Genomic DNA, 110,996 nt, shown 5'->3' with positions numbered 1-110,996 from the left:
TTCCTTGGACACTGCGGTGTCGGCAGCCAGCAGGAACGTGTCCAGGGCTTCCAGCACGGTCACTTCGGAACCCAGGCGGGACCAGACCGAACCCAGTTCCAGGCCGATCACGCCAGCGCCGATCACGCCCAGGCGCTTAGGCACAGCCTGGAATTCCAGGGCGCCGGTCGAATCAACGATCACGTTCTGGTCGACAGGAGCCGGTGGAATGTCGATTGGACGCGAGCCTGGAGCCAGGATCACGTTCTCGGCTTCGATGATTTCTACCGAACCGTCCGGCTTGGTGATTTCAACTTTCTTGCCGGCCAGCAGTTTGCCGTGGCCTTGCAAGGAAGTTACGCCGTTGGCCTTGAACAAGGTCGCAACGCCGGAAGTCAGGCCTTTAACGATGTTGGCTTTACGGCCGACCATTGCTGGCACGTCCATGGTCACGCCAGCATGGTTGATGCCGTGGATCGCGAAGCCGTCTTGGGCTTCGTGGAATTTCCAGGAGCTGTCCAGCAGCGCCTTGGAAGGAATGCAACCAACGTTCAGGCAAGTACCGCCCAGTGCCAGTTTGCCTTCCTTGTCGGTGTATTTTTCGATGCAAGCAGTCGAGAGGCCCAGTTGTGCGGCCTTGATGGCGGCAACGTAGCCGCCAGGACCCGCACCAATCACTACAACGTCAAATTTCTGCGACATGAAAATAGTTCCTCTATTTAGCAGCAAGCTTTCAAGCCGCAAGCCCCAAGCCCAACTGCCTTATCCGGCAATCTGTCACTTGAGGCCTGCAGCTGCTTCTATCAGATATCCAGCAGCAGACGAGCCGGGTCTTCCAGCAGGTTCTTGATGGTCACCAGGAAAGTCACGGCTTCTTTACCATCGATCAGACGGTGATCGTAAGACAGCGCCAGGTACATCATTGGGCGGATCACGACTTGGCCGTTGATGGCCATCGGACGCTGGATGATGTTGTGCATGCCCAGGATTGCAGCTTGTGGCGGGTTAACGATCGGCGTCGACATCATCGAACCGAAGGTACCACCGTTGGTGATGGTGAAGGTACCACCGGTCATCTCGTCGATGGTCAGCTTGCCGTCACGAGCTTTCTTGCCGAAGCCGGCGATGCCGCCTTCGATTTCGGCCAGGCTCATCAGCTCGGCGTTACGCAGGACCGGAACCACCAGGCCACGGTCGCTGGACACGGCAACGCCGACGTCTGCATAGCCGTGGTAAACGATGTCGCCGCCGTCGATGGAAGCGTTGACTGCCGGGAAGCGTTTCAGCGCTTCGGTTGCCGCTTTCACGAAGAACGACATGAAGCCCAGGCGCACGCCGTTGTGAGACTTCTCGAACAGATCCTTGTACTTCGAACGCAGGGCCATGACTTCGGTCATGTCGACTTCGTTGAACGTGGTCAGCATCGCCATGTTCGACTGTGCTTCAACCAGACGCTTGGCCACGGTGGCGCGAACGCGGGTCATCGGTACACGCTTCTCGGTGCGGTCGCCGGCAGCGAACACAGGCGCGGCGGCAGCCGGTGCAGCAGCCTTGGCAGGCGCGGCAGCCGGAGCGTTTTTCTTCGCTTCAACCGCGGCAACCACGTCTTCCTTGGTCACACGGCCGTCTTTGCCAGTGCCTTTGATGGAAGCCAGGTTGATGCCGTTTTCTTCAGCCAGCTGACGCGCAGCCGGTGCAGCGATTGGATCTTCGCCCCCCGCAGCCGGAGCGGCAGCAGGCGCCGAAGCAGCGGCCGGTGCAGCAGCGGCAGCAGGAGCAGCGGCAGCGGCAGCGCTGCCCTCTTCGATCGAGCCCAGCACCTGGTTCGACAGAACGGTAGCGCCTTCTTCGGCAACGATTGCGCCCAGCACGCCGTCAGCTTCGGCCAACACTTCCAGCACGACTTTGTCGGTCTCGATGTCGACGATCAGGTCGTCACGCTTGACGGCCTCACCTGGTTTCTTGTGCCAGGTGGCAACGGTGCCATCGGCAACCGATTCCGGGAATGACGGGGCTTTGATTTCGATAGCCATTATCTGTGGGTCCTTAAAATTCGGTTTCAGTCAGCGCGAAGGCGTTAAACAGTGAAAGCATCTTGCAGCAGTTTTTCCTGCTGCTCGGCGTGCATCGACGCATAACCACACGCAGGTGCAGCGGAAGCATCACGGCCGGCGTACTCCAGGCCCAGGGCCTTGTTGTGGTTACCGATGCTGCGACGCAGGTGATGCTGGCTGCTGTACCAAGCGCCCTGGTTCATCGGTTCTTCCTGACACCACACCACATTCGTGAGGTTGGTGTAAGGCGCGATGATCTCCATGAGGTCATCTTCCGGGAACGGGTAAAGCTGCTCGATACGCACGATGGCGATGTCTTCGCGGCCTTCGGCACGGCGTTTTTCCAGCAGGTCGTAGTAGACCTTGCCGCTGCACAGGATCAGGCGAGTGACCTTGGCCGCGTCCAGCGTATCGATTTCTGGAATCACGGTCTGGAACGAACCGTCCGCCAGATCTTCCAGGGTCGAGATGGCCAATTTGTGACGCAGCAGCGATTTCGGGGTCAGCACTACCAGCGGCTTGCGCAGCGGGCGGATCACCTGGCGACGCAGCAAGTGGTAGATCTGGGCCGGGGTGGTCGGCACGCACACCTGGATGTTGTGCTCGGCGCACAGCTGCAGGTAACGCTCCAGACGGGCCGAGGAGTGCTCCGGACCCTGACCTTCATAACCGTGTGGCAGCAACATGGTCAGACCGCACAGACGGCCCCACTTGTGCTCGCCGCTGGTGATGAACTGGTCGATCACCACCTGGGCACCGTTGGCGAAGTCGCCGAACTGGGCTTCCCAGATCACCAGCGCCTGCGGCGTGGTGGTCGAGTAACCGTATTCGAACGCCAGTACGGCTTCTTCGGACAGGAACGAATCGTACAGGTCGAAACGCGGCTGGCCTTCGTACAGGTTCTGCAACGGGATGTAGGTGCCCGCGTCTTTCTGGTTGTGCAATACCGCGTGACGGTGCGAGAACGTACCACGGCCGATGTCCTGGCCGGTCATGCGGATCGGGTGACCTTCGAACGCCAGGGTCGCGTACGCCATGGTTTCGGCATAACCCCAGTTGATCGGCAGGCCGCCGGCTTGCATCTTCTGACGGTCTTCGTAGATCTTCGCAACCTGGCGCTGCACCACGAAGCCTTCCGGAATTTCCAGCAGCTTGGCGGACAGTTCCTGCAGGGTCTTGAGGTCGAACGAGGTGTCGTGACGCGCGGTCCAGGTGTGCCCCAGGTACGGACGCCAATCCACGAACAGCTCTTTGTTCGGCTCTTTGACCAGGCTTTTTACGACATGCAGGCCATTGTCCAGCGCGTTGCGGTATTCATCGATTTTCGCCTGAACACGCGCGTCATCCAATATACCGGCCTTGGTCAGGCTTTCGGCATACAGCTCACGGGTGGTGCGCTGCTTGGTGATCTGCTGATACATCAACGGCTGGGTGCCGCTTGGTTCGTCGGCTTCGTTGTGACCGCGACGGCGGTAGCAAACCAGGTCGATCACCACGTCACGCTTGAACTGCATGCGGTAGTCGACAGCCAGTTGGGTCACGAACAGTACGGCTTCCGGATCATCGCCATTCACATGGAGGATCGGCGCCTGGATCATCTTGGCAACGTCGGTGGCGTACTCGGTGGAACGCGCGTCCAACGGGTTGCTGATGGTGAAACCCACCTGGTTGTTGATGACGATGTGAACGGTACCGCCGGTCTTGAAGCCGCGAGTCTGCGACATCTGGAACGTTTCCAGGACCACGCCTTGACCGGCGAATGCCGCGTCACCGTGGATGGAAATCGGCAGGACCTTTTCACCGGTGGTGTCGTTACGACGATCCTGGCGAGCACGGACCGAACCCTCGACCACTGGAGAAACGATTTCCAGGTGGGATGGGTTGAAGGCCATGGCCAGGTGAACTTCACCGCCGGTGGTCATCACGTTGGACGAGAAGCCCTGGTGGTATTTAACGTCACCGGAACCCAGCTCGACCTTCTTCTTGCCTTCGAACTCGTCGAACAACTCACGCGGGTTCTTGCCGAAGGTGTTAACCAACACGTTCAGGCGACCACGGTGGGCCATGCCGATCACGATTTCCTTGGTGCCGTAGGAACCGGAACGCTGGATCAGCTCGTCGAGCATCGGAATCAGGCTCTCGCCGCCTTCCAGGCCGAAACGCTTGGTGCCGGGGTATTTGGTACCCAGGTATTTTTCCAGGCCCTCTGCTGCGGTCACGCGCTCAAGCAGGTGGCTGCGCACGTCGTCGGACAATACCGGGCGGCCGCGTACGCCTTCCAGGCGATGCTGGAACCAGTGGCGTTGCTCGGAATCGGTGATGTGCGTGAACTCAGCGCCGATGGTGCGGCAATATGTCTGCTGCAACGCTTCGTGAATTTCGCGTAGGCTCGCTTCCTCTTTGCCGATGAACAGGTCGCCGGCACGGAAGGTCGTATCAAGATCGGCATTGGTCAAGCCGTAATGATTGATCGACAGGTCTGCAGGTGCAGGACGCTGCCAGAGCCCCAGCGGGTCAAGCTGGGCCGCCTGGTGGCCACGCATCCGGTAGGCCTGGATCAGTCGCAGTACTTCAACTTGCTTCTTCTCGTGCTCACTGCTCACGCTTCCGGCGGAAACCGGCTGGGCGCGGCGCTGGTTCTTTGCCAGCAGCACGAACTGATCGCGAATTGTTGCGTGCGATACATCGGTGGCAGCGTTGCCGTCTGAAGACAACGTCTGAAATTTGGTGCGCCATTCTTCTGGCACAGCGTTAGGGTCGTGCAGGTAGAGCTCATAAAGCTCTTCCACATAGGCAGCGTTACCACCTGAAAGATAGCCGCTGTTCCACATGCGCTGCATCACGCTTTCTTGCATGCTTGGTCACCCTCGATTTGGGGACACCACCGGCGAAAACACCGAGTTTGCTTGCAAAAGGCCAAGTGCAGCGACCAAAACAAGCCACTTAGGATCACGCTGATAGTTCGGGTACCAACCCGAATGCCCCTGCTTGTCTCATTTCTTCAAAATAAGAGCCGCGGCTTTGTAAGTCGCTGCTCAAGTTAAAACTACGGCGCCGGTTGAAGCCTGCGCCGCAGCATTTACGGGCACAACGGTCCTGCCTTGTTACAACGTCAGTTACACGCCACTCTGCAGCAGCATGTTACGGATGTGACCAATGGCCTTAGTCGGGTTCAGGCCTTTGGGACATACGTTGACGCAGTTCATGATCCCGCGGCAGCGGAATACGCTGAACGGGTCATCCAGCGAAGCCAGGCGCTCGGACGTCTTGGTATCACGGCTGTCTGCCAGGAAGCGGTACGCTTGCAGCAGGGCAGCTGGACCCAGGAACTTGTCCGGGTTCCACCAGAAGGACGGGCAAGAGGTCGAGCAGCAGGCGCACAGGATGCACTCGTACAGACCGTCGAGCTTTTCACGCTCTTCAGGGGACTGCAGACGCTCGATGGCCGGAGCCGGCGTATCGTTCTGCAGGAACGGCTTAACTTTCTCGTATTGCTTGTAGAAGATGCTCATATCGACGACCAGGTCACGGATAACCGGCAAACCTGGCAGAGGACGAACGATCAGCTTGTTGCCTTTAACAACAGCAGACAGCGGCGTGATACACGCCAGGCCGTTTTTGCCGTTGATGTTCATGCCGTCGGAACCGCAAACACCTTCACGGCAAGAGCGACGATAGGAGAAACCCTCGTCCTGCTCTTTGATCAGTGCCAATACATCCAGCACCATCAGGTCTTTACCACCGGTATCGACCTGGAACTCCTGCATGAACGGCGCAGCGTCCTGATCAGGGTTGTAGCGATAAACACTGACTTTCAACATGGCAGCCACCCTTAGTAAGTCCGAATTTTCGGTTCAAACGTCGGAACCGTCTTCGGCGAGAAGTTCACAGCACGCTTGGTTACGCGCTTGTCACCCGGGAAATACAGGGTGTGGCACAACCAGTTTTCGTCATCGCGATCTTCAAAGTCTTCACGAGCGTGGGCACCACGGGATTCTTTACGAACCTCGGCGGCGATCGCAGTCGCTTCAGCCACTTCCAGCAGGTTTTGCAGCTCAAGGGCTTCGATACGAGCGGTGTTGAACGCCTGGCTCTTATCGTTGATCTTGACGTTGGCGATGCGCTTGCGCAGATCGGCCAGCTGGGCAATACCCTTCTGCATGTATTCGCCGGTACGGAATACACCGAAGTAGTTCTGCATGCAGTTCTGCAGTTCGCGACGCAGGGTTGCCACGTCTTCGCCATCAGTCCGCTCGTTCAGAGCGTTCAGACGCGCCAGGGCGGCCTCGATGTTGGCGTCGGTGGCGTCATCGTATTCGATGCCGTCGGTCAGGGCTTTTTCCAGGTGCAGGCCAGCTGCGCGGCCGAATACCACCAGGTCGAGCAGCGAGTTGCCGCCGAGACGGTTGGCACCGTGCACCGATACGCAAGCCACTTCGCCTACTGCGAACAGACCGTGGATGATCTCGTCCACGCCGTCGGCGTTCTGGGTGATCGCCTGGCCATGAATGTTGGTCGGAACACCGCCCATCATGTAGTGGCAGGTTGGAACAACCGGAACCGGAGCAACCACTGGGTCAACGTGGGCAAAGGTCTTGGACAGTTCACAGATACCCGGCAGGCGGCTGTGCAGCACTTCTTCACCCAGGTGATCGAGCTTCAGCAGCACGTGATCACCATTCGGGCCACAGCCGTTACCGGCGATGATTTCCTTAACCATCGAACGAGCAACAACGTCACGACCCGCCAGGTCTTTCGCGTTCGGAGCATAACGCTCCATGAAACGCTCGCCGTGCTTGTTGATCAGGTAACCACCTTCACCACGGCAACCCTCGGTCACCAGTACACCAGCGCCGGCGATGCCGGTCGGGTGGAACTGCCACATTTCGATGTCTTGCACCGGCACGCCGGCACGCAGTGCCATGCCGACGCCGTCACCGGTGTTGATCAGGGCATTGGTGGTCGACGCGTAGATACGACCTGCACCGCCAGTCGCCAGAACAGTAGCCTTGGCGCGGATGTAGGTGGTTTCACCGGTTTCGATGCAGATGGCGATCACACCGACGAACTCGCCTTGTGCGTTCTTGACCAGGTCAACCGCGTAGTACTCGTTCAGGAACGTGGTACCGGCTTTCAGGTTGCCCTGATAAAGGGTGTGCAGCAGCGCGTGACCGGTACGGTCGGACGCGGCACAGGTACGGGCAGCCTGGCCGCCTTTACCGTAATCCTTCGACTGGCCGCCGAATGGACGCTGGTAGATACGACCTTGTTCGGTACGGGAGAACGGCAGACCCATGTGGTCCAGCTCGAACACCGCGGCCGGGCCTTCCTGACACATGTATTCGATAGCGTCCTGGTCACCGATATAGTCGGAACCCTTGACGGTATCGTACATGTGCCAGCGCCAGTCGTCGTTCGGGTCGGCGGACGCGATGGCGCAGGTGATGCCACCCTGGGCCGATACGGTGTGGGAGCGCGTCGGGAACACCTTGGTGATCACGGCAGTCTTGTGACCGCCCTGGGCCAGCTGCAACGCCGCGCGCATGCCAGCACCGCCGCCACCAATAATGATGGCGTCGAATGAAATAGTTGGAATGTTAGCCATGAATCAGATACCCCAAAGAATCTGCACACCCCAGACGAAGTAAGCGAACATCGCGACGCCGCATACTGCCTGGAAGAGGAAACGGACTGCGGTCGCGGACTTGCCCAGCGCCATCGGCGTCAGGTAGTCAGTCGCGATGGTCCACATGCCGACCCAGGCGTGAGCGCCCAGGGCTACAAGGGCCAGCAGGCTGAAGATTCGCATCGCATTGTGGGAAAACAGCCCGTGCCATTGCTCGTAGCCAATGCCCGGGTTTGCGACGAGGTATCCGATCAGGAAAATGAAATAAGCCGCGAGAACGACCGCAGACACACGCTGCGCCATCCAGTCATAGAGGCCCGAACGCGATAGGTTCGTAACGCTGGTTACCATATCCAAACTCCTGCCAGAACGATCAGCACCACGGAAATGGCGATGATGATTTTCGAGCCCAGGCGGCCGCCTTCCAGCGTCTCACCGATGCCCATATCCATGATCAAGTGGCGCACACCGGCTACCAGGTGATAAAGCAGAGCGGACAGGAGGCCCCATGCTACGAACTTGGCCAGCGGGCTGGTCAAGCATGCCTTCACCTCGGCGTATCCTTCCTCGGAACCCAGGGATTTGCTCAATGCATAAAGCATGATGCCCAAGCCCAGGAACAGGATGATGCCGGAAACACGGTGCAGGAACGACGTAACGCCGGTGATGGGGAGTTTGATGGTCCTTAGGTCTAGGTTTACAGGTCGTTGGCTATTCACGGCTTTTTTTCACACTGAAGAGCCCCTAACAATCAGGGCAAAGTTGTTGGGGAGTGCACTGGTCAGGTAAGCACCACCCAGGGAGTGCGACCCCCAATGAAAGCAAGCCCAAAAGCCCTTGGCGGTCGGTGGCCGAGTATAGACAGTTAGGTTACTAATGACAACGCGCGCTCCTCACCCTAATAGCGGATTGCGCTGGCGAGATAAAAGGCGTAAATGGCAGGCAATTTCGAGGAAAAAGTACGCTTAAAGCCTTCTGGAGCAAGACTTTAGGCAAATTGACATCTGAATTTATCTCACTATAGTGGTGCGGGCCCTGCGTGGGGGGTCTGTCTGATGATTTGAAGCATAAATAGGAGGCCACATGGCTGACAAAAAAGCGCAGTTGATCATCGAGGGCGCAGCCCCCGTCGAGCTGCCCATTTTAACCGGCACCGTTGGTCCCGATGTTATCGACGTACGGGGCCTGACGGCCACGGGCCGTTTCACTTTCGACCCAGGCTTCATGTCGACCGCCTCTTGCGAGTCGAAGATCACCTATATCGACGGCGACAATGGCATCCTGCTGCACCGGGGCTACCCGATTGAGCAACTGGCTGAAAAATCGGACTACCTGGAAACCTGCTACCTGCTGCTAAATGGCGAATTGCCAACAGCCGAGCAAAAAGCCCAGTTCGTCAGCACCGTGAAGAACCACACCATGGTTCACGAGCAGTTGAAGACCTTCTTCAACGGCTTCCGTCGCGACGCCCACCCGATGGCCGTCATGTGCGGCGTGGTCGGCGCCCTGTCGGCCTTCTATCACGACTCTCTCGACATCAATAACCCGCAGCATCGCGAAATTTCCGCGATCCGCCTGGTTGCCAAGATGCCGACGCTGGCCGCAATGGTTTACAAGTACTCCATGGGTCAACCCATGATGTACCCGCGCAACGACCTGACGTACGCGGAAAACTTCCTGCACATGATGTTCAACACCCCGTGCGAGATCAAACCGATCAGCCCGGTGCTGGCCAAGGCAATGGACCGGATCTTCATCCTCCACGCCGACCACGAGCAAAACGCCTCGACGTCCACCGTGCGCCTGGCAGGCTCTTCGGGTGCCAACCCGTTCGCCTGTATCGCCGCCGGCATCGCCGCGCTGTGGGGCCCTGCCCACGGCGGTGCGAACGAAGCCGTATTGACCATGCTCGATGAAATCGGCGATGTGTCCAACATCGACAAGTTCATCGCCAAGGCCAAGGACAAGAACGATCCGTTCAAGTTGATGGGCTTCGGTCACCGGGTCTACAAGAACCGCGACCCGCGCGCCACCGTCATGAAACAGACCTGCGACGAAGTGTTGAAGGAACTGGGCATCAAGAACGATCCGCAACTCGAACTGGCCATGCGCCTGGAAGAGATCGCCCTGACCGACCCGTACTTCATAGAACGCTCGCTGTACCCGAACGTCGACTTCTACTCGGGGATCATCCTCAAGGCGATCGGCATTCCAACCAGCATGTTCACCGTGATCTTCGCCCTGGCGCGGACCGTGGGCTGGATCTCCCATTGGAAAGAAATGCTCTCCAGCCCGTACAAGATTGGCCGCCCGCGCCAGTTGTACACCGGCTACGAGTCGCGTGACATTACCAAGCTGGAAGATCGCAAGTAAGCAGCTTTTAGCAGCACCGAAAACGGCCTCCCTCAGTGGAGGCCGTTTTTATTTGTGTCGACTGATCTACCCCCATCGGGGCAAGCCCCCCACATTGAACTGCATTCCAAATGATGTACTCGGTTAACTGTGAGAGGGGGGGTTGCCCCCGATGGCATTGGCACAAGCACCTTCATAACCTCCAGACAAAAAAATGCCCCGGCCTTTCGACCGGGGCATCTCTTTGTCCAGCTACAACCTTAGTGATTAACCGCCCCACTCGCCCCCAGGCCAGTCTGCGAACGCACAAACTGCGGGAAGTACAGTGCACGCTCTTTCTCTGCCGCCGCCGACTTGTCGGTGATGGAGAAGAACCAGATGCCGACGAACGCGATGATCATCGAGAACAGCGCCGGGTACTCGTACGGGAAGATGGCTTTTTCGTGATGCAGGATCGAGACCCAGATGGTCGGACCCAGGATCATCAGGCCAACGGCACTGACCAGGCCCAGCCAGCCGCCAATCATCGCGCCACGGGTGGTGAGGTTTTTCCAGTACATGGAAAGCAGCAGTACCGGGAAGTTACAGCTGGCGGCAATCGAGAACGCCAGGCCGACCATGAACGCGATGTTCTGGCTTTCGAACAGGATACCCAGACCAATCGCCAGCACGGCCAGGGCGATAGTGGTGATCTTCGATACGCGAATCTCATCCTTCTCGTTGGCCTTGCCCTTCTTGATCACGCTGGCGTACAGGTCATGGGACACCGCCGAAGCACCGGCCAGGGTCAAACCGGCAACCACTGCCAGGATGGTGGCGAAGGCCACAGCCGAGATGAAGCCCAGGAAGATACTGCCGCCCACCGCGTTGGCCAGGTGCACCGCCGCCATGTTGTTACCACCGAGCAAGGCGCCTGCAGCATCCTTGAACGCCGGGTTGGTACTGACCAGCAGGATCGCGCCGAAGCCGATGATAAAGGTCAGGATGTAGAAGTAGCCGATGAAGCCAGTGGCATACAGCACGCTCTTACGCGCTTCCTTGGCGTCACTTACAGTGAAGAAGCGCATCAGGATGTGCGGCAGGCCGGCGGTACCGAACATCAGTGCCAGGCCCAGGGAGAACGCGGAAATCGGGTCTTTCACCAGGCCGCCGGGGCTCATGATCGCTTCACCTTTAGGGTGAACCTTGATCGCCTCGGAGAACAGCATGTTGAAGTCGAAGTTGACGTGCTTCATCACCATCAGCGCCATGAACGAGGCACCGGACAGCAACAGCACCGCCTTGATGATCTGCACCCAGGTGGTCGCCAGCATGCCGCCGAACAGCACGTACATGCACATCAGGATCCCTACCAGGATCACCGCCACATGGTAGTCGAGGCCGAACAGCAGTTGGATCAGCTTGCCCGCACCCACCATTTGCGCGATCAGGTAGAACGCCACCACGACCAGGGAACCACAGGCCGACAGGCTGCGGATCTGGGTTTGCCCGAGGCGATAGGACGCCACGTCGGCAAACGTGTACTTGCCCAGGTTACGCAGGCGCTCGGCGATCAGGAACAGAATGATCGGCCAGCCCACCAGGAAGCCGATCGAGTAGATCAGGCCGTCGTAGCCAGAGGTGAACACCAGTGCGGAAATACCCAGGAAGGACGCGGCCGACATGTAGTCGCCGGCAATCGCCAGGCCATTCTGGAAACCGGTGATCTTGCCGCCGGCCGCATAGTAGTCGGCCGCCGAGTTGTTGCGCTTGGACGCCCAGTAGGTGATGCACAACGTCGCGCCGACAAAGGCCACGAACATCAGGATCGCTGCGATATTCAGCGGTTGTTTGTGCACTTCACCGGTCAATGCATCCGCCGCCCAAACAGCGGGCGCGAAGACCGAAGCGCCGAATACAGCCAATAGACGACGGATCATTGCGCAGCCTCCTTGAGAATCGCATTGTTCAGGTCGTCGAATTCGCCGTTGGCGCGTCGCACATAGATGCCGGTGAGGACAAAGGCCGAGACAATCAGCCCTACCCCGATGGGGATGCCCCAGGTGATGGATGAGCCGGGGCTGAGTTTAGCCCCCAGTACTTGTGGCCCGTAGGCGATCAACAGAATGAATCCGGAGTAAAGCCCTAGCATGATCGCCGAGAGAATCCAGGCGAACCTTTCCCTTTTTCTCACCAGCTCCTTGAAACGCGGGCTGTTTTGAATCGAGAGGTAAATGCTGTCGTTCATTGTTTTTATCCTCGCAGCACAGCTTTTTTATTATTGGAACGTATCCACTGTATGCGGCTACGGAACAGGTTCCAGACGACCTTAGTAGTAGACGGAGTGTAGCGAGGGATTGAGAGGGCGCAGAAACATTTGCGGGTGACGAAAACAATGTGGGAGGGGGCTTGCTCCCGGTAGCGGCGAGCCAGTCAGATCATTGACGACTGACACTCCGCTATCGGGGGCAAGCCCCCTCCCACAGGGGGTGTATCAAGGCATTGGGGGGTTATTTACCGATCCATTCAGCAACGCGCTCAGGGTGCTTGGCAACCCAGTCCTTCGCGGCCGCATCAGGCTTGGCACCTTCCTGGATAGCGAGCATGACTTCGCCGATCTCATCCTTGGAGGCCCACTGGAATTTCTTCAGGAAGGCCGCGACTTCCGGCGCTTTCTTCTCCAGGCCCTTGCTGCCGATGCTGTTGACGGTTTCAGCAGCACCATAAATCCCTTTTGGATCGTCCAGGAAACGCAGTTTCCACTTGGCGAACATCCAGTGTGGCACCCAGCCGGTGACCGCAATGGATTCCTGCTTGTCTTCGGCACGGGTCAGCTCGGCGATCATCGCCGCACCCGAACTGGCTTGCAGCTTGTAGTCGAGGCCGTACTGCTTGATGGCTTCGTCGGTCTTGAGCATCACGCCTGAACCGGCATCGATGCCGACGATCTTGTTCTTGAAGGTGGTATCGGTCTTGAGGTCTTCAATAGACTTGGCCTTGACGTACTCCGGCACGATCAAGCCGATCTTCGCATCCTTGAAGTTGGGGCCGTAGTCGACCACTTTGTCCTTGTTCTTGGTCCAGTACTCGCCGTGGGTCACGGGCAGCCAGGCGGAGAGCATGGCATCGAGTTTACCGGTGGCCACGCCCTGCCACATGATCCCGGTGGCGACCGCTTGCAGTTTCACGTCATAACCGAGCTTTGCCTTGATCACCTCTGCCGCCACGTGCGTGGTGGCAACGCTGTCGGACCAGCCATCTACATAACCGATGCTCAGAGTTTTGCTGTCGGCGCTGGCCAGTGTGGAGCTCATCGCAACTACCAGAGTGGCAGCTGCGCCCAAGAGTCGTCGCATCTTCATCGTACTTCCCCGAAAGTGCTGCGCCCGACGGATGTCGAGCGACGTCAACCTGTTGTTATGTGGTGCGCCGCGCCCCCTTCACGCGCATCGATCCGGCTGCTGCGACATCAGTGGAGTGCTGACACGTCGATCATCAACCTGCCGGGGCCTTCGACCTGCTCTGTCAGCGACCTCATGCAAGCAAGAAACGACATCACATCGCCAGTAGGACTTTTCGTAGGACTTAACCCCACATTCCCGCCTGAACTTTGCATGTCAAAATTATGCAGCCCCACTGGGATAGCGCAAATCCGGGTAAGATGCGCGCCTTTGCTCCCCCAGATAAGCCGACCATGCCCGCGACTGCCCGCTTCCCTGCCCTGCCCTATTGCTTCGCTCTGATCCTCGGCCTGCTGGCCCTTGCTGGTTACTGGTATGGCCTCGGCCGGCCGGTGGTGCTGCCCGATGTGGCCAGTGCCAGTCACAAGCTGCAATGTGCGTCGTACACGCCGTTCGACAAGGACCAATCGCCCTTCGACCAACCGTTCAAACTGCGCCCCGAGCGCATGGACGCCGACCTCGCACTGCTGGCCACCCGCTTCGAATGCATCCGCACCTACTCCATGACCGGCCTGGAAGCCTTGCCGGACCTGGCGCGCAAGCACGGCCTAAAGGTGATGGCGGGCGCCTGGGTCAGCAGTGACCCAGTGACAACCGAAAAGGAGATCGACGAGCTGATCGCGTCCGCCAACGCCAACCCCGATGTGGTCACCTCGGTGATCGTCGGCAACGAAGCGCTGCTGCGCAAGGAAGTCACCGCCAAACAGCTGGTGACGCTGATCCATAAAGTCAAAAGCCAGATCAAGCAGCCGGTCACCTATGCCGACGTCTGGGAGTTCTGGCTGCAGCACCCGGAAATCGCTCCGGCGGTGGACTTCCTGACCATCCATCTGCTGCCGTACTGGGAAGATGACCCCTCCGGCATCGACCAGGCCCTCAAGCATGTGGGCGATGTACGCCAGACGTTTGGCAACAAATTCGCGCCCAAGGACATATTGATCGGCGAGACCGGCTGGCCCAGCGAAGGTCGCCAGCGCGAAACCGCAGTGCCGAGCCGGGTCAATGAAGCCAAGTTCATGCGCGGTTTCGTGGCCATGGCCGAAGCCAATGGCTGGCACTACAACCTGATCGAAGCGTTCGACCAACCGTGGAAGCGCGCCAGTGAAGGCGCCGTGGGCGGTTACTGGGGCCTGTTCGATGCCGATCGCCAGGACAAGGGGATCCTCGCCGGGCCGGTGACCAATGTGCCGTACTGGCCGCTGTGGCTGGGGGTGGGCGGGATTATCCTGCTGGGCACGTTGGTGCTCGGTGGTCGCGTTCGCAGCACTCGTGCCGCAATGGCCTTGCCACTGCTGGGTGTGGTGGCTGCCTGCTCCATCGGTACCTGGGCTGAACTGACCCGCGTGACTGCGCGCTTCAACGATGAGTGGGTATGGGCCGGTTTAATCGTGGCGCTGAACCTGCTGGTGCTGGCCCACGCGGCCCTGGCCCTGAGTGCCCGGAAAGGCTGGCGCGAACGGCTGTTCAACTGGCTGGAACAACACGCCGGCTGGCTGGTGGCAATCGCCGGGTTCGCCGGCGCAGTGATGATGCTGGCACTGGTGTTTGACCCACGCTACCGCAGCTTCCCAAGTGCAGCACTGCTGCTGCCGGCCTTGGTGTACCTGGTTCGCCCGGTGACCGGGCCACGCCGGGAGATCGCCCTGCTGACTTTTATCATCGGCGCCGGCATTGCGCCGCAGCTGTACCGTGAAGGTCTGCTGAACCAGCAGGCATGGGGTTGGGCGCTGGTCAGCGGGTTGATGGTTGTGGCTTTGTGGCGGTGCTTGCGGGTGCGCAAGACTTAAAACCGCTATCGGGGACAAGCCCCCTCCCACATGAGAACGTATTCCAAAGGTGGGAGGGGCTTGCCCCCGATTGGCCTTATCAGGCGCCCCGCGGCTGCCTGACCAACCGCAACCCCGCAATCACTACCGCAAACACCGCAAACGTGGTGTTGTACAACGCCAGGGCCGGGAACCCGAACACCAGCCCCAGCACCGCCAAGCCCCATCCCGCACGGCCCGGTACGAAAAATGCCAGTACCGCCGTCACCAGCGCGGCCCAGCCCAGCACCTTGAAGTGGATCATCAAGCCCAGGTTCGAACGCACCTGGCATTCCCAGCGGCTGGCCTCGTCGGCACAGATGCCGACCCACTGGCCATCTTCCATAAAGCCATAACGTGCGCCATAACTGGCAGCCAGCCATAACGGCAGGGCAATAAGCAGCAGAATCAGCGGCAAGCGGCGGGACATGGAGCACTCCGGTAGGCAAAAACGGCGCTCAGCTTAATGCGCCGGCGGCCGTTAGCAAGGTGCATACACACAATTAGTGTTCACTAATGCATGGCAAAGTGTATCGTCTCGCTACTATTACCCCGATTCCGACGTTATTTTCCGACTTTTCGTGCCGAAGACTGGCACTTCGGTGGCAACGCGGTGGTCATAGCCTGCGAACTTCATTAAGCACGTTTCCTCTTAGGGATTAAGTCATGCTCCGTTCCTTGCGCTGTGCTGCTCTGCTGGGCAGCCTTTTTTTGAGTGCGTCAGCACTGGCCGTCGATATCGACCAAGCCAGCTATGGCTACCCTTTGACCAACCCGTTCGAAGCGACCATCGCCACCACTCCGCCTGACCTTCGGCCTACATTGCCGACCGATGACGAGATCAATCAGTCCGACTACACCCTGAATATGCGCCCCGAGCGCGAGTTCAGCCTGCCGGACAATTTCTGGGCAGTGAAGAAACTCACTTACCGCATCGCCAAGCAGGATCGTGCTGCGCCGCTGATCTTCCTGATCGCAGGCACCGGTGCGCGGTTTGACAGCAGCATCAACGAATACCTGAAAAAACTGTATTACCAGGCCGGCTACCACGTGGTGCAACTGTCGTCGCCCACCAGCTTCGACTTCATCGCCTCTGCGTCGCGCTTCGCCACCCCCGGCATCAGCCAGGAAGATGCCGAAGACATGTACCGCGTGATGCAAGCCGTGCGCGCGCAGAACGCTTCGCTGCCGGTGACCGACTTCTACCTCACCGGCTACAGCCTCGGCGCGCTGGATGCGGCGTTTGTCAGCAAGCTCGACGAGACCCGCCGCAGCTTCAACTTCAAGAAAGTGCTGCTGCTCAACCCGCCGGTCAACCTCTACACCTCGATCACCAACCTCGACAAGCTGGTACAGACCGAGGTCAAGGGCATCAACAACACCACCACGTTCTATGAACTGGTGTTGAACAAGCTGACCCGTTACTTCCAGCAAAAGGGCTACATCGACCTCAATGACGCCCTGCTCTACGACTTCCAGCAATCCAAGCAGCACCTGACCAACGAACAGATGGCCATGCTGATCGGCACCTCGTTCCGCTTCTCGGCGGCCGACATCGCCTTTACTTCGGACCTGATCAACCGCCGTGGCCTGATCATCCCGCCGAAGTACCCGATCAGCGAAGGCACCAGCCTCACGCCGTTCCTCAAGCGTGCGCTGCAGTGCGACTTCGACTGCTACCTCACCGAACAGGTGATCCCGATGTGGCGCGCCCGCTCCGACGGCGGCAGCCTGCTGCAACTGGTTGACCAGGTCAGCCTGTACGCCCTCAAGGACTACCTGCACGCCAGCCCGAAAATCGCCGTCATGCACAACGCCGACGACGTGATCCTCGGCCCCGGCGACCTTGGTTTCCTGCGTAAAACCTTCGGCGATCGCTTGACCGTCTACCCGCTGGGCGGCCATTGCGGCAACCTCAATTACCGCGTCAACGCCGACGCCATGCTGGAGTTCTTCCGTGGCTAAATATCTTCTGCTGCTCGCCGCCCTGATGTGTGCGGGCGTAGCCAATGCCGACAACAGCAAGGCTCACGCGCCTGTCGTGATGGACTCCGACGGTTTCAAGGAGCCATTGAGCAAACTCAAGTTCAACCCGGGCCTGGACCAGCGTGAGTTCGAACGCTCATCGGTCAACGCGCTGAATGTGTATGACCCGTTGGAGTCGTGGAACCGCCGCGTGTACCACTTCAACTACCGCTTCGACCAATGGGTGTTCCTACCGGTGGTCGACGGCTACCGCTACGTCACGCCAAGCTTCCTGCGCACCGGCGTGAGCAACTTCTTCAACAACCTGGGCGACGTGCCCAACCTGTTGAACAGCCTGCTGCAACTCAAAGGCCACCGTTCCCTGGAAACCACCGGGCGCCTGCTGCTCAACACCACCGTCGGCATCGCCGGCCTGTGGGACCCGGCGACCGCCATGGGCCTGCCGCGCCAGAGCGAAGACTTCGGCCAGACCCTGGGCTTCTACGGCGTGCCCGGCGGTGCCTACCTGGTGCTGCCGATCTTCGGCCCGTCGAACCTGCGTGACACCGGCGGCTTGCTGGTGGACTACACCGCCGAGTCGCAGATCAACTTCCTGAACGTCTCCGAAGTCAGCTCCAACCACCCGGAAATCTGGGCCCTGCGCGCGGTGGACAAGCGCTACCAGACCAGCTTCCGCTACGGTCAGATGAACTCGCCGTTCGAGTATGAAAAGGTGCGGTATATCTATACGGAATCACGCAAATTGCAGATTGCCGAGTAAGTAACGCCGACAAAAAAGGCCATTCGAATGAATGGCCTTTTTTTTGCGCGGAGTGGCGGCAACAGCAGCATGACTGGAACCACCCGCACAGGAATGCGACGGACCATCCGACCGAGCTTCCGGGTCAGCAACAGCCCATAGACACCGATGGTCATAAGCTTGGTTACGCAAACCGGTAATTTCCCCCACACGCAGCTCGCTAAATTTCCTAGATATCCGGGAACCGTTTCTTTTTATAAAACCACCTAAGGCGCGAACCCACGGGTTCCCTAATCAGATGCCTAATCATTAAAAACGGAAAACCTTGATGAATGTAGACCGCCCCGGCCCTAGCGGCTCCAATCAATACAATACCGGATACGCCCAGGCAAACGGCCCGTCAGGCCCCCAGTCGTCGATAGACCGGCAGGGGCACGACTCTATCAGTGCACCTACCGGCAATACGGGCAGGGCACCTGGCGATCATCGCAGCGTCGACGCCATCACCAGCACCCCGCTTTTTGCGAGCGCGCGCGAGGCGCTCAAGGATGACAATCTGACGGGGATCAAGTCTCAGACAGGTGACTGGGACGACGTGAATGCATCGGACGATACTCGGGCCGACCGGGCCGCAAATGCCGAGCGCGTATTCCGATACGCCGACGCCAAGGGCGGCACCGAGTCGACACCAAATAACAACCAGATAGAAGGGGCGATTTACACCCGGCCAATGATGCTAGGCGCCAGTTCTGACAGTAGCTATGACTACGTGGAGGGTTCGGAAGCAAACACGCTTTCTAACTTCGCGCAGAACGGCTACAAAGCCTTCGCTCAGTAATCGGCAGGCTGCAAGCAGCGGGCGTGACGACGCTCGCTGCGCTAATACACCTCGGTGGCCTGACTGAAATGTCAGTCCCTCGCAGTCCGCCATAACCGACCGACCACCGACACCACAACCAATACCGCCGCCCCGGCGACAATCCCCACACCCGCGTTCAACAGGGTCGGCATCAGCCACGCCACCCCACCGACACTCTGGCTCACCGTTTCCACCCAATGATGCACCACCGGCACGCCATGGGTAAGGATGCCGCCACCGACCATGAACATCGCCGCCGTGCCAATCACCGACAGGCTCTTCATCATGTACGGCGCCGTCCGCAGAATCCCGCCGCCGATACTGCGTGCCACCTGGCCGGGCTTTTGGGTGAGCCACAGGCCCAGGTCATCCAGCTTGACGATGCCGGCCACCAGCCCGTAAACGCCGATGGTCATGACGACGGCAATGCCCGATAGGACGATCACTTGCTGCATCAACGGCGCATCGGCCACAGTGCCGAGGGTGATGGCGATGATTTCCGCGGAGAGAATGAAGTCGGTACGGATCGCGCCTTTGATCTTGTCCTTTTCAAAGGCCACCAGATCAGTGGCCGGGTCGGCCACCGCTTCAACCAGCTGCGTATGTTCGGCCTGGACTTCAGCCTTGCTGTGCAGGAACTTATGCGCGAGTTTCTCGAAACCTTCGAAGCACAGATACGCGCCACCGAGCATCAACAACGGTGTCACGGCCCAAGGGGCGAAGGCGCTGATCAACAACGCGGTGGGCACCAGGATCAACTTGTTGATGAAGGAACCCTTGGCAACGGCCCATACCACCGGAATTTCGCGCTCGGCACGCACGCCGGAAACCTGCTGGGCATTTAGCGCGAGGTCATCGCCGAGCACCCCGGCGGTCTTCTTCGCGGCCACTTTTGTCATCAGGGCAACGTCATCGAGTACTGCGGCGATATCGTCGATCAACACCAACAAGCTGCTTCCTGCCATGAATCGGGCTTCCTTAAGAGAGGGATGGGCGGAGCATAACGCGGCGCAGGGCTTTGCGGGCACATTGTTGAGGCCCGCGGATGGCCGGTGCTACCATGCTCGACCGCCTGTCCTGGCAAGGAAACCTCCCGTGCTCAGTTTCATAGATACGTTTCTCTTTTGGCGAATGGCTGTTGTCGTCAGGCAAGGAGCCGCGATGACTCATAGCTCGCTATGGGGAGGAGCGGCGACGCAGAATGGCGGCAGCAGACGCCGTCAAAAAGAAACAGTATCTGTGAGACTGAGCACTTTATGAGCACCATTCGCGAGCGCAACAAAGAAAAGATCCTGCGGGCGGCGAGCGAGGAGTTTGCCGACAAGGGCTTCGCCGCGACCAAAACCAGCGACATCGCCGCCAAGGCCGGGCTGCCCAAGCCCAACGTCTATTACTACTTCAAGTCCAAGGACAACCTCTACCGCGAGGTGCTCGAAAGCATTATCGAGCCGATCCTGGTGGCTTCCACGCCGTTCAATCCCGAGGGTGAGCCTTCGGTGGTGCTGAGTAATTACATCCGCTCGAAAATCCGCATCTCCCGCGACCTGCCTTTCGCCTCCAAGGTGTTCGCCAGCGAAATCATGCATGGCGCACCGCACCTGAGTGCCGAGCAGGTCGAACAACTCAATGCCCAGGCCAAGCACAATATCGACTGCATCCAGAGCTGGGTGGATCGCGGGTTGATTGCGGCTATCGACCCCAACCACCTGATGTTCAGCATCTGGGCGGCGACGCAGACGTATGCGGATTTCGACTGGCAGATTTCGGCGGTGACCGGTAAGGCCAAGCTGGATGAGGCCGATTATGAAGCGGCGGCGCAGACGATTATTCGGCTGGTGCTCAAGGGCTGTGAGCCCGACTGACACACCGAGGGGCCTGTGCCAATCGGGGGCAAGCCCCCTCCCACATTTTGAACTGCGAACACAGCCAACAGTGTGGGAGGGGGCTTGCTCCCGATGAGGCCCTTACAGTCACACACGACTTAAGCTGACACCCCCGCATCCGCCATCAACCCCACCCCCTCGATCGCCGTGATCGCACACTGCTCATCAATATCCGACGTATCCCCGCTGATCCCGATCGCCCCCAGCACCACCCCGGCCTGATCCCGAATCAACACCCCACCGGGTGCCGGCACTACGCTGCCCTGCCCCAGGCTATTTAACGCCGCGATAAACGCCGGCCGTTGCTGCGCATCCAGCGCCAGCAAGCGCGAGCCCTTGCCCAGCGCAATCGCGCCCCAGGCCTTGCCGATGGCGATTTGCGGGCGCAGCAGGCTGGCACCGTCTTCGCGCTGCAGGGTGATCAAGTGGCCGCCGCTGTCGAGGACCGCGATGGTCAGCGGCGCGGCCGAAAGGGTGCGGCCGGCGCTGAGGGCCTGGCTGGCCAGTTGGGTGGCAATCTTCAAGGTTAAAGCGCTCATGGTGCCGTCCTTCTTTTGTTATTGGGAAAGCGGTGGAGGTCTGTTTGATCAGATGCTCAACCAAACAAATAGAACACAATAATATTTGTTTTTGTATACAATATTTTCAAAAAAAGGCTCCACACGTCGAAAAAAGCCATTCCGACGAACGCAAAGACCAATCAATAAAATGGATTGACCTGCGCCGCCCGCCGTGAATACACTTTGGACAGACACCACTTGTATACAATTACAAAACGCAAGAGGCACCAAAATCATGAGCAAAATGAGAGCAATCGAAGCCGCCGTCCTCGTCATGCGCCGTGAAGGCGTGGACACCGCCTTCGGTATCCCAGGCGCTGCGATCAACCCGCTGTATTCGGCCTTGCAGAAGGTGGGTGGCATCGATCACGTCCTTGCTCGCCACGTTGAAGGCGCCTCGCACATGGCCGAGGGGTACACCCGCACCAAGGCCGGCAATATCGGCGTGTGCATCGGCACCTCGGGCCCGGCGGGCACCGACATGGTCACCGGCCTCTACAGCGCCTCGGCCGATTCGATCCCGATCCTGTGCATCACCGGCCAGGCGCCACGGGCCCGCATGCACAAGGAAGACTTCCAGGCCGTGGACATCACCAGCATCGTCAAGCCGGTGACCAAGTGGGCGACCACCGTGCTCGAGCCGGGCCAAGTGCCATACGCCTTCCAGAAAGCCTTCTATGAAATGCGCTCCGGCCGCCCTGGCCCGGTACTGATCGACCTGCCGTTCGACGTGCAGATGGCCGAGATCGAATTCGACATCGACGCCTACCAGCCGCTGCCACTGGCCAAGCCACTGGCCACGCGCATCCAGGTCGAAAAGGCACTGGCGCTGCTGGATCAGGCTGAACGCCCGTTGCTGGTGAGCGGTGGCGGTGTGATCAACGCCGACGCCAGCGAGCTGCTGGTGGAGTTCGCCGAATTGACCGGCATCCCGGTGATCCCGACGCTGATGGGCTGGGGCACCATTCCCGATGATCACCCGCAGATGGTGGGCATGGTCGGCCTGCAAACCTCCCACCGCTACGGCAACGCGACGATGCTCAAGTCCGACGTGGTGCTGGGGATCGGTAACCGCTGGGCCAACCGCCATACCGGTTCAGTGGAGGTGTATACCGAAGGGCGTAAATTCATTCACGTCGACATCGAACCGACGCAAATTGGCCGCGTGTTCACCCCGGACCTGGGCATCGTGTCCGACGCGGGCTCCGCGCTGACGATGTTTATCGAAGTAGCCCGCGAGTGGAAAGCCGCCGGCAAGCTCAAGGACCGCAGCGCTTGGCTGCATGACTGCCAGCAGCGCAAGGCGACCCTGCACCGCAAGACCCACTTCGACCACGTGCCGGTCAAGCCGCAACGGGTCTACGAAGAAATGAACCAGGTGTTCGGCAAAGACACCTGCTACGTCAGCACCATCGGCCTCTCGCAGATTGCCGGCGCGCAGTTCCTGCATGTGTACAAGCCACGCCACTGGATCAACTGCGGCCAGGCCGGCCCGTTGGGCTGGACCATTCCGGCGGCGCTGGGCGTGGTCAAGGCCGACCCGAGCCGCAAGGTGGTGGCGCTGTCCGGCGACTATGACTTCCAGTTCATGATCGAAGAGCTGGCTGTGGGCGCGCAATTCAAGCTGCCGTACATCCACGTGGTGGTGAACAACTCCTACCTGGGGCTGATCCGCCAGGCCCAGCGCGGGTTTGAAATGGACTACTGCGTGCAGTTGTCTTTCGACAACCTCCACGCGCCGGAGCTGAACGGGTATGGCGTCGACCACGTCGCGGTCGCCGAAGGCCTGGGTTGCAAGGCCCTGCGCGTGTTCGAACCGGGACAGATCGCGCCAGCGTTGCGCAAGGCCGAACAAATGATCGAGGAGTTCAAGGTGCCGGTGATCGTCGAGATCATTCTGGAGCGCGTGACCAATATTTCCATGGGCACCGAGATCAACGCCGTCAACGAATTCGAAGACCTGGCCCTGGTCGGCAACGATGCGCCGACTGCCATTTCCCTGCTCGATTAAGGAGAGCCCTATGCCGCGCTTTGCCGCCAACCTGTCCATGCTGTTTACCGAGCAGGACTTTCTCGCCCGCTTCAAGGCCGCAGCCGATGCCGGCTTCCAGGGTGTCGAGTACCTGTTCCCCTACGAATTCAGCTCGGCTGACATCAAAGCCCAGCTCGACGCTCACGGCCTGACCCAGGTGCTGTTCAACCTGCCGGCCGGTGACTGGGCCAAGGGCGAACGCGGCCTGGCGTGCCACCCGGACCGGGTCGAGGAATTTCGCGCCGGGGTCACGTTGGCTATCGCCTACGCCCAGGTACTGGGCAATACCCAGATCAACTGCCTGGCGGGGATTCGGCCCCAGGGTGTGGATGATGAAACCGTGGAAAAGACTTTTGTCGCCAACCTCAAGTACGCCGCCGACAAGCTGCAAGCGGCGGGCATCAAGCTGGTGATGGAGGCGATCAACACCCGCGATATCCCTGGCTTCTACCTGAACAACACAGCGCAAGCCCTGTCGATTCGCGAGCAGGTGGGCAGTGACAACCTGTTCCTGCAGTACGACATCTACCACATGCAAATCATGGAAGGCGACCTGGCCCGAACCATGGCCGCGCACCTGGGGGAGATCAACCACATCCAGCTGGCGGACAACCCTGGGCGCAATGAGCCGGGAACGGGGGAGATCAACTACCGCTTCCTGTTCGAACATCTGGACCGCATCGGGTACGCGGGCTGGGTCGGCTGTGAGTACAAGCCGTTGACCACTACCGAAGCGGGTTTGGGCTGGCTTAAAACCCACAATGCCATCTGACAAACACCACATAAGAAGAGGCATTCATCATGGCTAAAATCGGATTTATCGGCACCGGCATCATGGGCCAACCCATGGCCGCGAACCTGCAGAAAGCCGGGCATCAACTGTTTCTTTCCGAGCACCACGGCAAGGCGCCGGCCGAGCTGATCAGCGCCGGCGCAGTGGCCTTGGCCAACCCGCAGCAAGTCGCCCAGGAAGCCGAGTTCATTATCGTCATGGTCCCCGATACCCCGCAGGTCGACGACGTGCTGTTCCGCGCCGACGGCGTGGCCGCGGGCCTGTCGCCGCACAAGGTGGTGATCGACATGAGTTCGATCTCGCCCACCGCCACGAAAGCGTTTGCCGCCAGGATCAATGAAACCGGCGCGCAGTACCTTGATGCACCGGTGTCCGGCGGTGAAGTCGGCGCCAAGGCCGGCACCTTGAGCATCATGGTCGGTGGCGAGCCGCAGACCTTCGAGCGCGCCCTGCCGCTGTTCCAGAGCATGGGCAAGAACATCACCCTGGTGGGCGGCAATGGCGACGGCCAGACCGCCAAAGTGGCCAACCAGATCATCGTCGCGCTGAATATCCAGGCAGTGGCCGAAGCGCTGCTGTTTGCCTCCAGGAACGGCGCCGACCCGGCCAAGGTGCGTGAAGCGCTGATGGGCGGCTTTGCCTCATCGAAGATCCTCGAAGTGCATGGCGAACGCATGATCAAGGGCACCTTCGATCCGGGCTTTCGCATCAACCTGCACCAGAAGGACCTGAACCTGGCCCTGGCCGGTGCCAGGGAACTGGGAATCAACCTGCCGAACACCGCCGGCACCCAGCAGGTGTTCAGCACGTGCGCGGCGATTGGCGGCGGGAATTGGGACCACTCGGCGTTGATCAAGGGGCTGGAGCATATGGCGAACTTCTCGATTCGCGATAAATAACCCCCCGTTGAAATGGCTGCACCTCTAATAACAAAAATCCCCCGGGAGCCCGCTTATGTCGGTCGATCCGCAACACCTGCTTCGCGAGCTGTTTGCCACAGCCATCGACGCCGCCCACCCCCGGCACGTCCTTGAACCCTACCTGCCGGCGGACCGTAGCGGCCGTGTGATCGTGATCGGCGCCGGCAAGGCGGCGGCCGCCATGGCGCTGGTCGTCGAGAACTGCTGGCAGGGCGACGTCTCGGGCCTGGTGGTGACCCGCTACGGCCATGGCGCGCCGTGCCAGAAAATCGAAGTGGTCGAAGCCGCCCACCCGGTGCCCGATGCCGCCGGCCTTGCAGTGGCCAAGCGCGTGCTGGAACTGATCAGCAACCTCGGCGAAGACGACCGGGTTATTTTCCTGCTCTCCGGCGGCGGTTCCGCCTTGCTGGCGCTGCCCGCCGAAGGCATCAGCCTGGCCGACAAGCAGGCCATCAACAAAGCCCTGCTCACCTCCGGCGCCACCATTGGCGAGATGAATTGCGTGCGCAAGCACCTCTCGGCGATCAAGGGCGGTCGGCTGGCCAAGGCCGCCTGGCCGGCAATGGTCTACACCTACGCGATTTCCGATGTGCCGGGCGACCAGGCCACGGTCATCGCCTCCGGCCCCACGGTCGGCGACCCGAGCACCTCGCAACAGGCGCTGGCGATCCTCAAGCGCTACGGCATCGACGCACCGGCCGCCGTGCGCAGCTGGTTGCAGAATCCGGCCTCGGAAACCGTCAAGCCCGGCGACCCGGTGCTCGCCCGCAGCTACTTCCAGCTGATCGCGCGCCCGCAACAATCGCTGGAAGCGGTGGCGGTGAAAGCGCGCCAGGCCGGTTTCAGCCCGCTGATCCTCGGCGACCTGGAAGGCGAAGCGCGGGAGGTGGCCAAAGTACACGCCGGCATCGCGCGGCAAATCGTGCAGCACGGCCAGCCGCTGGCGGCGCCGTGCGTGATCCTCTCGGGCGGTGAAACCACCGTCACCGTGCGCGGCGCCGGCCGTGGCGGACGCAACGCCGAATTCCTGCTGAGCCTGACCGACAGCCTCAAAGGCCTGCCCGGCGTGTACGCCCTGGCCGGTGACACAGACGGCATCGACGGTTCCGAAGACAACGCCGGCGCGATCATGACCCCGTGCAGCTATGCGCGAGCCGAAGCCCTGGGCCTGTCGGCCAGCGACGAGCTGGATAACAACAACGGTTATGGCTACTTCGCCGCCCTCGACGGCTTGATCGTTACCGAGCCGACCCGCACCAATGTCAACGACTTGCGTGCCATCCTGATCCTTGAGACTGCCCACCATGACGCCTGACAGGAAGGTCAAGATCCTCGCCACCCTCGGCCCGGCCACCAACGGTATCGACGACATCCGCGAGCGGGTGCACGCCGGGGTGAATATCTTCCGCCTCAACTTCAGCTACGTTGACCATGCCGATCACGCCCGGCGCTACCAACGGATTCGCCAGGTGGATGAGGTGTGCTCCACAGCGCTGGAGATTGCCCAGGCCCAGGGCATGGCGCAGCGCGGGCAGCGCGGGCAGCCGGGGCCGACCAACTCCTTGCGTATAGAGACGCTGATCCAGCGCCTGTAGAGGCCCCATCGGGGGTAAGCCCCCTCCCACATTGGACGGCATTCACACATCTAACTATGTGAACCCAATCAAGTGTGGGAGGGCTTGCCCCCGATGGGCCCAACTCGGTCCCACTGAATACCCATCATGCACAACCCAACCTGCCCCGACTGGGCCGAAGCCCTGCTCAACGGCTTCAGCCAGATCTTCCTGCAACGCCATCCGCTGTGCGGCCTGCTGTGCCTGTTGGCGATCCTGATCGGCGCTCCGGCCTTGTTTGGCGGAGCGTTGCTGGGTGGCGTCGCGGGGTTGCTCACGGCCCAGCGTCGCGACTATCCCAAGGCCGAGCGGCAGGCCGGGCTGTATAGCTATAACGGCGTATTGCTGGGCCTGTTGATCAGCCAGCATTTCGCCTGGTCAGCGTTGTTGCCGCCGCTGATCCTCGCGTGCGGCGGCTTGAGCGCGATCCTCACGCGGCAGTGGTTGAAACACGCTACGCAGCCCGACGACCTGCCCGCCTACACCGCGCCCTTTGTCGGCCTGGGTTGGCTGCTGTTGGGCAGCGTTCCGCACAGTACCTTGGCCCTGAGCGAGGCCGATACCCTGGCCGCGCTCGGCGCGCCGTTCACCGGCCTGGCGCAAATCATGCTGCTGGACCAGCCGCTGGCAGGCGCGCTGATTGCCCTCGGCCTGTGGCTGGCGAACCGGCGCGCCGCGGTCTGGGCCGTGATCGGCGCCAGCAGCGGCGTACTGATCGCCCTGTTGCTGGACGAAACCACCGCCGCCCTCCTCGGCCTGCACAGCTACAACCCGGCTCTCGCGGCCCTGGCGCTGAGCCAGGCACGGCACCAACCGTGGCTGCCGCTGCTCGGCATCCTCCTGGCGATCGTCCTCACACCGGGCTTTGCCGCCCTGCACCTGCCCGCACTCACCGCGCCGTTTATCCTCGCCTGCTGGCTGGTACGTGCCGGCGGCCGAATACTCAGGAAACCCCGCATGGACAGCCCCTTCGAATCCCCCTAGGCTTGCTCGATATTCGATTCAGGCGGGTTTTATGGACAGCAATAACGACTGGCGTCAGCGGCTCTACGTCATGGTTTTTCAAAGCGACACCGTCGCCGGGCGGCGCTTTGACGGCATCCTGCTGTTGATCATCCTCGCCAGTCTGGTGATCGTGATGCTCGACAGCATCGACCAGGTCCACCAGAACTACGCCGATGTGCTGGCCTACATTGAATGGGGCTTCACGCTGATCTTCCTGATCGAGTACGGGTTGCGCCTGTACTGCTCGCCCAAGCCGTTGCGCTACGCCTTCAGCTTTTACGGGCTGGTGGATTTGCTTGCCATCGTGCCCGGCATCCTTGCGCTGTATTACAGCGACGCGCAGTACCTGCTGATCATCCGCATCATCCGGATGCTGCGGATTTTCCGCGTGCTCAAGCTCAGCCCGTACCTCAAGCAGGCCAACTACCTGATGGCGGCGCTGCGCGGCAGCAAGCAGAAGATCGTGGTGTTCCTGGTCAGCGTGTGCACCCTGGTGACGGTGTTCGGCACCTTGATGTATGTGATCGAAGGCCCGGAGCACGGCTTCACCAGTATCCCCAAGGGCATCTATTGGGCGATCGTGACGCTGACGACCGTGGGCTTTGGCGATATCGTGCCCAAGACGCCGTTGGGCCAGGTGATTTCGTCGCTGGTGATGATCACCGGTTACTCGATCATCGCCGTGCCCACGGGTATTTTTACTGCCGAGCTGGCCAGTGCCATGCGCGGTGAACAACTGCAACACGACTGCCCGGTGTGCAGGAAAAACAGCCATGAGCCCAACGCGGCATTCTGTTCGCGCTGTGGCAGCGCCCTTTTTAAGAAAGTGGAATAAGCAAAGTTCTTTTTAATCTTTAAGCGACTAAGTGCTCCCGGCTATAGTCGCTGGCAATGTGCCTCCCCTCTTCTCCGGAACAACAAGGAATGAGCAGTGAAAAAACTCGTAAGCGCCTCTCTCCTGGCCGCCGGCCTTGCCCTGGCGGGCGTCGTCCAGGCCGCCCCGGTCACTCTGCTCAACGTCTCCTACGACGTGATGCGCGATTTCTACAAGGACTACAACACCGCCTTCCAGAAGCACTGGGAAGCCGAGCACCCGAATGACAAGCTGACCCTGCAGATGTCCTTCGGCGGTTCCAGCAAACAAGCGCGCTCGGTAATCGACGGCCTGCCGGCTGACGTGATTACCATGAACATGGCCACCGACATCAACGCCCTGGTCGACAACGGCAAACTGGTGCCGGACAACTGGGTCAGCCGCCTGCCGAACAACAGCGCGCCGTTCACCTCGGCCACTGTGTTCATCGTGCGCAAGGGCAACCCGAAAGCCCTGAAAGACTGGCCGGACCTGTTGAAAGATGGCGTGCAAGTAATCGTGCCCAACCCGAAAACCTCGGGTAACGGCCGCTACACCTACCTGTCGGCCTGGGGTTATGTGCTCAAAAACGGCGGCGATGAAGAGAAGGCCAAGGCCTTTGTCGGCAAGCTGTTCAAACAGGCGCCAGTGCTGGACACCGGTGGCCGTGCCGCCACCACCACGTTCATGACCAACCAGATCGGCGATGTGCTGGTGACCTTCGAGAACGAAGCGGAAATGATCGCGCGGGAATTCGGCCGTGACCAGTTCGAAGTGGTCTACCCAAGCGTCTCCGCCGAAGCCGAGCCGCCGGTGTCGGTGGTGGATAAAGTGGTCGAGAAGAAAGGCACCCGCGTGGCGGCTGAAGACTACCTGAAGTACCTGTGGTCGCCGGAAGGCCAGGAAATCGCCGCCAATAACTACCTGCGCCCACGTGATCCGAAGGTGCTGGCCAAGTACACCGACCGCTTCCCGAAAGTCGACTTCCTGTCGGTAGAGAAGACCTTTGGTGACTGGCGCACCGTGCAGAAAACCCACTTCAATGATGGTGGCGTTTTCGACCAGATCTACAGCGGCCAGTAACCCGACCTGACTGAATAAACTCGGTCAACATGTGGGAGGGGGCAAGCCCCCTCCCACATTTGGATCTGTGTTTTGCAGTTACATCGGCGGCGTCACGCCATCCTTGCCGGCTGAGATAGCTTGGGCAGTGATTTTCCCATCCGCCCCCTGCGCCGCAAACAACACCACCTTCACCCCCGGCTTGAGCAAGCTGCGGTCCCCCGGTTCCAGGTTGACGATCGGCACATCCTCCGGCACCACGATCTTCTGTTCGCCGCCTTTGTATTTCACGGTCAACGTCCGCCCTTTGCTGACCACCAGGTCGCCGACAGTGCCGTTGGTCATGCTGCTGCCTTCCTTCAGGTCAAACGCCCGATGCCCGTCGCCGGTGCCGGCCATGGCCGGTGGGAACACATGCACTTCCAGCGCCGTCAGGGTGCCGTCGGCGTTGGGCATGGCGGCCGAGCCGATGTAGCTGCCAGGTTTGATTTCATCGATCTTGGCCAGGGTGACGGCGCGCACCTGGGTCGCTTGGGTCAGGTGCACGGTGACTTCTTCACCGCTGTTGACCTTGACGTGCAGGGCGTCGCCGTCGACTGCCGTGATGGCGCCACGCACACCGACGCGCGGCGCCTCGGCCGCATTCGCCAGCCCCACCGCCATCGCGGCGGCAAGGGTGGAAGCCAGGAGCATCTTGTTCAACGTGATCTTCATTGCAATGGATTTCCTGTTTCGGCAATTGGGACTGACTGTATCATTGCCGTTCGCGCAGAAAATTAACGATTCACTCATCATTACCGGGCATGAGTGTTATCACTGCCGGCGGCCTACCCGGGCTACCGTGTTGTCTTTAGGCTCGCCTCACTTTCCCTCGCTTTTATGAGAACACCATGAACGCTACTTCCCACGCTACAAGCACCATGACCCGGAGCATGGTGATGCTGTTTGCGTTTTGCTGCGGCGCCATCGTCGCCAACATCTACTACGCCCAGCCGATCATCGAACTGATCGCACCGGACGTCGGCCTCACCCCCGCGATGGCCAGCCTGATCGTGTCGCTGACGCAGATCGGCTATGCCCTCGGCCTGTTTTTCCTGGTTCCCCTGGGTGACCTGCTGGAAAACCGCAAGTTGATGATCATCACGACCGTGGTGGCAATTGCCAGCCTGTTGGGCGCGGCCTTTACCGAACAACCGAACCTGTTCCTGCTGGTGTCGTTGCTGATCGGTTTCAGTTCGGTGTCGGTCCAGATCCTGATCCCGCTGGCCGCACACCTGGCGCCCGCCGAGTCTCGGGGTCGGGTGGTCGGCAGCATCATGGGCGGCCTGCTGCTGGGCATCCTGCTGGCACGGCCAGTGTCCAGCGTCGTGGCTGACCATTTTGGCTGGCGCGCGATGTTCATGGCCGCAGCCGCGTTGATGGCGCTGATCAGCGTGGTGCTGATGCTGACCATCCCCAAGCGCCAACCGGATCACAGTGCCAGTTATGGCCAACTGCTGCGCTCCCTGGGCACCCTGCTGCGTGAACAACCGCTGCTGCGCCAACGCGCGTTTTACCAAGGCTGCATGTTCGCCACGTTCAGCCTGTTCTGGACCGCCGCCCCGCTGGAACTGGTGCGCAACCACGGCCTGAGCCAGACCCAGATCGCGATCTTCGCCCTGGTCGGTGCCATCGGCGCCATTGCCGCCCCCATCGCCGGGCGCCTGGCCGATGCCGGCCACACCCACCGCGCGTCGCTGCTGGCCATGGTGTTTGCAGTGTTGAGCTTCCTGCCGGCCTTTGTACACCCGCTGTACAGCGTGATCGGTCTGGCGGTGACCGGCGTGGTCCTGGACTTCTGCGTGCAGATGAACATGGTCCTCGGTCAACGCGCCATCTACGCCCTTGACGCCAACAGCCGCAGCCGTTTGAACGCGCTTTACATGACCAGCATCTTCATCGGCGGTGCCTTCGGCTCGGCGATTGCCAGCAGCGTGTACGAACACGGCGGCTGGCTGGGTGTGATGCTGGTGGGCAGCGCGTTTCCGCTGGTGGCGTTGTTGCGGTTCCTGAGCGCCTCGCGCCGGCGAGCCGTCGCCACAGCCTGATTGCCCTTAAGAACGCACCAACTTCTCCAAAGCCGCATCCGCCAGAAATGACGAGCGGCTTTTGACCTTGTGCTCGCGCACATAGCGATCGATGCGCTGGATGACATAACCGGGCAAGGTCACATTGACCTTCTCGGTCTTGCCCAGATAGGGCGAGATGTCCAGCTCCAGCATGCCCCAGCCCATCCCGACATAGTCTTCGTGGGTGTGATGATTGGCCACCGATGTTGGCATCGGAATCATCCCACCCTCCGCGGCGATCTCCTGCAGCAGGATGTGCGCGACTTCCACAGCGGCGTTGTACGCCTCTTCGAAACTGTCCCCGGCAGTGGCTGCGCCTGGAATATCGGGGATCTGGATACCGGTGGCGGTGAAGTCATCGCCCCATTCGATACAGATTGGGTATTGCATGAATGCTCTCCTTAAAACTGAAACAGCCCGGCGCGTTTCCTGATGCTTCTGACGGTGCCCAAGGGCAGATCCTTCTTCGGATGCGGCACCGGGATCGTGTACGGGTTATAGCGGTGGGTAAAAATATGATGACTGCCCGTGACCCGATCCAGCACCCAACCCGCCTCTTGCAGCTCCTTGATCAATAGCCTGCTCTGCACCCCAGCCTCCTTGGCTTGGCCCGAATAAAAGTAACCCTAGAGTTATCTTTACTCAAGCACAGATTGGGTCAGCCTGACTGACGGGTGTTTTGCCCCATGTTGAAAACCGCCAACCGGATGACACCCCATGGGCATTACCCTTAGGCTGGTACGCCGCGCTGCATCGCGATGCGCCCAATCCAGCAAGGAACACCCGATGGACCGTCTCACCGCCATGGAAACCTTCGTCCACGTTGTCGAGACCGGCTCGTTCTCTGCCGCGGCCAAGCGCCTGGGCATCGGCCAACCGGCCGTGTCCAAGAGCGTCGCGCAATTGGAGGCACGCCTGGCGGTACGCTTGGTGATGCGTTCGACAAGGGGTCTGACGCCAACCGAGGCAGGGCTGGCGTTTTTCGATAAAGCCAAGCGCGCCATTGATGAAGCCAACGCGGCCGACGAGGCTGCGCGCGGTGCAGGCTCCGGGCTCTCGGGGAACCTGCGGATCAGCGCGCCGGTGACCTTCGCACGCCTGCACATCATTCCGCACCTGGGGCCGTTCCTGGCGCAATATCCGGGGATGAACGTGGACGTGGTGCTCGATGACCGCAGCCTCAACCTGGTGGAGGAAGGCATCGACGTCGCCCTGCGCATGGGCAACCTGAATGACTCAAGCCTTACGGCGCGCAAGATTGGCGAATCGCCCTGCGTCATCCTCGGCACCCCGGCCTACTTCGCACGCTTCGGCGAACCCGCCACCCCCGCCGACCTGATGCAACACCAGGCAATCATCTATACCCGCGCTGAAGGCTCACACTGGCGCTTCAGCCAAGGCGGCAGCCAATACCCCGTCGTCGCCCATGGCCGTGTGCATGTCACCGCAGCAGAAGGGGTGCGCGCCGCCGTGCTGAGTCATCTGGGGCTCACCCTGTCGTCCTCCTGGATGTTCGCGCCGGAGCTGGCCAGCGGCGAGGTCAAGACGGTACTGACCGACTGGGAATTGCCGCCCAGGGATCTATGGGCGGTATTCCCCACCGGGCGTATGGCCAGTGCCAAGGCGCGGGCATTTGTGGAGTATGTGCAGGCGCTGATCAAGGCTTGACGACGCGCTGCAGTATCTGCAGCAATGTCGATAATATCTTGACGATTACCTCGTTCAATGCCGAAAGGGCATCGGTTTTCGACTCAGGCGGTGAAGGTGACGGTAAGGGCGCAGGTGCAGGTAACGGTGAAGGTGGCGTCGGGGCAGGCAGCGGCCTGACCTGCGGCTTTTGCCCTTGCCACAGCACGTCCCCGGGTTTGATCTGGCCGACGCTCTTGACCATGAAATCGGTATTGCCGCGGCCCTTCAGGTCAATCTCCAGGCTGGAGCGACCGGTGGCGGCGTCGTGTTTGAGCACAGCCTCGCCTGCCCGGCCACTGAAGCGATCAGTAAACACCAGGGCGCCGATACCTGCTTCTTTCAAGACACCCGCGACGTCGAGCTTATCGGTGCCGCTGGTGAAGTCCTCAATAAGGTCCGGCTGCTGCGAGGTGGAGTCACTGGCCTTATCGTAGGTAAACGTGTCTGCACCACCACCACCGCGCAACGTGTCAGCCCCCGCCCCGCCCTTGAGCCGGTTGTCGGCGTCATTGCCGGTCAGCACATCCCGTCCGGAACCGCCGATGGCGTTTTCAACTGTAACGCCTTTGGCGATCGAAACATTGCCCTTCAAACCGCCTACATCAGAAAACGATTCGGCCTTCAAATTGATGTTCTGGTTTTGGGAAAACCCGGAAAAATCCAGGGTATCGTCACCGCCGCCATCCCAGACGCAAAAGATGGGTTTATCGCTGGCGCTGGTGAGGGTCATGGCTTCGCGGTCGGTATTGGAATTGAAGCCGTAGGTCGTGTCGGTGTTGCGGGTTTGGTGATTGGCCCCATATAGCCGCTGAACCGCAGCGATGTCGTCCATCATCGGGGCAGAAGGGTTCGAATTCCGAAAGTCGTGGCCGGCCTGGTTTTTCTCCGACCAGTAACTCATCACACTGCGTGCCTTTGTATCACCGGCATACACGGCGCCACTGTTGTAATCAGAACCGCCGCCGTTGTAGTTGCCCGGATGCTGCAGGCCGATGGCGTGGCCGATTTCATGCACGGCGGTCACTGAAAAGTGGCTGCCTAACGCAGGCGAACTACTTTCTCGCAGGGTGCCAACCGTGGCCGTGGTGCTGGCAGTGGAGCGCGTGGGTGAGGTGGCGACGCCACGGTCACCGCGCGGGTTGTTTTTGATATGTACCGTGCCGTCGGCGCCGGCGGCCCGCTCCTTGAAACTGATGTTGGCCACGTCCTCCCAGGATTGCGCCGCCTGGCGCACACGGCGTTGCTGCGCGGCGCTGAACGTCGGGTCTACCGTATAGGAGAGGTCGATCCGCTTGTCGCTATTACGGTCGTGGAAGTGCAGGTTGTCGCGGGTGATGTGCTTTCCGGCCTGCTCCGTCGTGAAGGTGGGTTTGCGACTGGCGCCCACACCGAAGGGGCCGGGATCGGAAGGTGGTAAATTTTCAAGCGAGAAGCTTAGCGGATAACGTTCAGAGTTAATCATGGGACAGTGCGCTCTTGAGAGTGAGTGAATGAGCCGAATCAATCAGCATCGGGGCAGTAACCTCCCATGCAGAAAACCCTCGGAACAGCACTGATTTAGTTCGCACTGAAACATTCTAACGTGGCGCAACATGCGCTAAGAGACGCAATAAAACACTTTCAATTTAAACAACTGAACACACACTTTCGCGTAAAAAAACTTATTGGATTATCAGGAAAAAAACGAAATCCTACAAAACTGTCCTCATTCGGCTACGCAAAATCCGCCCGCTCCCAGATACATGCACTTAACCTTTTCCGACGAGTTCTCAGCATGTCAGAATCTCGCCGCTTGACATGACCTTATGCTAAAGCGCAGGTCACCGCGCGTCATCGGTGCCGAGCAGGCTCAGGCGCATACCGAGTGCCCCTGGCTCAGGCAACACAGCAAGCGTTCGACCGTGTGTTCCAGTGGGCCGGAGTTATCCAACACGAACAACCCGGCGCCATTGCCGGCGATCAGCTCTTGGGTAAACCGCGCATTGCGCGCCAGGCGCGCCTCGATATCCGCCAAAGACTCACGGCCCCGCGCTATTAAGCGCTGGCGCAAGACGGCTTGATCCACCGTCAGCAACAGCACCAACACCTCCGGGTAGCGCTCGCGGGTCTGCGCCAGGTGTGCGCGTGAGCCGTTGACCAGCACGTCTTCCCCCGTGGCCAGCCATTCGTCGATGACCTCAGGGATGCCGTAAGACAACCCGTTGGCGTGCCAGCTGAGGGCAAACGCGCCCTCGGCCTGCATCACGGCGAATTGCTCCGGGCTTACGCCCTGGGCCGCCTCGCCCACCGCTTCCGCCGAGCGCGTGATCACGCGGCGCACAATCCGGCAACCGCGCTCGGCCAACCGCGGGCGTGCAGCCTCCAGCAGGCTGTCCTTGCCCGAACCCGATGGCCCGATGAGATAGATCAACCTGCCCACCATCAAAACACCCTCTTCACTTGTCGCCAGACGTGTTGCACCACAGGAAGCCCTTCGCGGCTCCTGGCTTGGACCAGGTCGGCACGCAGGCCAATGGCGATTTTCCCCGCACTGGAAAGTATATCCAGCAATCCCTCGGCAGCCAGGCCTGCGGCGGCCACATTACCGAAGTGCCGCTCCAATATTTGCTAGGCGTAGTGCTTGCTCAACCCTGACGGGTTGGTGAGGTTTTTTGAAAGTCACCTGTGGCGGTGATTCAGTGCGTTTCAAAGGGCGAGACAGCCTGTTCCCTGCCCCGCTCGGTCAGTTCCGGGTCGAGTGCGCCGAGGTAGCGGTGTTCCGCGTTGATCCACGTTTCGCCGTGGCGTATGACGTAGAGGTTCATGAGGGTCCGTCTTGTTGAAGGGTGGGAAGTTAAGCTGGTCCTGATGATATTGCCGACTATCGCATAATGATCGTTCCCATGCTCCGCGTGATCAATCAAATCAACGATCAGGCTTGGTCGCCTGGATTAGAATGGCGCACAGTGCCGCGCCAGCGGCATTATTGTGTTCGCGTTATGGCGACCTATGCGTGGGAGGGCTTAGCCGAGCACTTGGATGATTCAAGCCGCAAGCAGGTGCTGGCGGTGGTGCAGATGGTTGAGATTGCGCAGTTTTTAGTGGGTGCGGCACTGGAGCGGGAGTGCCCTGTGGCTTGATGGCTGAGGAGATCTCCTGTGGGAGGGGGCTTGCTCCCGATAGAGGTATGTCAGTCAGACATTCATTAACTGAAACACCGCTATCGGGGGCAAGCCCCTCCCACATTTGCCCTCCAGTGTTTAGAAGAATGGGGTTCACAGGCATGAAAAAGGCGACCCGAAGGTCGCCTTTTGTCATTGCGCGTACTGCTTGCTCAACCCCGGCGGCACGCCCTGCACGTCGGTGTCTTCCCAGGGCCCGTTGGGGCTGATGGAGCGGCTCCAGCCGTTGCTCCAGCGGTAGTAGGTGCGCTGGCGGTAGAAGGTGTCGGGCTGGTCGTCCAGCACGTACACCTGCATCTTGCCGTCCCAGTGGCTGGCCGCGCCCGGTGGTGGGGCGAAGGTCGGCGATTTGGTCGGCAGTGGCTTCGGCGGCGGGGTCACCGGGCCCGAAGGCGTGGTGCTTGGCTGGGTGGATGGGCCTGACGGCGGAATGGTCGGGCCGGTCGGCGCGGGAGGTGGGCGGTGGACCGCACAGGCGCTCAGGCCCAATACCAGGCTGAGCAGGGTGATGCGTGCAAATGCGGTCATAGGCGTTTCCTCGAATTACTGGTCCGGACTGTCGATGGTCAGCTGCTGCAGTGCAGTGGTGGTGCTGGCCAAGGGTTGGCTGCGGCCGATCCACTCGCCAGTGGTCGGTTGACCGGCCCGGGATATGCGCGCAACCAGTTGGACTTCGGGGAAGTTGGACAGTTTCAACTGCGGCATCATCGCGTCGGCATCGCCGAGTTCGACGGTGACGGGCAACTCGGCAACGGTGACGCGCTTGGCCGCCAAGGGGGCCGGCGGGCCTTTTACCGCGCGGGCGAAGATGAATACGCTGTCGGTTGGCAGGGCCTTGGCCTTGACCTCGGCGGACAGGTCCACGCGGACTTTCATCACCGCCTTTTGCGCGACGGTGCCGCCGCTTTCCTTGAGCTTCTCGGCGGCACGGTCGATGCCGCCTTGCAGCGCCACGCGGGAATTGTCTTGCGGTGGCAGTTGCGCCAGCAAGCGGCTCCAGTAGTCGATTGCCTCTTGATAACGCTGGCCTTCGAAGGCGGCGATACCGAGCAGGCCGAGACTGGTGACTTCGTTCGGGTCGAGCTTCAAGGCTTCGTCGGTCAGCGCCTGGACCTTGGGCGACCACTGTTTATTGTCGGCAAAGTACTGCGCCTGGGCCCATTGCCCCAGCAGTTCCGGCTGACGCCCGGCCAAAGCCACGGTGCGTTCGAAGACCTTGGCGGCATCGGCGGAACGATCCTGGGCCATATAGGCGCGTCCGAGGAAGTACAAACCTTCCGCCGAGTCCGGTTGGGCGGCGGCGGCGCGTTCCAGGCGCTGGGTCATGTCTTCCATGGACACCGGCGGCTGGGAAAATTCGCGGGTCAGTTCAACCTTGTCGCTGGCGCCGAAGTGCATATACAGGCCAAGACCAAGCACCGGGACGAGGACGGCGGCGAGCAACGGCAGCGGTTTGCCCAGGCGTGATTCGCGGGGTTTTTCCACGCCTTCGGTGTCGGCCAGCAGCTCGCGGGCGGCTTCGGCGCGGCCGGTGTCGAGCTGGGCGGCGTTGAGCACGCCTTCGTCCTGCTGCACTTGCAGCTCGGCCACACGTTCTTGGTAAAGCGCCACGTTCAGCGCGGTGCGATCCTCTTCACGCTGGGCACGGCGGCCGCGCAACACAGGAATCAACAGGAAACTCAGGGCAATCAGAAGCAGCAAGCCGGCTGCGAGCCAGAAATCAATCATCAGTCTTGGTGTCCAGCAATTGGTCGAGGCGTTGGCGCTCTTCGGGGGATAGCGCGTCGGAACCATCGGTAGGCGCGGCGCGGCGACGGCGGACGATCACGGCCATGACGACCACGCCGGCCAGCAGCAGCCCGGCGGGGCCGAACCAGAGCAGCGCGGTCTTGCCGGTGAGGGCCGGTTTGTAGCGCACGAAATCACCGTAGCGGTCGACCATGAAGTCGATGATCTGCTGGTTGTCCTTGCCCTCCCCCAGCATGCGGAAGATTTCTTTGCGCAGGTCGGCGGCGATGGGCGCGTTGGAGTCGGCGATGTCCTGGTTCTGGCACTTGGGGCAGCGCAGTTCCTTGGTCAGTTCGCGGAAACGCTCGCGGTCACCGTCCTTGGCAAATTCGTAAGTGTCGATGGCGGCGTGGGCCACCCCGGCTAAGCCCAGCGCCAGGACGGCAGCGGCTAACAGGCGCTTCATGGCTTGGCCTCGCCGACCAGCGCCTGGTACTTGGCGGCCAGTTGCTCGCGCCACACCACTTCGTCGATCACCCCGACGTATTTGTCGCGGATCACACCTTGGGCGTCGATAAAGAAGGTTTCCGGGGCGCCGTACACGCCGAGGTTCAAACCGAGGTTGCCGTCTTCATCACGAATATCCAGCTGATACGGGTTGTGGAACTCCGCCAGCCACTTCAAGGCCGCTGCATTGTCGTCCTTATAGTTGATGCCGTAGATCACCACGCCCTTCTCGGCCAGCTTGTTCAGCACCGGGTGCTCGACGCGGCAGGAGATGCACCAGGTGCCCCACACGTTGACCAGCGCCGGTTTGCCGAGCAGGTCGGCCTGGGTCAGGGTCTTGTCACCCTGCACGGTCGGCAGGCTGAACGCGGGGAACGGCTTGCCGATCATCGCCGAGGGCAGTTCGGCCGGATCCAGGTACAAGCCGCGATACAGAAACACCGCTACCACCAGGAACAATGCCAGCGGCAACACCATCAACCAACGCTTCATACCGCCGCTCCTTGCATGCCCAGCGCTTCACGCACCCGGCTCTTGACCTTGACCCTATACCTGCGGTCCAGCGCCGCGAGCAAACCACCAAAGCCGGTGAGCAAACCACCGAACCAGATCCAGCGCACGAACGGTTTCACATGCACGCGCACGGCCCAGGCGCCATCGCCCAGGGGCTCACCCAAGGCCACATAGAGGTCACGGGTGAAACCGGCATCGATGCCGGCTTCGGTCATCATCGAGCTTTGTACGGTGTACAGGCGTTTTTCCGGGTGCAGCACGGCGATCTCTTTACCGTTACGGACTACGCGCACGGTGCCTTTGTCTGACGTGAAGTTCGGCCCTTCGAAGTGCTTGGCGCCGTCGAAGATGAAGTGGTAACCGGCCAGGTCCATGGACTCGCCCGGCGCCAGGCGCAGGTCGCGCTCGGCACTGTTCTGGCTGGACAGCACCACGCCGAGGGCGCACACGGCGATGCCGATGTGGGCGATCTGCATGCCCCAGTAGCTGCGGGTCAGGGTCGGCAGGCCTTTGACCAGGCCTTTGTGGCGGGTCTTGTCGAAGATGTCACGCACACCGGCCAGCAACACCCAGGCGGCGAGCAGGAAGGTGGCGAGCACCGCCCAGTTGAAGTCGCCATAGGCAATGCCGGCGACCACGGCCAGGGCCACGCTGCCGAGCAGAACCGGCATCAACATGCCGACCAGCCATTTGATCGGGGTGTCCTTCCAGCGCACCAGCATGCCGACCGCCATCACCACCATCAACAGGCCCATCAACGGGATAAACAACGCGTTGAAGTACGGCGGGCCGACGGACAGTTTGGCGCCGCTCAGGGCATCCAGCACCAAGGGGTACAAGGTGCCGAGCAGGATCATCGACGCGGCCACCACCAACACCAGGTTATTGCCCAGCAGCAGGGTTTCCCGCGACCACAGGTTGAAGCCGACCTGGCTCTTGACCACCGGCGCGCGCAGGGCGAACAGGGTGAGGGAGCCGCCGACCACAAACAGCAGGAAGATCAGGATGAACACGCCGCGCTCCGGGTCGGAGGCGAAGGCATGCACCGAGGTCAACACGCCCGAACGCACGAGGAAGGTGCCGAGCAGGCTGAGGGAAAATGCCGCGATGGCCAGCAACACGGTCCAGCTCTTGAACACGCCGCGTTTTTCGGTGACGGCCAACGAGTGAATCAGTGCGGTACCCACCAGCCATGGCATGAACGAGGCGTTTTCCACCGGGTCCCAGAACCACCAGCCGCCCCAGCCGAGTTCGTAGTAGGCCCACCACGAACCGAGGGTGATGCCGATGCCGAGGAAGGCCCAGGCGACGATGGTCCAAGGCCGCGACCAGCGCGCCCACGCCGCATCAAGGCGCCCGCCGAGCAAGGCGGCGATGGCGAAGGCAAAGGCCACGGAGAAACCGACATAGCCCATGTAGAGCATCGGCGGGTGCACGATCAGGCCGATGTCTTGCAGCAGCGGGTTGAGGTCGTGACCGTTCGCCGGGATCTGCGGCAGGATGCGGGTGAACGGGTTGGAGGTCATGATCAGGAACAGCAGGAAGCCGATGCTGATCATGCCCATCACCGCCAGCACCCGGGCGAGCATGACTTGCGGCAACTGGCGCGAAAACACCGACACCGCGAAGGTCCAGCCGCCGAGGATCAACGCCCACAACAGCAGCGAGCCTTCGTGGGCGCCCCACACCGCGCTGAACTTGTAGTACCAAGGCAAGGCGCTGTTGGAGTTATTGGCCACATAGGCGACGGAAAAGTCGTCGGTCATAAAGGCGTAGGTCAGGCAGCCAAACGCGAACACCAGGAACGCACACTGGCCCCAGGCGGCCGGCTGCGCCAGGCTCATCCACAGACGGTCACCACGCCAGGCGCCGAGCAATGGCACCACGGCCTGGACGATGGCAAAGCACAGGGCGAGGATCATCGCCAACTGGCCCAGCTCCGGAATAAACAGTGCGGACGTCATGGCTTAGCCCTCCTTGGCGGGGGTGGGTGCGGACTGGCCGCTGTCCTTGAGGGCTTTGGTCACCTCAGGCGGCATGTATTTTTCATCGTGCTTGGCCAGCACTTCATCGGCCACCACCACGCCGTCGGCGTTGAGCTTGCCCAGGGCGACGATGCCCTGGCCTTCGCGGAACAGGTCCGGGAGGATGCCGCGATAAGTGATAGTCACGGCCTTGTTGAAATCGGTGACCACGAAGGTCACGTCGAGGGAATCGCCGGAGCGCTTCAGGGAGCCCTTCTCCACCATGCCGCCGGCGCGGATGCGCGTGTCCAGCGGCGCTTCGCCGTTGGCGATCTGGGTCGGGGTGTAGAACAGGTTGATGTTCTCCCGCAGGGCGCTCATCGCCAGGCCCACGGCAATACTGACGCCGGCCAGAATGGCAAGGATGATCAACAGACGCTTTCTACGCAGCGGATTCACTTTTCGGTCTCCCGGCGCAGACGACGCGCCTCTTGTTGCAGGTAACGCTTGCGGGCCAGGATCGGCGCGACGACGTTGAGGGCCAGCACGGCCAGGCAGATGCCATAGGCCGTCCAGACATACAGGCCGTGGTGGCCCATGGCGAGAAAATCACTGAAAGAAGCAAAGCTCATCCACGCACTCCCAGGCAGGTTTGCACTTCAGCCTTGACCCAGCTCGCGCGGGCTTCACGCTTGAGCACTTCGAGGCGCATGCGCATCAGCAGTACGGCGCCGAAGAAACAGTAGAAGCCCAGCACCATCAACAGCAGCGGCGCCCACATTTCCACGGGCATCGCCGGCTTTTCGGTGAGGGTGAAGGTGGCGCCCTGGTGCAGGGTGTTCCACCACTCCACCGAGTACTTGATGATCGGGATGTTGATCACGCCGACAATCGCCAGCACCGCACAGGCCTTGGCGGCGCTGTCACGATTGCTGATCGCGTTGCCCAGCGCAATCAGACCGAAGTACAGGAACAGCAGGATCAACATGGACGTTAGTCGCGCATCCCACACCCACCACGAGCCCCAGGTGGGTTTGCCCCAGATCGCGCCGGTGACCAGCGCCACGGCGGTCATCCACGCACCGATGGGCGCGGCGCATTGCAGGGCGACGTCCGCAAGTTTCATCTTCCAGACCAGGCCGACGACACCGCATACCGCCAGCATCACGTAGCAGGACTGGGCCAGCATCGCGGCAGGCACGTGGATGTAGATGATGCGAAAGCTGTTGCCTTGCTGGTAGTCCGGCGGCGCAAAGGCCAGGCCCCAGACCAGGCCGATGCCGATCAGCAACACGGCGGCGATGCTGAACCAAGGCAGCAGTTTGCCACTGATGCCGTAGAACCATTTGGGCGAGCCGAGCTTGTGAAACCAGGTCCAGTTCATTGCTGTTTCTCACGGTTGCTTCTCGTCATTGCGAGAAGCGTAGGGTCTTTCTTATGTTGAAGAGCTGACAATGTCGCTGGGTCAGACCTCATTATTCGCCGACGCTGATCTTCAGGCCGGCGGCTATAGCAAAGGGTGTCAGGGTTACCGCCAGGGCGGTCAGGCTGCCAAGCCACAGGAGGTAACCGGTCGCCGGCATGCCCATGAGCGCGGCTTGCAACGCGCCGCTGCCCAGGATCAGTACCGGGATGTACAACGGCAGAATCAACAGGGCCAATAGCAGGCCACCACGCTTCAAACCGACGGTCAGTGCCGCGCCCACCGCCCCCAGCAAACTCAAGGCTGGCGTGCCGAGCAGCAAGGAAAGGAGCAACACCGGCAGGCACTCGGAGGGCAACCCTAGCATCATCGCCAGCAACGGTGAGAGCAGCACCAGTGCCAAGCCGGAAAAAGCCCAGTGTGCCAGCACCTTGGCCAGTACCAGAAGTGGCAGGGGGTGCGACGAAAGGACCCACTGTTCGAGGGAACCGTCTTCGAAATCACTGCGAAACAGCCCGTCCAGCGAGAGCAGGACAGACAAAAGGGCCGCGACCCACACCAGTCCCGGCGACAAGGTTTGCAACAGTTTAGTCTCGGGGCCGACCGCCAACGGGAACAGCGCGATCACGATGGCAAAGAACACCAGCGGGTTGGCCAATTCGGCCGGGCGACGGCACAGCAACCGGGCTTCGCGGGCGACCAACAGGGCGAACACACTCATACCGACCACCGGCCCAGGTCGAGGTCACGGTAACCGACGGGAATGCGCGCCAGGGTGTGGTGGGTGGTGAGCACCACCTGGCCGCCCTGCTCGCAGTGCCGCGCCAGGTGTTCTTCCAATTGGGTGACGCCTTGTTTGTCGAGGGCGGTGAAGGGTTCGTCGAGAATCCACAGTGGCGGGCCCGGCAGGTACAGGCGCGCCAGGGCCACGCGGCGCTGTTGGCCGGCAGACAGGGTGTGACAGGGAACGTCTTCGAAACCCTTGAGGCCGACGGCGGCCAGGGCCTGCCAGATGGCGTCGCGGGTCGCGGGATGATGCAGGGCACTGAGCCAGCTGAGGTTTTCTTCGGCGGTGAGCACATCTTTGATGCCGGCGGCGTGGCCGATCCAGATCAGGTTGCGCGCAAGTTCAGTGCGTTGTTCGTTGAGCGGCTTGCCGTTGAGTCGAACTTCACCGGCCGTGGGCTGCATCAAGCCGGCCAGCAGGCGCAGCAGACTGGTCTTGCCGCTGCCGTTGGGGCCGCTGATCTGCAGCATGTCGCCGCCCGCCACACGCAGGTCGAGGTGCTCGAACAGCAGACGCAAGTCGCGTTCACAGGAGAGCGCTACGGCTTCAAGAAGAGGGCTGGTCAAGAGATCGCGGGCCTTTACGGTTCAAGTCGGCGGTGCAGCGGCCGTTATAGAAAGAAGCACAATAACGGCTTTGGCGACCGATTTTAGAGAGCTGGATCAAATAGTTGTGAGGTTTTTACCGCTCTCTTTGCAGACGGGCGGCATTATACATGCGATGCCCTACGCTAAAGAGGGCTATTTCCCCAGAGACGATGCGCACGATGACCGGCGAGATCAACCTTCCTACGCTTCCTCCCACCCCGGCAGCCGGGCAAAGCCCTGCGCCTGTGCCTGGGGCACTGCTGAAACTGCTGGAGCCGCAGACCGGGCTGATCGACCCAGGGAAAACCGCGAATGCCGAAGTCATCGCCCTTAAACAAGGCGGTGAGGCCTTTCAGTTGCTGCTCAAGCTGACCTTGGACGGCGGTCGTCAGACGCTGGTGCAGGCCAGCAGCGCCCAGCCCTTGCCCTTAGGCAGCAATGTGGCGGTGAGTCAGACGCCAGCGGGCAACCTGACCCTCAGCCTGCAACAGGCCTTGAGTGCCAACGTCGCCGCCCTCACCCGCATCGATACCGCCAAGGTCCCGGAAGGTACGCTGTTGCAAGCCAAGGTATTGACCACTCAGGTGCTGCCCCAGGGCACGGCGCAACCGGCGATCTATCGTTCGTTGGTGACGGTGCTGAATAACGCCTTGGCCGGCGCGACACTGACGGTGGAAAGCCCACAGCCGTTGCGCGTAGGCAGTTTGCTGAGCGCTGTGGTGCAGAACGCGCAGACCCTGAATTTTGTGCCGCTGAGCGGGCTCAAGGATCAATTGGCGGTCACCCAGCAACTGTCGACCCAGCAAAGTCGCCAGGGCTCCCTGGATGCGGTCTTCACCGCACTGCAAAACCTGCCCCGTGGCGACAGTACTTCCGCCGACCTGCGCGCCGCCGCCGACCGTTTGCTCGCCGCGTTGCCCGACCTGGCACAGGTCAGTAACCCCAAAGTCCTGGCTCAAGTGATCCAGAACAGCGGCGCCTTTCTGGAAGCCAAATTACTCGCAGGGCAGAATCCTCAGATACCACCCCTGGACATGAAGGGCGCACTGCTGCGCCTTGTCGCGGACTTATTGCCCGCCCTGCCCGCCAGTACCAACCTCAACGCCATTCTTGCGGCCAACACGCTGGCCCAGGTATTGCCCAATTTTGTGCGCAGCCCACTGAACACGCTGGGCCAAGTCAGCGCGCGGCAGGCACCGGTCAGCTTTCCACTGCCCGAGCGGCTGATGGCGAAGCTTGAAGGCGAAGGCGACCTGGAAAACCTGCTGCGTCTGGCCGCCGGGGCCATTTCCAGGTTGCAGAGTCACCAGCTGTCGAGCCTGGAGCAAACCGGCACCACCGCCGACGGCCGCCTGCAAACCACTTGGCAGTTGGAAATCCCCATGCGCACCCTGCAGGACATCGTGCCGTTGCAGGTCAAGTTCCAGCGCGAAGAGCCGGCGCCGGACAAGGACCAACCCGAACGCAAGGACAAAAAAGATCCGAAGCAGATGCTCTGGCGCGTCGAACTGGCCTTCGATATGGAGCCCCTGGGACCGTTGCAGGTCCAGGCGCAACTGACCCAGGGCAAACTGTCCAGCCAGCTGTGGGCAACGCGACCTTTCACCGCCAGCCTGATCGAAAGTCATCTGGGCAATCTGCGCGAACGGCTGGTGACTTCGGGCATCAACGTCGGCGACCTGAATTGCCACCTCGGCACGCCACCCCGCGGGCCAAAAACCGGACTGGAACAACGCTGGGTGGATGAAACCGCATGAATAACCCCAACCCGCCACGCCAGGCGATTGCCCTCAAGTACGACGGCCAACAAGCCCCGACCCTGTCCGCCAAGGGCGATGACGCCCTGGCTGAAGCCATCCTCAAGTTGGCGCGGGAAAATGAAGTGCCTATCTATGAGAACGCCGAGCTGGTGAAACTGCTGGCACGCATGGAGTTGGGCGACAGTATTCCGGAAGAGTTGTACCGCACCATCGCCGAAATCATCGCGTTTGCCTGGACCTTGAAAGGCAAGTTCCCGGCGGGCTATGACCCGGATGCGGGGCCGGTGGAGCGGGATGTGACCGAGCGTGGCGACGACTACTGAATAGCCACAGGCACACACAGATCCAAATGTGGGAGGGGGCTTGCTCCCTCCCACATTTGGATCTGCGGTCAGTTGAGGACTTCGCTTAGAGGGATGAAATTGACTCGATCACCCACCTCCAGCGTCGTGCCCTCCAACACCTCCACCAACCCCTCCGCCCACGCCGCGCTGCGCAGCACGCCGGAGCTCTGGTTGCGGTAGATGATCGCCTTGCCCTGCTCGATGCGCCCGCGCAGATACTCGCGGCGGTTACCCGGCTTGGGCCAGGTGAACCCCACCGGCACTGCGAAACGCAGCGGCTCGACGTCGGCCACTCCCTGGCGGCGCAGCAAATACGGACGCGCCAACAGCGCAAAGGTCACCAGGGTCGAGGCCGGGTTGCCCGGCAGGCCGATCACCGGCACACCACGGAAATGACCAAAGGTCAGGGGTTTGCCCGGCTTGATCGCCAGCTTCCATAACGCCAGCTCACCGTCTTCGCGCAGGGCGATACCGAGGAAGTCCGCCTCGCCCACCGACACACCGCCCGTGGACAAAATCAGGTCAACCGCGCTCAAGCCTGCCAGTCGGGAACGGGTCTGCTCCAGGTCATCCGGCAGGATGCCCGCGTCGATGACTTCGCAGCCCATGCGCTCAAGCCAGGAACACAACACGCGGCGGTTGCTGTTGTAGATCTGGCCCGGACCGAGTGGCAAACCGGGTTCGATCAGTTCATCACCGGTGGACAACACCGCGACACGCGGGCGGCGGATCACGTCCAGCCGATCACGGCCAAGGGAAGCCGCGAGGCCCAGTTCGATCGGGCCCAGGCGCGTACCCGCCGCGAGCACCAAGTCGCCGACGGTGGTTTCCTGGCCTTGGGGGCGAATGTTCTGGTTGAGCTGCAACGGCTCGCTAAAGCTCACGCGTTCGTCGGCATGGACAACGGCGTTTTCCTGCATTTCCACGCAGTCCGCGCCTTCCGGTACCGGCGCCCCGGTGAAGATGCGCGCACAGGTTCCAGCCGCCAGTGGCTGCGGCGCCTGGCCGGCAAAGATGCGCTGGCTGACGGGCAAGGGTTCACCGGTCCAATCCGCCAGGCGCACGGCGTAACCGTCCATGGCGCTGTTGGGCCAGGGCGGCAGGTCGAGGGTGGAGACCAGGTCCTGGGCCAATACGCGGCCGTCGCACTCGGCCAGGGGCAGCACGTGCTGCTCGCGGATCGGCGCGCCTTCGGCCATCGCCAGCAGCTGTTGCAGGGCGTGTTCTACCGGCATCAGGGCGCCGGTCTTGCCGGGCTTACCCACGGGATTCACAAGGTTCGGCCAGCTTCAGGTGCGGCACGAAGTTGCACGGCCGGTGACGGTTATCCAGTTGTTCGGCGAGGATGCCATCCCAACCGGTGCGCACTGCATTGGTGGAGCCCGGCAGGCAACACACCAGGGTGCCGTTGGCCAGCCCGGCCAGGGCGCGGGATTGCACGGTGGAGGTGCCGATGTCGGCCACGGAGATCTGGCGGAACAGTTCGCCAAAGCCGTCGACCTGTTTGTCGAGCAGGCAGCCGACCGCTTCGGGGGTGCTATCGCGGCCGGTGAAGCCGGTGCCGCCGGTGATCAACACCACTTGCACCACGTCTTCGGCAATCCAGTGGGCGACCTGGGCGCGGATCTTGTAGAGGTCGTCCTTGAGCAGCACGCGCTCGGCCAGGTTGTGCCCGGCTGCGGTGAGGCGGTCGACGAAGACCTGGCCCGAGGTGTCGGTGTCCAGGGTGCGGGTGTCGCTGACGGTCAATACCGCGATATTCAGGGGTACGAAGGGTGCATCGGCCTTGGCTTTCATGGCACGGTCCGGTTGTCGAAGGAACAGCCCGATGTTATATCACAGGCCCCTGTTCAGCTGCCTGCGCGGAACCCACATGCCACTCGATTCAATGCCCCTGCCCTGTTCGATCCTGCTGTTGGCCGGTGGCCGCGGCCAGCGCATGGGCGGCCAGGATAAAGGCCTGCTGGACTGGCACGGCCAGCCCTTGATCGCACACTTGCAGCGCCTGGTGCGACCACTCACCGATGACCTGATCATCTCGTGCAACCGCAACCAGGCGCAGTACGCCCCCTATGCCGACCAGTTGGTGAGCGACGACAGCCCGGACTTCCCCGGGCCGTTGGCCGGTATCCGCGCGGGACTGGCCGCCGCGCGCCATGAGCACCTGCTGATCCTGCCATGCGATGTGCCACACATCGACGCCCGACTGCTCGCCGACCTGCGTGAAACCGCACAACGCAATCCATCGTTGCCGGTAATGGTGCGCCACGGTGAATTCTGGGAACCCTTGATCTGCATCATCCCCATCGGACTGCGAACCGAGGTAGAACAGGCCTGGCATGCCGGTGAACGCAGCCCACGAAAGATCCTCCTGCAATTGGGCGGTGTGGGCCTGGAATGCCCAACCGATGACCCACGCCTGGCCAACCTGAATACACCAGAGCTGTTGCGCCAAAGGTCTGACGTGTCAGAATGAACCTTCGCACAAGGAACTTTGGCGACGTCCCACACGTCACAAGGTCAGTAATCAAAAAAGTATTCTCTCGGAGACAACACCCATGACTCAACGGACCATCGCCGCTCTCATGCTTGCACTGGGCCTGGCTACCCTCGCCGGTTGCGCCTCGCCGACAGTGATCACCCTGAATGACGGTCGCGAAATCCAGGCCGTCGACACCCCGAAATACAACGAAGATTCGGGTTTCTACGAATTCGAACAACTTGACGGCAAGCGTACCCGCATCAACAAAGATCAGGTTCGCACCGTTAAAGACCTGTAAGTCTCAGCGCTTGCACATAAGGCCCGCCTCGCGCGGGCCTTGTCGTTTCCAGGGTCACCAGTCGAGGGTGATCCGGCTGCGAAAAAGGCGTTCTTCAGCGGTGACCGGGTCGACAAACCGCACGCCCTGGGCCAGCAGCTTGAGAGGGTTGGCGTAATCGTCGACGGCATCCTTGATCACCTCCGGGTAGAACGGATCGTTGCAGATGCTCGCCCCCAGCGCGGTCATGTGCACGCGCAACTGGTGCTTCTTGCCGGTCACGGGAAACAGGCCGTAGCGCCATAAGTCGCCATTCTTTTCCCGCACCTCCACCGCTGTTTCGGTATTGCTGGCGCCCGGGCCCTCCTGCATGCGGAAGAACGGTTCGCCATCCACCAGGCGGCTTTTGTGTACCAACGGGAACGTCAGCCCAGGCAAAGCCGGGGCAATGGCTTCGTAGAATTTATCGATCTGGCGCGTGGGAAACAGCTGCTGATAGGCCGAGCGGCTGGACGGGTTGGCCGAGAACAACACCAGCCCGGCGGTGTGCCGGTCGATGCGGTGCAGGGGCACCAGTGCAGGGTTGTCCAGGCGGCGAATCAGGCGGCGCAGCAGGGTTTGCTCGACGTACTCGCCGGCCGGGGTCACGGGCAGGAAGTGCGGTTTGTCCGCCACCACCAGATGCTCGTCGGCGTATAGGATAGTTTCCTGCACCGGGATGACTTTTTCGTTGGGTACTTCACGGAAGTAATAGATGCACAGGCCTTCCTTGTAGGCCAGGTCCAGGGGGATGGGGTTGCCATTGACATCCAGCACCCGCCCCCGGGCGATGCGGTCCAGCCAGTGTTCGCGGCTGATCGCCGCAAAGTGCTCGCACAGACACTCCAGCACCGTTGCCCAGGGGCCAGGTGGCAGGTACAGGGTGCTGGCTTGGTGCTGGGACGCGGAAAAAGCGGATGTGGACATGAAGTGCTCGAAGCCTGGGAAAAACAGGCAGGCATTATCCCGCATGAAGCGGGACTCGGCCTAGGGCGGATCTCAGGCCTTGGCCAATTCCGCCCGCAGGATCGGCGAAGCACTCGCCGCCTCGGTGAACTCCTTGAGCCAGCGCAGCACGTCCACCGCCTCCCAGCGGCCGGGATCGTAAAGCGCGTACAACAGGCCCTGGTAGCCCACCACATCGAGCTGCTTGTGATAACCGGCGCGCTGGAACAACGCTTCGATCTCGGCAAAGCAGGTATTGAAATGCACTTTGTTAAACGGCGTCTTGCCTTCCGTGACCAGGCCGTCGAGGCGCAGCTCGTTCACCGCGTCGCGCACGACATCGGCAGACATGCGATTGACGCTGCTTTTCAGTTGTTCAACATTCACCACGGGCGTTCCCTCTATTCAATCGCTGTACAAACATACAGTAACGTAATATTCGGAAACCCGCCATCGCATAAACGTCAGCGCAGGAAGGCGACAACCTGATCCGCATCGAAGGGCCAATCCAGTTCAGCCCCCGTGTCCACCCGCCGAAGCACCGGAATCCTTAGGCCGTAGGCGTCGGTCAGGTCTTCGGGGTCGGTGATATCAACCAACTCAACCAGCAACCCGCGCTCGACGAGCGGCATGATTTCGGCTTCGGCAATTTCACAAAGATGGCAACCCAGGGTGCCGAACAACTGGCATTCAGGAAGCATGACGAATGGCCCTGATCAGTAAGTAGACAAATATTCTAAGCCTGACAAAAACCTGTGGCGAGCGGGCACGCCACAATAAACCCTGACCCAGATCACCATGGCCTATAACTGATTCAGCGATTCTCGCGGCTTTTTGCCCGCTCACCCTGCAATGGAGATGCTTGTGTTCGCCAACCTGCTGATCATTCTGGCCTCATCCCTGGTGGTGATTGCGCTGTTTCGCCGTCTGCAACTGCCACCCGTGCTGGGCTACCTGTGCGTGGGCCTGGCCGTGGGGCCCACTGCCCTGGACTGGGTGAATGACAGCGAGGATCTGCCCGACCTCGCCGAACTGGGCGTGGTGTTCCTGCTGTTTTCCCTGGGCCTGGAGTTTTCCCTGACCAAGATGCTCGCCCTGCGCCGCGTAGTGTTTGGCCTGGGCAGCTTGCAGGTGCTGGGTTGCAGCGTGCTGCTGGGGGGCTTGTTGATAGCCTTTGGTGTGACGCCGGGCATCGCCTTGTTGCTGGGTGCAGGGCTGGCGCTGTCGTCCACAGCAATCGTCAGCAAGGAACTGACCAGCCTCGGCGAAATCTTCAGCAGCCATGGCCAGAACGCGATCGGTGTGTTGCTGTTCCAGGATGTGGTGGCGGTGTTGCTGCTGACGTTGGTACCGGTGTTCGCCGGCAGCAGCGAGCAGGCCTGGTACTGGGCATTGCCGCTGACGCTGGGCAAAACCGTGGTGTTGTTCGTGGGCCTGTTGCTCGCCAGCCGCTGGTTATTGCCGCGCTTGTTTCATGAGGTCGCCGCCTCCCATTCGGCGGAGCTGTTTGTGCTGCTGGCGCTGGTGATCGTCTTGCTGACGGCCTGGCTCACTCACTTGCTGGGCCTCTCCCCTGCCCTCGGCGCCTTCCTGGCCGGCATGCTGCTGGGCGAAAGCCATTATCGCCATCAGATCGAAGCGGATATCCGCCCCTTTCGCGACATCCTGCTGGGGCTGTTTTTCGTCAGCATCGGCATGCTCATCGACCTGCAGTTGTTCGTCAGCCACAGCCTGTTGATCCTCGGCATGACCCTCGCGCTGATGCTGATCAAAGGGTGTGTGGTGGCTGCGTTGGTCAAGCTGCGCGGCAGCGACAGTGAGACTGCCTGGCGCAGCGGCCTGGCCCTGGCCCAGGGCGGTGAGTTCTGTTTTGCGCTGATGGCGCAGATGCAGCAGAGCCGGTTGATACCCGATGAATTCAACGGCTTGCTGCTCGCCGCTACGTTCTGTTCGATGCTGTTGACCCCACTGCTGTTGCGCGCCGCACCGGCGATTGCCCTGCGCCTGCACCGCAAGCCCAACCAACAGGTGCAATTGGAACAGATCACCGCCCTCAACGCCCAATTACAAGGGCATGCGGTCATCTGCGGCTATGGCCGGGTCGGGCAATCCATCGGGCGCTTTCTGCGCAATGAGCAACAGGCGTTTATCGCCCTGGATGACGACCCGGAACGGGTGCAGGAAGCCGCCACCGAAGACAGCAGCGTGCATTACGGCGATTGTCGCCGTGGCGCGTTGCTCAGTGCAGTGGGCCTGGAACGCGCGCGCCTGGTGGTGATTGCCGTGGACAACAGTGATGTCGCCCTGGCGGTGCTCAAGGAAGCACGCCATATCAACCCCGACGTGCCGATCCTGGTGCGCACCCGCGATGACAGCCAACTGGCTGAATTAAAAGCCGCGGGCGCCAACGAAGTGGTGCCCGAGTTGCTGGAGTCGAGCCTGATGCTCGCCTCCCACGCCTTGATCCTGCTGGGCCTGCCGGACCACCAGGTGCAGGCGCGGGTCGATGAAGTACGGCATAACCGCTATCGCCTGCTGCACGGTTTTTACACGCATCCGAGCACCGACGAAGAGGCGCCGATCAATCCTGACTGACCGCACCGATCTTGTGGATCGACAGGTCTGCGCCGTAATACTCCTCTTCCTGGCTCAGGCGCAGCCCGTGCACGCGCTTGATCACGCCGTACACCAGCAGGCCGCCGCCGAACGCGACGGCCACACCGAGCCCCGTGCCGATCAATTGGCTGATCAGGCTCACGCCGCCCAATCCACCCAGCGCCGTCTGGCCAAAGATGCCGCACGCAATCCCGCCCCATACACCGCACAGGCCGTGCAGTGGCCATACACCCAGCACGTCGTCGATCTTCCAGCGATCCTGGGCGGCGATAAAGCACCACACAAACAGCCCGCCCGCGACCACACCGGTGACCAGCGCGCCCACCGGATGCATAAGGTCAGAACCCGCGCAGATCGCCACCAGCCCGGCCAACGGACCGTTATGCAGGAAACCGGGGTCATTGCGGCCGATCACCAGGGCGGCAACGGTGCCACCGACCATGGCCATCAGCGAGTTGACCGCCACCAGACCGCTGACACCGTCCAGGGTCTGCGCGCTCATCACGTTAAAACCGAACCAGCCGACAATCAGGATCCACGACCCCAGCGCCAGGAACGGAATGCTCGACGGCGCGAAGGCCACCAGGCGCCCTTCGCGGTAGCGCCCGTTGCGTGGGCCCAGCAGCAACACCGCCGCCAGCGCCAGCCAGCCGCCCATGGCATGCACCACCACGGAGCCGGCAAAGTCATGGAAGCTGGCGCCAAACGTCTTGAGCAGCCAGGCCTGCAAACCGAAATTGCCGTTCCACACCATGCCTTCGAAAAACGGATAGATAAATGCCACGATCAACGCAGTGGCGCACAACTGCGGAGCGAACTTTGCACGCTCCGCAATACCGCCGGAGATGATCGCCGGGATCGCTGCCGCAAACGTCAGCAGGAAGAAGAACTTCACCAGGCCATAACCATGATCGGCACTGATCACGGCCGCCGGTTGCATGAAGCTCACACCGTAGGAGATCCAATAGCCTATAAAGAAATAGGCCAGGGTGGAGATGGCGAAGTCGCTGAGGATCTTCGACAGGGCGTTGACCTGGTTTTTCTGGCGCACCGTCCCGACTTCCAGAAACGCGAAGCCGGCGTGCATGGCCAGAACCATGACCGCACCAATCAGGATGAACAGGGTATTGGAACTGTGGACGAGGGTATCCACTGCACTTTGCAAATTTTCCATGGAGGGTGGCAGGCCTGCATTAAAGGCAAAAAGCACCAAAGCGGTTCAAGCCAGGGTTTCGCGCACTAAATTGGCACCACCGGCCCCACCCCTCTTCAGAGGGCATGAACCGCTTTAGCGCAGCGAAAAACACAACAGGCCATTGCCGACAGGGTTTTTCCGCGAGTTTCAGTTATTTAGGGTAAGGTTTTTAAGGCACTGGCCTTAGGCCGCCCAGATTCAGCGCAGGCCCAGGAGCCTGCGCACCAAGGCAAAGCAAAAGCTGTACCACACAATTGCACTGAACCTTCACCGAAGCCGGTGACTCGAAACCACACGTACCGATCAGCCAATCACGGAGATAACCATGGCCAGAAGAACTGCAAAGACTGCTCAAGAAATACTGATGGCGGATTTTCAAACCCTGGTGACTGACACCGAAAGGTTGCTGGACGACACTAAGGTGCTTGCGGGAGACCAGGCCGATGAACTGCGCGCCAAGATTCATGACACGCTGTTACAGGCCCGCGAAACCCTCAAGCAAACCGAAGACTCCCTGCGCGAGCGCGGCCAGGCGGCGGTCACCGCGACGGAAGATTACGTGCAGGCCAACCCTTGGCAGTCGGTAGGCATTGCGGCCGGCGTGGGCTTTCTGATCGGCCTGCTGGCCACAAGGCGCTAATCATGTCTATCGGCGAAACTGGCTCGTCCACGGGTACCACCTCACGACGCCTGGGCGCGGCCGTTCTAGGCTTGCTGCACAGCCACGTCGAACTGTTTGGCATCGAATTGCAGGAACAGAAGGCCCGCACCGTCAGCCTGCTGCTGTTTGCCGGCCTGGCACTGGTGTTTGCCCTGTTGCTGCTGGTGGGGTTGTCGACGCTGGTGATGATCCTGGTATGGGACACGGGCTACCGCCTGACCGGGATCATTTGCCTCTGTGTGTTCTATACCCTGGCCGCCGCCTTCTGCGGGGTGCGCTTGAAAGCGGCAGTGTTCGATGAGTCCACGCCGTTCCATGCCACCCTCGAAGAACTGGCCAATGATCGGGAGCGCCTGCTGCCATGAGCTCGAATGAAACCCAGCAAACCTCCCGCCGGGAAATGCGCAAGGCCTTGATCCGCCTGCGCATGGAGATGCACCGCCAGGAGATTCGCCACGAGTCCCAGCAATTGATGGTGCCGCTGAACAAGGTGCGCAACATGGGCCAAAGCTTTCAGGGCGGCCTGGGCATCAAGCACGCGCCGCTGTGGGGCGTGGCCGCTGTAACGCTGATCGGTTTCTTCACCGGTAAGGGCGCCAAGGGCGGCGGGATCAGCAGTGTGACGCGCCTGGTTCGGCTCGGTGCCGGATTAATCCCGCTGATCAAACTGGCCATGCAAGGCAATTCACGCAAAGGTTGAGCCGGCTGGCTGCATTCTTGCTAACAGAATCGGCCCGGTCCCCGTTTTCGAGGGCCGGGCCTTTTTTCGCCACCTCTCTTAAGGAGGCCCCGTGATCGACGGGCAACCGCTCGCCTGCTTCCAGCCGTTTATCGACACCGCCACCGGTCGCATTGCTGGCGTCGAAGCCTTGGGCCGTCTACGCCAGGCTGATGGCAGTTTGCACTCCGTTGGCCCGTTGTTCGCCGACCCACGCACGCCAGGCGCGACCTTGCGCCGTCTCGACCGGCAGATTCGCGACAATGCGTTAAGCCGCCTGCATGAAGCCCCGCAAGACTGGTTCCTGAGCCTGAATATCTCGCCGCGCTGGATTAACCAACTGCGCCCGGGCCAGGCGCTGCCGAGTCTCAAACAGATTCACAGCCATGGCGTCGACCCGCAGCGCATTGTGTTCGAGATCACCGAACTGGGCGGCGACATCCAGCGCCTGGCCGAGGTGGTGGCACGTTATCGCGAGGCCGGTGCGCGCATCGCCATCGATGACTTCGGCGCCGGCTATTCCCAGCTTGACCGGGTATTGGCGCTGCAGCCGGACATTCTCAAGCTGGACATGCGCCTGTTCCAGCAAGCCGCCAGGGGCGGGCCGAGCAGTGACGTAGTGCGAGCGCTGGCGCAGATGGCGGAAAAGACCGGCTGCTGGATCATTGCCGAAGGCGTGGAAACCGAGGCGCAGCTGAGCTTCGCCCTGGAATGCGGGTCGCGCTATGTGCAGGGCTATCTGTTTGCCCAGGCGCAATTGGACTGGTTCGCCACCGACGCCTTCGTGCCGCGTTTTGACCAACTGCGCGCGGCGTATGTCCAGCAGAAACTGGCCGAACGCGGCCGCATCATGCAACTGCGCCAGCAATTGACCGAACTGATGAAGATTCTGCAATCCTGGGCACAAGCCCAAGCCCCGCTGGATCACTTGCCCCAACTGCCAGCCTTCCCCTGGCTGCTGCGCTTTTACCAGTGCGACCGGCATGGCACCCAGTTGACCCCCAACTTCGAATGGCGCCAGGACGCCTGGCAGGCCGACAGCCGCTATCTGGGCCACAACTGGTCGTGGCGCCCGTACTTCTATCACCTGCTGGCCGAAGGTTGGGAGGAGCGTCGCCTGACGTTGTCCTCGACCTACCGTGACGCCACCACCAACCAGTACTGCCTCACCGCCGGACAATTCTTCCATAACGGTCAGCGCTTGCTGTTAATCGATATCGACGCGGCCGGCCTGTAGATTTTCGCTTGCCCCGTCAGGGCGGAACCGGGAAGCTGGGAGGGTCATTCACCGTACGGAGAGTACCCGCCTTGGATTGGCCCACCCTGCTTACCCGCGAACGCCTTGGAAAACCCCTGCACAGCCCGGAAGAACTCGGCCGCAGCCCGTTTCACAAAGACCATGACCGCATTATCTTCTCCGGCGCGTTTCGCCGCCTGGGCCGCAAGACCCAAGTGCACCCGGTGTCCAGCAACGACCATATCCATACCCGCCTGACCCACTCCCTGGAAGTCAGCTGCGTAGGCCGCTCCCTCGGCATGCGCGTGGGCGAAACCCTTCGCAGCGCCCTGCCCGACTGGTGCGACCCGAGCGACCTGGGCATGGTGGTGCAATCGGCCTGCCTGGCCCATGACATCGGCAACCCGCCGTTCGGGCATTCCGGCGAAGACGCCATCCGCCACTGGTTCCAGCAGGCAGCGGGGCGCGGCTGGCTGGACGACATGAGCACCGCCGAGCGCAATGATTTCCTCAACTTCGAAGGCAATGCCCAAGGGTTCCGGGTACTGACCCAGTTGGAATACCACCAGTTCGACGGAGGCACGCGCCTGACTTACGCGACCTTGGGCACGTATCTCAAGTACCCCTGGACTGCCCGCCACGCCGATTCCCTGGGTTACAAGAAACACAAGTTCGGCTGCTACCAGAGCGAATTGCCGATCCTCGAACAGATCGCCAGCAAGCTCGGCCTGCCGCAACTCGAGGAACAACGCTGGGCTCGCCATCCCCTGGTCTATCTGATGGAGGCAGCAGACGACATCTGCTACGCCTTGATCGACCTGGAGGACGGCCTGGAAATGGACCTCCTGGAGTACGCCGAAGTCGAGTCGCTGCTGCTCGACCTGGTGGGCGACGACCTGCCGCAGACTTACCGCCAACTGGGCTCCCAGGATTCGCGCCGACGCAAGCTGGCGATCCTGCGCGGCAAGGCCATCGAGCACTTGACCAACGCTGCGGCGCGCGCCTTCGTCGAACAACAGGATGCCTTGTTGGCTGGCACCTTGCCCGGCGACCTGGTGGAGCATATGCACGGCCCCGCCAAACGCTGCGTGCTGGATGCCAAGGACATGGCGCGCAAAAAGATCTTCCAGGACAAGCGCAAGACTCTGCACGAGATCGGCGCCTACACCACCCTGGAAATCCTGTTGAACGCCTTCTGCGGCGCGGCCCTGGAGCAGCACGGCGGACGCACGCCGTCGTTCAAGAACCGGCGCATTCTCGACCTGCTGGGCAACAACGCGCCGGACCCTGCGTGGCCGCTGCACAGGTCGTTCCTGCGGATGATCGACTTCATCGCCGGCATGACCGACAGCTATGCCACCGAGATGGCACGGGAGATGACCGGGCGCTCCAGCCCTCAATAGCCTGACTGATCAGGCCGCCTGTTCACTGAACAGAATCTGCCTACGACGGGAACAGAGCGGCCTGATCGAATTCGCACAAGCACCCGAAGAATAATCGCGCACGCTCCGGGCAGGTCTGGTGAACAGTTCCTACGTGCCCCCTATCGACGCTTGACTCACCGTGTGCCTTCTATGCCCAGTTACCCTCTTCGTATCCTGTTGGTGGAGGACCATCCCTTTCAACTGCTCGCCACCCAATGCCTGCTGAGAAGCTTCGGCTTCGAACACCTCGCCCCGGCCGAAAACGCCGAGCAGGCAATCCGTTTGATGACCCAGGCCGAGGCGCCCTTCGACATCATCCTGTGTGACCAGTGCCTGCCCGACCTGCCTGGGCTTGAACTGATTGAAATTGCCAGTCGCCAATGCTTTATCAAGGCCGCCATCTTGCTCAGCGGACTTCCCGAGACAGAACTTTCAGCGTTGCAAACCCAAGCCCTCAAACGTGGCCTGCCATTGCTCGGCTACTTGCCAAAGCCGTTGAATAAAGATGAGCTTGCACATTTGACCCATACATTACTGACGTTATAAATGTAGGACTTTAAACAAATCGTCCGGTCGGAAAATTCTCGCACAACCACCGTAAAGTTCTTGCCATGCCCCTTCAACCCATGCCCCTGCGAAACGTTGACCTGTCGCGTTACAACTCCTTAGAGACAGGTAGGCTTTTACCTTTTTTAATGTAGGAACTTTCCTGTTTTATACCTGTTGCCACCCAAGTTCATGCTTACCCGTCGGCTTCTGAGCTAATGTGCCCGCTTTATTTGTACTTGCATGGAATATGATCATGAACACAGTTTTTATTATTGATGACCATCCCGTTATAAGGCTGGCCATACGAATGTTGTTGGAGCACGAAGAAAATTTCAAAGTAGTCGGCGAAACGGATAACGGATGCGACGCCATACAAATGGTCCGCGAATGCATGCCGGACCTGATCATCCTGGACATCAGCATTCCAAAACTCGATGGCCTGGAAGTGCTTTGCCGCTTCAACGCCATGAACGCCTCGATGAAAACCCTCGTTCTGACGGCTCAATCCCCTACCCTGTTTGCCACTCGATGCATGCGTTCGGGCGCCGATGGCTACGTGTGCAAGGAAGGTGACCTGAGCGAGCTGATGAGCGCCATCCGCGCCGTACTGTCCGGTTACAACTACTTCCCCAGCCAAGCCTTGACCCCCTGCGATGAAAGCGGCAAGGAACTTGAACTGTTCAAGGCCGTTAATGATCGTGAGTTGATGGTATTGCAACTTTTTGCACAAGGCCGTACCAACAAGGAAATCGCTAAAGGTATGTTCCTGAGCAACAAAACAGTAAGCACATATAAAAAGAGGCTGATGCAAAAACTTCAAGCCAAGTCCTTGGTAGAACTTATCGAGATGGCAAAACGAAACGCGCTAGTGTGAGAAAGCGGATGCCCAGGCGTATAAAGGACTATTTGATTATATTGAGTGCCGGTTTGTGCTTCAGCACCGCCGTACCTGCAACCCTTCCAGCAAGCCCGGAGCATTTCAACCTATTGAGTCGCGCGAGCTCCGTGCAGCTGGAGCCCCACCTGAACAAGGCCCAGCGCCAATGGCTCCAGAACAAACGCGAACTGGTACTGGGCGCGGCGTTTCCTGACTACCCGCCTTTTGACCTCACCTCCAGCGGGCGTGACTATGAGGGACTCACCGCCGACTACGCCGGCTTGCTGGCAATGGCGCTGGACGTGCCGGTAAAAGTGTTGCGCTACCCCTCTCGGGAGGCCGCCATTCGTGCCCTCGAAGCGGGGGATATCGACCTACTGGGCTCTTCCAACAGCTTTGAAGCGGCAAACCCCAACCTGACCCTGTCGGAGCCGTACGCCGTGGACCGGCCGGTACTGGTGACCCGCGAAGGCGAAACTCGCAGCCTGAATGATGGGCTGGCCGGCATGCGGCTGGCACTGGTCTATCACTATCTGCCACTGCACGAGGTGGAAAAGCTGTACCCCAAGGCAATCATCCGTGCCTACCCCTCTTATCAAAACGCCTTGAATGCAGTGGCTTTCGAGCAGGCTGACGTTTTTCTCGGCGATACCATTTCCACCCACTACATGATCAACAAGGGTTATCTGAAAAACATTCGCATGGCTAACTTCGGTAGACATGAAGCCTATGGATTCAGCTTTGCAATGCCCCAGGACCAGCGAATGCTGTTGAGCATCGTCGACGCCGTACTGAGGGCCGTGCCCACCTCCGAACGGGAAACGATCGCCAAACGCTGGAGTGCCGGCAGCGACATCCTCTTGACCGACCAAAAGCTGCAGCTGACCCTTCGCGAAGAACGTTGGCTGAGAGAAAACCCAGTAGTCAAAGTGATCGTGAACCCCACGTTTGCGCCGCTGACCTTCTTCGACGCCGATGGTAACTTTCGCGGCATTACGGCCGACCTGCTGGAGTTGATTCGCCTGCGCACAGGGCTGCGCTTCGAAGTCCAGCGCGGGCGTGATGTGAACACGATGATCGAGCACGTAGAGACCGGCAAAGCGGACATCATCGGAGCAGTCATCCCCAGCGTCGAGCGAGAAGCCCAACTGAACTTCAGTCGTCCCTATCTGGAAAACTCCTACGTGATGTTGACACGCAAGGACGGCCAGGCACCTACAGGTCTGGAGGAAATGGAAGGCAAGCGCCTGGCGGTCACTCAAGGCAGTCCACTGAAAAAATTCCTGCGTGAGCACTTCCCAAAGATTCAGTTGGTAGAAACCGGCGACACATTCAAGTCAGCCGAACTGCTGGTACAAGGCCATGTAGAGGGCGCAGTTAATACGCTGGTGGTCGCCAATTACTTCCTGTCCTCGCAGATGCTTCAGGACAAGATTCAAATCAGCTTCAGCATTGGCACGATGCCGGCCACCTTCGGGCTGGCGACATCACGCAGCGCCACCGAACTCAGCTCGATTCTCGACAAGGCTTTGCTCAGCATCGCACCGGATGAACTGGGCGTGATCAACAGTCGTTGGCGCGGCTATACCGCCGCCTCAGACAGCTACTGGCGTGATTATCACCAACTGATTGCGCGCATCATCATCGGGACTGGGCTGCTGTTGCTGATCTCCCTGAGCTGGAACGCGTACATGCGCCGCCAGATCAAGCACCGGAAAATGGCCGAGCGCGCCCTCAATGATCAGTTTGAGTTCATGCGCGCCCTGGTCAATGAAACCCCGCACCCGATCTACGTACGTGACAACAAGGGGTTGCTGCAGACCTGCAACGACAGTTACTTGCAGGCGTTCGACGTCAAGCGCGAAGACGTGATAGGTAAAAGCGCGGTCCAGATCAGCACAGCCCTCGCAGTCGAGGCGGCGCAATACCATGCCGACTATCAGCGCGTGGTGGCCGAAGGCAACCCGCTGATCCTGGATCGCACCCTGCATATTCGCGGAAAAAAACTGACGATCTACCACTGGATCCTGCCGTACCGCGACTCCGTCGGTGAAGTTCAGGGCATCATCGGTGGCTGGATCGATATCAGTGAACGACGCCAGTTGTTCGACGAACTTCGCACCGCCAAGGAGCGAGCCGACGAAGCCAATCGGGCCAAGAGCACGTTCCTCGCCACCATGAGCCACGAAATCCGCACGCCGATGAACGCGGTGATCGGCATGCTCGAACTGACCCTCAAGCGGGCGGACCAGGGCCACCTCGATCGCCCGGCCATCGAAGTTGCCTACAACTCGGCCAAGGATCTGCTGGAGCTGATCGGCGACATCCTGGACATCGCACGGATTGAATCCGGTCGCCTCAGCCTGGCACCGGAACGCGTGAACCTGAGGGAGGTGATCGAGTCGGTAGTGCGTGTCTTCGACGGCCTGGCACGCCAGAAGACCCTTAGCCTGTTGCTGGAGTTCACGCCTGATCTTGAACACACCGAAGTCCTGATCGACCCACTGCGCTTCAAGCAGGTGCTGTCCAATCTGATCAGCAATGCCATCAAGTTCACCGAACGTGGCCAGGTAAAGATCAAGGTGGAAGTATCAGCCACCGAATTGCCGCAGCAGGTCGAGATGAAACTGGTGGTGGAGGACACCGGCATCGGTATCAGCCGGGACGACCAGATGCGCCTGTTCGAACCCTTTGCCCAGGCGGACAACTCAGGACAGTTGGCCAGGAGCGGTGCCGGCCTTGGGCTGGTGATCTGTCGCAGCCTGTGCGCCATGATGGGCGGGCAACTGAGCCTGAGCAGCGTGCCCATGGTGGGCACCCAGGTGCATGTGAACCTGAAGATGAATCGCCTGCAGGCAGCGCAGGTAGTCGACGAACTCAAGCCTGCCGCAACCACAGATGTGCCTGTGCTCAATGTGCTGGTAGTGGACGACCATCCGGCGAATCGCCTGTTGATGTGTCAGCAGCTCGGCTACCTGGGCCACCAGTTCACCGCCGCCCAGAACGGCGCTGCCGGCTTCCAGGCCTGGCGCCAGGAGCACTTCGACCTGGTAATCGCCGATTGCAACATGCCGATCATGAATGGCTACGAGTTGAGCCGTTCGATCCGCGAATACGAGCAACGCGAACAGCTGACGCCTTGCGTAGTACTGGGTTTTACGGCCAATGCCCAGCCAGAAGAGAAGCAACGCTGTGCACAGGCGGGCATGGATGACTGCCTGTTCAAGCCTATCAACCTCACGGCGCTGGAGCGGCAACTGGCAAAGATCAGCCCCCAGCCCACCGGCCTGATCCTGGACATCGGCAATTTCGAGGCCCTTACCGGTGGCGATCCACATATGTGCCGCCTGCTGCTGAAGGAGTTGCTGAGCAGCAGTCGCCAGGATCGCCAGGAGTTGGTCGCGTTGATGGCTGCGCAGACCGGCGTCGAGGACATCATCGAACAGGCTCACAAGATCAAGGGAGCCGCTCGCATCGTTCAGGCCAGTGCGCTGGCCTCGCAGTGCGAAGCCCTCGAACAGGCCTGTGCCCGGGGCGATGATCGGCCCCTGATCGAAGCGAGTGTGAAGTCCCTGGAGAAGCTGATGCTGGAGCTGGAGAGGATGCTGCAAGTGCGGCTTGACGAGCTGGATGCCCAATAAGGGGCGGGGCGCGCCCCCTATTTGATCAGCAGTCGGTCAAGCGCAGGAAAATCGCCGCCAGCTGTTCGATACCGGCCTGGTCCTGAGGGGTAAAGCGGGCCAACGACGGGCTATCGAGGTCAAGGACACCAATCAATGTGCCGTCCTTGACCAGTGGCACCACCAGTTCGCTATTGGACGCGCTGTCACAGGCGATATGCCCGGGAAATGCGTGAACATCGTCTACTCGCTGGGTTTGCCGCGAGGACGCGGCCGCGCCGCACACCCCACGGCCGAACGGAATACGCACACAGGCGATCTGCCCCTGGAACGGGCCAAGCACCAGCTCTTCATTGCGGTTGAGGTAAAAGCCCGCCCAGTTCAGGTCATCCAGCTGGCTGAACAGGAAAGCGGAAAACTGGGCGCTGTTGGCGATGAAATCGCGCTCATCGGCCAGCAGCGACTCCAGCTGGGCACTCAGCAGGGCATAGCCACCGAGGCCGGTACCGGCTTGTTGTAAATCGATCATGGTTGACGCTCCAGCAATTTGAGACCCACCCAGTAACGGGCGAATTGATACGCGCAGCGACCGTTGCGGTTGCCGCGCCCGGTAGCCCAGCGCACGGCGAGAATATCGAGGGCCTCATCGCGCTGCCACTGCAAACCCGCCTTTTTCGCCAGCTCACCGATCCAGTGCTCGACCACGTCCAGGAAATGTTCCTGGGTGAACGGGTAGAACGATAGCCACAAGCCAAAGCGGTCGGACAGGGCAATCTTGTCTTCCACCGCCTCGCTCGGGTGCAACTCACCGTCCACGCGCTTCCAGTTATCGTTGTCGCTCTGGTTTTCCGGCACCAGATGGCGGCGGTTGGACGTGGCATACAACAGCACGTTTTCAGGCGCCTGCTCCAGGGAGCCGTCCAGCACGCTCTTGAGTACCCTATAGTCACCTTCGCCGGCCTCGAACGACAAGTCGTCGCAGAACAGGATGAAACGTTGCGGCAACTTGAGCAGTTGCTCAACCACGCGCGGCAGATCGGCCAGATGGTCACGCTCGATTTCGATCAGGCGCAAACCGGCCTTGGCGTGCTGGGCGAGCAAAGCGCGGACCATGGACGATTTACCGGTGCCCCGCGACCCCCACAGCAACGCATGGTTGGCAGGCAGGCCATCCAGAAACTGCTGGGTGTTACGCGCAAGGGTTTCACGTTGCTTGTCTACGCCGATCAGGTCGGACAGGCGCATGTCCAGGCTCACGTCCAGCGGCAACAGGAAACCACTGCGGCCCTCACGTTGCCAACGGGCGGCCAGGCACTGATTCCAGTCGATGGTTTGGCGTGGCGCGGGCAACAAGGGTTCCAGGCGAGCGAGCACTGCATCGGCTCGCTCTAGAAAGGCACTCAATCGAGAATCCACGATTATTCCTCTGGCAAGTTCTTGCAAAAGATGGCGTATTGGCAACCCTGCGACAGACCGCTTGGGGCTGCGTAAAAAACGATTCATGCCGGGCAAGCCTTAGCTTGTGGATGTTCAGCTATGCTTGCCGGGCGAAGGGAAACGTGAAGTGGTTCAACACTCAATGGATATCAAGTTCGCCCACCGCTTGTCTTATAAACAAGCCAGATTGACTGTGCTGGTCGGTTTCGTCTTGGGAACCTTACTCAGCCTGATCCAAATCGGCATTGATTATGCCAGCGAAGACGCATCCATCAACCGCGAAATACGTTCGCTGATCGAAATCAGCCATAACCCCGCGTCACGTATCGCCTACAACATCGATGCCGAACTGGCCCAGGAACTGACCCTGGGCCTGCTGCACTCCCCCGCCATCATTCGCGCGCAGTTGATCGACAACAACGGCGTGGTACTGGCCGATGTCGACCGACCACGCAAGGAAAGTACCTACCGGCCTATCAGTGACTTTATGTTTGGCGCCAACCGTCAGTTCGAAGACAAACTGTTCCTGGGCCACATGCCCAATGAGTCACTTGGTGTACTGCGTCTGGACGTCGACACCTACGCCTTTGGTAGCCGGTTCCTACGCCGCGCTGAGATCACCCTGCTCAACGGGTTCGTGCGCAGCCTGCTGCTGACCGGGATTTTGCTGGGCCTGTTCTACGTGATGCTGACCCAGCCACTGGTGCGCATTATTCGTGAGCTGAGCACACGCAATCAGGCACGCCTGGACTGCCCGCCAGGGCATGAGCACGATGAAATCGGCGTGCTGGTAAACGTCGCCAACCAGCAATTCGAAAACATGGAAACCGAAATCCAGCAGCGCCGCCACGCCGAAGACCGGCTGACTGAATACTTGGGGCAACTGGAAGACATCGTTTCCGCGCGCACCCTTGAACTCAAGGCCAGCAACCAGCGACTGACCCAGTCCAACGATGAACTGGAAGCGGCGAAGATGAAGGCATTGGGCATGGCCCAGGCCCGGGCGGCATTTCTGGCGAATATGAGCCACGAAATCCGCACCCCGCTCAACGGCCTGCTGGGCATGATCGCGCTGTCGCTGGACAGTCCGTTGAACGCCGAGCAACGCCAGCAACTGTCTATCGCCCATGACTCCGGCAAAGTGCTGGTGGAGTTACTCAACGATATTCTCGACCTGTCCAAGTTCGACGCCGGCCAGTTGGAGCTGGAGCGCATCCCGTTCGACTTGGGCGCACTGGTGGAAGACACCGCCAACCTGTTATCGCAGAACGCCGCACCGAGCGTGGAACTGAGCTGCCTGATCGACCCGCAGTTCCCGGCCCAGGTGCTGGGTGACCCGACCCGTGTGCGGCAGATTGTCAGCAACCTACTCTCCAACGCCCTGAAGTTCACGCGCTTTGGTCGGGTTGATGTGCGCCTGCGTACCCACGACGGCGGGGTGCGCATTGAAGTCTGCGATACCGGCATCGGCATTGCGCAGGAGGCCCAGGTGAAAATCTTCCAACCGTTCACCCAGGCAGGCGCAGGTATCACTCGCCAGTTTGGTGGGACGGGCCTGGGCCTGGCGCTGACGCACAACCTGTGCGAAGCGATGAAGGGGCGTTTGAGTATCAGCTCGGAAGTGGGCTTTGGCAGCCAGTTCTGCGCCGACCTGCCACTGCCTGCCCACTTGCCCGCCTTGCAGCCACCGCCGCTCAAAGGTGAGGTCATCGCCATCACCAACGCCGGCAGCGGCCTGACAGAGTTGCTCACGACCCTGCTGCCCAGCTGGGGACTGGCCCCCCGTTGTTTCACCATGGAAGACGACTTGAGCGGGCAAACGCCTGACCTGCTGATTACCGACTGCCCGGAATGCCTGTTCCGCATACGACCGGGCATTACCACGCCCATCCTGCTGGTGACCGCCTATGGCAATTTCATGCCCAGCGAAGAAGTGGCAGCGCTCGCGCCGCTGCACCAACAGGCGCGCCCCTTGAGCCGCAACGCGCTGTACCAGATCCTGCACCGCAACTTACGCACCGACGCACATCTGATGCCTGACCCAATCCAACCGGATGCCGCGCCACTCGCACATCGGGCGCGCATCCTGCTGGTGGAGGACAACCCGGTCAACCAACTGGTGGCCAAGGGTATGCTCAGCAAGCTGGGCTGCGAAGTGATTGTCGCCGCCCATGGTGGCGAAGCACTCAAGTTTCTTGAAGAACAGCGCTTCGATATGGTGCTGATGGACTGCAACATGCCGGTGATGGATGGCTATGAGGCCAGCCGGCAGATTCGTCGCAGCGGGCGCTGGCCGGACCTGCCGATTGTCGCATTGACCGCCAACGCCCTGTCCGAAGAACGCGAGCGCTGCCGTGCGGCGGGGATGAATGACTACCTGGCCAAGCCGTTCCGCCGCGAAGAACTCAATGCGCTGCTGGACTTGTGGGTGCCTGGGACGACAAGTCTTTAAGCTGCGCAAGCAACTGGTCGAGGCCATCGCGCAAGGCATCGGCTTGATTCAGGTCGATGCCGCGATCACACAACAAGCGGGTCTTCAAACCATGGGCCTGGTCCCGCAGCTGCACACCGGCCGCGCTCAGGCTCAAATGCACTTCACGCTCATCCCTGGCACTGCGCCGGCGCTTCACTAACTCAAGCTGCTCAAGGCGCTTGAGCAGCGGCGTCAGCGTGCCCGAGTCGAGCATCAGGCGTTCACCCAAGGCCTTGACCGTCGGCTGCAGCGCAGGCGTGGCGTGCCACTCCCATAACACCAGCATCACCACATATTGCGGGTAGGTCAGGCCCAACTGGTCGAGCATCGGCTTGTAGGCGCGGGTGACAGCGCGTGACGCTGCGTAGAGCTTGAAACACAGCTGGTTGTTCAGGGCCAGGGACACGCTGGGCAGGTCGGTCATTTGAGCAAGGCTTCGATCTCTTGGGTCAAGTCCTGCGGCTTGGTGGCAGGACCGAAGCGCTTGACCACCTGGCCGTCGCGGCCGATGAGGAACTTGGTGAAGTTCCACTTGATGCCTTTGGAGCCCAGCAGTCCGGGCGCCTGTTTTTTCAGTTGCACGAACAGTGGATGGGCATCACTGCCATTGACGTCGATCTTCTTGAACAACGGGAAGCTGACACCGAAGTTCAGCTCGCAGAATTCGGAAATCGCACCTTCGTCACCGGGCTCCTGCTTGCCGAACTGGTTGCAAGGGAAGCCCAGCACCACCAGGCCCTGGTCCCTGTACTGCTGCCAAAGTTGCTCCAGGCCCTTGTACTGCGGGGTGAAGCCGCATTTGCTGGCGGTGTTGACCACGAGGACGGCCTTGCCGGCGAAATCCGCCAAGGTCTTTTGCTCACCCTTGATGGTGGTGCAAGGGATACTCAGCAGGTTGTTGCTCATGGCAGTGCCTCGATAAAGGGGGAAGAAGGTGAAACATAGTAGGCAATTCAATTGTGTGCAATTTAATTGACCAGACTGATGGCATCCCATCAACACTCTGTAGGAGCGGGCTTGCTCGCGAAAAACTCAAGGACACCGCGCGGAACCAGAATGCCCGCGTAATCGTTGACGACTTTCGCGAGCAGGCTCGCTCCTACAGAGGCCCGCCGTCAGTCGAGTTAACGGGGTACAAGGTCCAGGCACACCGAGTTGATGCAATAACGCAGCCCCGTCGGCGGCGGACCGTCCGGGAACACATGCCCGAGGTGCGCATCGCATTTGGCGCAGGTCACTTCGGTGCGGATCATGCCGTGGCTGACGTCACGGATCTCGATCATCGCGCTGTCGGCGATCGGCGCGTAGAAGCTGGGCCAGCCGCAGCCGGAATCAAACTTGGTGGTCGAATCGAACAGCGGCTCATTGCAGCAGATGCAGTGATACACACCCTCAGTCTTGGTCTCATTGTACTTACCGCTGAAAGGACGCTCGGTGCCCTTGAGGCGGCACACGTTGTACTGCTCTGGATCGAGCATTGCCTTCCATTCTTCAACGGTTTTCTGCAACTTTTCCATCGGTACACCTCGGCAACTGAAAAAGCCTGATCTGTATCTTTTCCACGGATCAGGCGGCACGTATGATTGCGCCTCTTCAAAACGCCAGTCTGGCACCCGCGCTACCGGCATTCAAACGTATTTATGGGTGCGGACCTTGCAGCATTCACAGTACGGTAGTGCCCATACCGTCTGGATCGTTCATTTTCAGGATCACATCGCCATGCAGGTCAGCAAATCGAACAAGCTCGCCAACGTCTGCTACGACATTCGCGGCCCAGTGCTCAAGCACGCCAAGCGCCTGGAAGAGGAAGGTCATCGCATCCTCAAGCTGAACATTGGCAACCCGGCGCCCTTTGGTTTCGAAGCGCCGGATGAAATCCTCCAGGATGTGATCCGCAACCTGCCCACCGCCCAGGGCTACAGCGATTCCAAAGGCCTGTTCAGCGCGCGCAAGGCCGTGATGCAGTACTACCAGCAGAAGCAGGTCGAAGGCGTCGGCATCGAAGACATCTACCTGGGTAATGGCGTATCCGAGCTGATCGTGATGTCCATGCAGGCCCTGCTCAACAACGGTGACGAAGTGCTGGTGCCGGCACCGGACTACCCACTGTGGACCGCCGCCGTGACCCTGGCCGGCGGCCACCCGGTGCACTACCTGTGCGACGAGGGCGCCGACTGGTTCCCGGACCTGGCCGACATCAAGGCCAAGATCACACCGAACACCAAGGCCCTGGTGATCATCAACCCGAACAACCCCACCGGCGCCGTGTATTCCAAGGAAGTGCTGCTGGGCATGCTCGAGCTGGCACGCCAGCACAACCTGGTGGTGTTCTCCGACGAGATCTACGACAAGATCCTCTACGACGATGCGGTGCATATCTGCACCGGCTCCCTGGCGCCGGACCTGCTGTGCCTGACCTTTAACGGCCTGTCCAAGTCCTACCGCGTGGCGGGCTTCCGCTCCGGCTGGATCGCCATTTCCGGGCCCAAGCACAACGCCCAGAGCTACATCGAAGGCATCGACATGCTGGCCAACATGCGCCTGTGCGCCAACGTGCCGAGCCAGCATGCGATCCAGACCGCCCTCGGCGGCTACCAGAGCATCAATGACCTGATCCTGCCCCAGGGCCGCCTGCTGGAACAGCGCAACCGTACGTGGGAGCTGCTCAATGCGATCCCGGGCGTGAGCTGCGTGAAGCCCATGGGCGCGCTGTACGCCTTCCCAAGGATCGACCCGAAGGTCTGCCCGATCCTCAACGACGAGAAGTTCGTGCTCGACCTGCTGCTGTCGGAAAAGCTGCTGGTGGTCCAGGGCACGGCGTTCAACTGGCCGTGGCCGGATCACTTCCGTGTGGTGACCTTGCCGCGCGTGGATGACCTGGACATGGCGATTGGCCGAATTGGCAACTTCCTCAAGTCCTATCGCCAGTAGCGGTGCGGCGCCGTACGACCGACATTCGGTCGTACGGCGATTATCTGGCAACACTTCTCTGGCTATCTGTTCTCCCCGCGCTGCACTTGTGTCTCCACATCCACAAAACCCTGTAGTTACGGGGCCCCAAGGCAAAAAGTGGCATTTCACGGGTGGCATTCCTCATCGGAAAATCCCTTCAAGACTGTACATTCAAGCTGTAGGACACAGTTTGAAATAGTCGCTCGGTTGAATCACCCTAAGCCGCACCTTATATACCCCGCAGTACGCGACATATTAAGCATGAGGAGAACTCTACAACCATGATGCGCATCCTGCTGTTCTTGGCCACCAACCTGGCGGTCGTGCTGATTGCCAGCATCACCCTGAGCCTCTTCGGCTTCAACGGGTTCATGGCGGCCAACGGGGTTGATCTGAACCTCAATCAGCTGCTGATTTTCTGTGCGGTCTTTGGTTTTGCAGGCTCGCTGTTCTCGCTGTTCATCTCCAAGTGGATGGCGAAGATGAGCACCAGCACCCAGATCATCACTCAACCACGCACGCGCCATGAACAATGGCTGATGCAAACCGTGGAGCAGTTGTCTCAAGAAGCAGGTATTAAAATGCCCGAAGTCGGGATTTTCCCTGCTTACGAGGCCAATGCCTTTGCAACGGGCTGGAACAAGAACGACGCCCTCGTGGCGGTCAGCCAAGGGCTGCTCGAACGTTTTTCACCCGATGAAGTGAAGGCGGTACTCGCCCACGAGATTGGCCACGTGGCCAACGGCGACATGATTACCCTCGCGCTGGTGCAAGGCGTGGTGAACACCTTCGTGATGTTCTTCGCGCGGATCATTGGCAATTTTGTCGACAAGGTGATCTTCAAGAACGAAGGCGGCCGCGGTATCGCCTACTTTGTAGCGACCATCTTTGCCGAAGTGGTACTGGGCTTCCTGGCCAGCGCGATTGTGATGTGGTTCTCGCGCAAACGAGAGTTCCGCGCAGACGAAGCCGGCGCACGTCTGGCTGGCACCAGTGCAATGATCAGTGCGCTGCAGCGCTTGCGCTCCGAACAGGGCCTGCCGGTGCATATGCCCGACAGCCTGACCGCCTTTGGCATCAACGGCGGCGTCAAGCAGGGCCTGGCTCGCATGTTCATGAGCCACCCGCCGCTGGAAGAGCGTATCGACGCGCTGCGTCGCCGGGGCTGATACCCGGTAATGCAAAAGGGGCGATTGGATCGCCCCTTTTTTGTGCGCGGGTTTTACACCTTGGTGAGCCGATAAGCGCGCTCTTCGAGGCGCGTGACACCGTCCTGCACGAACTTCCAGCTCTCATCCAGAATATCCTGAGCTTCGAGCACCTCCAGGCACCACTGCAAACCCAGCAGTACCTTCACCTCATCATCCGTCACCGCAAAGGGTGGACCGGCTTTTTGCGTCTGGTCATAGTCCAGGGTGATCAGCAGCCCCTGGCAGCCCGGCCGCAACAGGCTGTTCAACTGCTCGGCGTACTGCGCGCGCATCAGCGGCGGCAAGGCAATCAGTGCGGCACGGTCGTAAAGCGCCGTGCAATCAGCCAGTGCCCCAGCATCCAAGGCAAAGAAATCGCCGCACCATATCTCGATCAAATCGGCCTGGTACACCTTGAATACGCCGTGCCAAGTGATTCGCGGCGTCAGGTTCTGCTCGCGGAAAAACGCATCAACCGCCTGCTCCGACAGTTCAACGCCGAGTACGTGATAGCCGTTGCTGGCCAGCCACATCAGGTCCAGGCTTTTGCCGCACAGCGGCACCAGCACCTTGGCGCCCTGAGCAAGGGTCAGCGAAGGCCAATAACGCAGCAGGTAAGGGTTAACTTCGGGCAAGTGAAAGCCGATCTGATTACGCGCCCAGCGCTCCTGCCAAAATTTGGGCTCCATGAAATCACCTCCGAGAATTCGATCAAAAAGCGCTAAAACTTATATTAGATTTAGATCAATGATCTGATTGAAGATGGGCCCATGTTAAACCTCAGGACCTTCCTTATGTTACCCAGCCTGTTTATCTCCCACGGATCACCCATGCTTGCCCTGCAACCCGGCGCCAGCGGCCCTGCCCTGCAGCGCCTGGCCGCTGAACTGCCACGGCCGAAGGCAATTGTGGTGGTGTCGGCGCATTGGGAAAGCCAGGAACTGCTGGTCAGCGGCAGCGCTGCGCCCGAGACCTGGCACGACTTCGGCGGTTTCCCCCGCGAGCTGTTCGCCGTGCAGTACCCGGCGCCGGGCGACCCGCAATTGGCCAACCAAATCGTCGACCTGCTTCATGCCGACGGCTTGAATGCGCGAATCGATGAGCGCCGCCCGTTTGACCATGGCACCTGGGTGCCGCTCTCGCTGATGTACCCGGCAGCGGACATTCCAGTGGTGCAAGTCTCCTTGCCCAGTCGCATGGGCCCTGCCCTGCAAACCCGCGTCGGGCATGCCTTGGCCAGCTTGCGCGAACAGGGCGTGCTGTTGATCGGCTCCGGCAGCATCACCCATAACCTGGGCGAGCTGAACTGGCAGGCCGGACCTGAGAGTATCGAACCCTGGGCACGCGATTTCCGCGACTGGGTAGTGGACACACTCGCTGCCAACGACGAAGCGGCGTTGCATGATTACCGTCGCCAGGCGCCACACGCCGTGCGCAGCCATCCCAGCGATGAACATTTGTTGCCGTTGTACTTTGCGCGCGGCGCTGGGGGTGACTTCAGCGTGGCGCATCAAGGGTTCACCATGGGCGCGCTGGGCATGGACATCTACCGCTTCGGTTAACGCCGGACAAAAAAAATCCCCGAACCAGTCGGGGATTTTTTATGTGCGATCAATCAGCCCAGGGGCGGATCAATCTTCGCGGTAACGACGCAGCTTCAATTGCTTGCCGGCAACGCGAGTGTCTTTCAGCTTGGTCAGCAGTTTTTCCAGACCGTCTTCCGGCAACTCCACCAGGGAGAAGCTGTCACGGACCTGGATGCGACCGATGGCTTCACGTGCCAGGCCACCCTCGTTGAGGATAGCGCCCAGCAGGTTCTTGGCAGCGATACCATCACGCGCGCCCAGCGCGGTACGGCAACGAGCACGGCCTTCAGCCAATGGAACCGGAGCACGACGCTCACGATCGCCACGGTCCGGACGGTCGCCGGTACGTTCTGGACGATCACCGCGCGGCGCGTTGTTCGGCACCAGCGGGCGCTCTTTCTCGATGGCTGCCAGGGTCAGGGCCTGACCGTTGGTAGCCTTGCGCAGCAGGGCTGCAGCCAGGGCGCGTGGAGTGCAACCGATATCGGCGGTCAGGCGGTCCAGCAGGTCGCCGTGGGTCGATTCAGCGTCAGCCACCAGTGGCGACAGGCTGTTGGTCAGTTTCTTGATGCGGGCATCGAGAACGGCCTGGGCATCCGGCAGGCGGACTTCAGCCACTTTCTGACCGGTTACACGCTCGATCACTTGCAGCATGCGGCGCTCACGTGGAGTCACCAGCAGCAGTGCACGACCTTCGCGACCGGCACGGCCGGTACGGCCGATACGGTGAACGTAGGACTCTGGATCGTAAGGCATGTCAACGTTGAACACGTGGGTGATACGCGGAACGTCGAGACCACGAGCGGCTACGTCGGTCGCAACAACGATGTCCAGACGGCCATCCTTGAGGGAGTCGATCACGCGCTCACGTTGGTTCTGGGCGATGTCACCGTTCAGCGCAGCGGCTTTGTAGCCTTTGGCTTCCAGGGCACTGGCCAGGTCCAGGGTCGCTTGCTTGGTACGCACGAACATGATCAGGGCGTCGAAGTCTTCGACTTCCAGCAGGCTCAATACAGCCGAGGTCTTCTGGTCAGCGTGAACCAACAGGTGAGCCTGTTCGATCGCGGTAACGGTCTGAGTCTTGGTCTGGATCTTCACGTGTTGCGGATCGCGCAGGTGGCGTTCGGCAATGGCACGGATCGACTGTGGCAGGGTGGCCGAGAACAGCACGGTCTGACGGGTCGGTGGCAGCGCCTTGAAGATGACTTCCAGGTCATCCATGAAGCCCAGCTTCAACATTTCGTCGGCTTCGTCCAGAACCAGGTGGTTCACGGTCGACAGGACTTTCTCGTCACGACGCAGGTGGTCGCACAGACGGCCCGGGGTGGCGACAACGATCTGAGCGCCATTACGGATGGCTTTCAGTTGCGGGCCCATCGGCGCGCCGCCGTAAACGGCAACAACGGTAACGCCTGGCATTTGCTTGGCGTAGGTTTCAAAAGCGGTTGCTACTTGCAGCGCCAACTCACGAGTTGGCGCCAGGATCAGGGCTTGCGGTTCGCGCTTGGCAGGATCGATGCAGTGCAGGATAGGCAGGGCGAACGCGGCGGTTTTACCGGTACCGGTTTGCGCCTGGCCAATCATGTCCTGGCCGGCCATGATGATCGGGATCGATTGCTGCTGAATCGCCGAAGGTTCTTCGTAGCCGGTCGCGATGACGGCAGCGAGAATGTTCGGGTTAAGATTAAAAGCGGCGAAGCCGCCGGTTTCCTGGGTCATGGGTCTGCCTCTAAGTGCATCCGCAAAGACCCATGCTCCAAAGCTGCGCATGCCGTGTTGAGACTCAAGAGTCGCCCTGGCTGCTTTGTCGGCGGGGATTTGCGAAAACGAATGAATGAAAAAGATTCGTCAAGGGAGAGTCCGCTGTGCGGACGCGCAGCCGAAGCTGACTTCGGGGAATTGCACTACCTAAACGCGGCCCGGTTAAAGGCCGGCGCGCACTATACCGGAAATACCTGAAAAAGGGAGCTTTTTTTATCGCCAGGCGCCGATAAACCGCACGGCATCACAGTCTTTGCAGATAAGCGCGGCAGGGTCTATTTTTCAAAGGCCCGGCCCTGCTGGTCATGACGCTTAAACGGTTCACCTTCCATTGGTCTGAAACTTTTCCCCCGTCCGAGGACACGTCCGATGAATCAAGCCAGCAGTAGTCGCGTCAGCCGTGAACTGCAGGGTCATGTCCTGTTGTTGGGCCTGGATCGGGTCGCCAAGCGCAACGCCTTTGACCTGGACTTGCTCAATGAGCTCAGCCTGGCTTATGGCGAATTTGATCGAAATGATGACGCACGGGTGGCCGTTGTATTTGCCCATGGCGACCACTTCACCGCCGGCCTGGACCTGGCCAATGTCAGCGGGGTAATGGCAGGCGGCTGGCAACCGCCGCTGGGAGGCTGTGACCCTTGGGGCGTTTTCGCAGGCCCCAGGATCAGCAAACCGGTGATCGTCGCCGCCCAAGGCTACTGCCTGACCATCGGTATCGAGTTGATGCTCGCTGCAGATATCAATCTGTGCGCGAGCAATACCCGCTTTGCACAGATGGAAGTGCAACGTGGGATTTTTCCGTTTGGAGGCGCGACATTGCGTTTTCATCAGATCGCCGGCTGGGGCAACGCCATGCGCTGGCTGCTCACCGGCGATGAGTTCGACGCCCATGAAGCCCTGCGCCTGGGTTTGGTGCAGGAAGTCATGGCCAGTGAAGACCTTCTGCCCCGCGCCATCGAGCTGGCCAGTCGCATCGCGCGCCAGGCACCGCTTGGCGTCCAGGCCACCTTGATGTCGGCCCGCCTGGCACGGATGGAAGGCGAAACCGTTGCGGCCGCTGCGCTGCCGCCGATGGTGGATCAATTGCTGAACAGCGAGGATGCCAAGGAAGGCGTGCGCGCGATGGTCGAGAAGCGGCCGGGGGTGTTCAAGGGCATTTGAGTCGCCTGTACCGGCGCTATCGGGGCAAGCCCCCTCCCACATTTGAAATGAGTTCCAAGTGTGGGAGGTATGGTGCGACGATTCGAGTTGCCCCCGATGGCGTCGGCACAGGCGACTACGTAGCCGGCCGAATCGCCTTGATCAACGCCTGCAACGAATACCCCAATCGCGGTGCCAGGGCTTCGGCGCGGGCCCAGAGCGCATCAAGATCCAGCGCCTGGTCCAGCTCCGAAGGCACCAACAGGATCACATTGCCCTCCTTCACCGGCAGTTCCCAGTAATGCCGGTGGTACAAACCACGCAGCAACGCCGCGCCCAAGGGTTTGCCATCATCGGTCGCCCACTGGTTGATCACCAGCCAACCGCCGGGGTTGAGTTTCTTCTGGCAGTTTTCCAGGAAGGTCCAGGCCAGGTGTCCGACGCCCGGGCCGACATCGGTGTAGAGGTCGACGAAAATCAGGTCGGCCGATTCAGCGGTCTCCAACAGCTCCAGGGCGTCGCCGATGCGGATATACAAGCGCGGATCATCATCCAACCCCAGGTATTCGATGGCCAGGCGCGGCACATCGGGGCGCAGCTCGATAGCTTCGACGTCTTCCAGAGGCAGGAACTTGAGGCAGGCCTGGGTCAACGTCCCGGCCCCCAGGCCGAGGAACAGCGCGCTCTCCGGCTGCTCATGGCACAACGCGCCGATCAGCATCGCGCGGGTGTAGTCGTACTCCAGCCAGCTCGGGTCAGCGGTGAACACGCAGCTTTGCTCGATGGCATCGCCAAACTCGAGAAACCGGTAATCGGCAACCTCAAGCACACGGATCATGCCGAAATCATCATGGACTTCGGCCAGCAGGCGCTCGACACGCTCCTCGGTCATCACAACTCCTAAAGGGTTTACCGCACGGCAAAGGCGCGATTGTCGGCCAACCGGCGGCAACAGGTCACGCACTAATTGCTGATAACATTGACGCCCGACCGTCAACCACCCAATCGAGTTCATGATGAGCCAACCCTGGAGCCCCGACAGCTGGCGCGCCCTGCCAATCCAGCAACAACCCCAGTACCCGGACGCTGCGCACTTGTTGCAAGTGGAGCAGAGCCTGGCCAGCTATCCGCCGCTGGTATTTGCCGGGGAAGCCCGCGAGTTGCGCCGTCAGTTTGCCGAGGTGACCCAAGGTCGCGCGTTCCTGCTGCAAGGTGGCGACTGCGCCGAGAGCTTTGCCGAGTTCTCCGCCGCAAAAATCCGCGACACCTTCAAGGTGCTGTTGCAGATGGCAATCGTGATGACCTTCGCCGCCGGCTGCCCGGTGGTGAAAGTCGGGCGCATGGCCGGCCAGTTCGCCAAGCCGCGCTCGGCCAACGATGAGACCATTGAAGGCATCACCCTGCCCGCCTACCGTGGCGATATCGTCAACGGCATCGGCTTCGACGAAAAAAGCCGCGTGCCGGACCCGGACCGCCTGCTGCAGTCCTACCACCAGTCCACCGCCACCCTCAACCTGCTGCGCGCCTTCGCCCAGGGCGGTTTTGCCGACCTGCACCAGGTGCACAAGTGGAACCTGGACTTTATCGCCAACTCCGCCCTGGCCGAAAAATACAGCCAGTTGGCCGACCGCATCGACGAAACGCTGGCTTTCATGCGCGCCTGCGGCATGGACAGCTCGCCGCAGTTACGCGAAACCAGTTTCTTCACCGCCCATGAAGCGCTGCTGCTCAACTACGAACAAGCCTTCGTGCGCCGCGACAGCCTGACCAACGACTACTACGACTGCTCGGCCCACATGCTGTGGATCGGCGACCGCACCCGTCAGTTGGATGGCGCTCATGTCGAATTCCTGCGCGGGGTGAATAACCCGATCGGCGTCAAAGTCGGCCCGAGCATGAACCCCGATGACCTGATCCGTCTGATCGACATCCTCAACCCCGACAACGACCCCGGCCGCCTCAACCTGATCGCGCGCATGGGTGCAGGCAAGGTCGGCGACCACCTGCCCAACCTGATTCGCGCCGTGCAGCGCGAAGGCAAGCAGGTGCTGTGGAGCTCCGATCCGATGCACGGCAACACCATCAAGGCCAGCAGCGGCTACAAGACCCGCGACTTCGCGCAGATCCTCGGTGAGGTCAAGGAGTTCTTCCAGGTCCACCAGGCCGAGGGCACGTATGCTGGCGGGATTCATATCGAGATGACCGGGCAGAACGTCACCGAGTGCATCGGCGGCGCGCGGCCGATCACCGAAGATGGCTTGTCGGACCGCTACCACACCCACTGCGACCCACGGATGAACGCCGATCAGTCGCTGGAGTTGGCGTTCCTGATTGCCGAGACATTGAAGCAGGTCAAACGCTAGCAGACGTTTGGAAAATAGGGCTTGTTGTGGCGAGCGGGCTTGCCCCGCGTCAGGTGGCGAAGCCGCCCCAAAACCCACGCCGCAATTCCGCCTGAACCAATTCAGTGATCTTACTGGGGCTGCTTCGCAGCCCAACGCAGGGCAAGCCCGCTCGCCACGAAAGTACCTTCCTCCTACAAGTGCAGCATGGCTAACCGCAAGCGGTCGGCACTCGGCCGCTGGCAATTGAGCTGGATATGTTCGAGCCCCAGCCAGTCGGCCATTTGCCGCAGGTTCAACGCCAGCACCAACATCCCCTCCTCATCCAGCCCCGGCTCTTCCTCATGCACCGCATGCACGGCCAGGCGTCCGTTGGCGCGTTCGGCCCGCAGGTCGATACGTGCGGCGATCCGCTCGTTGTGCAAAAACGGCAGCACGTAGTAGCCGTACACCCGTTTGTCTTGCGGGGTGTAGATCTCCAGCCGGTAGCGGAAATCGAACAGGCGCTCGGTACGGCTGCGCTCCCAGACCAGCGAGTCGAAGGGCGACAGCAGTGCGCTGGCCGACACCTTGCGCGGCACTTTGGGCTCGGGCAGACAGTAGGCTGCCTGCTTCCAGCCTTGCACCTGGCAAACCTGCAAGTGCCCGTCCTCGACCAATTCCGCCAGGCGACTGCGACTGTCGGCGGGGTCAAGACGGAAGTAGTCGCGTAGGTCTTTTTCGGTACCTACACCCAAGGCGGTGGCGCTGTGCAGCAACAGGCCACGTTGGGCCTCGGCCTCGGTCAACGGCGCCTGCTGGAGGATGTCGCCAGGGATGACGCGCTCGGGCAAGTCATAGAGCCGCTCGAAACCACGCCTGCCGGCAACGGTAACCAGGCCGGCGGCGAACAGCCACTCAAGCGCATGCTTTTCATCGCTCCAGTCCCACCAGGGTCCGGCCCGCTCTTCGCGGGTCGACAAACTGCCCGCGCCGAGCGCGCCCTGCTGTTCGACGGTCTGCAAAACGCGCTGGATCGTGGCCTGTTGCTCACGACCGAAGCGCGCCATCTGCGAATAGATGCCGCGCCCCTGCTGCGCTCGCTCCATACGCCAACGCATCAACGGGTACAACGCCATTGGCAGCAGCGAGGCCTCGTGCCCCCAATACTCAAACAACGAGCGTCGTCGGCCCTGGCTCCAGGCCGCTTGTTCAAGCATCAATGGGGAGTAATTGCCCAGGCGGGAAAACAGCGGCAAGTAGTGAGAGCGCACCAGCGCATTGACCGAGTCAATCTGCAACACGCCCAAGCGCTCGATCACGCGGTTGAGGTGCGCAGCTTTTATCAGCGCAGGCGCCTGGCGCCCTGAAAATCCCTGGGCCGCCAGCGCCATGCGTCGAGCTTGCTTGAGGGAAAAGGACAAGTCGGCGGGCATGGGAATCTCCTTGAATGCTCGCGACCTACCCTACTGCATCCGGGGTCATTTTCGCAGTGGATCTTCCCAGAAATGCCGATGGCTCTCACGCTCCACATCGGCACGGCTGAGGCCGATGTCCTTGAGCGCATCATCGTTCATGCTCGCCAGCACCTGCCGTTCGTGGCGCAACACCTGCCAACGCAATACCACTTGCAGCAGCCTGGAAAACGGCCGTTTGGTGATCAACACGAAACCTTTCTGACCTTTCATCTTCTCGCCCTCCAGTGGGGATGACGCAAGTGTGTGCCGTGCAATATGATCAATCCAACGAATGTTTCTTATGCAACACATCTCGGAGATTGATCAATTGTCCGGCTACCCGAGCATCGACACTGAAGTGCTGCGTACCTTCGTCGCCATCGCCGACCAGGGCGGTTTCACCCGCGCCGGTGAACTGGTTAACCGCACCCAATCGGCGGTGAGCATGCAGATGAAGCGTCTGGAGGAAGACGTGTTGCAGCGCAAGCTGTTCGAGCGCGATGGCAGGCAGGTGCGGCTGACGCCCGAGGGCCAGGTGTTGCTGGGTTATGCGCGGCGCATCTTGAAGCTCCACAGCGAGGTGTTCAACACCCTACGCGAGCCGCATATGGTGGGGTTGGTACGTATCGGTACGCCGGACGACTACGTGATGCGTTTCCTTCCAGGGATCCTCAAGCGGTTCTCCAAGGCCTACCCGCTGATCCAGATCGAGCTGCATTGCGAGTCGTCAACGGTGCTGATGCAGCGACGGGATCTGGCGCTGACCGTTATCAGCCGCGAGCCTGGCAAGGAAATCGGCGAGCTTTTGCGCACAGAGCGCATGGTATGGGCAGCCGCGCCATGTTTTTGTGTGGAAGAGCACGATGCCGTGCCCCTGGCGGTGTCCGGTGCCGACTGCGTGTACACGCAGTGGACCCAGGCCGCACTGGATGCAACCGGGCGGGATTATCGCCTGGCGTATCACAGCACCAACGTCGCGGCGATCCTGGCAGTGGTGAGTGCCGGCCTGGCTGCCATGATCTGCATGGAAAGCCTGGTGACTGAAGACTTGCGAGTACTCGGCAGCGACGAGGGTTTCCCAGCGCTGCCCTCTATGAATCTGCACTTGCTGCGCAATCCGCAAATGACCTCGCCCATCACCGAATGCCTGGCCGAATACATCGTCGAAGGCTTCAGACTTTAAACGTCAGCATCACCGCACACACCACCAGGAAGCCGCAAAACAGGCCGCGCAAGACACGCTCCGGCAACGCATGGGCAACCTTCACGCCCCAGCTGATACTGAGCAGGCCGCCGACGGCGAGCGGCACGCCGATCATCCAGTCCACCTCGTGGTGCCAGGCATAGGTGACCAGCGTCACACCCGTGCTGGGCAACGCCAAGGCCAGGGACAACCCTTGGGCGACGACCTGGGTGGTGCCGAACAGGCTGGTGAGCACGGGAGTGGCCACCACCGCGCCGCCAACCCCGAACAAACCGCCCATGGAACCGGACGCCGCGCCCAACACGCCAAGCCAAGGCCAGGAGTAACGCATGTGTGCCGTCGGCGGCGCATTCCGCGTGAACATACGCAGCAGGTTGTAAGCCGAAAGCGTCAGCAGAAACACAATAAAGCCGATGCGCATGGCACCTGCGTCGAGCCCCACGGCCCAGATCGAACCAAGCCAGGCAAAGCTGAACCCCATGATGCCCAAGGGCAGCGCGTGCCGCAGTTCGATGCGATTGCGCTGGTGGTAACGCCACAGGGCGAGCATCACATTCGGCACCACCATGACCAACGCCGTGCCTTGGGCAAGTTGTTGGTCCAGGCCGAACCATACGCCGAGTACCGGGATCGCAATCAACCCACCGCCAATACCAAACAGGCCACCCACCGTGCCGAGGGCCACGCCCAATACCAGGTACACCGCTAAATCCAACACCGCTCGCTACTCCCCATTCTCAAGACCTGCATGCTACGCAGTCGACTCTGGCGCGGAAACGCACAGCAACGCACAATGGCTATGCCAATCTCGCATAAGCGCGCATCGATGAATCCCAATACGCTGACCGATCAACTGAGCCTGTTTCTCGATGTATTGGAAACGGGCAGCTTTTCCGCCGCAGCACGTCGCCATCCGCTGACACCCTCGGCGGTGGCGCGGCGCATCGACAGCCTGGAAAGCTCCGTGGGCAGCCGCTTGTTCCAGCGCAGCACCCACGCGGTGGTGCCGACCCCGGCGGGCCTGGCCTTCGCTGAACGGGCACGGCGGATTGTCAGCGAGTTGCAACTCGCACGGGCAGAGGCCGCTTCCCTGAGTCATGCGCCGGAAGGGCTGATTCGCGTGGATGCACCGGCAGCGTTCGGTCGCCGGCACCTGGCGCCGGTGATTGCCGACTTCTTGAACGTTTACCCCGGATTGGATGTGCACCTGCATCTGATCGACAGCTTTGTCGATATGCAGGGCGCGCACTTGGGCAAGGTCGACTTGGTGCTGCGCGCCGGGCATATCGTCGATACACGGCTGATCGCCACGCCCCTGGCCAGTATCGTGCGCATCGCGTGCGCCAGCCCGGCCTACCTGAAAAACCGTGGCACCCCGGCTCACCCCCGCGAATTGAGCGAGCATGACGGCCTGGATTGGGACGGCCTGGCGCCGATGTTCGCGTGGCGCTTTGAGTTGGACGGGCGACGTGCAACGCATCGCCCGCGGCGCATCCGCATGAGCGCCAACAACGCTGAAGCGCTGCTATCGGGCGCTCTCGCCGGGCTGGGCATCGCCCATCTTCCCACCTGGCTGGCCAGTGAATACCTGGTGCGCGGGGAATTGCTGCCGCTGTTTTGCGAGGACGGCCTGCCCAGCCCGGAGACCACCGGGATCTACGCACTGCGGCTGGAACAGCAGCCCAATGCGCGCAGCCGCTTGTTGCTGGAATACCTCAAGTCCCGATTCAGCCCCGTGCCGCCTTGGGATCTGGCCCTGCAAAGCGGGTTGGTCTGACCGCGGGGACAGAATTATCTGGCGCATTAAAGATTTGCCCGCTAGATTCCAGCGTAGACACGCTTTTTTTGAGGCACCACCATGAGCAAAAATCCCACCGCGTGCGATTCCCTGTTGCTGGACAATCAACTGTGTTTCGCCCTGCACTCCACATCGCTGCTGATGACCAAGGTCTACAAACCGCTGCTGCACGCCCTCGGTCTGACCTACCCGCAGTACCTGGCCATGATGGTGCTTTGGGAAGAAGATGGTTTGACCGTCGGCGAAATCAGCAGCCGCCTGCTGACCGACCCGGGCTCCCTGACGCCACTGCTCAAGCGCCTGGAAGCCGAAGGCCTGCTCAGCCGCACCCGCAGCCGTGAAGATGAGCGCGTGGTGGTGGTGGAACTGACCTGCGCTGGGCGTGCCTTGCAGGAAAAGGCCATGGGTATTCCACAGTGCATTCTCGGCGCCAGCGGTTTGGAGCTGGACCAATTGCGCAAGCTGCAGGCTGACTTGCTCGCGTTGCGGGGCAACCTGCAGAACGCGATCTAAACACAGCAAAACGCTCAACATGTGGGAGGGGGCTTGCTCACGATGACGGTTTATCAGTCGACGAATCTTTTGACTGAAACACCGCTATCGGGAGCAAGCCCCCTCTCACATTGGTTTGCAGCGACTGAAAAAATATTTATACATTTATCTTGCGCGCAAAACATTAGCGCTATACATTTGCCTCACCAACTACTTAGCGCACAAAACTTTAGCGCTAATAACCAAGAGGACGACACCATGCAAACGCTCTATACCGCAGTAGCCACCGCCACCGGCGGCCGTGATGGTCGCGCTGTTTCCAGCGACAACATCCTCGACGTCAAACTCTCCACCCCCAAAGAATTGGGCGGAGCCGGCGGCCAGGCCACCAATCCGGAACAACTGTTCGCCGCCGGTTACTCGGCTTGCTTTATCGGCGCCCTGAAATTCGTCGCCAGCCAGACCAAACGCAAAATCCCGGATGATGCCTCGATCACTGCCCACGTCGGCATCGGCCAGATCCCTGGTGGTTTCGGCCTGGATATCGACCTGCACGTCAGCCTGCCAGGCCTGGCCCAGGACGACGCGCAAAGCCTGGTCGACGCCGCTCACCAAGTCTGCCCGTACTCCAACGCCACCCGTGGCAACGTCGATGTGCGCCTGCACGTAACCGTCTAACCCCGCCGATGTCACTGGAGAAGAACATGAACACATTTGCCAAAGTGCTGACCGGCAGCCTGCTCGCCCTGTCCGTCACTCACGCTTTCGCCGCCAATGGCGACGTTGAACACAACACCCAGGCCTTCCTGGATGTGTTGAACGCCGGCACCGGCAAACCGATGGAACAACTGACGCCCAAGGAAGCCCGCGCCGTACTGACGGGTGCCCAGGCCGGTGTGAAGTTGACCTTGCCCAAGGCGGACGTGAGCCAGAAGACCATTCAGGTCGATGGCCAGCCGCTGGACCTGACCATCGTGCGGCCAGCCGGGGTCAAGGGCACATTGCCGGTGTTCATGTTCTTTCACGGCGGCGGCTGGGTCTTGGGGGATTACCCGACTCACGAGCGCCTGGTGCGCGATCTGGTGGTGGGTTCGGGAGCCGTGGCGGTCTTCGTCAACTACACGCCTTCACCGGAAGCGCACTACCCGGTGGCGATCAACCAGGCCTACGGCGCAACCAAGTGGGTCGCCGAGCATGGCAAGGACATCAACGTCGACGGCAAACGCCTGGCGGTCGCGGGCAATAGTGTCGGCGGCAATATGGCAGCCGTCGTCAGCCTGATGGCGAAGGACAAGGGCACACCCGCGATCAAGTTCCAGTTGCTGTTGTGGCCGGTGACCGATGCCAACTTCGAGACGGCGTCCTACAACCAGTACGCCGAAGGGCACTTCCTCACCAGGAACATGATGAAGTGGTTCTGGGACAACTACACCACCGACGCCAACCAGCGGGCCGAGATCTACGCCTCGCCGTTGCGGGCGACCACGGATCAGCTCAAGGGCTTGCCGCCCGCGCTGATTCAGACTGCCGGTGCCGATGTATTGCGTGACGAAGGCGAAGCCTATGCGCGCAAGCTGGACCAGGCCGGGGTTCCCGTGACGGCCGTGCGCTATAACGGCATGATCCACGACTACGGTTTGCTCAATGTGGTCAGCCAGGTACCAGCCGTGCGTTCGGCCTTGCTGCAGGCATCGGACGAGCTGAAGCAGCACCTGAAGTAAAAAGCAGCGCTCACGAAAAAGCCCGACGCAAGGTCGGGCTTTTTTCGTATCGGCGAGGCCAGAATTACTTCTTGGCGCGACCTTTGTACGAACCACCTTCGCGGGTGTCGATCTCGATCAGGTCGTCGATTTCGATGAAATCGGCTACTTGCAGTTCGGTACCGTTGCTCAGTTTGGCAGGCTTCATCACTTTGCCCGAAGTGTCGCCGCGAGCGGAACCTTCGGTGTAGGCAACCTTACGCACGATAGTGGTCGGCAGCTCTACGGAAACCAGGCGCTCTTCGAAGAAAATAGCTTCGCAGACGTCTTCCATGCCTTCTTCGATGAACGGCAGAACAGCTTCGATATCTTCAGCGTTCAGCTCGTACATGGTGTAGTCGGTGGTGTCCATGAACGTGTAGGTGTCGCCGCTGATGAAGGACAGGGTCGCTTCTTTGCGGTCGAGGATCACGTCATCCAGTTTGTCATCGGCGCTGTAGACGATCTCGGTCTTGTAACCGGTCAGCAGGTTCTTCAGCTTGGTCTTCATGATTGCGCTGTTACGACCAGACTTGGTGAACTCAGCTTTCTGAACCAGCCAAGGGTCGTTTTCGAGACGGATCACTGTACCGGGTTTCAGTTCTTTACCAGTTTTCATTGCGTATATCCGAAATTTGGATGGGATTTACAAAAATCAAGGTCGCGTATCATATCCAACTTTCATAAAACTGTACCAGCGCCGTCGCAAGATCTGCCTGCAAGCCCTGTTCCAGACACCACGTCTGCGCGTGCTGACTCAACTCAGGCCAGTGCTCCAGCAGCATTTTCCACGGTTGTGCCATATCGCCATCAGTGTTCCAGGCTTGCCAGAGTTCAACCAGGGCAGCCTTTGCGGCCGGCGACAGGGCGGCGGTGTACAGGTCGAGGAAGGCATCGAGCTTGTCCAGATGGATGTCTTCGTCCTGGCGATAGATATGCCACAACAGCGGCCGCCCGGCCCATTGGGCGCGCACGAACGAGTCTTCGCCGCGTACGGCGTTGAAGTCGCAACACCACAGCAGGCGGTCATATTGCTCCTGGCGCACAAACGGCAGCACCTGCACAGTCAGCGCGTCGCGCTGATGCAGGTCCCCCACCGACAGGCCTTCGACACCGAGCCAATGCTGCACATCCCCGAGGATGCGCCCTTCAGGGACCAAGAGATGAGTGGCATGCCCGTCGGTCGAGAGTACGTCCAGCCAACTGGCCAGCCCAGCGTTTTCGTAGGCGAACAACGAGATCAGCCGCACACCCGCTGCCGGAAACACACCCAACGCGTGCAGGAATTGCCGCTGCGCAGCGGCATCCTGTTGAAACGCCTGACGCTGTTCCAGCAACCCTGCCTCGCGTAACAGCCCCCCCGTGCCGGGTCGGAACCCCGGAAAAAAGAAGTACTTCTGCACGCCCTTGAACTTCACCGACGGCAACCGATGACACCCCACCACCCAGTCTTCGGCACTGAGGTAATCCAGGTTCATCCACAACGGCGTGCGTTCACGCGCGGCCATGGCTTCCATGTAATCAGGCGGCAACTGGCAGGCGAAGGCGGCGATCACCACATCGGCTGCCGGGGCGCTCGACCACACAGCTGGCCAATGGCGCACATCGACACCCTCTTGCCATTGCTGGTCCAGGCGCACATCAATCTCGGGACACATACGCTCGAAGGCGCGCAGGTCGTCGACCCACAAGCGCACCTCGCACCCCTGCTCTGCCACCAATTGCCGGGCCAGGCGCCAGGTCACGCCAATGTCGCCGTAGTTATCGACGACGCTGCAAAAAATATCCCAGCGGGCTTTCATTCCGGGCTCCAACGCTCAAAGGCTCGATTGTCCGCATAAATGCGCCGATGCAGAAGGCTTGATCGCGATTATTCTGCACAGTGGCTGTGCGACAATCGCCGCCATGCCGTTAATGCCTGCCAGGAGGCCATCATGTCTGATCGCTCGTTGTCGCTGCCCAAACTCACGCTCGCCATTGCCCTGGGGGTGTGGCTGGGGTTTATCGCCATTGCACTGACCACCTGGCTGGCGTCGCGCTATCTGTTCCCGCAAAGCCTGGCGCCTGTAGCCCAGGCCGTTCAGCAACTGGGTAAACCTGCACCGGTTGCGCTGGAGCCGCCGAACCGTATGTTCGAGCAGTACCAACAGAACCTGCAGAAGCAGGAACAACAGCAGGCCCTGGACCAGGCCCGCAACAACGCACGCAACCTGTCCAACCCAAAATGCCAGTTTTGGCTGCAGCAGGACCAGAACGCACCGAATGAAAAGACCCGGGCCAATGTCCTGCAATTCTGCGATTGATGACCATGAATAAACACGCTGTTCACCAGTTGATCCTGGAAAAGCTCACCGCCGACCTCGACATCGCCCGGCGCGCCGCCCAGACCGCCTACGAAACCGCAACCCACGAAGAAAATATCGCCGAGAACAAATACGACACCCTCGGGCTGGAGGCGTCTTATCTGGCAGCCGGACAAGCCAAGCGCGTCGAGGAAATCAAGCAGGCGCTGGTGCTGTGCCAGAACCTTCCTCTGCGTGGGTACGATGATCAACGTGGCATAGAAGTCGGCACACTGCTGGGCCTGGAAGACGAGAACGGCCGCCAGCAGTGGCTGTTCCTGGCACCGGATGCAGCGGGTTTGAAGGTGGACGTGGTCGGGCAACCGGTGACCGTCATCACCCCACGCTCACCCTTGGGCAAAAGCCTGCTGGGCAAGTTCGAAGGGGATGAGGTGGAGATTCTGGTGGCAGGCGCCCGGCAACACTTTACGGTTACCGAGGCCAAATAACCCCCTTAATGGACGGGCAATTCCACGCCGTCGAACAGCTCTTCCAGTTCCTGTTTGTTGTGGCACTGGATCGCCTTGGCCATGACTTCACGGGTCAGGTGCGGCGCGAACTTCTCGATGAAGTCGCACATGAAGCCCCGCAGGAAGGTGCCACGACGGAAGCCGATCTTGGTCACGCTGGACTCGAACAGCTCACTGGCATCGAGCACCACCAAGTCTTTATCGAGGTTGGTATCGACTGCCATCTTGGCAACGATACCCACGCCCAGGCCCAGGCGAACATAGGTCTTGATGACGTCGGCGTCGGCGGCGGTGAACACCACTTTCGGCGTCAGGCCCCGATGGCTGAAGGCTTCGTCGAGCTTGGAGCGGCCGGTGAAACCGAAGACGTAGGTCACGATCGGGTATTCGGCCAGGGCTTCCAGGGTCAGCTTCGGCAACTTGGCCAATGGGTGGCCTTGGGGCACGACGACACAACGGTTCCAGCGGTAGCACGGCATCATCACCAGGTCACCGAACAGCTCCAGGGCTTCGGTGGCGATGGCGAAATCGACGGTGCCGTCAGCGGCCATCTCGGCGATCTGCATCGGTGAACCCTGGTGCATGTGCAGCGCGACGTCCGGGTATTGCTTGATAAAATCACGGATTACCGGCGGCAACGCATAACGCGCCTGGGTGTGGGTAGTGGCAATCGACAGGGTGCCTTTCTTCTCGTTGGAGAACTCCTGGGCGATCTGCTTGATGCTCTCGACTTTGCGCAGGATCTCGCCGGCGGTGGTGATGATGCGTTCACCGGCCGGGGTGACACGGGTGAGGTGCTTGCCGCTGCGCGCGAACACTTCGACGCCCAACTCGTCTTCGAGCAGGCGGATCTGCTTGCTGATACCCGGTTGCGAGGTGTAAAGGCTTTGAGCGGTAGCGGAAACGTTGAGGTCGTGGTGCGCCACTTCCCAGATGTAGCGCAGTTGTTGAAGCTTCATATGTATCCCTCAAAGCAGGTAGACGCCGTGGGTATCAGCGACGGTATATAACTATATTAAAGGTTAGACAGATAAATCTAGAACCTTTTATCATTTTCTATCCCTCACACGTCATCGCTGCGTCGACGCTGTAAGGAAGGCACCAGATAAACCGGCACGTTAGACAGCTGCAGCACCCGTGCAGCGGTGCGCCCAAGCGGTGTGGCGGCCGCCGCGGCATGGCTGTGACTGCCGACGATCAGCAGGTCGACGGACAGTTTGCGCAACTGGTCGAGAATCACCTCACACGGGTCCCCCTGGATCACCCGTACCGAGCGGATCAACTTCAAATCCTGCTCACCCTCTCCCAACTCCTCGCGAAAGCTGTCGAGCACCCGCTGCTCGATAGTCGCCATCACCGTGCTCAAACCCTGGGTCTGCCACTCACTCAAGGCCTGTTCATCAAGGTAGCTCTGCAACACCGATTCGGCGAACAGCCCAATCGGTTCAACCGCGTGAATCACATACAGGTCAGCCTTGAACGTCCGCGCCAGCGCCAGTGCATGTTGCATCACATACGGCGCATACAGACCAAGGTCCGTGGCGTACAGCATCGAACGAATCATAAAACCTCCTGGACAGCCGGAATGGAGGAGATTGAATGAGCTTAGCAGCGCCCCTAACTCTCGGCCTGAATCCTCACCTCGTTACTGATGCCATGGGGCACATGCCCGGTGGCCACCACCTCCCGGGCCTTCTCGCAATGCCCGGCCTGGTCATCGAAAAACACATCAGCGGCAAACGCCTCCAGGAATGCGGACTTCTCCAGGCCGCCGAGAAACAATGACTCATCCAGTCGGATATCCCACTCACGCAAGGTACGAATCACCCGCTCGTGAGAAGGCGCCGAACGGGCGGTGACCAAGGCTGTGCGGATCGGGCAGGCCTCGTCTGGAAACTCACGCTGCAACAAGTTGAGTGCCGCCAGGAACCCCTTGAAGGGACCGCCGTGCAAAGGTTGCCGCGCCGACTCGCGCTCGCTGGCCTGGAACGCCTCCAACCCGCCGGCCTGATACACGCGCTCCGACTCATCGGAGAACAGCACCGCGTCACCGTCAAAGGCGATCCGCAGCTCCTCGCTGGACGCCCGGCGCGGACCGCCCGACAGAATCGTCGCGGCGGCAAAGCCGGCATCGAGGGCACTGCGTGCATCTTCAGCATGGGTGGAAAGAAACAGATGGCAGCCAAACGCAGCTAAATAAGGATAAGGACTACGTCCGCCTACGAAAGCGGCACGGGAAATATCCAGGCCGTAGTGCTGAATCGAGTTGAATACACGCAGGCCGGTGTCGGCACTGTTACGCGATACCAGTACCACCTCGACCCGAGCACGGCCCAGGCTGGCATTGAGGCTCAGCAGCTTCTTGACCAGCGGAAAGGCGTCACCGGGCTCAAGGGTCTCTTCCTCGTGTTCGATCTGATATTTACGGTAGGCCTCCACCCCTTGGGCCAGGTAGACCTTGTGGCTGTCGCTCAGGTCGAACAGCGCCCGCGAAGAAATCGCCAGCACCAGTTTGTCGCCCAATCCCTTTGCCATGGTACGTCCCCCGAATCAGCGGTTATGCCGATCAATAAAACTCAAGGCCTGGTACAGCGCCTGCATTCGCGGCAATTCGCAACCCGCGGCCTTGGCGGCAGCGAGCGGTCGCGCATAGATCGCCGCCAGTTCCAGCGGGCGTTTGTGCACATGGTCGTGGTACATGCTGGGCAGGTAATCGTCCATGGTTTCCGTCATGGCGAACATCTGCTCGGCGTAACTGCCGGGAATTTCATGGCCACAGGCATGGGCGCCCTGCACCACTTCGGCCATCAGCGCCTGGATCAGCTCACGGCTGGATTGGTCCGCCATCATCGCCGTGGTGCCCGCGCCCAGCAACACCGAGAGGCCGTTGTAGGGGACGTTCCACACCAGCTTGTGCCAGCGGGCCTGATGCACATTGGCCATGGCTTGGGATTCGATGCCGGCCTTATGAAACAACGCAGCGCCGGCTTCGACAATAGCCTTCTGGCAGCTCTCATCGTTGGCCGCCGTGCCGCTGTGGTAGCCCAGGTTGACCCGGCCCAACGCCTGATGTTCGACGACGCCAGGTGCAGAGCGGTGTACGCCGATGTAGCACAGCCCGCCCAGTAGATGCAGCGATGGCGGCAGGTGTTCACGCAGACTGTCTTCGACATCCAGGCCGTTTTGCAGCAACACCACCTTGGCGTCCGGCGCCGCGACCTGGGCGAGGGTCGGGGCCAGCTCGACATTGCCCGTGGACTTGGTGCCCACCAGCAGCCAGTCGCACGGCGGCATGTCCGCGGCACGGGCGTAGGCCTGCACCGGGTGCAGCAGCAGATTGCCATGCACACTGCTATTGACGCGCAGGCCGTGCTCGCTGACCGCCGCGTATTCGCTGCGCAGCAGGAAGTGCACGTCGAAGCCCGCGCGTGCCAGCATCACTCCATAGAAGCCACCAATGGCGCCGGTTCCGATAATGCCGATACGTGGCGTCTGGGGTGCAAGTGCAGTCATGGCAAATCCTCCGGGGCGCGGGTAAGCGCTATTTTTACTGCTTCGCAGGTGTCAGCAGGCGTAAGGCGTGTCTGTATCTGCCCGAAGAATTGACCCTCGCACACCACAAACAACGCCGGCAAATGAAAGATCTGGTAGCGTTCGACCGCACCGCCGTTGTGCCCGGCATCCACCCAGCACACGCGGTCCACCGGCAAACGCCAGCCCGGCAATTGCTGGCGCGCCCAACGGCAACTGGAACACCCCACGCTGGTGAACACCACCAGCGAAATACCTGGCAATCCCAACAATTGCTGGTCAATATCCAGGTCGGTCAATTCCAGTTCCTTCACTATACTGCTGCCACCGCCGTCAACTGGACGGTGCTCGGAGTCCGTGTACATGGGTCGTTTTTTACCTCACCCTGATGATGTCGCTGTCGAGTTAATCCAACGCCCCTCTCCTGCCATCCCCCGCCAACGCCTGCTCACTATCGGCCTGGGCGGCGTCGCCTGCAATTGGCCGCGCGCGTGGCGCCAGGGCACGGCCGTTGATCTGCTCATTCCCTCCCTGGGCGCCAGCGCCCGCTATCCAGGTTATGTGGCGTGGTGTCGCAAGGTGGAAAACGGCTACCGCGTGGGCATTTCGTTTACCGATGAACATGCGTTGTTCGGTGCGCGAATGGGTGAGCAAGCATGCCGGATAGAGCGCTACTGCCGCCAGCATGAAGATGCCGAACCGACCCCGCAGCAACTCGAAGCCCTGGCCCGTGAGTGGGTGGCGCGCCATGCGGGCGAGTTCTCCCATGAGACATTTGTGCGACCAGCGCGGGATTAAAGCGGGCTTTGCCCATTGTCGCGGGCCCGTGTTACGCGCTAAGGTTCCTCCCCCCTGTATTCCAATCATGCTGTGCCCGCCGCACGGGGATGGCTGGCGGCCGGCACCCGTGACCCTGGCGAGTAACACGATGGCTGATTTACCGATCAATGACCTAAACGTCGAATCCAACGAGACCCTGATCACACCCGATCAGCTCAAGCGCGAAATCCCTTTAAGCGACGCTGCCCTGCAGACCGTCACCAAGGGCCGCGAAGTCATCCGTGACATTCTCGATGGCACCGACCACCGCCTCTTCGTCGTGATCGGGCCTTGCTCGATCCACGACCTCAAGGCTGCTCACGAATACGCCGAGCGCCTAAAAGTACTGGCGGCAGAAGTGTCCGACACCTTGTACCTGGTGATGCGCGTCTATTTCGAGAAACCGCGTACCACCGTCGGCTGGAAAGGCTTGATCAACGACCCGTACCTGGACGACTCGTTCAAGATCCAGGACGGTTTGCACATCGGTCGGAAATTGCTGCTGGACCTGGCCGAAATGGGCCTGCCCACTGCCACCGAAGCCCTCGACCCGATTTCCCCGCAGTACCTGCAGGACCTGATCAGCTGGTCGGCCATCGGCGCGCGCACCACCGAGTCGCAGACCCACCGCGAAATGGCATCCGGTCTGTCTTCGGCCGTAGGCTTCAAGAACGGCACCGACGGCGGCCTGACCGTGGCGATCAACGCGCTGCAATCGGTCTCCAGTCCTCACCGTTTCCTGGGTATCAACCAGGAAGGCGGCGTCTCCATCGTCACCACCAAGGGCAATGCCTACGGTCACGTGGTGTTGCGCGGCGGCAATGGCAAGCCCAACTATGACTCGGTCAGCGTTGCGCTCTGCGAGCAGGCGTTGAACAAGGCCAAGATCAAGCCGAACATCATGGTCGACTGCAGCCACGCCAACTCCAACAAGGACCCGGCCCTGCAGCCGCTGGTGATGGAAAACGTGGCCAACCAGATCCTCGAAGGCAATCAGTCGATTATCGGCCTGATGGTCGAGAGCCACTTGAACTGGGGTTGCCAGGCGATTCCAAAGGACCTGGCCGACTTGCAGTACGGCGTGTCGATCACCGATGCCTGCATCGACTGGTCCGCCACCGAAAATACCCTGCGCAGCATGCACGCCAAGCTCAAGGACGTATTGCCGAAACGCAAACGCACCTGAACCTGTATCTGAAGTATGCGCACACAAAAACGCCGGGCTGAGCCCGGCGTTTTTCATCCTGCGTTTTATGCCTCAAAGCTTCGCGGCATGGCGCTGGTGGCGTTCCATGTAGCGTTCGACATAGGAGCACGACGGGATCACCGTGTAGCCTTGCTCTTCGGCAAACTTCAACGCTTCCTCGGTCAACGCAGCTGCAATGCCACGGCCGCGCAGTGCGTTGGGCACGAAGGTCCGATAGATGTCCAGGGTCTGCTTCCCGAGGTCCATATAGGTCAGATAGGCACGATGACCGTCCACATTGGTCTCGAACTGATGACCAGCCTGGTCATGGTGGATGGACAACGCCTCGCTCATCACTACTCCTCGCGGGTCTTGGATTCTGACCCCTACCTTACCGATGTTTTTCCGGCGAAGGAACATCTACGCCACCCCGTGCCGGTTTCGACAACGAGAAAACCTTGAGCGCTCACAACCAGCACGTAGGGAATAGTAGGCACCAATCCTGTAATTGCTCAAGGCGTACCCGTCATCCCTGCCGCTGGTGGATATAGAAAGGGCCTCGATCAACCGGTGACCGAAAGCCTGAACATTGCCGGCAGTTGAACCTTGAGACGAACAGGCGCTCTTAAAGTCACCTCTACATGCACAAAAGATGCGGAGCGTGGTAAAGGCCAGCCAAACGAAAGTGTCAGCCTCGATATATAAAATTTCATCTATTTACAAGGCTTAACACATGCGGGCCGGCCCTCTCAGCCTGGGTCCAACCTCCGTCAGACTGCAAAAAACTGTACGGTTTTTATACAAATGTCCAAAAGATTAGCCAAAATAGATTCGGCACAAGAATTTTTTTTGCTTCTTGCGCTACGTCAGTTTACTTACTACAAGTAATGGGTAGTATGTACGCCGGCTATTAGCTCACTCTGAGAGTAGCCATTTAATAGAAAGTCCTTGAAGGGGAACACGATGAACAACGTTCTGAAATTCTCTGCTCTGGCTCTGGCCGCAGTTCTGGCTACCGGTTGCAGCAGCGTCTCCAAAGAAACCGAAGCTCGTCTGACTGCAACTGAAGACGCAGCAGCTCGCTCCCAGGCCCGTGCAGACGAAGCCTACCGTAAAGCTGATGAAGCTCTGGCTGCTGCTCAAAAAGCACAACAGACTGCTGACGAAGCTAACGAGCGCGCTCTGCGCATGCTTGAAAAAGCTAGCCGCAAGTAATAATCCCTCGGGATTGTTATCAAGCCGATCCATTCTTGGATCGGCTTTTTTATTGCCTGCGATTCGGCTCTCGATTACAGACAATAAAAAGCCCGCCGCAGCGCAATGCTGCAGCGGGCTGTTGATGGAGCAGGCTTACTGCTGCAAATCAATCGGCGCGCTGGAGGCAATCGGTGCAGCACCTGGCACACCGATCTCGGTTGGCAGGCCATCTTCCGCCGCGACCACATCACGCACCTGGTCCCAGTTCACCCGCAGGTTATTGGCCAGGTCTTCACGCTTGAGCAAGGCGTTGATCACTGCCGTGTGCTTGTCGACCACCGACGGCGTGCCGTCGTCGTTCAAGGGCGTATGCGCTTCGAGGTAGACCTTGCCGCCGCTGCTGCCGAACTTGTAGGCATCGTTGATGATGCGCACCGACGTCCCCACCGGGACCATACCGGCCATTTCCAGCACGTTGTTGTTGAACATGCGGAAGCAGCCGTGGCTGGTACGGGTGCCGATGCCGAACTTCATGTTGGAACCGTGGATCAGGTAACCCGGCGTCCCCAGGGTGAACTTGAACGGCCCCAGAGGGTTGTCCGGGCCGGCCGGCACCACATTGGGCAACGGGTCGCCGTTGGCGGCGTGCTCGGCCTTGATCGAGGCCGGCGGCGTCCAGGTCGGGTTCGGCGTCTTAGCGATGATGCTGGTGTGAGCAATGGGCGAGCCCCAGCCTTCACGACCAATCCCAAGCGGGAAGGTGTAGACCACGTCCTGTCCCTTGGGGAAGTAGTAGAGCCGATATTCCGCCAGATTGATCACAATGCCCTCACGGGGGCCCGGCGGCAGAATGAAGCGCGTCGGCAGGACGATCTCGGTCCCCGCCCCCGGCAACCAGGCATCGACGCCCGGATTGGCCGCGACCATTTCCGAATAGCCCAGGTCGTAGGTGGTGCCCAGGTCGGCAAAGGTGTCTTCGTACTTGGCCTTGATCACCTGGACCTGACCGACGATGTCTTCACCGGGTGGAGGCAAGGGCAACTGCAAGGCGGCGGCAGGACCGGCCGCACACAAGGCAGCAAGAGACAGGCAGCAGGTGACGACGGAAAGGCGCGACAACATCCGGAAAATCCTTCGCAGAACGACGGGAGGTAAAAATCGATTGTATACGTGAAGCGGGCTTCTAGCTGCCCCCTACAACTCGAAACGCAACTCGGGCCAGATTGGCGGCGTGCCACGCTTCTGCGACTCCAGGATCGCCCGGCACAAAGGGCACAGGCGCTGGTCCTGAAAAATCGAACGGTCGACCAGGGACCAGCGCGGCTGCGCCGGCAATAACGTACCGCACAGGGTCCGATCGATGGAGCCGCCCAGTTCCAATTGACGCGTCACCAGATGCACCCGCACTTCCTGGCAGGCGAACAGATCCAGCTGTTCGTCCGGCTCGATCAGTTGGTAGTTAAACAGGGACCAGGCAGGACGCGACATCGGGGGCTCCAGATCGGGGGGGCGCCACCTTAGCCGAAAGCCTGCCGGTAGAAAAGCGTCATAGCAGCGGTTTTAGCGTCGGCCAGACATTTTCCAGCAATTTACCCTGGGCGCCGACCGCCGGGTGCAGTTGATCCGCCTGCATCAGCTCCGGATTCCCCCCCACGCCTTCAAGGAAAAACGGTACCAGCGGGACGTTTTTTTCCTTGGCCAGCACGCCATAGACTTCGGCAAACGCCGTGGTATATCGCGGGCCATAATTGGGTGGCAACTGCATACCCAGCAACAAGACTTTGGCACCGCCGGCCTTGGACTGGTCGATCATCGACGCAAGATTTTGTTTCAATTGCGCAGGCGGCTGCCCGCGCAAGCCATCGTTGCCCCCCAACTCGATCACCACCACGTCCGGCTTATGCTCTGCAAGCGCCGCCGGCAGCCGCGCCAGGCCTCCGGCACTGGTGTCGCCGCTGATGGAGGCGTTGACCACCTTATCGTCGAAACCCTCCTTCTTGAGCCGTTGCTCCAGCAGTGCCACCCACCCTTTGCGGGTATCCAGGCCGAAACCGGCACTGATACTATCGCCAACGATCAGGACTGTACCCGCCGCTGCGTTCTGGGCCATGCACATCAAGGCCAGGCCAGCACTCAAAAACCACATTCGCATCGGATTCTCCATGGGCGCAAGCATTCTCACCGCGCGGAACCTCAGCAAAGTGGTTCCCAGCGCGGAAGGTGAACTGACTATCCTGCACGAACTGAGCCTGGAACTGAACAAGGGCGATAGCCTGGCTATCGTCGGCAGCTCCGGTTCCGGTAAATCCACCCTCCTCGGCCTGCTGGCCGGCCTCGATCTGCCCAGCAGCGGTGAAGTCACCCTCGCCGGCCAGGCGCTCAGCACCCTCGACGAAGACCAACGGGCGCGCATCCGCGCCGAACACGTGGGCTTTGTGTTCCAGTCGTTCCAACTGCTCGACAGCCTCAATGCGCTGGAGAACGTCATGCTGCCGCTGGAGCTGGATGGCCGCAAAGACGCCCGCGAACGCGCCAAACACCTACTGGAGCGCGTGGGCCTCGGCCAACGCCTGACCCACTCACCACGCCAGCTTTCCGGGGGCGAACAGCAACGGGTGGCGATTGCCCGCGCCTTCGCCGCCGAACCGGACGTGCTGTTTGCCGATGAGCCCACCGGCAACCTCGACAGTCACACCGGCGAGCGCATCAGCGACCTGCTGTTCGAGCTCAATAAAGAAAGCGGCACGACCCTGGTGCTGGTTACCCATGACGAGCGCCTGGCTCATCGTTGCCGACGCCTGATCCGCCTTGAAGCCGGCCTGATGGTCGCCCCCCTGGAGCCTTGATGGCACGTTTGCCGCTATTGCGCCTGTTCAGCCTTGCCCTGCGCCAATTACTGCGCGATGCCCGCGCCGGCGAATTGCGTGTGTTGTTCTTCGCCCTGTTGGTGGCCGTGGCCGCCAGTACCGCTATCGGTTATTTCGGCGCCCGCCTCAACGGCGCGATGCTGTTACGCGCCACCGAGTTCCTCGGCGCCGACCTGGTACTCGAAGGCAGCTCACCGGCCCGCCCCGAACAAATCAGATCCGGGACCGAACTGGGCCTGGATCACGCCCGTGTGGTTGAGTTCTCCAGCGTCATCGCCACCGACAACGGCATTCAGCTTTCCAGCATCAAGGCCGTGAACGAGCAGTACCCGCTGCGGGGCGAGTTGAAGAGTGCCGCTGCGCCTTTTGGCGATGAAACCCCAGGCGGCGGACCGAAACCGGGTGAAGCCTGGGTAGAGGCGCGGCTGTTGACGGCGCTGGACCTGAAAGTCGGCGACAGTATCGATGTGGGTATGAAGACCTTGCGCCTGGCACGCGTACTGACCTACGAACCGGATCGCGCCGGCAACTTCTATAGCCTGACGCCCAGGGTGATGATCAACCTGGCGGACCTGGACGCCACCGGCGTAGTCCAGCCAGGCAGTCGCGTCAGCTACCGCGAGTTGTGGCGTGGACCACAGGCCAGCACTGCGCTGCAAACCTATCGTGACCTGATCAAGCCGGGGCTCGCCGCCAACCAGCGTCTTCAGGACTCACGGGACGGCAACCAGCAGATCGGTGGCGCCCTTGGCAAAGCCGAGCGCTACCTGAACATGGCCAGCCTGGTGGCTGTGCTGTTGGCCGGTGTGGCCGTGGCCCTGTCGGCCAACCGTTTTGCCACCCGCCGTTTCGACGCCAGTGCGTTGCTACGTTGCCTTGGGTTGTCGCGACTCGAGGCCATGTTGCTGTTCAGCCTGCAATTGAGCGTACTGGGGTTGCTGGCGAGCCTGGCCGGCGCCCTGCTCGGTTGGCTGGCACAGTTTGGCCTGTTCTATTTCCTGCACGACCTGCTGCCGGCGGATGTTCCCCCAGGCGGGCTGTTGCCGGCAGTCGCCGGGATCGGCACCGGGCTGGTCGCTCTCGCGGGTTTCGCCCTGCCACCACTGGCCGCACTCGGTCGCGTACCACCTCTGCGCGTGTTGAGGCGCGACCTGCTGCCTATCCCGTCCAGCACCTGGATGGTCTACGGCGCTGCGCTGTTCGCCCTGGGCCTGATCATGTGGCGCCTTAGCCTCGACCTGGTGCTGACCTTCGCCCTGCTGGGCGGCGGCGTGGTCGCCGCGCTGGTTCTGGGTGGCTTGCTTTTGCTGCTGTTGCAGAGCCTGCGACGCCTGTTGGCCCGAGCGTCCCTGCCGTGGCGCCTGGGCCTGGGCCAATTGCTGCGCCACCCGCTGGCGGCGGCGGGCCAGTCCCTGGCGTTCGGCCTGATCCTGTTGTCCATGGGCTTGATCGCCCTGCTGCGCGGCGAACTGCTGGACACCTGGCAAAACCAGTTGCCCAAGGACGCACCTAACTATTTCGCCCTGAATATCCTACCGGCCGATAAGGACGCCTTTGGCGCCCGCCTGCTGGAAGTGCAGGCGCAATCAGCGCCGCTGTACCCGGTGGTGCCAGGGCGATTGATCAGTATCAATGGCGAGCCTGTACAGGAAATAGTCAGCAAGGACTCCAGTGGTGACCGCGCGGTACAACGCGACTTGAGCCTGACCTGGGCCGCCGACCTGCCGCCGGGCAATACCCTGACCGAAGGCTCATGGTGGTCGCAACAACCCACCGATGGAATTCCTGGAGTCTCGGTAGAAGCCAAGGTCGCGCAAAGCCTCAAGCTCAAGTTGAACGATCACCTGGTGTTCACCATCGCCGGGGAAAACCGTGAGGCACGGGTTGCCAGCCTGCGAACCATCAACTGGGATAACTTCCAGCCGAACTTCTTCATGATTTTCCAACCGGGTACCTTGACGGACCTGCCGGCCACCTACCTGACCAGCTTCTACCTCGCGCCAGGGCATGATCAGCAGATCGTTGATCTGTCCCGCGCCTTTCCGGCGGTGACCATCCTGCAGGTCGAGGCGCTGCTGGAGCAGCTGCGCAGCATCCTCGCCCAAGTGACCCTGGCAGTGGAATACGTGTTGTTGTTTGTACTTGCCGCAGGGATGGCAGTACTGTTCTCCGGCCTGCAGGCCACATTGGATGAGCGCATTCGCCAAGGCGCACTGCTGCGAGCACTGGGCGCAGAGCGCAAGCTGCTGGTCAAGGCGCGGCGTATCGAGTTCGGCTTGCTGGGCGCAGTCAGTGGCTTGCTGGCAGCGCTGGGCACCGAGTTGGTGACGTGGGTGCTGTACCGCTATGCCTTCGACCTGGCCTGGCACCCGCACCCCTGGCTATTGCTGCTGCCTGTGGTCGGCGCCGTATTGATCGGCGGTGCCGGGGTGTTCGGCACACGCCGTGCGCTGAATGCAAGCCCGCTGACGGTATTGCGCGAGGGTTGAGCGGTCAACGGCCCGCCTCCCTTGCGGGGTGCGGGTCAACGTCGCTTACTTCACGTACTCAATAGCGGTGATCCACCAGCACACCTCGCCTCCCGGGGTCTGCACAATGGCCTCATCGTCGACTTCCTTGCGCAGCAGCGCACGGGCCATCGGTGAATCGATGGAGATATAGTCCATCCGATCATAAATCTCGTCATAACCAACGATACGAAAACGCTTGGTCTCGCCTTGCTCGTTTTCAATATCGACCCATGCGCCGAAAAACACCTTCCCCTCCTGCTCGGGCATGTACTCCACCACGCGCATGTCTTCCAGGCGCTTGCGCAAATAACGCACCCGCCGGTCGATTTCACGCAGCAGCTTTTTGTTGTACTGATAGTCGGCATTCTCGCTGCGATCCCCCAGGGAGGCAGCCCACGTCACCTTGCGTGTGGTATCCGGACGCTTTTCGCGCCACAGGTAATCCAGCTCTTTCTTCAGCGCTTCATGACCTTCTTTGGTAATCAGCTTGGTACTCAAACGCATGCATCCCCAGGCAATGTCCATAGGTGTCGATAGGCCAGGAAATCACACCCCGGCGTCGGTTCGCTGGCATTGATGATAAATGAACCCGAGAAAGTAGCCAGGCCGGTCTAACCATCCAAGGCCTGATCCAGTTCAAGCAGCACACCTCGCAGGCTCTGGCGCAAGTCCGATACTTGCGAGGTCATCACCTTCAGGGCCTCGGTTCGCTGACTGACCGCCAAAGACTGGTCATGCAGTTGAGCGGTGCGTTGCTCCAAATCCCGGGTCCTTTCATCCAAATGGGTTTGCTCCTGCTGCAATCGGGCCTGCCATTGATCAAGCGCCGTTGCCCTTTCATCCGCAGCGAGTTTCTGTTGGGTCAACTCCTGAGCGACACGAGCGAGGTTGGTCAGTGTACTGCCCACTTCGGACAAGGTGCCGTCGTCCGCGGGTGCCGGAAGCTGCGGCTGAGCCGGGGGGCTTGGCTCATTCAGGACAACAGGTGTATCCGGAACAATGGCCGCAGGCGCGTCGACTGACATCTGTCGAGGTTCTTCTACAACAGGTTCATGTACAGGCTCGGGTGGATTCGCCCCCCTGACAGGTGAACTCATTTTCGACGAGAAACGAATGGAAGGCACAATCAATGAAGCACTTTCGATTGCCGGCATCACCGGCGCAGACATTCCCAGGGTGATCACTTTCATCACCAATGCCTTCTTTATGATCACCGAGTGATGTTCTTCGGGCCTCGCAGGCGGCAGCTTGCAGCCTTTCAAATCGATAAAATGATAAGGAACCTGAGTTTCGGTGACACCCGCCTTGGTGCCTGCCGCCACCGATGTGAGAATTTGCTTGAAGACATGCATGGCCACATGCAGGTCTTCCTTGGACTCAACACCGCTCAGAAAATACCGATCAAGCTTTTTGCGCAAGGCTGCGACATAAACCCTGGAACTCGCCGGCTCAACCTCTTCATCCAAGCTATAAACAAGGAAGTTGGAGGCAATCTGACCTACAGCAAACCCACAGAGCAATGCACCGTTGACCGGAGCATCCTGACCGTCGCGTTCAAGAACAAGGGTACGTAGAAGCATCATGGTAATCGGGCCTCATTACAAAATTCGAAAAGTCTCTATAACCTTCAGACATTCACTCAATAATTAAAGGTTAAAAACACAAAACAATTGTTTCAGCGACCTGCCTGGCGCGCACGTAGGATTTTTCCGATTAATGCTGAGCGGCGTTCCCAAAAACAGCTATTGCCCGTACCCTTTTCAAACTCTCCCCTTCTACGACCACACCACGCTAAATGATCGAAATAATCAACCTGACAAAATATTTTAACAATAAAAAAATAATCAGCGATTTTTCATTCAGCGCAAACAAACAGGAATGCCTGGGGTTATTCGGAGAAAATCCTACAGTTAAAACGGCGCTTCTCGATGTAATATCGGGCTCGACTACTCCTTCCAGCGGGTATATAAACATCCACGGTTTCAATACTAAAACCCATCCATTTAAAGCAAAAAAACTCATCGGCTACCAACTTCATAGGTGCGTCAGTCATCCTACGATGTCGGTTAAAGAGTTCCTTGACTACATCGCAGCCATTCGCGGACTGCGCGGCACCGAAAAACGCGCGCAGGTGGAATATGCCGCGACACGATTGGAGTTGTTGCCGGTGCTCAATGCGCCCCTCGAGGCTCTCTCCATGGGTTTAAGGCGCAAAGTCGCCATTGCCCAGGCCATCCTGCACACCCCGGCCTTGCTATTACTGGATGAACCGACCGAGGGGCTGGCACCTGATCAGAAACACACATTCAGGAGCCTCATCCAGTCATTGATGCAAGAAATGACAGTGATCATCGCGTCCCGACACTGCGATGAATTGTCCGAACTCTGTACGCGCGCACTGGTTATCGCAGGCGATCGTCTGGTGGCCGATGCCCCTATGCCGGATTTGCAACGCGACTCTCGCCATTTCCAGGCGGTTACCCTCACCGCAGATGCCCCCTTGGACCTGCTGGCTCTCGCCGTACTGCCAGGGGTCGCGGGCATCGAAGAACATCGGCATGCACCCGGCACCGTGACCGTCCTGCCCATGCCGGGGCACACCATCTACCCCCATATCAATACGCTCATTGCCAATCGTCGCTGGAAAATCAACTCACTGAGCCTGGAGCCTGGTCGCCTCAGCGACGTAGTTCACGCTCTGAGCCGAGAGGCCCCCCTTTGAAACTGCTGCCCGTCATTTTCAAGCGTCAGCTCGCCCACTATGCCGGTACACCCGGCACTTATCTGAGCATTGCCATTTTTTCAGTACTGTCCGTGGCATTGGGGTTGCACATGAGCTCCTGGCCAGAACAGGACAGCAGTCACTTGCAGGTTTTCTTCCAGCTACACCCCTGGCTCTATTTGTTATTGATTCCTGTACTGGCGGCACAACTCTGGTCGGACGAGTCCAATGCCGGTTTTCTCGACCTGATGAAAACACTACCCATCACCACGTTTGAATGGGTTATTGGCAAATTCTTAGCAGCCTGGGTCGTGGCGGGCACAGCCCTCATGTTGACCTTCCCTCTCGTGATCATCGCCAACTACCTGGGCGTGGCGGACAACACTGTTATTGCTTCGCAATTTATATCAAGCTGGCTGCTGGCTGGCAGTTATCTAGCGGTCGGTTGTTTTATCTTCACACTGGTGCGTCAGCGCACTGCCCTTTTCCTACTGACAGTGGGCTTGATGCTTATCGTCAGTGCGCTCTCTTATTTACTCGATGCACTTGAACATCAAGCCCCAATCTGGGCGGTGGACAGCTTGGTCTCCCTCAGCCCTTTTTCGAGATACAGCGCTATCGACAATGGAAAGTTCACACTTCGTGACACGCTTTACTTCATCAGCATGATCTTAGCGTTTCTCGCAGCGACGACCGTAACGCTCAACTATAAACACAGCTGAGAAGGAAAGCCCTCCATGCGACCTACTCTGCGCACCGGCATGACACTCACTGTCATCCTGTTACTATTCCTGGCGTTTAACTTAGTCTGGGTAGGAAAGCTGCCGAATATCCGATGGGACTTCTCACAAGGAAAAACCCATACCCTATCTCCTCAAGTACGACAGTTACTCGCGTCATTGGAAAACCCTCTGGATTTGTATTATTTCAATACCCATGACGACCCTAAACGAAGCTACGCCTTGAAACGCTATGGCAAGCGCATCGAAGACCGGTTGATCGAGTACGAAAACGCAGCGAAGGGCATGATCAACCTGCACCTTATTGATCCCGTACCGTTTTCAGAAGATGCCTACAAAGCCAGGCTGTTCGGTCTCGACGACAATGCGGGGTTCCTGGGCCTGATCGGCACACGAGCCGGCCACGGGGCGCAACGCGTCGAATCGTTCAGCTTGGACCGGGAGTCATTGCTCGAATATGAAATCAGTCATTTGATCTACAAGTTGCAGCATCCGGAGCGCCCCGTTATTGGGCTGCTGTCAGGGTTGGCGGTGGGAGAATCCTCTGGCCGATTGCTGAAGGAACTGCAGCGACATTTTAATCTGGTCAATCTGGGAGCGACCACCGAGCGCGTGCCGGAACAGGTCAAGACGCTCATGGTCGTGCATCCACAGGCGCTGCCTGAACAAGCGTTGTATCAGATTGAACAATTTGTATTGAAGGGCGGTAAATTAATGGCATTTATCGATCCCCTGAGCGAGCAAAGCTCGACCATCACATCCGCCAACACCCGACTGGCTGATTTGCTTGCCGCTTGGGGGATACAAATGCCAGCGGACAAATTTCTGCTCGACCTCCGCTACGCAGCGTCGCAGCCCCCTGTGAACGGGAAGCTCACAGTGCAGCATCCGGGCCGGTTGACCCTGCCCCGACAGGCGATGAACACAGACGATCCGAGCACCTGGAAATTGAATACCGTGACGGTATCGAGCAGCGGCGCGCTCTTTCGCCGCCAGAAAGCTCGCACGACCCTGACCCCTCTTCTGCACAGCTCCGGGCAATCCGAGTTGCGGGAAACCAACCGGCTCGCCTCAGCAACCGAGTTCGATTCAACGGCCGATGAGGCGTCCAGCCAAGCGCAACGCCACGTGATTGCAGCCCGTATAGAGGGGCCGGCCTATTCAGCATTTCCCGATGGCATTGAAGGACAGCCGGCAGGTGTGCAAAAAGCGGCGCAGATCCATGTGGTGGTAGTCGCCGACACTGATTTGCTCACGGATCAAATCAACAACTCAGCGCCCGACAGCAACGCACTGTTTATCTTGAATACACTGGATAACTTGTCCGCTGGCGATGTACTGACCAATATTCGCCCGCGCGCGCTGGCGCAAAGATCGCCGAACAGGCTGGACCAGATGCGCGACAGCGCCGTGCACGCCTACGCGCAGAAGGCGACTGAGTTGGAACAGCGCCTGCTACGAACAGAACATGAATGGCAAATGCTGCGCCCAACGGAGGTCCCACTCGGCTCCCAGACCGTAGACACCACCACCCAATTGGTTGCACTCAACAAGGAACGCCTGCGCTTACCAATGGAATTACATGCCTTGAGGGCCGAGGCATACGCGCAGGTACATCGCCTGGAGTTCGTCATAAAAATGGTCGTGACCTTGGCGATACCACTGATGCTATGCCTGGTCGCCTGGGTGGTTTTTCTCTGCAATCGACGGCGTCGATTACAAGCAGGAGTCGCGCTCTACTGACCGTTCAACGCCTGGCAATCAGCCCCTGCCGGGCAATGCGGGTCAATTGTCGGATGACTTCCTGTGCGTTGCTCGCGCTGGGGGCCTGGATAACCGCTAGATCAAAGCTGTTATTCGCAAAACGAGCAAGAGAATCGCCATCTTCCACAAACTGAATCAAGAATGCCGATGGCCGCCCGCTGCGACGTGGCCACCCGTCCAGATAACGTAAGAGCGTAGGCTGATGCTTGCCGCCCAAGAGGATTTTTGGATTGCGTTGGGTGAGGTCCGCGGTGATCGGGGCCAGGCGTATCAGGGGGCGTAGTGCATTCATCGTGTCGTGTCTCTGCCTCAAAAGTCTGCGGGCAGGTGAGAGGCAACACCGAACCAGCGCTTTAGCGGTATTTCGAAGTTGCCTCCTCAGGGGAAAACAGGCTTCTGTCGGGTTCTATCGAGACCCAGTGGCGCCCCGCAATTAGCTGTTTAAATCGGCGCATGGGCAGCATCCTAGAGAAGCCGGTGGGGCGGTGTCAAGAATCCCGAGCAACGAAAAGGCCCACACGGTGGTGGGCCTTTTCAGAGTTTTGCGCAGGTGTCAGTTGGCGATGGCGCGGTCGGCAGACAGTTTGCCAGCACCTTCCAGCAGCACCGCCAGGGCGCCGCCCAACAGGGCAAGTGCGAACTCATAACCGTTGTTGGCCATGAACAAGCCGTTATGGATATGCACCGAGAAGATCGCTACCAGCGACAAAATGGTCAGGCCCAATGCCGCCGGGCGTACCAGCAAACCGATAATCAGCGCCAGGCCGGCAAAGAACTCGGTTCCGCCCGACAGCAGCGCCATCAGGGTTCCCGGTGCCAGGCCAATGCTTTCCATCCACTGGGCGGTGCCCGCCAGGCCATAGCCGCCAAACCAACCGAAGAGTTTTTGCGAACCATGGGCGGCGAAGATGATGCCGACTACGATGCGCAGGATGGTCAGGCCGTAGCCGGCACGAGTGGACAGTACGCTTTTGATCATTGGGCTCATGGGGTGAATCCTTTTCGAAATAGGGGTTGGTTGGCCGCTATATTAATCAGTTTAAACAATGATAAAAGCGGAAAAACTGCCTGATTAACATCGAAAAAATCGATTATTTCCGTGAGGCGATTTTCGGCGCCGGCGGTTCCAGAGACTCTCGCTCCCGATCAAACGCCAAGTAGTACTTGTTGACGCTATTAACATAGCTGACGCCCCCCATCCCCACCTGCTCCATGGCGATGCGTTCCACCTGGAAGAACCATTGATTGGGGTTCAGTCCCCGGCGCCTGGCCTCGGTGCGCATGCCCTGCACCCGCTCCGGTCCCATGTTATACGCGGCCAATACGAAGGCCATGCGCTCGCGCTCGTTGAGCTTGGGGCTGGCAAAGAACTTTCGGCGGATCAGCGCCAGGTAACGCGCGCCCGCCTGCACATTACTGTCGAGACTTTCGATATTGTTGACGCCCACCCGCTGCGCCGCCGAAGGGGTGATCTGCATCAGGCCGGTAGGGCCGCCGCTGTTGCGCGCACCCGGGTCGAAAGCCGACTCCTTGAACGCCAGCGCCGCGAGGTTCAGCCAGTCCATGCCTTGCTCACGGGCGTGCTTTTGCAATACCGGGCGCAGTTTTTCCAGGCGCTGGCGGTCGACGCGGGCCAGCGGGTTGCGCACCTGGTAGAGGCGCCGATAGATGCGCTGGAATGCCACGTCCTGGTCGGACGGCGTGCGATAGGTCTTGAGAAATCGGTCAATACTGGCACGCAGCATCGAGGCATCCTGGCGCACAAACCAGTACTCGTCGCCCGGTCCACTGATTGCCACCTGCTTGTCGAAGCGCAACTTGGGAAGGATCTTCGACCAGCGTTCGGCAATCGGCTTCTCGACGATAGTCAGGTGAAAAATACCCGCCTGGACCATCTCCAGCACATCCTCCACCGCCAGGGTCGGGTCCACCCATTCCACTTTTACCGGCGGCTGTTTGTGCAAGGCCAGCTTCTGGTTGACCTGGCTGATGGCATCCGCCGCCGCACTGCCGGTGGTCAGCGCCAGGGTACGCCCGGACAGCTGCTCCAGCTTGGTAAACCGCCGCTCACCCTTCACCCCCACCAGCCATAACGGCACACCGCTGGCGATCGGATCGCTGGTGCTGATCTTGTGCGCGGCCTTCACATCCAGCAATTCACCGGGGGCCACCAGGTCACCTTCGCCACGGGCCAGTGCGCCGAGCAGTTGATCCTTGGCCTTGGGAATGATCTTGAGGTTGATTTCCTGGCCATCACGGGCGTGGCCATTGAGGTATTGCTCGAAGGCACGCAGGCGATGGTATTCGACACCGATGGCCTGCCCCTGAACCTCGCCGGAACTGTTACGGCTCTGGTTGACCAATACACGCAGGGTGCGACTCGAGCGAATCTGCGCCAGGTCGCGCACTTTGCCGGGCTTGGTCACTTCCAGCGGCCCATCCAGACGCGCGACCGCCGCCATGGGCAGCAGCAGCGTCAGGCACAACATAAGCAACGCCGAGGGTCGGATCATCCGCTCTCCGGAAAGAATACTGGCCAACACCCTCGCGAAAAACGAGGTATTGGGGGTCAGAAACAGAGCGCTTTAAGCGCTGGCAAGACGCGCAACGGTGGCACAGTGCGAGGCGTTCAGCCAACCACGATGTCACTTTCGACGTTCAAAGACAGCTATAACTCGTTGTAGTTCTTAGTTTTTCTTATAAATCTACAGCTCTGATATGCTTTCCGGCCGCAGGCGGAGATAGCACCATGCAACTCATTGATATCGGCGTCAACCTGACCAACCCCAGTTTCGACGAGAAGCACCAGGCTGTTCTCGACCGCGCCTATGCCGCCGGGGTCCAACAATTGGTGCTCACCGGCACCAGCGTCGACGGCAGCGAACAGGCCTTGGAACTGTGCGTCAACCTCGATGACAGCGGCCAACGCCTGTTCAGCACTGCCGGCATCCACCCCCACTCCGCCAGCGATTGGAACGGCGATAGCGCCAGGCGCCTGCGCGGTTTACTCAGCGATAGCCGCGTACGCGCGGTGGGCGAATGCGGCCTGGATTTCAACCGGGATTTCTCACCCCGTCCGCAACAGGAAAAAGTTCTGGAAGAGCACTTGGCTCTGGCGGTTGAGCTCAAACTGCCGGTGTTTCTCCACGAGCGCGACGCCAACCAACGCTTGCTGGAGATCCTCAAGGACTACCGCGACCATCTGAGCGCCGCCGTGGTGCATTGCTTCACCGGCGAACAACAGGCACTGTTCAGCTACCTCGATCTCGATTTGCACATCGGCATTACCGGCTGGATCTGTGATGAACGTCGTGGGACGCACCTGCACCCGTTGGTCAGGGAAATTCCCCGCGGTCGTCTGATGCTGGAGAGCGATGCGCCCTACCTGCTGCCGCGCACCCTGCGTCCAAAGCCGAAAAACGGCCGTAACGAACCCGCCTACCTGCCGGAAGTACTGCGCGAGGTCGCCCTGCACCGCAACGAAACGGTGGAGGATCTGGCTCTGCACAGCACCGCCTGCGCCCGTGCGTTTTTTGGGCTGCCTGCAGTGGATTGATGCGGCGCATTGACCCATGTCAAAACCGCTTTTCTGAGTAGCGGCACAATAGTGGCACCTTGCCAATGCTGTTTCCGCTATCAGAGAAAACCTTCCATGGGTGCCTGGCTTAGCAATATCTCGCTGAAATACAAATTCTGGGCCGTCAACGCGGTCGCCTTTATCACTACCCTGCTCCTGGTGCTGTACGCCGTGCACCTCGAGCAGCAATCGCGCAGCTATGCGTCCCAGGCCTCGGCACAGGCCCAGGCGCAATTGCTCGGTACCTGGCCGGCCGACAAGGCCCTGCCCAAGAGCGCGCAGTGGCTGACGTTTGCCCGCGGCCAAGTCCCACAGCTTGCCGATCAGGATCTGTCAGCCCTGAGCAGCACCACGGGTTGGGTCGAACTCAACCACATGCCGCTGTTTGGCGAAAACATACTGATGGGCGCTGAAGTGATCGCCCGCCCTGATGGGCAATACATTGCCGTGCTCGCCCACGCACCCAGCCTGAGCCAGGTATTCAGTGAACGCTTCGCCAACTATGCCGTGGCGGTGCTGATCCTGATGCTGGCAATGCTCTGCGCGTCGCAACTGCTGATCCGCTTCCTGCTCAGCCAACTCAACACCCTCAAGGACGTGATGCTGCACGTGGAGAAAACCGGCGATCTGTCGGCCCGCGTGCCATTGGCGTGCAAGGATGAAGTCGGCCAGATGGCCAGCGCCTTCAATGCCATGCAGGCGGGCTATCAGCGTGTGGTCAGCACCGTGGCGCGCACCGCCAAGCTACTGGACGATGGTGCCGCTCGATTGGCCAGCAGCATGAACGAGGTACAACACGGCATGCTTGGCCAGCAAAGCGAGACCGACCAGGCCGCCACCGCCATCAACGAAATGACCGCCACCGTTTACCATATCGCCCAACATGCCGGCGCCACCCGCGACTTGTCCCAGACCGCCGACACCCTCGCCGGCAGCGGTCAGGAAGTGGTCACCCGCGTACAACATTCAATCGCCGGCCTGTCTTCCGGCGTGCAACAGACTGCCGAAATGATCCAGAAACTGGCCGAGGACAGCCAGAAAATCAACAGCGTGGTGAGTGTGATCCACAGCATCGCAGAACAGACCAACCTGCTCGCCCTCAACGCTGCCATCGAAGCCGCCCGCGCCGGGGAAATGGGCCGTGGGTTTGCCGTGGTCGCCGACGAAGTGCGCAACCTGGCCAAGCGCGTGCAAAGTTCCACCGACGAAATCACCCGCATGGTCTCAGCGCTGCAAGCCGGTACCCGTGACGCGGTGGACTTCATGCAGGAAAGCTCGTTCAAGGCCGACGACTGCGTACAACAAGCCCTGGAAGCCGGCGCAGCACTGGCCGAAATCACCGGTGCAGTGGCGCAGATGCGTGAAAGCAACACCCAGATCGCCGTCGCCGCCGAACAGCAAAGCCACGTGGCCGAAGAGATGAACCGCGCGGTGGTGAGCATTCGTGATGTGACCGAGAACACCGTGCAACAGACGGTTGATTCGGCGACCACCAGCAATGAGCTGGCGACGTTAGCCGGGGAGTTAAGCAAAGCGATTGGGCAACTGAAGCTGTAGGACTTCTCCACCTGTAATCCGACTCCTACGATCGACTCCCCGTTTACCCGAAGTTTTGGCGAACCCTCCTAGCCGTCCTGGCGAATAGCGCCGACTTCTTTACCTGACGAACCTCGCCAAAGTCTCTCGCCTGATCATTCAGTGCGAGGGACCGCCGATGTACCTATCCGTTAATGCCCTGGTTGTCGGGGCTGCCCCTTGATCCCCGTCATTGCCAGTTTTGTCCTGGCCCCCATGGATGCCAAGGCGCCGGACGTTGAGCGCGTCTTTCGTGACTTTCGCGCTTGCCTGAATACCTTTGATGAGTGGGCCGGGAGCTTCTGGAGCGTTTCGGCACTGGAAGTGGAGCAGGTGTTCAACGTTGGGGAAGAGGTGGCGCTGGTGGCGCCGGTCTCTTCCAACGCCCCAAGTAAAACGGTCGCCAGGTGCGATACCCAGGGATCGTTGACTCTGGTGCATATGTTCGAAAGCACTCGGTTTGTGCCGATCGGCAATACGCCGGTGATGCTGCAAGCCATTGCCCAGGACGGCAGCCCGCTCGGCGCACCACTCCATCGAACCATCGGTCCCAGCGGCATCCTCGAAATCACCGAGTGTGGTCGCAACCAGCCGTACCAAATCACCTTCTACCCCAACGTTTCCACGGATCACGTCAAGGCGCTGTATGCGTCTTATCAGTCGGTGATCGCGGGGTTGGAAGGTCGCCTGCGTGACGAATGGACCAAGACCTTCCAGCCCGAATGGGACGACTTCGCCAACGCCACGCCGCTCGAACGTAGCGCGATGCAAGGTTTGGCGTTTTCAAGCGGGATGGCCAAGGCGCTCTACAACCTGTGGGACAACGTTACGCAGCTGTATGACTTGCTGGCGGACCTCAAGGCCAACAGCGAAAAGCTGTTGGCCTACATCTCCCAGGCCGAACTCGATGAACTGTTGAAGCTCGGCAAAGACACCATTGCCAACGGTTTGCTTGTGCTCAGCGATGAGCCGCTGCTGTTTATCTACGTGTCGGCGATGGTCAGTTGGATACGCCTGCTACCTCCGCCCGAGATGTATGAAGTGCTGGGCGAGATCACCAGCGAGGTGTTGATCAATCTATTTCTGATCTGGGCGAGCCGTGGCATGGGCGTGCAGATTCGCCTGGGCGCTCAGGTGCTGGGGCATATCAAATCCGGGCGAGCGCGCCAGTGGCTGGAGAGGCTGGCTGATCAGTTGGTGGGGCCGAAGCTGGACGCGCATGCCGAGGCGGTGAAGCCTTTGCTGCTCGGTGGCCCGGCGACAGCGATCAAGACTGTACCGGTTGCGCCGTTGAAGGCAGGGGATCAGTTGGTTTCCAACCCGGTGCCGGCGGTTCGTAACAAGACACAGAAGACCGTGTTGGTCAGGCAGGAG

The 110,996-nt window shown here is 60.4% G+C and carries 114 protein-coding genes and 3 pseudogenes (1 of these 117 running past the window's edge); 54 read left to right on the top strand and 63 right to left on the bottom strand.

The window, feature by feature from the left end:
• The 7 genes from lpdA to sdhC all read right to left on the bottom strand — a co-directional run.
• On the bottom strand, positions 1–681 hold the 5' portion of the coding sequence (gene lpdA / locus HDC32_RS29635) for a dihydrolipoyl dehydrogenase (RefSeq protein WP_065924490.1). 756 nt of this gene lie to the left of the window's left edge; only the first 681 of its 1,437 coding nucleotides appear in the window; it begins with the start codon at positions 679–681; its stop codon lies beyond the left edge, outside the window.
• A gap of 101 nt (positions 682–782) precedes the next feature.
• A complete protein-coding gene (gene odhB / locus HDC32_RS29630; RefSeq protein WP_131699464.1) occupies positions 783–2,012 on the bottom strand; it encodes a 2-oxoglutarate dehydrogenase complex dihydrolipoyllysine-residue succinyltransferase in 1,230 nt (409 codons plus the stop codon).
• A 44-nt stretch (positions 2,013–2,056) separates the two neighbouring features.
• Entirely contained in the window at positions 2,057–4,888 is a 2,832-nt protein-coding gene (locus HDC32_RS29625; protein ID WP_131699465.1) for a 2-oxoglutarate dehydrogenase E1 component, read from the bottom strand.
• A 261-nt stretch (positions 4,889–5,149) separates the two neighbouring features.
• Positions 5,150–5,854 (bottom strand): succinate dehydrogenase iron-sulfur subunit, encoded by a 705-nt coding sequence (locus HDC32_RS29620; RefSeq protein WP_003172807.1) that lies wholly within the window; start codon positions 5,852–5,854, stop codon positions 5,150–5,152.
• 11 nt (positions 5,855–5,865) lie between these two features.
• Entirely contained in the window at positions 5,866–7,638 is a 1,773-nt protein-coding gene (sdhA, locus tag HDC32_RS29615; RefSeq protein WP_053130512.1) for a succinate dehydrogenase flavoprotein subunit, read from the bottom strand.
• A gap of 3 nt (positions 7,639–7,641) precedes the next feature.
• Positions 7,642–8,010, bottom strand: a complete 369-nt coding sequence (gene sdhD / locus HDC32_RS29610) for a succinate dehydrogenase, hydrophobic membrane anchor protein (RefSeq protein ID WP_003172805.1) — start codon at positions 8,008–8,010, stop codon at positions 7,642–7,644.
• Entirely contained in the window at positions 8,004–8,378 is a 375-nt protein-coding gene (sdhC, locus tag HDC32_RS29605) for a succinate dehydrogenase, cytochrome b556 subunit (RefSeq protein WP_003172804.1), read from the bottom strand. The genes sdhD and sdhC overlap by 7 nt, the downstream gene beginning before the upstream one ends.
• A gap of 364 nt (positions 8,379–8,742) precedes the next feature.
• On the opposite strand from sdhC, the gene gltA reads away from it, so the two are divergent.
• Positions 8,743–10,032 (top strand): citrate synthase, encoded by a 1,290-nt coding sequence (gene gltA, locus HDC32_RS29600; protein WP_003172803.1) that lies wholly within the window; start codon positions 8,743–8,745, stop codon positions 10,030–10,032.
• Between the two features lie 239 nt (positions 10,033–10,271).
• Here the strand turns inward: gltA and HDC32_RS29595 are convergent, their stop codons facing one another.
• From HDC32_RS29595 to HDC32_RS29585, 3 genes are all read right to left on the bottom strand, one after another.
• Positions 10,272–11,930 carry a cation acetate symporter gene (locus HDC32_RS29595; protein ID WP_131699466.1) on the bottom strand — a complete coding sequence of 553 codons (1,659 nt, stop codon included), beginning with the start codon at positions 11,928–11,930 and terminating at the stop codon, positions 10,272–10,274.
• On the bottom strand, positions 11,927–12,238 hold the full coding sequence (locus tag HDC32_RS29590; RefSeq protein WP_027607054.1) for a DUF485 domain-containing protein: 312 nt from the start codon (positions 12,236–12,238) through the stop codon (positions 11,927–11,929). Before HDC32_RS29590 ends, HDC32_RS29595 begins: the two co-directional genes overlap by 4 nt.
• A 262-nt stretch (positions 12,239–12,500) precedes the next feature.
• The gene (locus HDC32_RS29585; protein WP_131699467.1) at positions 12,501–13,352 is read right to left on the bottom strand and encodes a glycine betaine ABC transporter substrate-binding protein; all 852 of its coding nucleotides are present in this window, start codon (positions 13,350–13,352) and stop codon (positions 12,501–12,503) included.
• A 332-nt stretch (positions 13,353–13,684) separates the two neighbouring features.
• On the opposite strand from HDC32_RS29585, the gene HDC32_RS29580 reads away from it, so the two are divergent.
• Positions 13,685–15,238 (top strand): glycosyl hydrolase family 17 protein, encoded by a 1,554-nt coding sequence (locus HDC32_RS29580; protein ID WP_184746434.1) that lies wholly within the window; start codon positions 13,685–13,687, stop codon positions 15,236–15,238.
• Positions 15,239–15,317: 79 nt separating this feature from the next.
• Here the strand turns inward: HDC32_RS29580 and HDC32_RS29575 are convergent, their stop codons facing one another.
• Positions 15,318–15,686: a hypothetical protein gene (locus tag HDC32_RS29575; RefSeq protein ID WP_145338021.1), complete on the bottom strand. Its 369-nt coding sequence runs from the start codon at positions 15,684–15,686 to the stop codon at positions 15,318–15,320.
• Positions 15,687–15,922: 236 nt separating this feature from the next.
• Here HDC32_RS29575 and HDC32_RS29570 point away from each other — a divergent pair, with 236 nt between their 5' ends.
• From HDC32_RS29570 to HDC32_RS29560, 3 genes are all read left to right on the top strand, one after another.
• Positions 15,923–17,221, top strand: a complete 1,299-nt coding sequence (locus HDC32_RS29570; protein WP_027607050.1) for a serine/threonine protein kinase — start codon at positions 15,923–15,925, stop codon at positions 17,219–17,221.
• Positions 17,214–18,002 carry a VacJ family lipoprotein gene (locus HDC32_RS29565; RefSeq protein ID WP_027607049.1) on the top strand — a complete coding sequence of 263 codons (789 nt, stop codon included), beginning with the start codon at positions 17,214–17,216 and terminating at the stop codon, positions 18,000–18,002. Before HDC32_RS29570 ends, HDC32_RS29565 begins: the two co-directional genes overlap by 8 nt.
• Positions 18,003–18,309: 307 nt before the next feature.
• Positions 18,310–18,819: a hypothetical protein gene (locus HDC32_RS29560; RefSeq protein ID WP_184746432.1), complete on the top strand. Its 510-nt coding sequence runs from the start codon at positions 18,310–18,312 to the stop codon at positions 18,817–18,819.
• A 71-nt stretch (positions 18,820–18,890) separates the two neighbouring features.
• Here HDC32_RS29560 and HDC32_RS29555 read toward each other — a convergent pair whose 3' ends face one another.
• Positions 18,891–19,805 (bottom strand): DUF808 domain-containing protein, encoded by a 915-nt coding sequence (locus HDC32_RS29555; protein ID WP_145338027.1) that lies wholly within the window; start codon positions 19,803–19,805, stop codon positions 18,891–18,893.
• A 291-nt stretch (positions 19,806–20,096) separates the two neighbouring features.
• Between HDC32_RS29555 and HDC32_RS29550 the strand changes: the two genes are divergently transcribed.
• The gene (locus HDC32_RS29550) at positions 20,097–20,702 is read left to right on the top strand and encodes a TetR/AcrR family transcriptional regulator (RefSeq protein ID WP_131699472.1); all 606 of its coding nucleotides are present in this window, start codon (positions 20,097–20,099) and stop codon (positions 20,700–20,702) included.
• A gap of 119 nt (positions 20,703–20,821) precedes the next feature.
• Here HDC32_RS29550 and HDC32_RS29545 read toward each other — a convergent pair whose 3' ends face one another.
• A complete protein-coding gene (locus HDC32_RS29545; protein ID WP_131699473.1) occupies positions 20,822–21,262 on the bottom strand; it encodes a heme-binding protein in 441 nt (146 codons plus the stop codon).
• 256 nt (positions 21,263–21,518) lie between these two features.
• Here HDC32_RS29545 and gcl point away from each other — a divergent pair, with 256 nt between their 5' ends.
• From gcl to HDC32_RS29505, 8 genes and pseudogenes are all read left to right on the top strand, one after another.
• Positions 21,519–23,294, top strand: a complete 1,776-nt coding sequence (gene gcl / locus HDC32_RS29540; RefSeq protein ID WP_184746430.1) for a glyoxylate carboligase — start codon at positions 21,519–21,521, stop codon at positions 23,292–23,294.
• A gap of 10 nt (positions 23,295–23,304) precedes the next feature.
• A complete protein-coding gene (hyi, locus tag HDC32_RS29535; RefSeq protein ID WP_167656188.1) occupies positions 23,305–24,087 on the top strand; it encodes a hydroxypyruvate isomerase in 783 nt (260 codons plus the stop codon).
• A gap of 29 nt (positions 24,088–24,116) precedes the next feature.
• Positions 24,117–25,007, top strand: coding sequence for a 2-hydroxy-3-oxopropionate reductase (locus tag HDC32_RS29530; RefSeq protein WP_145338033.1), 891 nt, complete (start codon positions 24,117–24,119; stop codon positions 25,005–25,007).
• A 55-nt stretch (positions 25,008–25,062) separates the two neighbouring features.
• On the top strand, positions 25,063–26,343 hold the full coding sequence (locus tag HDC32_RS29525; protein ID WP_167656189.1) for a glycerate kinase: 1,281 nt from the start codon (positions 25,063–25,065) through the stop codon (positions 26,341–26,343).
• Positions 26,333–26,530 (top strand): annotated as a pseudogene (locus HDC32_RS32170) (pyruvate kinase); the annotation flags it as partial. The gene HDC32_RS29525 and the pseudogene HDC32_RS32170, both read left to right, overlap by 11 nt.
• 219 nt (positions 26,531–26,749) lie before the next feature.
• Positions 26,750–27,625 (top strand): urea transporter, encoded by an 876-nt coding sequence (locus HDC32_RS29515; RefSeq protein ID WP_145338036.1) that lies wholly within the window; start codon positions 26,750–26,752, stop codon positions 27,623–27,625.
• 31 nt (positions 27,626–27,656) lie between these two features.
• Positions 27,657–28,481, top strand: a complete 825-nt coding sequence (locus tag HDC32_RS29510; RefSeq protein ID WP_115488098.1) for an ion transporter — start codon at positions 27,657–27,659, stop codon at positions 28,479–28,481.
• A gap of 96 nt (positions 28,482–28,577) precedes the next feature.
• A complete protein-coding gene (locus tag HDC32_RS29505) occupies positions 28,578–29,582 on the top strand; it encodes a sulfate ABC transporter substrate-binding protein (protein ID WP_145338038.1) in 1,005 nt (334 codons plus the stop codon).
• Positions 29,583–29,660: 78 nt separating this feature from the next.
• On the opposite strand, the gene HDC32_RS29500 is transcribed toward HDC32_RS29505, so the two are convergent.
• On the bottom strand, positions 29,661–30,275 hold the full coding sequence (locus tag HDC32_RS29500; RefSeq protein WP_131699480.1) for a DUF5666 domain-containing protein: 615 nt from the start codon (positions 30,273–30,275) through the stop codon (positions 29,661–29,663).
• 176 nt (positions 30,276–30,451) lie between these two features.
• Between HDC32_RS29500 and HDC32_RS29495 the strand changes: the two genes are divergently transcribed.
• Positions 30,452–31,648: an MFS transporter gene (locus HDC32_RS29495; RefSeq protein WP_184746428.1), complete on the top strand. Its 1,197-nt coding sequence runs from the start codon at positions 30,452–30,454 to the stop codon at positions 31,646–31,648.
• A gap of 6 nt (positions 31,649–31,654) precedes the next feature.
• On the opposite strand, the gene HDC32_RS29490 is transcribed toward HDC32_RS29495, so the two are convergent.
• A complete protein-coding gene (locus HDC32_RS29490) occupies positions 31,655–32,059 on the bottom strand; it encodes a type II toxin-antitoxin system HicB family antitoxin (protein ID WP_131699482.1) in 405 nt (134 codons plus the stop codon).
• 11 nt (positions 32,060–32,070) lie between these two features.
• Positions 32,071–32,259 carry a type II toxin-antitoxin system HicA family toxin gene (locus HDC32_RS29485; RefSeq protein ID WP_065901605.1) on the bottom strand — a complete coding sequence of 63 codons (189 nt, stop codon included), beginning with the start codon at positions 32,257–32,259 and terminating at the stop codon, positions 32,071–32,073.
• A gap of 196 nt (positions 32,260–32,455) precedes the next feature.
• Between HDC32_RS29485 and HDC32_RS29480 the strand changes: the two genes are divergently transcribed.
• Positions 32,456–33,337 (top strand): LysR family transcriptional regulator, encoded by an 882-nt coding sequence (locus HDC32_RS29480; protein ID WP_131699483.1) that lies wholly within the window; start codon positions 32,456–32,458, stop codon positions 33,335–33,337.
• On the opposite strand, the gene HDC32_RS29475 is transcribed toward HDC32_RS29480, so the two are convergent.
• From HDC32_RS29475 to HDC32_RS29460, 4 genes and pseudogenes are all read right to left on the bottom strand, one after another.
• Positions 33,327–34,820, bottom strand: coding sequence for a M10 family metallopeptidase C-terminal domain-containing protein (locus tag HDC32_RS29475; RefSeq protein ID WP_184746426.1), 1,494 nt, complete (start codon positions 34,818–34,820; stop codon positions 33,327–33,329). The two genes, HDC32_RS29480 and HDC32_RS29475, sit on opposite strands and share 11 nt — an antisense overlap.
• Before the next feature lie 387 nt (positions 34,821–35,207).
• Positions 35,208–35,780, bottom strand: a complete 573-nt coding sequence (gene phnN, locus HDC32_RS29470; protein ID WP_131699485.1) for a phosphonate metabolism protein/1,5-bisphosphokinase (PRPP-forming) PhnN — start codon at positions 35,778–35,780, stop codon at positions 35,208–35,210.
• Positions 35,780–35,950, bottom strand: a pseudogene (locus tag HDC32_RS32165) (alpha-D-ribose 1-methylphosphonate 5-triphosphate diphosphatase); the annotation flags it as partial. The gene phnN and the pseudogene HDC32_RS32165, both read right to left, overlap by 1 nt.
• An 83-nt stretch (positions 35,951–36,033) precedes the next feature.
• Entirely contained in the window at positions 36,034–36,162 is a 129-nt protein-coding gene (locus HDC32_RS29460; RefSeq protein ID WP_237683152.1) for a histidine phosphatase family protein, read from the bottom strand.
• A 78-nt stretch (positions 36,163–36,240) separates the two neighbouring features.
• On the opposite strand from HDC32_RS29460, the gene HDC32_RS29455 reads away from it, so the two are divergent.
• Entirely contained in the window at positions 36,241–36,477 is a 237-nt protein-coding gene (locus tag HDC32_RS29455; RefSeq protein WP_184746462.1) for a DUF6124 family protein, read from the top strand.
• Positions 36,478–36,651: 174 nt separating this feature from the next.
• On the opposite strand, the gene HDC32_RS29450 is transcribed toward HDC32_RS29455, so the two are convergent.
• The 10 genes from HDC32_RS29450 to ccmA form a co-directional block, all read right to left on the bottom strand.
• Positions 36,652–37,047: a hypothetical protein gene (locus HDC32_RS29450; RefSeq protein WP_131699487.1), complete on the bottom strand. Its 396-nt coding sequence runs from the start codon at positions 37,045–37,047 to the stop codon at positions 36,652–36,654.
• A 15-nt stretch (positions 37,048–37,062) separates the two neighbouring features.
• Positions 37,063–38,247: a c-type cytochrome biogenesis protein CcmI gene (gene ccmI, locus HDC32_RS29445; protein WP_184746424.1), complete on the bottom strand. Its 1,185-nt coding sequence runs from the start codon at positions 38,245–38,247 to the stop codon at positions 37,063–37,065.
• Positions 38,240–38,713: a cytochrome c-type biogenesis protein gene (locus tag HDC32_RS29440; RefSeq protein ID WP_053130594.1), complete on the bottom strand. Its 474-nt coding sequence runs from the start codon at positions 38,711–38,713 to the stop codon at positions 38,240–38,242. The genes ccmI and HDC32_RS29440 overlap by 8 nt, the downstream gene beginning before the upstream one ends.
• Positions 38,710–39,246: a DsbE family thiol:disulfide interchange protein gene (locus HDC32_RS29435; RefSeq protein WP_184746422.1), complete on the bottom strand. Its 537-nt coding sequence runs from the start codon at positions 39,244–39,246 to the stop codon at positions 38,710–38,712. Before HDC32_RS29435 ends, HDC32_RS29440 begins: the two co-directional genes overlap by 4 nt.
• Positions 39,243–41,231: a heme lyase CcmF/NrfE family subunit gene (locus HDC32_RS29430; RefSeq protein ID WP_184746420.1), complete on the bottom strand. Its 1,989-nt coding sequence runs from the start codon at positions 41,229–41,231 to the stop codon at positions 39,243–39,245. Before HDC32_RS29430 ends, HDC32_RS29435 begins: the two co-directional genes overlap by 4 nt.
• Positions 41,232–41,234: 3 nt before the next feature.
• Positions 41,235–41,690 carry a cytochrome c maturation protein CcmE gene (ccmE, locus tag HDC32_RS29425; protein ID WP_027607026.1) on the bottom strand — a complete coding sequence of 152 codons (456 nt, stop codon included), beginning with the start codon at positions 41,688–41,690 and terminating at the stop codon, positions 41,235–41,237.
• The gene (gene ccmD / locus HDC32_RS29420) at positions 41,687–41,863 is read right to left on the bottom strand and encodes a heme exporter protein CcmD (RefSeq protein WP_065924460.1); all 177 of its coding nucleotides are present in this window, start codon (positions 41,861–41,863) and stop codon (positions 41,687–41,689) included. The genes ccmE and ccmD overlap by 4 nt, the downstream gene beginning before the upstream one ends.
• Complete coding sequence (locus HDC32_RS29415; protein ID WP_131699491.1) at positions 41,860–42,615, bottom strand: heme ABC transporter permease; 756 nt, start codon at positions 42,613–42,615, stop codon at positions 41,860–41,862. The genes ccmD and HDC32_RS29415 overlap by 4 nt, the downstream gene beginning before the upstream one ends.
• A gap of 91 nt (positions 42,616–42,706) precedes the next feature.
• Positions 42,707–43,375 (bottom strand): heme exporter protein CcmB, encoded by a 669-nt coding sequence (gene ccmB, locus HDC32_RS29410; RefSeq protein WP_057014556.1) that lies wholly within the window; start codon positions 43,373–43,375, stop codon positions 42,707–42,709.
• Positions 43,372–44,007, bottom strand: a complete 636-nt coding sequence (gene ccmA, locus HDC32_RS29405; RefSeq protein WP_184746418.1) for a cytochrome c biogenesis heme-transporting ATPase CcmA — start codon at positions 44,005–44,007, stop codon at positions 43,372–43,374. Before ccmA ends, ccmB begins: the two co-directional genes overlap by 4 nt.
• A 200-nt stretch (positions 44,008–44,207) precedes the next feature.
• Here ccmA and HDC32_RS29400 point away from each other — a divergent pair, with 200 nt between their 5' ends.
• On the top strand, positions 44,208–45,785 hold the full coding sequence (locus HDC32_RS29400; protein WP_184746416.1) for a flagellar hook-length control protein FliK: 1,578 nt from the start codon (positions 44,208–44,210) through the stop codon (positions 45,783–45,785).
• Positions 45,782–46,111, top strand: a complete 330-nt coding sequence (locus HDC32_RS29395) for an EscU/YscU/HrcU family type III secretion system export apparatus switch protein (protein WP_184746414.1) — start codon at positions 45,782–45,784, stop codon at positions 46,109–46,111. Before HDC32_RS29400 ends, HDC32_RS29395 begins: the two co-directional genes overlap by 4 nt.
• A gap of 68 nt (positions 46,112–46,179) precedes the next feature.
• Here the strand turns inward: HDC32_RS29395 and glp are convergent, their stop codons facing one another.
• Entirely contained in the window at positions 46,180–47,406 is a 1,227-nt protein-coding gene (glp, locus tag HDC32_RS29390; protein WP_184746412.1) for a gephyrin-like molybdotransferase Glp, read from the bottom strand.
• Positions 47,390–47,929 (bottom strand): molybdenum cofactor biosynthesis protein B, encoded by a 540-nt coding sequence (gene moaB / locus HDC32_RS29385; protein WP_115488086.1) that lies wholly within the window; start codon positions 47,927–47,929, stop codon positions 47,390–47,392. The genes glp and moaB overlap by 17 nt, the downstream gene beginning before the upstream one ends.
• A 76-nt stretch (positions 47,930–48,005) precedes the next feature.
• On the opposite strand from moaB, the gene mobA reads away from it, so the two are divergent.
• Both mobA and HDC32_RS29375 read left to right on the top strand, forming a co-directional pair.
• Complete coding sequence (mobA, locus tag HDC32_RS29380; RefSeq protein WP_145338060.1) at positions 48,006–48,608, top strand: molybdenum cofactor guanylyltransferase MobA; 603 nt, start codon at positions 48,006–48,008, stop codon at positions 48,606–48,608.
• 82 nt (positions 48,609–48,690) lie between these two features.
• The gene (locus tag HDC32_RS29375) at positions 48,691–48,912 is read left to right on the top strand and encodes a YgdI/YgdR family lipoprotein (protein WP_010211805.1); all 222 of its coding nucleotides are present in this window, start codon (positions 48,691–48,693) and stop codon (positions 48,910–48,912) included.
• 54 nt (positions 48,913–48,966) lie between these two features.
• Here the strand turns inward: HDC32_RS29375 and HDC32_RS29370 are convergent, their stop codons facing one another.
• The 3 genes from HDC32_RS29370 to HDC32_RS29360 all read right to left on the bottom strand — a co-directional run bounded on the left by HDC32_RS29370 (position 48,967) and on the right by HDC32_RS29360 (position 50,576).
• Positions 48,967–49,857, bottom strand: a complete 891-nt coding sequence (locus HDC32_RS29370; protein ID WP_131699499.1) for a pseudouridine synthase — start codon at positions 49,855–49,857, stop codon at positions 48,967–48,969.
• Positions 49,858–49,929: 72 nt separating this feature from the next.
• Entirely contained in the window at positions 49,930–50,265 is a 336-nt protein-coding gene (locus HDC32_RS29365) for a hypothetical protein (RefSeq protein ID WP_010565034.1), read from the bottom strand.
• Between the two features lie 74 nt (positions 50,266–50,339).
• Positions 50,340–50,576, bottom strand: a complete 237-nt coding sequence (locus HDC32_RS29360; protein ID WP_131699500.1) for a glutaredoxin family protein — start codon at positions 50,574–50,576, stop codon at positions 50,340–50,342.
• A gap of 157 nt (positions 50,577–50,733) precedes the next feature.
• Here HDC32_RS29360 and HDC32_RS29355 point away from each other — a divergent pair, with 157 nt between their 5' ends.
• Positions 50,734–52,470, top strand: coding sequence for a monovalent cation:proton antiporter-2 (CPA2) family protein (locus HDC32_RS29355; RefSeq protein WP_205885751.1), 1,737 nt, complete (start codon positions 50,734–50,736; stop codon positions 52,468–52,470).
• Here HDC32_RS29355 and HDC32_RS29350 read toward each other — a convergent pair.
• Entirely contained in the window at positions 52,457–53,665 is a 1,209-nt protein-coding gene (locus tag HDC32_RS29350; RefSeq protein WP_090410096.1) for an ammonium transporter, read from the bottom strand. The genes HDC32_RS29355 and HDC32_RS29350 overlap by 14 nt on opposite strands.
• 346 nt (positions 53,666–54,011) lie before the next feature.
• Between HDC32_RS29350 and HDC32_RS29345 the strand changes: the two genes are divergently transcribed.
• From HDC32_RS29345 to HDC32_RS29310, 8 genes are all read left to right on the top strand, one after another.
• Positions 54,012–54,326, top strand: coding sequence for a YqjD family protein (locus HDC32_RS29345; RefSeq protein ID WP_012723021.1), 315 nt, complete (start codon positions 54,012–54,014; stop codon positions 54,324–54,326).
• A gap of 2 nt (positions 54,327–54,328) precedes the next feature.
• Positions 54,329–54,712 carry a phage holin family protein gene (locus HDC32_RS29340; RefSeq protein WP_033901397.1) on the top strand — a complete coding sequence of 128 codons (384 nt, stop codon included), beginning with the start codon at positions 54,329–54,331 and terminating at the stop codon, positions 54,710–54,712.
• Positions 54,709–55,047 (top strand): hypothetical protein, encoded by a 339-nt coding sequence (locus HDC32_RS29335; RefSeq protein WP_131699502.1) that lies wholly within the window; start codon positions 54,709–54,711, stop codon positions 55,045–55,047. Before HDC32_RS29340 ends, HDC32_RS29335 begins: the two co-directional genes overlap by 4 nt.
• A gap of 91 nt (positions 55,048–55,138) precedes the next feature.
• Positions 55,139–56,302 carry an EAL domain-containing protein gene (locus HDC32_RS29330; RefSeq protein WP_131699503.1) on the top strand — a complete coding sequence of 388 codons (1,164 nt, stop codon included), beginning with the start codon at positions 55,139–55,141 and terminating at the stop codon, positions 56,300–56,302.
• Positions 56,303–56,373: 71 nt separating this feature from the next.
• Positions 56,374–57,705 (top strand): deoxyguanosinetriphosphate triphosphohydrolase, encoded by a 1,332-nt coding sequence (locus tag HDC32_RS29325; RefSeq protein WP_145338064.1) that lies wholly within the window; start codon positions 56,374–56,376, stop codon positions 57,703–57,705.
• Between the two features lie 171 nt (positions 57,706–57,876).
• Entirely contained in the window at positions 57,877–58,272 is a 396-nt protein-coding gene (locus HDC32_RS29320; protein WP_131699505.1) for a response regulator, read from the top strand.
• 256 nt (positions 58,273–58,528) lie between these two features.
• Positions 58,529–59,149 carry a response regulator transcription factor gene (locus tag HDC32_RS29315; RefSeq protein WP_065939963.1) on the top strand — a complete coding sequence of 207 codons (621 nt, stop codon included), beginning with the start codon at positions 58,529–58,531 and terminating at the stop codon, positions 59,147–59,149.
• Positions 59,150–59,157: 8 nt separating this feature from the next.
• Positions 59,158–62,793 (top strand): transporter substrate-binding domain-containing protein, encoded by a 3,636-nt coding sequence (locus tag HDC32_RS29310; protein WP_184746410.1) that lies wholly within the window; start codon positions 59,158–59,160, stop codon positions 62,791–62,793.
• A 25-nt stretch (positions 62,794–62,818) separates the two neighbouring features.
• On the opposite strand, the gene HDC32_RS29305 is transcribed toward HDC32_RS29310, so the two are convergent.
• Positions 62,819–63,301: a GAF domain-containing protein gene (locus HDC32_RS29305; protein WP_131699507.1), complete on the bottom strand. Its 483-nt coding sequence runs from the start codon at positions 63,299–63,301 to the stop codon at positions 62,819–62,821.
• Positions 63,298–64,188, bottom strand: a complete 891-nt coding sequence (locus tag HDC32_RS29300) for an ATP-binding protein (protein WP_184746408.1) — start codon at positions 64,186–64,188, stop codon at positions 63,298–63,300. Before HDC32_RS29300 ends, HDC32_RS29305 begins: the two co-directional genes overlap by 4 nt.
• Positions 64,189–64,351: 163 nt before the next feature.
• On the opposite strand from HDC32_RS29300, the gene HDC32_RS29295 reads away from it, so the two are divergent.
• Positions 64,352–66,661, top strand: a complete 2,310-nt coding sequence (locus tag HDC32_RS29295; RefSeq protein ID WP_184746406.1) for a response regulator — start codon at positions 64,352–64,354, stop codon at positions 66,659–66,661.
• On the opposite strand, the gene HDC32_RS29290 is transcribed toward HDC32_RS29295, so the two are convergent.
• The 3 genes from HDC32_RS29290 to msrB all read right to left on the bottom strand — a co-directional run bounded on the left by HDC32_RS29290 (position 66,615) and on the right by msrB (position 68,199).
• The gene (locus HDC32_RS29290; RefSeq protein WP_131699510.1) at positions 66,615–67,106 is read right to left on the bottom strand and encodes a MarR family winged helix-turn-helix transcriptional regulator; all 492 of its coding nucleotides are present in this window, start codon (positions 67,104–67,106) and stop codon (positions 66,615–66,617) included. The two genes, HDC32_RS29295 and HDC32_RS29290, sit on opposite strands and share 47 nt — an antisense overlap.
• Entirely contained in the window at positions 67,103–67,588 is a 486-nt protein-coding gene (locus tag HDC32_RS29285; protein ID WP_184746404.1) for a glutathione peroxidase, read from the bottom strand. Before HDC32_RS29285 ends, HDC32_RS29290 begins: the two co-directional genes overlap by 4 nt.
• 218 nt (positions 67,589–67,806) lie before the next feature.
• Entirely contained in the window at positions 67,807–68,199 is a 393-nt protein-coding gene (msrB, locus tag HDC32_RS29280) for a peptide-methionine (R)-S-oxide reductase MsrB (protein WP_131699511.1), read from the bottom strand.
• A gap of 202 nt (positions 68,200–68,401) precedes the next feature.
• Here msrB and HDC32_RS29275 point away from each other — a divergent pair, with 202 nt between their 5' ends.
• Positions 68,402–69,613 carry a pyridoxal phosphate-dependent aminotransferase gene (locus HDC32_RS29275; RefSeq protein WP_012723006.1) on the top strand — a complete coding sequence of 404 codons (1,212 nt, stop codon included), beginning with the start codon at positions 68,402–68,404 and terminating at the stop codon, positions 69,611–69,613.
• A gap of 302 nt (positions 69,614–69,915) precedes the next feature.
• A complete protein-coding gene (gene htpX, locus HDC32_RS29270) occupies positions 69,916–70,803 on the top strand; it encodes a protease HtpX (protein ID WP_027607000.1) in 888 nt (295 codons plus the stop codon).
• A gap of 53 nt (positions 70,804–70,856) precedes the next feature.
• On the opposite strand, the gene HDC32_RS29265 is transcribed toward htpX, so the two are convergent.
• Positions 70,857–71,513 carry a thiopurine S-methyltransferase gene (locus tag HDC32_RS29265; RefSeq protein WP_131699512.1) on the bottom strand — a complete coding sequence of 219 codons (657 nt, stop codon included), beginning with the start codon at positions 71,511–71,513 and terminating at the stop codon, positions 70,857–70,859.
• 105 nt (positions 71,514–71,618) lie between these two features.
• Here HDC32_RS29265 and HDC32_RS29260 point away from each other — a divergent pair, with 105 nt between their 5' ends.
• Entirely contained in the window at positions 71,619–72,386 is a 768-nt protein-coding gene (locus HDC32_RS29260) for a class III extradiol ring-cleavage dioxygenase (RefSeq protein WP_131699513.1), read from the top strand.
• 69 nt (positions 72,387–72,455) lie between these two features.
• Here HDC32_RS29260 and HDC32_RS29255 read toward each other — a convergent pair whose 3' ends face one another.
• Positions 72,456–74,129, bottom strand: a complete 1,674-nt coding sequence (locus tag HDC32_RS29255; protein WP_027606997.1) for a DEAD/DEAH box helicase — start codon at positions 74,127–74,129, stop codon at positions 72,456–72,458.
• Positions 74,130–74,540: 411 nt separating this feature from the next.
• On the opposite strand from HDC32_RS29255, the gene HDC32_RS29250 reads away from it, so the two are divergent.
• The gene (locus HDC32_RS29250) at positions 74,541–75,332 is read left to right on the top strand and encodes a crotonase/enoyl-CoA hydratase family protein (protein WP_145338080.1); all 792 of its coding nucleotides are present in this window, start codon (positions 74,541–74,543) and stop codon (positions 75,330–75,332) included.
• A gap of 115 nt (positions 75,333–75,447) precedes the next feature.
• On the opposite strand, the gene HDC32_RS29245 is transcribed toward HDC32_RS29250, so the two are convergent.
• Positions 75,448–76,203, bottom strand: coding sequence for a spermidine synthase (locus tag HDC32_RS29245; RefSeq protein ID WP_131699515.1), 756 nt, complete (start codon positions 76,201–76,203; stop codon positions 75,448–75,450).
• Positions 76,204–76,327: 124 nt separating this feature from the next.
• On the opposite strand from HDC32_RS29245, the gene HDC32_RS29240 reads away from it, so the two are divergent.
• The gene (locus HDC32_RS29240; protein WP_167656201.1) at positions 76,328–77,674 is read left to right on the top strand and encodes a class II 3-deoxy-7-phosphoheptulonate synthase; all 1,347 of its coding nucleotides are present in this window, start codon (positions 76,328–76,330) and stop codon (positions 77,672–77,674) included.
• 173 nt (positions 77,675–77,847) lie between these two features.
• Here the strand turns inward: HDC32_RS29240 and HDC32_RS29235 are convergent, their stop codons facing one another.
• Both HDC32_RS29235 and HDC32_RS29230 read right to left on the bottom strand, forming a co-directional pair.
• Entirely contained in the window at positions 77,848–79,068 is a 1,221-nt protein-coding gene (locus HDC32_RS29235) for a winged helix-turn-helix domain-containing protein (protein ID WP_167656202.1), read from the bottom strand.
• Positions 79,069–79,113: 45 nt separating this feature from the next.
• Positions 79,114–79,320 (bottom strand): DUF1127 domain-containing protein, encoded by a 207-nt coding sequence (locus tag HDC32_RS29230; RefSeq protein WP_237683153.1) that lies wholly within the window; start codon positions 79,318–79,320, stop codon positions 79,114–79,116.
• 70 nt (positions 79,321–79,390) lie between these two features.
• On the opposite strand from HDC32_RS29230, the gene HDC32_RS29225 reads away from it, so the two are divergent.
• Positions 79,391–80,272, top strand: coding sequence for a LysR substrate-binding domain-containing protein (locus tag HDC32_RS29225; protein ID WP_131699519.1), 882 nt, complete (start codon positions 79,391–79,393; stop codon positions 80,270–80,272).
• Here the strand turns inward: HDC32_RS29225 and HDC32_RS29220 are convergent.
• The gene (locus HDC32_RS29220; protein WP_131699520.1) at positions 80,262–81,011 is read right to left on the bottom strand and encodes a sulfite exporter TauE/SafE family protein; all 750 of its coding nucleotides are present in this window, start codon (positions 81,009–81,011) and stop codon (positions 80,262–80,264) included. The genes HDC32_RS29225 and HDC32_RS29220 overlap by 11 nt on opposite strands.
• Positions 81,012–81,119: 108 nt before the next feature.
• On the opposite strand from HDC32_RS29220, the gene HDC32_RS29215 reads away from it, so the two are divergent.
• The 4 genes from HDC32_RS29215 (at position 81,120) to HDC32_RS29200 (ending at position 84,304) form a co-directional block, all read left to right on the top strand.
• Positions 81,120–82,070 carry a LysR family transcriptional regulator gene (locus HDC32_RS29215; RefSeq protein ID WP_167656204.1) on the top strand — a complete coding sequence of 317 codons (951 nt, stop codon included), beginning with the start codon at positions 81,120–81,122 and terminating at the stop codon, positions 82,068–82,070.
• A gap of 81 nt (positions 82,071–82,151) precedes the next feature.
• Positions 82,152–82,604 carry a MarR family winged helix-turn-helix transcriptional regulator gene (locus HDC32_RS29210; protein WP_167656205.1) on the top strand — a complete coding sequence of 151 codons (453 nt, stop codon included), beginning with the start codon at positions 82,152–82,154 and terminating at the stop codon, positions 82,602–82,604.
• 237 nt (positions 82,605–82,841) lie between these two features.
• Entirely contained in the window at positions 82,842–83,261 is a 420-nt protein-coding gene (locus HDC32_RS29205) for an organic hydroperoxide resistance protein (RefSeq protein WP_034126737.1), read from the top strand.
• 26 nt (positions 83,262–83,287) lie between these two features.
• A complete protein-coding gene (locus tag HDC32_RS29200) occupies positions 83,288–84,304 on the top strand; it encodes an alpha/beta hydrolase (protein WP_167656206.1) in 1,017 nt (338 codons plus the stop codon).
• Between the two features lie 64 nt (positions 84,305–84,368).
• Here HDC32_RS29200 and HDC32_RS29195 read toward each other — a convergent pair whose 3' ends face one another.
• Together HDC32_RS29195 and earP are read right to left on the bottom strand one after the other, a co-directional pair.
• The gene (locus HDC32_RS29195; RefSeq protein ID WP_003172723.1) at positions 84,369–84,941 is read right to left on the bottom strand and encodes an elongation factor P; all 573 of its coding nucleotides are present in this window, start codon (positions 84,939–84,941) and stop codon (positions 84,369–84,371) included.
• A gap of 49 nt (positions 84,942–84,990) precedes the next feature.
• Positions 84,991–86,124, bottom strand: coding sequence for an elongation factor P maturation arginine rhamnosyltransferase EarP (gene earP, locus HDC32_RS29190; RefSeq protein WP_184746402.1), 1,134 nt, complete (start codon positions 86,122–86,124; stop codon positions 84,991–84,993).
• A gap of 132 nt (positions 86,125–86,256) precedes the next feature.
• On the opposite strand from earP, the gene HDC32_RS29185 reads away from it, so the two are divergent.
• Complete coding sequence (locus HDC32_RS29185) at positions 86,257–86,625, top strand: hypothetical protein (RefSeq protein WP_184746401.1); 369 nt, start codon at positions 86,257–86,259, stop codon at positions 86,623–86,625.
• Between the two features lie 5 nt (positions 86,626–86,630).
• Positions 86,631–87,113, top strand: a complete 483-nt coding sequence (locus HDC32_RS29180) for a GreA/GreB family elongation factor (RefSeq protein WP_167656209.1) — start codon at positions 86,631–86,633, stop codon at positions 87,111–87,113.
• Between the two features lie 5 nt (positions 87,114–87,118).
• Here HDC32_RS29180 and cysB read toward each other — a convergent pair whose 3' ends face one another.
• From cysB to HDC32_RS29155, 5 genes are all read right to left on the bottom strand, one after another.
• Positions 87,119–88,093 carry an HTH-type transcriptional regulator CysB gene (cysB, locus tag HDC32_RS29175; protein WP_003189876.1) on the bottom strand — a complete coding sequence of 325 codons (975 nt, stop codon included), beginning with the start codon at positions 88,091–88,093 and terminating at the stop codon, positions 87,119–87,121.
• 104 nt (positions 88,094–88,197) lie between these two features.
• Complete coding sequence (locus HDC32_RS29170; protein WP_131699527.1) at positions 88,198–88,698, bottom strand: universal stress protein; 501 nt, start codon at positions 88,696–88,698, stop codon at positions 88,198–88,200.
• Positions 88,699–88,751: 53 nt separating this feature from the next.
• Complete coding sequence (locus HDC32_RS29165; protein WP_184746399.1) at positions 88,752–89,669, bottom strand: 5'-nucleotidase; 918 nt, start codon at positions 89,667–89,669, stop codon at positions 88,752–88,754.
• A 15-nt stretch (positions 89,670–89,684) separates the two neighbouring features.
• Positions 89,685–90,647, bottom strand: coding sequence for a putative 2-dehydropantoate 2-reductase (locus HDC32_RS29160; RefSeq protein WP_167656210.1), 963 nt, complete (start codon positions 90,645–90,647; stop codon positions 89,685–89,687).
• Positions 90,644–91,030, bottom strand: coding sequence for a thioredoxin (locus HDC32_RS29155; RefSeq protein ID WP_184746397.1), 387 nt, complete (start codon positions 91,028–91,030; stop codon positions 90,644–90,646). Before HDC32_RS29155 ends, HDC32_RS29160 begins: the two co-directional genes overlap by 4 nt.
• On the opposite strand from HDC32_RS29155, the gene HDC32_RS29150 reads away from it, so the two are divergent.
• Complete coding sequence (locus HDC32_RS29150; protein ID WP_131699531.1) at positions 91,029–91,463, top strand: PilZ domain-containing protein; 435 nt, start codon at positions 91,029–91,031, stop codon at positions 91,461–91,463. The two genes, HDC32_RS29155 and HDC32_RS29150, sit on opposite strands and share 2 nt — an antisense overlap.
• 130 nt (positions 91,464–91,593) lie before the next feature.
• Positions 91,594–92,670, top strand: a complete 1,077-nt coding sequence (locus tag HDC32_RS29145; RefSeq protein WP_053130701.1) for a 3-deoxy-7-phosphoheptulonate synthase — start codon at positions 91,594–91,596, stop codon at positions 92,668–92,670.
• A gap of 72 nt (positions 92,671–92,742) precedes the next feature.
• Here HDC32_RS29145 and HDC32_RS29140 read toward each other — a convergent pair whose 3' ends face one another.
• Complete coding sequence (locus HDC32_RS29140; protein WP_027606976.1) at positions 92,743–93,024, bottom strand: GNAT family N-acetyltransferase; 282 nt, start codon at positions 93,022–93,024, stop codon at positions 92,743–92,745.
• A gap of 609 nt (positions 93,025–93,633) precedes the next feature.
• Here HDC32_RS29140 and oprI point away from each other — a divergent pair.
• Positions 93,634–93,885 (top strand): outer membrane lipoprotei OprI, encoded by a 252-nt coding sequence (gene oprI / locus HDC32_RS29135; RefSeq protein WP_003172710.1) that lies wholly within the window; start codon positions 93,634–93,636, stop codon positions 93,883–93,885.
• A 135-nt stretch (positions 93,886–94,020) separates the two neighbouring features.
• Here oprI and HDC32_RS29130 read toward each other — a convergent pair whose 3' ends face one another.
• The 3 genes from HDC32_RS29130 to HDC32_RS29120 all read right to left on the bottom strand — a co-directional run bounded on the left by HDC32_RS29130 (position 94,021) and on the right by HDC32_RS29120 (position 96,019).
• Positions 94,021–94,989, bottom strand: coding sequence for a L,D-transpeptidase family protein (locus HDC32_RS29130; RefSeq protein ID WP_027606975.1), 969 nt, complete (start codon positions 94,987–94,989; stop codon positions 94,021–94,023).
• A 72-nt stretch (positions 94,990–95,061) separates the two neighbouring features.
• Positions 95,062–95,355, bottom strand: coding sequence for a hypothetical protein (locus HDC32_RS29125; RefSeq protein WP_003172705.1), 294 nt, complete (start codon positions 95,353–95,355; stop codon positions 95,062–95,064).
• Positions 95,356–95,413: 58 nt separating this feature from the next.
• Positions 95,414–96,019 carry an arylesterase gene (locus HDC32_RS29120; RefSeq protein WP_131699533.1) on the bottom strand — a complete coding sequence of 202 codons (606 nt, stop codon included), beginning with the start codon at positions 96,017–96,019 and terminating at the stop codon, positions 95,414–95,416.
• 10 nt (positions 96,020–96,029) lie between these two features.
• Here HDC32_RS29120 and HDC32_RS29115 point away from each other — a divergent pair, with 10 nt between their 5' ends.
• Positions 96,030–96,713: an ABC transporter ATP-binding protein gene (locus tag HDC32_RS29115; RefSeq protein ID WP_016972350.1), complete on the top strand. Its 684-nt coding sequence runs from the start codon at positions 96,030–96,032 to the stop codon at positions 96,711–96,713.
• On the top strand, positions 96,713–99,223 hold the full coding sequence (locus HDC32_RS29110; protein ID WP_131699534.1) for an ABC transporter permease: 2,511 nt from the start codon (positions 96,713–96,715) through the stop codon (positions 99,221–99,223). Before HDC32_RS29115 ends, HDC32_RS29110 begins: the two co-directional genes overlap by 1 nt.
• 45 nt (positions 99,224–99,268) lie before the next feature.
• Here the strand turns inward: HDC32_RS29110 and greB are convergent, their stop codons facing one another.
• Together greB and HDC32_RS29100 are read right to left on the bottom strand one after the other, a co-directional pair.
• On the bottom strand, positions 99,269–99,742 hold the full coding sequence (gene greB, locus HDC32_RS29105; RefSeq protein WP_053130756.1) for a transcription elongation factor GreB: 474 nt from the start codon (positions 99,740–99,742) through the stop codon (positions 99,269–99,271).
• Positions 99,743–99,855: 113 nt separating this feature from the next.
• Positions 99,856–100,827, bottom strand: a complete 972-nt coding sequence (locus tag HDC32_RS29100; RefSeq protein WP_184746395.1) for a hypothetical protein — start codon at positions 100,825–100,827, stop codon at positions 99,856–99,858.
• A gap of 212 nt (positions 100,828–101,039) precedes the next feature.
• On the opposite strand from HDC32_RS29100, the gene HDC32_RS29095 reads away from it, so the two are divergent.
• Genes HDC32_RS29095 through HDC32_RS29085 form a run of 3 tightly spaced genes read left to right on the top strand, consistent with a single transcriptional unit; the run spans position 101,040 to position 104,449 of the window.
• Positions 101,040–101,966 carry an ABC transporter ATP-binding protein gene (locus HDC32_RS29095; RefSeq protein WP_167656216.1) on the top strand — a complete coding sequence of 309 codons (927 nt, stop codon included), beginning with the start codon at positions 101,040–101,042 and terminating at the stop codon, positions 101,964–101,966.
• The gene (locus tag HDC32_RS29090; protein WP_184746393.1) at positions 101,963–102,688 is read left to right on the top strand and encodes an ABC transporter permease; all 726 of its coding nucleotides are present in this window, start codon (positions 101,963–101,965) and stop codon (positions 102,686–102,688) included. Before HDC32_RS29095 ends, HDC32_RS29090 begins: the two co-directional genes overlap by 4 nt.
• A 15-nt stretch (positions 102,689–102,703) precedes the next feature.
• Positions 102,704–104,449, top strand: coding sequence for a Gldg family protein (locus HDC32_RS29085; RefSeq protein WP_167656217.1), 1,746 nt, complete (start codon positions 102,704–102,706; stop codon positions 104,447–104,449).
• Positions 104,450–104,453: 4 nt separating this feature from the next.
• On the opposite strand, the gene HDC32_RS29080 is transcribed toward HDC32_RS29085, so the two are convergent.
• The 3 genes from HDC32_RS29080 to HDC32_RS29070 all read right to left on the bottom strand — a co-directional run bounded on the left by HDC32_RS29080 (position 104,454) and on the right by HDC32_RS29070 (position 106,983).
• Positions 104,454–104,762: a hypothetical protein gene (locus HDC32_RS29080; protein WP_090407344.1), complete on the bottom strand. Its 309-nt coding sequence runs from the start codon at positions 104,760–104,762 to the stop codon at positions 104,454–104,456.
• Between the two features lie 261 nt (positions 104,763–105,023).
• The gene (locus tag HDC32_RS29075; protein WP_131699539.1) at positions 105,024–105,458 is read right to left on the bottom strand and encodes a DoxX family protein; all 435 of its coding nucleotides are present in this window, start codon (positions 105,456–105,458) and stop codon (positions 105,024–105,026) included.
• A 103-nt stretch (positions 105,459–105,561) separates the two neighbouring features.
• Positions 105,562–106,983 (bottom strand): transglycosylase SLT domain-containing protein, encoded by a 1,422-nt coding sequence (locus tag HDC32_RS29070; protein WP_167656218.1) that lies wholly within the window; start codon positions 106,981–106,983, stop codon positions 105,562–105,564.
• 236 nt (positions 106,984–107,219) lie between these two features.
• Here HDC32_RS29070 and HDC32_RS29065 point away from each other — a divergent pair, with 236 nt between their 5' ends.
• The 3 genes and pseudogenes from HDC32_RS29065 to HDC32_RS29055 form a co-directional block, all read left to right on the top strand.
• On the top strand, positions 107,220–108,026 hold the full coding sequence (locus tag HDC32_RS29065; protein WP_145338093.1) for a TatD family hydrolase: 807 nt from the start codon (positions 107,220–107,222) through the stop codon (positions 108,024–108,026).
• A 96-nt stretch (positions 108,027–108,122) separates the two neighbouring features.
• On the top strand, positions 108,123–109,604 hold the full coding sequence (locus tag HDC32_RS29060; protein ID WP_184746391.1) for a methyl-accepting chemotaxis protein: 1,482 nt from the start codon (positions 108,123–108,125) through the stop codon (positions 109,602–109,604).
• Positions 109,605–109,802: 198 nt separating this feature from the next.
• A pseudogene (locus HDC32_RS29055) lies at positions 109,803–110,996 on the top strand (type IV secretion protein Rhs); the annotation flags it as partial.

Source organism: Pseudomonas sp. JAI120, assembly GCF_014207255.1.
GTDB lineage: Bacteria > Pseudomonadota > Gammaproteobacteria > Pseudomonadales > Pseudomonadaceae > Aquipseudomonas.
Note: the sequence above shows the minus strand (reverse complement) of the source record. Positions and strands in the feature narration are given on the sequence as shown.

What these genes read in the sequence shown, in the direction of transcription:
- odhB (WP_131699464.1), bottom strand. Translation starts at nt 2,012, where the DNA reads ATGGCTATCGAAATCAAAGCCCCGTCATTCCCGGAATCGGTTGCCGAT.
- HDC32_RS29625 (WP_131699465.1), bottom strand. Translation starts at nt 4,888, where the DNA reads ATGCAAGAAAGCGTGATGCAGCGCATGTGGAACAGCGGCTATCTTTCA.
- HDC32_RS29620 (WP_003172807.1), bottom strand. Translation starts at nt 5,854, where the DNA reads ATGTTGAAAGTCAGTGTTTATCGCTACAACCCTGATCAGGACGCTGCG.
- sdhA (WP_053130512.1), bottom strand. Translation starts at nt 7,638, where the DNA reads ATGGCTAACATTCCAACTATTTCATTCGACGCCATCATTATTGGTGGC.
- sdhD (WP_003172805.1), bottom strand. Translation starts at nt 8,010, where the DNA reads ATGGTAACCAGCGTTACGAACCTATCGCGTTCGGGCCTCTATGACTGG.
- gltA (WP_003172803.1), top strand. Translation starts at nt 8,743, where the DNA reads ATGGCTGACAAAAAAGCGCAGTTGATCATCGAGGGCGCAGCCCCCGTC.
- HDC32_RS29595 (WP_131699466.1), bottom strand. Translation starts at nt 11,930, where the DNA reads ATGATCCGTCGTCTATTGGCTGTATTCGGCGCTTCGGTCTTCGCGCCC.
- HDC32_RS29590 (WP_027607054.1), bottom strand. Translation starts at nt 12,238, where the DNA reads ATGAACGACAGCATTTACCTCTCGATTCAAAACAGCCCGCGTTTCAAG.
- HDC32_RS29585 (WP_131699467.1), bottom strand. Translation starts at nt 13,352, where the DNA reads ATGAAGATGCGACGACTCTTGGGCGCAGCTGCCACTCTGGTAGTTGCG.
- HDC32_RS29580 (WP_184746434.1), top strand. Translation starts at nt 13,685, where the DNA reads ATGCCCGCGACTGCCCGCTTCCCTGCCCTGCCCTATTGCTTCGCTCTG.
- HDC32_RS29575 (WP_145338021.1), bottom strand. Translation starts at nt 15,686, where the DNA reads ATGTCCCGCCGCTTGCCGCTGATTCTGCTGCTTATTGCCCTGCCGTTA.
- HDC32_RS29570 (WP_027607050.1), top strand. Translation starts at nt 15,923, where the DNA reads ATGCTCCGTTCCTTGCGCTGTGCTGCTCTGCTGGGCAGCCTTTTTTTG.
- HDC32_RS29560 (WP_184746432.1), top strand. Translation starts at nt 18,310, where the DNA reads ATGAATGTAGACCGCCCCGGCCCTAGCGGCTCCAATCAATACAATACC.
- HDC32_RS29555 (WP_145338027.1), bottom strand. Translation starts at nt 19,805, where the DNA reads ATGGCAGGAAGCAGCTTGTTGGTGTTGATCGACGATATCGCCGCAGTA.
- HDC32_RS29550 (WP_131699472.1), top strand. Translation starts at nt 20,097, where the DNA reads ATGAGCACCATTCGCGAGCGCAACAAAGAAAAGATCCTGCGGGCGGCG.
- HDC32_RS29545 (WP_131699473.1), bottom strand. Translation starts at nt 21,262, where the DNA reads ATGAGCGCTTTAACCTTGAAGATTGCCACCCAACTGGCCAGCCAGGCC.
- gcl (WP_184746430.1), top strand. Translation starts at nt 21,519, where the DNA reads ATGAGCAAAATGAGAGCAATCGAAGCCGCCGTCCTCGTCATGCGCCGT.
- hyi (WP_167656188.1), top strand. Translation starts at nt 23,305, where the DNA reads ATGCCGCGCTTTGCCGCCAACCTGTCCATGCTGTTTACCGAGCAGGAC.
- HDC32_RS29530 (WP_145338033.1), top strand. Translation starts at nt 24,117, where the DNA reads ATGGCTAAAATCGGATTTATCGGCACCGGCATCATGGGCCAACCCATG.
- HDC32_RS29525 (WP_167656189.1), top strand. Translation starts at nt 25,063, where the DNA reads ATGTCGGTCGATCCGCAACACCTGCTTCGCGAGCTGTTTGCCACAGCC.
- HDC32_RS29515 (WP_145338036.1), top strand. Translation starts at nt 26,750, where the DNA reads ATGCACAACCCAACCTGCCCCGACTGGGCCGAAGCCCTGCTCAACGGC.
- HDC32_RS29510 (WP_115488098.1), top strand. Translation starts at nt 27,657, where the DNA reads ATGGACAGCAATAACGACTGGCGTCAGCGGCTCTACGTCATGGTTTTT.
- HDC32_RS29500 (WP_131699480.1), bottom strand. Translation starts at nt 30,275, where the DNA reads ATGAAGATCACGTTGAACAAGATGCTCCTGGCTTCCACCCTTGCCGCC.
- HDC32_RS29495 (WP_184746428.1), top strand. Translation starts at nt 30,452, where the DNA reads ATGAACGCTACTTCCCACGCTACAAGCACCATGACCCGGAGCATGGTG.
- HDC32_RS29490 (WP_131699482.1), bottom strand. Translation starts at nt 32,059, where the DNA reads ATGCAATACCCAATCTGTATCGAATGGGGCGATGACTTCACCGCCACC.
- HDC32_RS29480 (WP_131699483.1), top strand. Translation starts at nt 32,456, where the DNA reads ATGGACCGTCTCACCGCCATGGAAACCTTCGTCCACGTTGTCGAGACC.
- HDC32_RS29475 (WP_184746426.1), bottom strand. Translation starts at nt 34,820, where the DNA reads ATGATTAACTCTGAACGTTATCCGCTAAGCTTCTCGCTTGAAAATTTA.
- phnN (WP_131699485.1), bottom strand. Translation starts at nt 35,780, where the DNA reads ATGGTGGGCAGGTTGATCTATCTCATCGGGCCATCGGGTTCGGGCAAG.
- HDC32_RS29460 (WP_237683152.1), bottom strand. Translation starts at nt 36,162, where the DNA reads ATGAACCTCTACGTCATACGCCACGGCGAAACGTGGATCAACGCGGAA.
- HDC32_RS29455 (WP_184746462.1), top strand. Translation starts at nt 36,241, where the DNA reads ATGCTCCGCGTGATCAATCAAATCAACGATCAGGCTTGGTCGCCTGGA.
- HDC32_RS29450 (WP_131699487.1), bottom strand. Translation starts at nt 37,047, where the DNA reads ATGACCGCATTTGCACGCATCACCCTGCTCAGCCTGGTATTGGGCCTG.
- ccmI (WP_184746424.1), bottom strand. Translation starts at nt 38,247, where the DNA reads ATGATTGATTTCTGGCTCGCAGCCGGCTTGCTGCTTCTGATTGCCCTG.
- HDC32_RS29440 (WP_053130594.1), bottom strand. Translation starts at nt 38,713, where the DNA reads ATGAAGCGCCTGTTAGCCGCTGCCGTCCTGGCGCTGGGCTTAGCCGGG.
- HDC32_RS29435 (WP_184746422.1), bottom strand. Translation starts at nt 39,246, where the DNA reads ATGAAGCGTTGGTTGATGGTGTTGCCGCTGGCATTGTTCCTGGTGGTA.
- HDC32_RS29430 (WP_184746420.1), bottom strand. Translation starts at nt 41,231, where the DNA reads ATGACGTCCGCACTGTTTATTCCGGAGCTGGGCCAGTTGGCGATGATC.
- ccmD (WP_065924460.1), bottom strand. Translation starts at nt 41,863, where the DNA reads ATGAGCTTTGCTTCTTTCAGTGATTTTCTCGCCATGGGCCACCACGGC.
- HDC32_RS29415 (WP_131699491.1), bottom strand. Translation starts at nt 42,615, where the DNA reads ATGAACTGGACCTGGTTTCACAAGCTCGGCTCGCCCAAATGGTTCTAC.
- ccmB (WP_057014556.1), bottom strand. Translation starts at nt 43,375, where the DNA reads ATGAGTGTGTTCGCCCTGTTGGTCGCCCGCGAAGCCCGGTTGCTGTGC.
- HDC32_RS29400 (WP_184746416.1), top strand. Translation starts at nt 44,208, where the DNA reads ATGACCGGCGAGATCAACCTTCCTACGCTTCCTCCCACCCCGGCAGCC.
- HDC32_RS29395 (WP_184746414.1), top strand. Translation starts at nt 45,782, where the DNA reads ATGAATAACCCCAACCCGCCACGCCAGGCGATTGCCCTCAAGTACGAC.
- moaB (WP_115488086.1), bottom strand. Translation starts at nt 47,929, where the DNA reads ATGAAAGCCAAGGCCGATGCACCCTTCGTACCCCTGAATATCGCGGTA.
- mobA (WP_145338060.1), top strand. Translation starts at nt 48,006, where the DNA reads ATGCCACTCGATTCAATGCCCCTGCCCTGTTCGATCCTGCTGTTGGCC.
- HDC32_RS29375 (WP_010211805.1), top strand. Translation starts at nt 48,691, where the DNA reads ATGACTCAACGGACCATCGCCGCTCTCATGCTTGCACTGGGCCTGGCT.
- HDC32_RS29370 (WP_131699499.1), bottom strand. Translation starts at nt 49,857, where the DNA reads ATGTCCACATCCGCTTTTTCCGCGTCCCAGCACCAAGCCAGCACCCTG.
- HDC32_RS29360 (WP_131699500.1), bottom strand. Translation starts at nt 50,576, where the DNA reads ATGCTTCCTGAATGCCAGTTGTTCGGCACCCTGGGTTGCCATCTTTGT.
- HDC32_RS29355 (WP_205885751.1), top strand. Translation starts at nt 50,734, where the DNA reads ATGCTTGTGTTCGCCAACCTGCTGATCATTCTGGCCTCATCCCTGGTG.
- HDC32_RS29350 (WP_090410096.1), bottom strand. Translation starts at nt 53,665, where the DNA reads ATGGAAAATTTGCAAAGTGCAGTGGATACCCTCGTCCACAGTTCCAAT.
- HDC32_RS29345 (WP_012723021.1), top strand. Translation starts at nt 54,012, where the DNA reads ATGGCCAGAAGAACTGCAAAGACTGCTCAAGAAATACTGATGGCGGAT.
- HDC32_RS29340 (WP_033901397.1), top strand. Translation starts at nt 54,329, where the DNA reads ATGTCTATCGGCGAAACTGGCTCGTCCACGGGTACCACCTCACGACGC.
- HDC32_RS29335 (WP_131699502.1), top strand. Translation starts at nt 54,709, where the DNA reads ATGAGCTCGAATGAAACCCAGCAAACCTCCCGCCGGGAAATGCGCAAG.
- HDC32_RS29320 (WP_131699505.1), top strand. Translation starts at nt 57,877, where the DNA reads ATGCCCAGTTACCCTCTTCGTATCCTGTTGGTGGAGGACCATCCCTTT.
- HDC32_RS29315 (WP_065939963.1), top strand. Translation starts at nt 58,529, where the DNA reads ATGAACACAGTTTTTATTATTGATGACCATCCCGTTATAAGGCTGGCC.
- HDC32_RS29310 (WP_184746410.1), top strand. Translation starts at nt 59,158, where the DNA reads ATGCCCAGGCGTATAAAGGACTATTTGATTATATTGAGTGCCGGTTTG.
- HDC32_RS29305 (WP_131699507.1), bottom strand. Translation starts at nt 63,301, where the DNA reads ATGATCGATTTACAACAAGCCGGTACCGGCCTCGGTGGCTATGCCCTG.
- HDC32_RS29295 (WP_184746406.1), top strand. Translation starts at nt 64,352, where the DNA reads ATGGATATCAAGTTCGCCCACCGCTTGTCTTATAAACAAGCCAGATTG.
- HDC32_RS29290 (WP_131699510.1), bottom strand. Translation starts at nt 67,106, where the DNA reads ATGACCGACCTGCCCAGCGTGTCCCTGGCCCTGAACAACCAGCTGTGT.
- HDC32_RS29285 (WP_184746404.1), bottom strand. Translation starts at nt 67,588, where the DNA reads ATGAGCAACAACCTGCTGAGTATCCCTTGCACCACCATCAAGGGTGAG.
- msrB (WP_131699511.1), bottom strand. Translation starts at nt 68,199, where the DNA reads ATGGAAAAGTTGCAGAAAACCGTTGAAGAATGGAAGGCAATGCTCGAT.
- HDC32_RS29275 (WP_012723006.1), top strand. Translation starts at nt 68,402, where the DNA reads ATGCAGGTCAGCAAATCGAACAAGCTCGCCAACGTCTGCTACGACATT.
- htpX (WP_027607000.1), top strand. Translation starts at nt 69,916, where the DNA reads ATGATGCGCATCCTGCTGTTCTTGGCCACCAACCTGGCGGTCGTGCTG.
- HDC32_RS29265 (WP_131699512.1), bottom strand. Translation starts at nt 71,513, where the DNA reads ATGGAGCCCAAATTTTGGCAGGAGCGCTGGGCGCGTAATCAGATCGGC.
- HDC32_RS29260 (WP_131699513.1), top strand. Translation starts at nt 71,619, where the DNA reads ATGTTACCCAGCCTGTTTATCTCCCACGGATCACCCATGCTTGCCCTG.
- HDC32_RS29255 (WP_027606997.1), bottom strand. Translation starts at nt 74,129, where the DNA reads ATGACCCAGGAAACCGGCGGCTTCGCCGCTTTTAATCTTAACCCGAAC.
- HDC32_RS29250 (WP_145338080.1), top strand. Translation starts at nt 74,541, where the DNA reads ATGAATCAAGCCAGCAGTAGTCGCGTCAGCCGTGAACTGCAGGGTCAT.
- HDC32_RS29245 (WP_131699515.1), bottom strand. Translation starts at nt 76,203, where the DNA reads ATGACCGAGGAGCGTGTCGAGCGCCTGCTGGCCGAAGTCCATGATGAT.
- HDC32_RS29240 (WP_167656201.1), top strand. Translation starts at nt 76,328, where the DNA reads ATGAGCCAACCCTGGAGCCCCGACAGCTGGCGCGCCCTGCCAATCCAG.
- HDC32_RS29235 (WP_167656202.1), bottom strand. Translation starts at nt 79,068, where the DNA reads ATGCCCGCCGACTTGTCCTTTTCCCTCAAGCAAGCTCGACGCATGGCG.
- HDC32_RS29230 (WP_237683153.1), bottom strand. Translation starts at nt 79,320, where the DNA reads ATGAAAGGTCAGAAAGGTTTCGTGTTGATCACCAAACGGCCGTTTTCC.
- HDC32_RS29225 (WP_131699519.1), top strand. Translation starts at nt 79,391, where the DNA reads ATGCAACACATCTCGGAGATTGATCAATTGTCCGGCTACCCGAGCATC.
- HDC32_RS29215 (WP_167656204.1), top strand. Translation starts at nt 81,120, where the DNA reads ATGAATCCCAATACGCTGACCGATCAACTGAGCCTGTTTCTCGATGTA.
- HDC32_RS29210 (WP_167656205.1), top strand. Translation starts at nt 82,152, where the DNA reads ATGAGCAAAAATCCCACCGCGTGCGATTCCCTGTTGCTGGACAATCAA.
- HDC32_RS29205 (WP_034126737.1), top strand. Translation starts at nt 82,842, where the DNA reads ATGCAAACGCTCTATACCGCAGTAGCCACCGCCACCGGCGGCCGTGAT.
- HDC32_RS29200 (WP_167656206.1), top strand. Translation starts at nt 83,288, where the DNA reads ATGAACACATTTGCCAAAGTGCTGACCGGCAGCCTGCTCGCCCTGTCC.
- HDC32_RS29195 (WP_003172723.1), bottom strand. Translation starts at nt 84,941, where the DNA reads ATGAAAACTGGTAAAGAACTGAAACCCGGTACAGTGATCCGTCTCGAA.
- earP (WP_184746402.1), bottom strand. Translation starts at nt 86,124, where the DNA reads ATGAAAGCCCGCTGGGATATTTTTTGCAGCGTCGTCGATAACTACGGC.
- HDC32_RS29185 (WP_184746401.1), top strand. Translation starts at nt 86,257, where the DNA reads ATGTCTGATCGCTCGTTGTCGCTGCCCAAACTCACGCTCGCCATTGCC.
- HDC32_RS29180 (WP_167656209.1), top strand. Translation starts at nt 86,631, where the DNA reads ATGAATAAACACGCTGTTCACCAGTTGATCCTGGAAAAGCTCACCGCC.
- cysB (WP_003189876.1), bottom strand. Translation starts at nt 88,093, where the DNA reads ATGAAGCTTCAACAACTGCGCTACATCTGGGAAGTGGCGCACCACGAC.
- HDC32_RS29170 (WP_131699527.1), bottom strand. Translation starts at nt 88,698, where the DNA reads ATGATTCGTTCGATGCTGTACGCCACGGACCTTGGTCTGTATGCGCCG.
- HDC32_RS29165 (WP_184746399.1), bottom strand. Translation starts at nt 89,669, where the DNA reads ATGGCAAAGGGATTGGGCGACAAACTGGTGCTGGCGATTTCTTCGCGG.
- HDC32_RS29160 (WP_167656210.1), bottom strand. Translation starts at nt 90,647, where the DNA reads ATGACTGCACTTGCACCCCAGACGCCACGTATCGGCATTATCGGAACC.
- HDC32_RS29150 (WP_131699531.1), top strand. Translation starts at nt 91,029, where the DNA reads ATGGGTCGTTTTTTACCTCACCCTGATGATGTCGCTGTCGAGTTAATC.
- HDC32_RS29155 (WP_184746397.1), bottom strand. Translation starts at nt 91,030, where the DNA reads ATGTACACGGACTCCGAGCACCGTCCAGTTGACGGCGGTGGCAGCAGT.
- HDC32_RS29145 (WP_053130701.1), top strand. Translation starts at nt 91,594, where the DNA reads ATGGCTGATTTACCGATCAATGACCTAAACGTCGAATCCAACGAGACC.
- HDC32_RS29140 (WP_027606976.1), bottom strand. Translation starts at nt 93,024, where the DNA reads ATGAGCGAGGCGTTGTCCATCCACCATGACCAGGCTGGTCATCAGTTC.
- oprI (WP_003172710.1), top strand. Translation starts at nt 93,634, where the DNA reads ATGAACAACGTTCTGAAATTCTCTGCTCTGGCTCTGGCCGCAGTTCTG.
- HDC32_RS29130 (WP_027606975.1), bottom strand. Translation starts at nt 94,989, where the DNA reads ATGTTGTCGCGCCTTTCCGTCGTCACCTGCTGCCTGTCTCTTGCTGCC.
- HDC32_RS29125 (WP_003172705.1), bottom strand. Translation starts at nt 95,355, where the DNA reads ATGTCGCGTCCTGCCTGGTCCCTGTTTAACTACCAACTGATCGAGCCG.
- HDC32_RS29120 (WP_131699533.1), bottom strand. Translation starts at nt 96,019, where the DNA reads ATGCGAATGTGGTTTTTGAGTGCTGGCCTGGCCTTGATGTGCATGGCC.
- HDC32_RS29115 (WP_016972350.1), top strand. Translation starts at nt 96,030, where the DNA reads ATGGGCGCAAGCATTCTCACCGCGCGGAACCTCAGCAAAGTGGTTCCC.
- HDC32_RS29110 (WP_131699534.1), top strand. Translation starts at nt 96,713, where the DNA reads ATGGCACGTTTGCCGCTATTGCGCCTGTTCAGCCTTGCCCTGCGCCAA.
- HDC32_RS29100 (WP_184746395.1), bottom strand. Translation starts at nt 100,827, where the DNA reads ATGATGCTTCTACGTACCCTTGTTCTTGAACGCGACGGTCAGGATGCT.
- HDC32_RS29095 (WP_167656216.1), top strand. Translation starts at nt 101,040, where the DNA reads ATGATCGAAATAATCAACCTGACAAAATATTTTAACAATAAAAAAATA.
- HDC32_RS29085 (WP_167656217.1), top strand. Translation starts at nt 102,704, where the DNA reads ATGCGACCTACTCTGCGCACCGGCATGACACTCACTGTCATCCTGTTA.
- HDC32_RS29080 (WP_090407344.1), bottom strand. Translation starts at nt 104,762, where the DNA reads ATGAATGCACTACGCCCCCTGATACGCCTGGCCCCGATCACCGCGGAC.
- HDC32_RS29075 (WP_131699539.1), bottom strand. Translation starts at nt 105,458, where the DNA reads ATGAGCCCAATGATCAAAAGCGTACTGTCCACTCGTGCCGGCTACGGC.
- HDC32_RS29070 (WP_167656218.1), bottom strand. Translation starts at nt 106,983, where the DNA reads ATGATCCGACCCTCGGCGTTGCTTATGTTGTGCCTGACGCTGCTGCTG.
- HDC32_RS29065 (WP_145338093.1), top strand. Translation starts at nt 107,220, where the DNA reads ATGCAACTCATTGATATCGGCGTCAACCTGACCAACCCCAGTTTCGAC.
- HDC32_RS29060 (WP_184746391.1), top strand. Translation starts at nt 108,123, where the DNA reads ATGGGTGCCTGGCTTAGCAATATCTCGCTGAAATACAAATTCTGGGCC.